Annotated in this window: 105 protein-coding genes, 1 tRNA gene, 3 rRNA genes, 1 other RNA gene, 2 pseudogenes and 1 riboswitch (2 of these 113 cut by a window edge); of the genes and pseudogenes, 56 read left to right on the forward strand and 56 right to left on the reverse strand. The window is 59.5% G+C overall.

Translation table 11 applies throughout. From position 1 onward, the window contains the following. A protein-coding gene (locus tag I6I71_RS06105; RefSeq protein WP_201819425.1) for a purine-cytosine permease family protein crosses the window boundary here: on the forward strand, positions 1-1269 show its 3' portion. It extends 183 nt beyond the left edge of the window; only the last 1269 of its 1452 coding nucleotides appear in the window; its start codon lies beyond the left edge, outside the window; its stop codon occupies positions 1267-1269. A gap of 18 nt (positions 1270-1287) precedes the next feature. Here I6I71_RS06105 and I6I71_RS06110 read toward each other — a convergent pair whose 3' ends face one another. Both I6I71_RS06110 and I6I71_RS06115 read right to left on the reverse strand, forming a co-directional pair. After that, positions 1288-1758 (reverse strand): hypothetical protein, encoded by a 471-nt coding sequence (locus I6I71_RS06110; RefSeq protein ID WP_201819427.1) that lies wholly within the window; start codon positions 1756-1758, stop codon positions 1288-1290. A gap of 97 nt (positions 1759-1855) precedes the next feature. Next, a complete protein-coding gene (locus tag I6I71_RS06115) occupies positions 1856-2974 on the reverse strand; it encodes a glutathione S-transferase C-terminal domain-containing protein (RefSeq protein WP_201823484.1) in 1119 nt (372 codons plus the stop codon). A 224-nt stretch (positions 2975-3198) separates the two neighbouring features. Between I6I71_RS06115 and I6I71_RS06120 the strand changes: the two genes are divergently transcribed. From I6I71_RS06120 to I6I71_RS06130, 3 genes are read left to right on the forward strand one after another with little or no spacing between them, the layout of a single operon-like run. Further along, entirely contained in the window at positions 3199-4794 is a 1596-nt protein-coding gene (locus I6I71_RS06120; RefSeq protein WP_201819429.1) for a type I restriction-modification system subunit M, read from the forward strand. After that, a complete protein-coding gene (locus I6I71_RS06125; protein ID WP_201819431.1) occupies positions 4787-5944 on the forward strand; it encodes a restriction endonuclease subunit S in 1158 nt (385 codons plus the stop codon). Before I6I71_RS06120 ends, I6I71_RS06125 begins: the two co-directional genes overlap by 8 nt. A gap of 6 nt (positions 5945-5950) precedes the next feature. Further along, positions 5951-9196 (forward strand): type I restriction endonuclease subunit R, encoded by a 3246-nt coding sequence (locus tag I6I71_RS06130; RefSeq protein WP_201819433.1) that lies wholly within the window; start codon positions 5951-5953, stop codon positions 9194-9196. Positions 9197-9201: 5 nt separating this feature from the next. Here I6I71_RS06130 and I6I71_RS06135 read toward each other — a convergent pair whose 3' ends face one another. Then, a complete protein-coding gene (locus tag I6I71_RS06135) occupies positions 9202-9522 on the reverse strand; it encodes a hypothetical protein (protein ID WP_201819436.1) in 321 nt (106 codons plus the stop codon). Positions 9523-9640: 118 nt separating this feature from the next. Beyond that, positions 9641-10774: a ThiF family adenylyltransferase gene (locus I6I71_RS06140; RefSeq protein WP_201819439.1), complete on the reverse strand. Its 1134-nt coding sequence runs from the start codon at positions 10772-10774 to the stop codon at positions 9641-9643. Positions 10775-11136: 362 nt separating this feature from the next. Here I6I71_RS06140 and I6I71_RS06145 point away from each other — a divergent pair, with 362 nt between their 5' ends. The 8 genes from I6I71_RS06145 to I6I71_RS06180 all read left to right on the forward strand — a co-directional run bounded on the left by I6I71_RS06145 (position 11137) and on the right by I6I71_RS06180 (position 17487). After that, a complete protein-coding gene (locus I6I71_RS06145; RefSeq protein WP_201819440.1) occupies positions 11137-12300 on the forward strand; it encodes a DMT family transporter in 1164 nt (387 codons plus the stop codon). A gap of 61 nt (positions 12301-12361) precedes the next feature. Further along, positions 12362-12664: an urease subunit gamma gene (locus I6I71_RS06150; RefSeq protein ID WP_052205171.1), complete on the forward strand. Its 303-nt coding sequence runs from the start codon at positions 12362-12364 to the stop codon at positions 12662-12664. Between the two features lie 14 nt (positions 12665-12678). Next, entirely contained in the window at positions 12679-12990 is a 312-nt protein-coding gene (locus tag I6I71_RS06155) for an urease subunit beta (RefSeq protein WP_052205170.1), read from the forward strand. A gap of 34 nt (positions 12991-13024) precedes the next feature. Next, complete coding sequence (gene ureC / locus I6I71_RS06160) at positions 13025-14737, forward strand: urease subunit alpha (protein WP_070496108.1); 1713 nt, start codon at positions 13025-13027, stop codon at positions 14735-14737. 78 nt (positions 14738-14815) lie between these two features. Beyond that, on the forward strand, positions 14816-15283 hold the full coding sequence (locus I6I71_RS06165) for an urease accessory protein UreE (RefSeq protein ID WP_052205168.1): 468 nt from the start codon (positions 14816-14818) through the stop codon (positions 15281-15283). Further along, on the forward strand, positions 15264-15983 hold the full coding sequence (locus I6I71_RS06170; RefSeq protein WP_201819442.1) for an urease accessory protein UreF: 720 nt from the start codon (positions 15264-15266) through the stop codon (positions 15981-15983). The genes I6I71_RS06165 and I6I71_RS06170 overlap by 20 nt, the downstream gene beginning before the upstream one ends. Positions 15984-16004: 21 nt before the next feature. Then, positions 16005-16619: an urease accessory protein UreG gene (gene ureG, locus I6I71_RS06175; protein WP_052205166.1), complete on the forward strand. Its 615-nt coding sequence runs from the start codon at positions 16005-16007 to the stop codon at positions 16617-16619. Between the two features lies 1 nt (position 16620). Continuing rightward, a complete protein-coding gene (locus I6I71_RS06180) occupies positions 16621-17487 on the forward strand; it encodes an urease accessory protein UreD (protein ID WP_201819461.1) in 867 nt (288 codons plus the stop codon). A 28-nt stretch (positions 17488-17515) separates the two neighbouring features. Here the strand turns inward: I6I71_RS06180 and I6I71_RS06185 are convergent, their stop codons facing one another. From I6I71_RS06185 to I6I71_RS06240, 13 genes and pseudogenes are all read right to left on the reverse strand, one after another. Continuing rightward, positions 17516-17806, reverse strand: a complete 291-nt coding sequence (locus I6I71_RS06185) for an ArsR/SmtB family transcription factor (RefSeq protein ID WP_052205164.1) — start codon at positions 17804-17806, stop codon at positions 17516-17518. An 11-nt stretch (positions 17807-17817) separates the two neighbouring features. Further along, on the reverse strand, positions 17818-18585 hold the full coding sequence (locus I6I71_RS06190) for an ABC transporter ATP-binding protein (RefSeq protein ID WP_201819464.1): 768 nt from the start codon (positions 18583-18585) through the stop codon (positions 17818-17820). Further along, entirely contained in the window at positions 18582-19544 is a 963-nt protein-coding gene (locus I6I71_RS06195; RefSeq protein WP_070463222.1) for a FecCD family ABC transporter permease, read from the reverse strand. Before I6I71_RS06195 ends, I6I71_RS06190 begins: the two co-directional genes overlap by 4 nt. 19 nt (positions 19545-19563) lie before the next feature. Then, positions 19564-20550, reverse strand: a complete 987-nt coding sequence (locus I6I71_RS06200; protein ID WP_070463225.1) for an ABC transporter substrate-binding protein — start codon at positions 20548-20550, stop codon at positions 19564-19566. A 115-nt stretch (positions 20551-20665) separates the two neighbouring features. Then, on the reverse strand, positions 20666-21448 hold the full coding sequence (locus tag I6I71_RS06205) for a thiazole synthase (protein WP_201819467.1): 783 nt from the start codon (positions 21446-21448) through the stop codon (positions 20666-20668). Positions 21449-21451: 3 nt separating this feature from the next. Beyond that, positions 21452-21661 carry a sulfur carrier protein ThiS gene (thiS, locus tag I6I71_RS06210; RefSeq protein WP_201819471.1) on the reverse strand — a complete coding sequence of 70 codons (210 nt, stop codon included), beginning with the start codon at positions 21659-21661 and terminating at the stop codon, positions 21452-21454. Positions 21662-21670: 9 nt separating this feature from the next. Continuing rightward, the gene (gene thiO / locus I6I71_RS06215; protein ID WP_201819474.1) at positions 21671-22759 is read right to left on the reverse strand and encodes a glycine oxidase ThiO; all 1089 of its coding nucleotides are present in this window, start codon (positions 22757-22759) and stop codon (positions 21671-21673) included. A 50-nt stretch (positions 22760-22809) separates the two neighbouring features. After that, positions 22810-23025 (reverse strand): DUF4143 domain-containing protein, encoded by a 216-nt coding sequence (locus tag I6I71_RS12065; RefSeq protein ID WP_236587254.1) that lies wholly within the window; start codon positions 23023-23025, stop codon positions 22810-22812. After that, positions 23026-24063 (reverse strand): annotated as a pseudogene (locus I6I71_RS12265) (ATP-binding protein); the annotation flags it as partial. Positions 24064-24134: 71 nt separating this feature from the next. Beyond that, a complete protein-coding gene (locus I6I71_RS06225; protein WP_201823486.1) occupies positions 24135-24785 on the reverse strand; it encodes a thiamine phosphate synthase in 651 nt (216 codons plus the stop codon). A 27-nt stretch (positions 24786-24812) separates the two neighbouring features. Further along, on the reverse strand, positions 24813-26063 hold the full coding sequence (locus tag I6I71_RS06230) for a DUF418 domain-containing protein (protein ID WP_236587255.1): 1251 nt from the start codon (positions 26061-26063) through the stop codon (positions 24813-24815). Between the two features lie 24 nt (positions 26064-26087). Further along, positions 26088-27002, reverse strand: a complete 915-nt coding sequence (locus I6I71_RS06235) for a cation diffusion facilitator family transporter (RefSeq protein ID WP_201819480.1) — start codon at positions 27000-27002, stop codon at positions 26088-26090. Positions 27003-27181: 179 nt separating this feature from the next. Continuing rightward, complete coding sequence (locus I6I71_RS06240; RefSeq protein WP_236587256.1) at positions 27182-27655, reverse strand: GNAT family N-acetyltransferase; 474 nt, start codon at positions 27653-27655, stop codon at positions 27182-27184. 103 nt (positions 27656-27758) lie between these two features. Here I6I71_RS06240 and I6I71_RS06245 point away from each other — a divergent pair, with 103 nt between their 5' ends. Continuing rightward, positions 27759-28589 carry a S1 family peptidase gene (locus I6I71_RS06245; protein ID WP_101735132.1) on the forward strand — a complete coding sequence of 277 codons (831 nt, stop codon included), beginning with the start codon at positions 27759-27761 and terminating at the stop codon, positions 28587-28589. Between the two features lie 21 nt (positions 28590-28610). Here the strand turns inward: I6I71_RS06245 and hisN are convergent, their stop codons facing one another. The 3 genes from hisN to thiC all read right to left on the reverse strand — a co-directional run bounded on the left by hisN (position 28611) and on the right by thiC (position 32020). Further along, entirely contained in the window at positions 28611-29393 is a 783-nt protein-coding gene (hisN, locus tag I6I71_RS06250) for a histidinol-phosphatase (RefSeq protein ID WP_201819492.1), read from the reverse strand. Next, positions 29383-30216, reverse strand: a complete 834-nt coding sequence (locus tag I6I71_RS06255; protein WP_201819496.1) for an inositol monophosphatase family protein — start codon at positions 30214-30216, stop codon at positions 29383-29385. The genes hisN and I6I71_RS06255 overlap by 11 nt, the downstream gene beginning before the upstream one ends. A 19-nt stretch (positions 30217-30235) precedes the next feature. Beyond that, a complete protein-coding gene (gene thiC / locus I6I71_RS06260) occupies positions 30236-32020 on the reverse strand; it encodes a phosphomethylpyrimidine synthase ThiC (protein WP_201819500.1) in 1785 nt (594 codons plus the stop codon). Continuing rightward, positions 32019-32131, reverse strand: a riboswitch (TPP riboswitch). It overlaps the preceding gene by 2 nt. A gap of 62 nt (positions 32132-32193) precedes the next feature. On the opposite strand from thiC, the gene prfB reads away from it, so the two are divergent. The 6 genes from prfB (at position 32194) to ssrA (ending at position 36511) form a co-directional block, all read left to right on the forward strand. Next, the gene (gene prfB, locus I6I71_RS06265; protein WP_201819511.1) at positions 32194-33300 is read left to right on the forward strand and encodes a peptide chain release factor 2; all 1107 of its coding nucleotides are present in this window, start codon (positions 32194-32196) and stop codon (positions 33298-33300) included. A 29-nt stretch (positions 33301-33329) separates the two neighbouring features. Beyond that, positions 33330-34016: a cell division ATP-binding protein FtsE gene (ftsE, locus tag I6I71_RS06270; protein WP_052206419.1), complete on the forward strand. Its 687-nt coding sequence runs from the start codon at positions 33330-33332 to the stop codon at positions 34014-34016. Next, positions 34017-34919 carry a permease-like cell division protein FtsX gene (gene ftsX / locus I6I71_RS06275; RefSeq protein WP_201819513.1) on the forward strand — a complete coding sequence of 301 codons (903 nt, stop codon included), beginning with the start codon at positions 34017-34019 and terminating at the stop codon, positions 34917-34919. Positions 34920-34935: 16 nt separating this feature from the next. Next, on the forward strand, positions 34936-35430 hold the full coding sequence (gene smpB / locus I6I71_RS06280; RefSeq protein WP_070463271.1) for an SsrA-binding protein SmpB: 495 nt from the start codon (positions 34936-34938) through the stop codon (positions 35428-35430). A gap of 3 nt (positions 35431-35433) precedes the next feature. Beyond that, a complete protein-coding gene (locus I6I71_RS06285; protein ID WP_201819515.1) occupies positions 35434-36084 on the forward strand; it encodes an SDR family oxidoreductase in 651 nt (216 codons plus the stop codon). A gap of 36 nt (positions 36085-36120) precedes the next feature. Continuing rightward, positions 36121-36511: a transfer-messenger RNA gene (ssrA, locus tag I6I71_RS06290) on the forward strand. A gap of 38 nt (positions 36512-36549) precedes the next feature. On the opposite strand, the gene rhuM is transcribed toward ssrA, so the two are convergent. Continuing rightward, positions 36550-37386, reverse strand: coding sequence for a RhuM family protein (gene rhuM / locus I6I71_RS06295; protein ID WP_236587257.1), 837 nt, complete (start codon positions 37384-37386; stop codon positions 36550-36552). A 592-nt stretch (positions 37387-37978) separates the two neighbouring features. Between rhuM and I6I71_RS06300 the strand changes: the two genes are divergently transcribed. The 12 genes from I6I71_RS06300 (at position 37979) to I6I71_RS06355 (ending at position 53087) form a co-directional block, all read left to right on the forward strand. Next, positions 37979-38665: a hypothetical protein gene (locus I6I71_RS06300; RefSeq protein WP_157045305.1), complete on the forward strand. Its 687-nt coding sequence runs from the start codon at positions 37979-37981 to the stop codon at positions 38663-38665. A 197-nt stretch (positions 38666-38862) separates the two neighbouring features. After that, on the forward strand, positions 38863-40359 hold the full coding sequence (locus I6I71_RS06305) for an HNH endonuclease signature motif containing protein (protein WP_201819517.1): 1497 nt from the start codon (positions 38863-38865) through the stop codon (positions 40357-40359). Between the two features lie 165 nt (positions 40360-40524). Further along, positions 40525-41568 (forward strand): siderophore ABC transporter substrate-binding protein, encoded by a 1044-nt coding sequence (locus tag I6I71_RS06310; RefSeq protein ID WP_201819518.1) that lies wholly within the window; start codon positions 40525-40527, stop codon positions 41566-41568. Between the two features lie 32 nt (positions 41569-41600). Then, positions 41601-42539, forward strand: a complete 939-nt coding sequence (locus I6I71_RS06315) for an ABC transporter permease (RefSeq protein WP_236587258.1) — start codon at positions 41601-41603, stop codon at positions 42537-42539. Positions 42540-42609: 70 nt separating this feature from the next. Beyond that, positions 42610-43554, forward strand: coding sequence for an iron chelate uptake ABC transporter family permease subunit (locus I6I71_RS06320; protein ID WP_201823496.1), 945 nt, complete (start codon positions 42610-42612; stop codon positions 43552-43554). Continuing rightward, complete coding sequence (locus I6I71_RS06325) at positions 43551-44306, forward strand: iron ABC transporter ATP-binding protein (protein ID WP_201819533.1); 756 nt, start codon at positions 43551-43553, stop codon at positions 44304-44306. The genes I6I71_RS06320 and I6I71_RS06325 overlap by 4 nt, the downstream gene beginning before the upstream one ends. Before the next feature lie 571 nt (positions 44307-44877). Continuing rightward, positions 44878-46388: ribosomal RNA gene (locus tag I6I71_RS06330) — 16S ribosomal RNA — on the forward strand. A 12-nt stretch (positions 46389-46400) separates the two neighbouring features. Further along, a complete protein-coding gene (locus I6I71_RS06335) occupies positions 46401-46793 on the forward strand; it encodes a hypothetical protein (RefSeq protein ID WP_201819536.1) in 393 nt (130 codons plus the stop codon). Between the two features lie 11 nt (positions 46794-46804). After that, positions 46805-49890, forward strand: a 23S ribosomal RNA gene (locus tag I6I71_RS06340). Between the two features lie 117 nt (positions 49891-50007). Beyond that, a 5S ribosomal RNA gene (gene rrf / locus I6I71_RS06345) occupies positions 50008-50125 on the forward strand. The 16S, 23S and 5S rRNA genes sit together here, the layout of an rRNA operon. Before the next feature lie 497 nt (positions 50126-50622). Next, a complete protein-coding gene (locus I6I71_RS06350; RefSeq protein ID WP_201819539.1) occupies positions 50623-51945 on the forward strand; it encodes a short-chain fatty acid transporter in 1323 nt (440 codons plus the stop codon). Positions 51946-51959: 14 nt separating this feature from the next. Next, positions 51960-53087 (forward strand): MFS transporter, encoded by a 1128-nt coding sequence (locus I6I71_RS06355; protein WP_201819542.1) that lies wholly within the window; start codon positions 51960-51962, stop codon positions 53085-53087. Positions 53088-53092: 5 nt separating this feature from the next. Here the strand turns inward: I6I71_RS06355 and I6I71_RS06360 are convergent, their stop codons facing one another. The 4 genes from I6I71_RS06360 to I6I71_RS06375 form a co-directional block, all read right to left on the reverse strand. Continuing rightward, positions 53093-53746 carry a DUF3239 domain-containing protein gene (locus I6I71_RS06360; protein ID WP_236587260.1) on the reverse strand — a complete coding sequence of 218 codons (654 nt, stop codon included), beginning with the start codon at positions 53744-53746 and terminating at the stop codon, positions 53093-53095. 26 nt (positions 53747-53772) lie between these two features. Further along, the gene (locus tag I6I71_RS06365; RefSeq protein ID WP_201819545.1) at positions 53773-55413 is read right to left on the reverse strand and encodes a DNA repair helicase XPB; all 1641 of its coding nucleotides are present in this window, start codon (positions 55411-55413) and stop codon (positions 53773-53775) included. Between the two features lie 62 nt (positions 55414-55475). Beyond that, positions 55476-56669 carry an ABC transporter permease gene (locus tag I6I71_RS06370; protein WP_201819548.1) on the reverse strand — a complete coding sequence of 398 codons (1194 nt, stop codon included), beginning with the start codon at positions 56667-56669 and terminating at the stop codon, positions 55476-55478. Next, the gene (locus I6I71_RS06375; protein WP_201819559.1) at positions 56669-57547 is read right to left on the reverse strand and encodes an ABC transporter ATP-binding protein; all 879 of its coding nucleotides are present in this window, start codon (positions 57545-57547) and stop codon (positions 56669-56671) included. The genes I6I71_RS06370 and I6I71_RS06375 overlap by 1 nt, the downstream gene beginning before the upstream one ends. Before the next feature lie 56 nt (positions 57548-57603). Between I6I71_RS06375 and I6I71_RS06380 the strand changes: the two genes are divergently transcribed. Further along, positions 57604-60420 carry an FAD-binding and (Fe-S)-binding domain-containing protein gene (locus I6I71_RS06380; RefSeq protein WP_201819562.1) on the forward strand — a complete coding sequence of 939 codons (2817 nt, stop codon included), beginning with the start codon at positions 57604-57606 and terminating at the stop codon, positions 60418-60420. Here I6I71_RS06380 and I6I71_RS06385 read toward each other — a convergent pair. Further along, positions 60417-62435: a helicase-associated domain-containing protein gene (locus tag I6I71_RS06385; RefSeq protein ID WP_201819565.1), complete on the reverse strand. Its 2019-nt coding sequence runs from the start codon at positions 62433-62435 to the stop codon at positions 60417-60419. The genes I6I71_RS06380 and I6I71_RS06385 overlap by 4 nt on opposite strands. Positions 62436-62487: 52 nt before the next feature. Here I6I71_RS06385 and I6I71_RS06390 point away from each other — a divergent pair, with 52 nt between their 5' ends. Continuing rightward, positions 62488-62685 (forward strand): hypothetical protein, encoded by a 198-nt coding sequence (locus I6I71_RS06390; RefSeq protein WP_052205093.1) that lies wholly within the window; start codon positions 62488-62490, stop codon positions 62683-62685. A 91-nt stretch (positions 62686-62776) separates the two neighbouring features. Here I6I71_RS06390 and I6I71_RS06395 read toward each other — a convergent pair whose 3' ends face one another. Further along, on the reverse strand, positions 62777-63406 hold the full coding sequence (locus tag I6I71_RS06395; RefSeq protein WP_201819568.1) for a resuscitation-promoting factor Rpf1 domain-containing protein: 630 nt from the start codon (positions 63404-63406) through the stop codon (positions 62777-62779). A 240-nt stretch (positions 63407-63646) separates the two neighbouring features. Between I6I71_RS06395 and I6I71_RS06400 the strand changes: the two genes are divergently transcribed. Further along, complete coding sequence (locus I6I71_RS06400) at positions 63647-64030, forward strand: cold-shock protein (protein ID WP_052205091.1); 384 nt, start codon at positions 63647-63649, stop codon at positions 64028-64030. A gap of 27 nt (positions 64031-64057) precedes the next feature. Here the strand turns inward: I6I71_RS06400 and I6I71_RS06405 are convergent, their stop codons facing one another. Continuing rightward, positions 64058-64555 (reverse strand): DUF2771 domain-containing protein, encoded by a 498-nt coding sequence (locus tag I6I71_RS06405; protein WP_052205090.1) that lies wholly within the window; start codon positions 64553-64555, stop codon positions 64058-64060. Positions 64556-64579: 24 nt separating this feature from the next. Then, a complete protein-coding gene (locus I6I71_RS06410; protein WP_236587261.1) occupies positions 64580-65362 on the reverse strand; it encodes a glutaminyl-peptide cyclotransferase in 783 nt (260 codons plus the stop codon). 57 nt (positions 65363-65419) lie between these two features. On the opposite strand from I6I71_RS06410, the gene I6I71_RS06415 reads away from it, so the two are divergent. Then, the gene (locus I6I71_RS06415) at positions 65420-66097 is read left to right on the forward strand and encodes a DUF3027 domain-containing protein (RefSeq protein WP_236587262.1); all 678 of its coding nucleotides are present in this window, start codon (positions 65420-65422) and stop codon (positions 66095-66097) included. Between the two features lie 5 nt (positions 66098-66102). On the opposite strand, the gene I6I71_RS06420 is transcribed toward I6I71_RS06415, so the two are convergent. Then, on the reverse strand, positions 66103-66810 hold the full coding sequence (locus I6I71_RS06420; RefSeq protein WP_201819578.1) for a hypothetical protein: 708 nt from the start codon (positions 66808-66810) through the stop codon (positions 66103-66105). 221 nt (positions 66811-67031) lie between these two features. Here I6I71_RS06420 and I6I71_RS06425 point away from each other — a divergent pair, with 221 nt between their 5' ends. Further along, a complete protein-coding gene (locus I6I71_RS06425) occupies positions 67032-68444 on the forward strand; it encodes an NCS2 family permease (protein ID WP_232305808.1) in 1413 nt (470 codons plus the stop codon). A 13-nt stretch (positions 68445-68457) separates the two neighbouring features. Continuing rightward, on the forward strand, positions 68458-69270 hold the full coding sequence (locus I6I71_RS06430) for a TrmH family RNA methyltransferase (RefSeq protein WP_201819581.1): 813 nt from the start codon (positions 68458-68460) through the stop codon (positions 69268-69270). A gap of 18 nt (positions 69271-69288) precedes the next feature. Here I6I71_RS06430 and I6I71_RS06435 read toward each other — a convergent pair whose 3' ends face one another. Genes I6I71_RS06435 through serC form a run of 3 tightly spaced genes read right to left on the reverse strand, consistent with a single transcriptional unit; the run spans position 69289 to position 72142 of the window. Then, positions 69289-70140 (reverse strand): DUF6928 family protein, encoded by an 852-nt coding sequence (locus I6I71_RS06435; protein ID WP_201819584.1) that lies wholly within the window; start codon positions 70138-70140, stop codon positions 69289-69291. Beyond that, positions 70137-70985 carry a septation protein SepH gene (gene sepH, locus I6I71_RS06440; RefSeq protein ID WP_201823501.1) on the reverse strand — a complete coding sequence of 283 codons (849 nt, stop codon included), beginning with the start codon at positions 70983-70985 and terminating at the stop codon, positions 70137-70139. The genes I6I71_RS06435 and sepH overlap by 4 nt, the downstream gene beginning before the upstream one ends. A 29-nt stretch (positions 70986-71014) precedes the next feature. Further along, positions 71015-72142 carry a phosphoserine transaminase gene (gene serC, locus I6I71_RS06445; protein WP_201819594.1) on the reverse strand — a complete coding sequence of 376 codons (1128 nt, stop codon included), beginning with the start codon at positions 72140-72142 and terminating at the stop codon, positions 71015-71017. A 220-nt stretch (positions 72143-72362) separates the two neighbouring features. Between serC and I6I71_RS06450 the strand changes: the two genes are divergently transcribed. From I6I71_RS06450 to I6I71_RS06470, 5 genes are all read left to right on the forward strand, one after another. Next, positions 72363-73658 carry a citrate synthase gene (locus tag I6I71_RS06450; protein WP_083279012.1) on the forward strand — a complete coding sequence of 432 codons (1296 nt, stop codon included), beginning with the start codon at positions 72363-72365 and terminating at the stop codon, positions 73656-73658. 109 nt (positions 73659-73767) lie between these two features. Then, a complete protein-coding gene (locus tag I6I71_RS06455; RefSeq protein ID WP_052205081.1) occupies positions 73768-74127 on the forward strand; it encodes an FKBP-type peptidyl-prolyl cis-trans isomerase in 360 nt (119 codons plus the stop codon). Positions 74128-74139: 12 nt separating this feature from the next. Next, a complete protein-coding gene (locus tag I6I71_RS06460; RefSeq protein WP_201819597.1) occupies positions 74140-74967 on the forward strand; it encodes an aldo/keto reductase in 828 nt (275 codons plus the stop codon). Between the two features lie 340 nt (positions 74968-75307). Then, positions 75308-75586 (forward strand): DUF485 domain-containing protein, encoded by a 279-nt coding sequence (locus I6I71_RS06465; protein ID WP_083279016.1) that lies wholly within the window; start codon positions 75308-75310, stop codon positions 75584-75586. 3 nt (positions 75587-75589) lie between these two features. Further along, complete coding sequence (locus tag I6I71_RS06470) at positions 75590-77236, forward strand: solute symporter family protein (RefSeq protein WP_052205078.1); 1647 nt, start codon at positions 75590-75592, stop codon at positions 77234-77236. Between the two features lie 68 nt (positions 77237-77304). Here I6I71_RS06470 and I6I71_RS06475 read toward each other — a convergent pair whose 3' ends face one another. Together I6I71_RS06475 and I6I71_RS06480 are read right to left on the reverse strand one after the other, a co-directional pair. Further along, a complete protein-coding gene (locus tag I6I71_RS06475; RefSeq protein ID WP_236587263.1) occupies positions 77305-78177 on the reverse strand; it encodes a DUF1906 domain-containing protein in 873 nt (290 codons plus the stop codon). A gap of 351 nt (positions 78178-78528) precedes the next feature. Further along, on the reverse strand, positions 78529-80007 hold the full coding sequence (locus I6I71_RS06480) for an HNH endonuclease signature motif containing protein (protein WP_201819602.1): 1479 nt from the start codon (positions 80005-80007) through the stop codon (positions 78529-78531). 427 nt (positions 80008-80434) lie between these two features. Here I6I71_RS06480 and I6I71_RS06485 point away from each other — a divergent pair, with 427 nt between their 5' ends. Both I6I71_RS06485 and I6I71_RS06490 read left to right on the forward strand, forming a co-directional pair. Further along, on the forward strand, positions 80435-80902 hold the full coding sequence (locus I6I71_RS06485) for an ASCH domain-containing protein (protein ID WP_052205075.1): 468 nt from the start codon (positions 80435-80437) through the stop codon (positions 80900-80902). Between the two features lie 209 nt (positions 80903-81111). Further along, positions 81112-82328 (forward strand): IS3 family transposase gene (locus tag I6I71_RS06490; protein ID WP_101733890.1). Its coding sequence is split into 2 segments (ribosomal slippage): positions 81112-81373 and positions 81373-82328, totalling 1218 coding nucleotides; the frame shifts between segments, so codons are not numbered across the junction. 3 nt (positions 82329-82331) lie between these two features. Here I6I71_RS06490 and I6I71_RS12270 read toward each other — a convergent pair. From I6I71_RS12270 to I6I71_RS06530, 8 genes and pseudogenes are all read right to left on the reverse strand, one after another. Beyond that, the gene (locus tag I6I71_RS12270; protein ID WP_201823504.1) at positions 82332-82559 is read right to left on the reverse strand and encodes an FCD domain-containing protein; all 228 of its coding nucleotides are present in this window, start codon (positions 82557-82559) and stop codon (positions 82332-82334) included. A 143-nt stretch (positions 82560-82702) separates the two neighbouring features. Beyond that, positions 82703-83470, reverse strand: a complete 768-nt coding sequence (locus tag I6I71_RS06500; protein ID WP_201819605.1) for an ATP-binding protein — start codon at positions 83468-83470, stop codon at positions 82703-82705. A gap of 5 nt (positions 83471-83475) precedes the next feature. Next, positions 83476-85110, reverse strand: coding sequence for an IS21 family transposase (gene istA / locus I6I71_RS06505; protein WP_201819608.1), 1635 nt, complete (start codon positions 85108-85110; stop codon positions 83476-83478). A 109-nt stretch (positions 85111-85219) separates the two neighbouring features. Next, positions 85220-85540, reverse strand: a pseudogene (locus tag I6I71_RS06510) (GntR family transcriptional regulator); the annotation flags it as partial. Positions 85541-85726: 186 nt separating this feature from the next. Beyond that, positions 85727-86767 (reverse strand): DUF3039 domain-containing protein, encoded by a 1041-nt coding sequence (locus I6I71_RS06515; protein ID WP_201819615.1) that lies wholly within the window; start codon positions 86765-86767, stop codon positions 85727-85729. 11 nt (positions 86768-86778) lie between these two features. After that, the gene (locus tag I6I71_RS06520; protein ID WP_201819617.1) at positions 86779-87138 is read right to left on the reverse strand and encodes a hypothetical protein; all 360 of its coding nucleotides are present in this window, start codon (positions 87136-87138) and stop codon (positions 86779-86781) included. A gap of 492 nt (positions 87139-87630) precedes the next feature. Further along, positions 87631-87703, reverse strand: a tRNA-Arg gene (locus I6I71_RS06525). A gap of 69 nt (positions 87704-87772) precedes the next feature. Further along, the gene (locus I6I71_RS06530) at positions 87773-88801 is read right to left on the reverse strand and encodes a hypothetical protein (protein ID WP_201819619.1); all 1029 of its coding nucleotides are present in this window, start codon (positions 88799-88801) and stop codon (positions 87773-87775) included. 63 nt (positions 88802-88864) lie between these two features. Between I6I71_RS06530 and I6I71_RS06535 the strand changes: the two genes are divergently transcribed. Further along, on the forward strand, positions 88865-90253 hold the full coding sequence (locus tag I6I71_RS06535; protein WP_201819621.1) for a phytoene desaturase family protein: 1389 nt from the start codon (positions 88865-88867) through the stop codon (positions 90251-90253). Between the two features lie 4 nt (positions 90254-90257). On the opposite strand, the gene I6I71_RS06540 is transcribed toward I6I71_RS06535, so the two are convergent. Genes I6I71_RS06540 through I6I71_RS06555 form a run of 4 tightly spaced genes read right to left on the reverse strand, consistent with a single transcriptional unit; the run spans position 90258 to position 92599 of the window. After that, a complete protein-coding gene (locus tag I6I71_RS06540) occupies positions 90258-90536 on the reverse strand; it encodes a mycoredoxin (protein WP_052205066.1) in 279 nt (92 codons plus the stop codon). Positions 90537-90543: 7 nt separating this feature from the next. Then, entirely contained in the window at positions 90544-91026 is a 483-nt protein-coding gene (locus I6I71_RS06545; RefSeq protein ID WP_201819623.1) for a dihydrofolate reductase, read from the reverse strand. Then, a complete protein-coding gene (locus I6I71_RS06550) occupies positions 91026-91826 on the reverse strand; it encodes a thymidylate synthase (protein WP_201819625.1) in 801 nt (266 codons plus the stop codon). The genes I6I71_RS06545 and I6I71_RS06550 overlap by 1 nt, the downstream gene beginning before the upstream one ends. After that, the gene (locus I6I71_RS06555; protein WP_052205063.1) at positions 91826-92599 is read right to left on the reverse strand and encodes a 3'(2'),5'-bisphosphate nucleotidase CysQ; all 774 of its coding nucleotides are present in this window, start codon (positions 92597-92599) and stop codon (positions 91826-91828) included. The genes I6I71_RS06550 and I6I71_RS06555 overlap by 1 nt, the downstream gene beginning before the upstream one ends. A gap of 38 nt (positions 92600-92637) precedes the next feature. On the opposite strand from I6I71_RS06555, the gene I6I71_RS06560 reads away from it, so the two are divergent. From I6I71_RS06560 to I6I71_RS06570, 3 genes are read left to right on the forward strand one after another with little or no spacing between them, the layout of a single operon-like run. Next, complete coding sequence (locus I6I71_RS06560; RefSeq protein ID WP_201819627.1) at positions 92638-97290, forward strand: ATP-dependent helicase; 4653 nt, start codon at positions 92638-92640, stop codon at positions 97288-97290. A 26-nt stretch (positions 97291-97316) separates the two neighbouring features. After that, on the forward strand, positions 97317-98126 hold the full coding sequence (locus tag I6I71_RS06565; RefSeq protein ID WP_201819630.1) for an Fpg/Nei family DNA glycosylase: 810 nt from the start codon (positions 97317-97319) through the stop codon (positions 98124-98126). A gap of 25 nt (positions 98127-98151) precedes the next feature. Further along, positions 98152-99048 carry a RelA/SpoT domain-containing protein gene (locus I6I71_RS06570; protein WP_052205056.1) on the forward strand — a complete coding sequence of 299 codons (897 nt, stop codon included), beginning with the start codon at positions 98152-98154 and terminating at the stop codon, positions 99046-99048. Positions 99049-99528: 480 nt separating this feature from the next. Here the strand turns inward: I6I71_RS06570 and I6I71_RS06575 are convergent, their stop codons facing one another. Genes I6I71_RS06575 through pgi form a run of 3 tightly spaced genes read right to left on the reverse strand, consistent with a single transcriptional unit; the run spans position 99529 to position 103286 of the window. Further along, positions 99529-100146, reverse strand: coding sequence for a DedA family protein (locus I6I71_RS06575; protein WP_201819633.1), 618 nt, complete (start codon positions 100144-100146; stop codon positions 99529-99531). A 15-nt stretch (positions 100147-100161) separates the two neighbouring features. Further along, a complete protein-coding gene (locus tag I6I71_RS06580; RefSeq protein WP_201819636.1) occupies positions 100162-101649 on the reverse strand; it encodes a glutamate-cysteine ligase family protein in 1488 nt (495 codons plus the stop codon). Next, positions 101649-103286: a glucose-6-phosphate isomerase gene (gene pgi, locus I6I71_RS06585; protein ID WP_201819639.1), complete on the reverse strand. Its 1638-nt coding sequence runs from the start codon at positions 103284-103286 to the stop codon at positions 101649-101651. The genes I6I71_RS06580 and pgi overlap by 1 nt, the downstream gene beginning before the upstream one ends. A 39-nt stretch (positions 103287-103325) precedes the next feature. Here pgi and I6I71_RS06590 point away from each other — a divergent pair, with 39 nt between their 5' ends. Next, a complete protein-coding gene (locus tag I6I71_RS06590; protein WP_052206412.1) occupies positions 103326-103658 on the forward strand; it encodes an antibiotic biosynthesis monooxygenase family protein in 333 nt (110 codons plus the stop codon). Positions 103659-103663: 5 nt separating this feature from the next. On the opposite strand, the gene I6I71_RS06595 is transcribed toward I6I71_RS06590, so the two are convergent. Continuing rightward, the gene (locus tag I6I71_RS06595; protein ID WP_052205051.1) at positions 103664-103957 is read right to left on the reverse strand and encodes a chorismate mutase; all 294 of its coding nucleotides are present in this window, start codon (positions 103955-103957) and stop codon (positions 103664-103666) included. 70 nt (positions 103958-104027) lie between these two features. Here I6I71_RS06595 and pcrA point away from each other — a divergent pair, with 70 nt between their 5' ends. Continuing rightward, complete coding sequence (pcrA, locus tag I6I71_RS06600) at positions 104028-106358, forward strand: DNA helicase PcrA (protein ID WP_201819641.1); 2331 nt, start codon at positions 104028-104030, stop codon at positions 106356-106358. Between the two features lie 18 nt (positions 106359-106376). Here the strand turns inward: pcrA and I6I71_RS06605 are convergent, their stop codons facing one another. Together I6I71_RS06605 and I6I71_RS06610 are read right to left on the reverse strand one after the other, a co-directional pair. Further along, a complete protein-coding gene (locus tag I6I71_RS06605; RefSeq protein WP_052205049.1) occupies positions 106377-107081 on the reverse strand; it encodes a M23 family metallopeptidase in 705 nt (234 codons plus the stop codon). Between the two features lie 462 nt (positions 107082-107543). Beyond that, positions 107544-108272: a M23 family metallopeptidase gene (locus I6I71_RS06610; RefSeq protein WP_101734102.1), complete on the reverse strand. Its 729-nt coding sequence runs from the start codon at positions 108270-108272 to the stop codon at positions 107544-107546. 277 nt (positions 108273-108549) lie between these two features. Here I6I71_RS06610 and I6I71_RS06615 point away from each other — a divergent pair, with 277 nt between their 5' ends. The 6 genes from I6I71_RS06615 to I6I71_RS06640 are packed head-to-tail and all read left to right on the forward strand — an operon-like array spanning position 108550 to position 114329. After that, the gene (locus I6I71_RS06615; protein WP_201819644.1) at positions 108550-109743 is read left to right on the forward strand and encodes a cell division protein PerM; all 1194 of its coding nucleotides are present in this window, start codon (positions 108550-108552) and stop codon (positions 109741-109743) included. An 11-nt stretch (positions 109744-109754) separates the two neighbouring features. After that, on the forward strand, positions 109755-110330 hold the full coding sequence (gene purN, locus I6I71_RS06620) for a phosphoribosylglycinamide formyltransferase (RefSeq protein ID WP_070495605.1): 576 nt from the start codon (positions 109755-109757) through the stop codon (positions 110328-110330). 2 nt (positions 110331-110332) lie between these two features. After that, positions 110333-111877, forward strand: a complete 1545-nt coding sequence (purH, locus tag I6I71_RS06625; RefSeq protein ID WP_052205045.1) for a bifunctional phosphoribosylaminoimidazolecarboxamide formyltransferase/IMP cyclohydrolase — start codon at positions 110333-110335, stop codon at positions 111875-111877. A gap of 21 nt (positions 111878-111898) precedes the next feature. After that, positions 111899-112786 (forward strand): serine hydrolase, encoded by an 888-nt coding sequence (locus I6I71_RS06630; RefSeq protein WP_201819647.1) that lies wholly within the window; start codon positions 111899-111901, stop codon positions 112784-112786. A gap of 11 nt (positions 112787-112797) precedes the next feature. Beyond that, positions 112798-113658: a class A beta-lactamase-related serine hydrolase gene (locus tag I6I71_RS06635; RefSeq protein WP_236587264.1), complete on the forward strand. Its 861-nt coding sequence runs from the start codon at positions 112798-112800 to the stop codon at positions 113656-113658. A gap of 20 nt (positions 113659-113678) precedes the next feature. Next, positions 113679-114329: a hypothetical protein gene (locus I6I71_RS06640; RefSeq protein ID WP_201819649.1), complete on the forward strand. Its 651-nt coding sequence runs from the start codon at positions 113679-113681 to the stop codon at positions 114327-114329. A 297-nt stretch (positions 114330-114626) separates the two neighbouring features. Here I6I71_RS06640 and rpsR read toward each other — a convergent pair whose 3' ends face one another. The 3 genes in view from rpsR to rpmG are tightly spaced (at most 14 nt apart) and all read right to left on the reverse strand, a layout consistent with a single transcriptional unit that may run on beyond the window. Then, positions 114627-114875: a 30S ribosomal protein S18 gene (gene rpsR / locus I6I71_RS06645; protein ID WP_052205042.1), complete on the reverse strand. Its 249-nt coding sequence runs from the start codon at positions 114873-114875 to the stop codon at positions 114627-114629. Between the two features lie 14 nt (positions 114876-114889). Further along, on the reverse strand, positions 114890-115195 hold the full coding sequence (rpsN, locus tag I6I71_RS06650; protein ID WP_052205041.1) for a 30S ribosomal protein S14: 306 nt from the start codon (positions 115193-115195) through the stop codon (positions 114890-114892). Between the two features lie 3 nt (positions 115196-115198). Next, a protein-coding gene (rpmG, locus tag I6I71_RS06655; protein ID WP_052205040.1) for a 50S ribosomal protein L33 crosses the window boundary here: on the reverse strand, positions 115199-115343 show its 3' portion. 20 nt of this gene lie beyond the right edge of the window; 145 of the gene's 165 nt are visible here — the last part of the coding sequence; its start codon lies beyond the right edge, outside the window — the gene reads right to left on this strand; it ends in the stop codon at positions 115199-115201.

The following is a 115343-nucleotide window of genomic DNA, read 5'->3' on the forward strand; positions in this document are numbered from 1 at the left end:
TGGCAAGGCGCGCTCGTCACCGCACTCGGCGTGACGTTCTCGTTCTTCCTCTGCGGCCTCATTGCGGTAGCTGGTAAGCGCGGGTCTGCGCCGACAATGGTGCTCTCCCGCGCCGCATTCGGTGTGCAAGGGCAGAAGGTGCCTGGCATCGTCTCATGGTTGACGTCTATTGGTTGGGAGACGTTCCTGGCCATCATGGCGGTGCTGGCCACCACCACGGTGATCCGGGAATTCGGCGGCAATCCGGGCACGGCCACAAAGATGATTGCGACCGTCATCGTCGCAGGCCTGATCGTGGCGGCATCCGTGTTGGGCTACCACACGATTATGAAGCTGCAGTCTGTACTGACCTGGCTCACCGGTGCGGTGACTCTGCTGTACATGGTGTTGACCATTCCGCGCATCGATTGGTCCGCGGTCCAGGCGATCCCGGCCGGCTCTGCAGGCAGCGTGGTTGGTGCGCTGGTGATGGTGATGACCGGTTTCGGCCTTGGCTGGATCAACATTGCGGCGGACTGGTCGCGCTACCAACGCCGTGACACTCCGGATCGCTCCATCATCTTCTGGAACACGTTTGGAGGTGCCATTGCACCCACCATCTTGGTTATCTTTGGCCTGCTGCTCGCCGCGTCTGATGAGTCGCTGGCAGAAGCAATCGCGGATGACCCGATCGGTGCTCTCGCGGTTGTGCTGCCTACCTGGGTGCTCGTGCCCTTTTTGATCACCGCGGTACTGGCACTGGTCTCCGGGGCGGTGCTGGGTATTTACTCCTCGGGCCTGACGCTGCTCACGTTGGGGATTAACATTCCGCGCCCGGCGGCTGCCGCCATCGACGGTGTGATCCTGACCATCGGCACCATCTGGGTGGTCTTCGTCTCCCAAAGCTTCCTTGGGCCGTTCCAGTCCTTCCTGATCACCCTGGGCGTGCCGTTGGCAAGCTGGGCGGGCATCCTCATCGCAGACATCTTCACCCGCACCAAGGATTATGACGAGCCCGCGCTGTACGACTCGGCAGGCCGTTACGGTGCCGTCGACTGGATCTCTATCGGCATCCTCGTCGTCTCTTCGGTGATCGGATGGGGCCTAGTGGCCAACCTGTTTGCGGAGGAAGCGGCTTGGAATAACTGGCAGGGATACTTCCTGCCGCTGGTTGGGGAGCACTGGGCTGACGCGAACTTGGGTGTGCTCGTAGCTCTCGTGCTCTCCTTTGTAGCGGCATGGTTTGCGCGCCGGGGCCGCATCCGCCGTCAGGAGGAGATTGCAGCCTAGGCGCCGAAACCCAGCGGCCTACATCGCCGGGTTGCTGACCAGGATGCGATCCACCTGCTCAGCAAGGTCCTCCGGGGCGGAGTCGAAGTCGCCGGGCAGTTCACGGTCAGCCTGCTCCAGCGCTTCTTGGTCGGACTCGCCGGTGGCCAGGGTTGCCTCCGCTTGGTCGAGCAGGCGCTTCAACCGTGTCAGGTTGAGTTGGTAGGCACCGTCGTTCTCCGGACCGGGGACCTCCTGGAGCCAACCTGTGCCGATGAAGGTGGGCAGTGTCGCATCGACGATGTCTCGCTTGAGCCAGTTCGTCATGGTTGGCCCTCCGAAGTTGTCCACCCGGCCCGCTGTTGCTTGGCGGACTATCCCGGTGGGGGTGAGGGTTGGGCCGGTGGCGTCTTCAGCAAGCAACGCCACCTGCATCAATATCTTCAGTTCTCGGGGAAATAGGGACGGGGCTTCAATGCACCCCACTGCGGCTTTGAGCAGCTCGCCCAACAACGCCTCCTTATTCTCTTGTGATGGGACGAGGAGACATTATAAAACCGCCCTGCGACACGAGGCGCCGGATTATCGAACGGATGTGTGCCTACGGCTAATTTTCGAAGAGTTCCAGCTGAAACTTCATGGGATTTTTTAACCGCTCGGATTTTGGCATTTCGCCGGGCAGGGTAGTGCTCTCGGCAAAGGGTGCGCCAGGCAGTCGGTCACGGCCGTGCGGCTGCGCCAAGCCCGAGAGATCCGGGCCAGCCGGGACGACACGGGTGGGGTTGATCTCGCGGTGCACGATGTAATAGTGCTGCTTGATCTCCACAAAGTCAGTGGTGTCGCCGAACCCGGGGGTCTGGAATAGCTCGCGCAAGTAGCCGTAGACGTTCGGCATTTCGTTGATCTTGTTCCGGTTGGTCTTGAAGTGGCCGTGGTAGACGGCGTCAAAACGAATCAGCGTGGTGTAGGCGCGGATGTCGGTCTCAGTGATGTGCTCACCCATGATGAACCGACGGGTTGCTAGTCGGTCCTCCAGCCAGTCGAGAACCTCGAAGACGTCCGTATAGGCAGCGTCATAACCCTCCTGCGATGCCGAGAACCCAGCCCGGTACACGCCGTTATTGAACTTTCTAAAGAGGAAGTCGTTGATCTCCTCCATCTCTTCGCGCTGCTCCTCCGGCGGCAGGAGGTTGGGTGCGCTGGCGCGGTGGTATTCGGTCCACTGCGTTTGGAAGTCACGGACCATCGAGTTGTAGTCATTGGTCACCACCTTGCCGCTTGCCTCTTCAACTATTGACGGCACAGTGATGCCACGCGGATAATCCGGAAAGCGCTTGAAGTACGCGTCTTGCAAGCGGGGGATCTGCAGGACCGGGTCGAGCCCGCCCGGATCCAGATCGAACGTCCAGGAGCGCTTGTCATGGGTCGGCCCAGCCAGGCCCAGGGAGATCACGTCCTCCAAGCCCATCAACCGACGCACAATGACCGCACGGTGTGCCCACGGGCAGGCACGCGCAGCGATGAGACGGTAACGATTCGGCTGTACCGGCCAATGGAGGGTCTCGCCATTGTCATTAGGAGACGGCTGAGGGGCATCGCCGGTAACTGACGCAACGATGCGGTCACCGATGTAGTTGGTGTCCCGCTTGAACTCGCCGTCCGTCGAGGCGTTTTGGGCATCGCCAGCCCAGTCCGTCGGTGAATCCTTCTGCGCGTCCGTAGCTATTTGGGGCCTCCCTGTTGAAACGTAAAGTTGGTGATGTGTCAACTATAGATGAATTCCGGCCAGCCACAACCAGCTGTGCTGGGGAAGCCCCAGAGCAGCCCCGGTTGAAAACCACGCCACCACCTGCAAGAAATGCCCGCTTTTTGCTGCCGCGAAGACGCGCGTAGCTGTGACACAATCGGGGAGTTGGCAAAGATAACTCAATAATTTTGAGGGAACCAGGTATGGCGGATATTGAAAAAGAAGTAGCGGAGAACGCACCAGCAACAGATGGTGCAGAACAGCGTGCTGAACTGCATAAAACAATTTGGAAGATTGCCAATGATCTCCGTGGTTCTGTAGATGGCTGGGATTTCAAGAGCTACGTGCTCAACATGCTGTTCTACCGCTTCGTCTCTGAGAACCTCACGGCCTACCTCAATGCTGAGGATCCCGATCTTGATTACGCCAACCTCTCGGATGAGGACGCGGAGTACGGGCGCGGGGGAGTAGTCAAGGACAAGGGCTTCTTCATTCCACCGTCGCAGCTTTTTGAAAACGTTCAGGCGAAGGCTCAAAACGACCCCAATCTGAATGAGACCATCGAGCAGGTCTTCCGCAACATCGAAACCAGTGCGGTGGGCACGGACTCGGAAGGTGACTTCAAGGGTCTCTTCGATGATTTCCAGGTCAACTCCACCAAGCTCGGTGCGACTGTAGCGGAGCGAAACAAGAAGCTTGCTCAGCTTCTCGACGCTGTGGCGGCCCTGCCACTCGGCAGCTTCGAAGACAACAGCATTGATCTGTTCGGTGATGCATATGAGTTCCTCATGCAGATGTACGCATCGAACGCGGGCAAGTCCGGTGGTGAGTTCTTTACACCTCAGGAAGTCTCCGAACTCCTTGCGAGGATTGCAGCATCCGGTAAGAAAAGCGTTCGCCAGGTGTATGACCCTGCGTGTGGTTCCGGCTCCTTGCTGCTGAAGTTTGCAAAGGTCCTGGGCAAGGAGAACGTTGGCGGGTTCTACGGGCAAGAGATCAACATCACCACGTACAACCTCGCACGCATGAACATGTTCCTGCACGATATCGGGTTTGAAGCCTTTGATATCAAGCGTGGGGATACGCTTATCAATCCGCTGCACGATGACATTGAGCCGTTCGACGCCATCGTGTCCAACCCGCCGTACTCAATCCGTTGGGAGGGTGCGGACGACCCAGTGCTGATTAATGATGATCGCTATTCGCCCGCCGGTGTGCTCGCCCCGAAATCCAAGGCGGATCTCGCGTTCACCATGCACATGCTGTCGTACCTTGACGTTGACGGCACTGCGGCCATTGTTCAATTCCCAGGCGCAATGTATCGCGGGGGAGTGGAGAAGAAGATCCGTGAGTACCTCATCAAAAACAACTTCGTCCAAGCGGTCATTCAGCTTCCCGCAGATCTGTTCTTCGGTACCACGATTGCTACTTGCATCCTCGTACTGAAGAGGTCCAAGGAAGACAGCTCCATCCTGTTTGTAGACGCTTCGAAGCACTTCAAGCGCGTAGGCAAAAACAACAAGCTTTTCCCCGAGCATCAGGACGCGATCCTCAAACTCTACGAAGACCGTGAAGAGGTTGAGTACGAGACAGCGCTGGTTTCCAACGAAGATGTGCTTGATAACGACTCCAACTTGTCGGTCAACTCTTACGTTGCCCGTGAAGAAGTGCGTGAAGTTATTGATGTAAAGGCACTCAACGAAGAGCTGTGTCAGATCGTTGCCCGCCAACAGGTCCTGCGTGAGTCCATCGATGAGATCGTGGCCGACCTCGAAGGCGAGGTGGACGCAGATGAGTAGTGTCAATGATCTGATTCGAGAGCTGTGTCCCGATGGGGTGGATGCTATATCCCTTGGCGAAGCTGAGTCTTGTGGGATGGTCACCATGGGCAGAGGGAAAGTCATTTCTAAGCAAACGCTCGAAGAATCTCCGGGGAATTACCCTGTCTACTCATCTTCCGCGGCCGGAACGGGCGAGTTCGGGCGCTATGGAGAGTTCATGTTCGAGGACGAACGGATTACCTGGTCTATCGATGGTGGAGGAAAATTCTTTTACCGTCCTGAGCATCGGTATTCAGTAACAAACGTGAGTGGTTGGATGACCTCTGATTCGACCGTGTTGTCACTGAAATTCCTGTACCAATCTCTTATCTCTCAGTGGGAGCGTGAGGAGTTTGATTACACCCGCAAAGCTCACCCTTCGGTTATCCGGGAGGTATACACAATCCCCCTCCCTCCTCTTGAAGTCCAAAAGGAGATCGTGCGGATTCTCGACCAGTTCGCGGAGCTAGACCGCGAGCTGGAGCAGGAGATCGCGGGACGTACTGCTCAGTTCGATCGTCTCCGTGAAGATCTACTTTCAGACGAAAACTATCCGCCAGTTCCAGTGGGCAATCTCGCAGCTCGAGTTTCAACCGGTGCTACCCCCAAAGCAAGTGAAGCACGGTATTACCAGGGCGGGGATATTCCTTGGTTGAGGACCGGCGAGGTGAATTTTGGAGAGATTTGGGAGACGGAAAAACTCATTACGCAAACCGCTCTCGATGAAACTAATGTTTCCTGGATCGCAGAGAATTGCGTCGTAGTAGCTATTTCTGGTGCTACCGCAGGACGTGTAGCGGTCAACAAGATACCGATGACCACAAATCAGCACTGCTGCAACATGCAGATTGATCCTGAGATGGCTAATTATCGGTTTGTCTTTCATGCCCTCGCATCTTCCTATGAGGAAATGAAAGCTCAGGGAAGGGGAGCTCGTGGTGACCTCAATATCTCTCTTATTAAAGGGTTTCCCATCCCACTCCCACCGCTCGAAGTCCAAGAAGAAATCGCTAACAAACTCGACACCTTCACCGAGTACGTCGACAATCTCAAGCGCGAGCGTGAGCTGCGTCAGAAGCAGTACGAGTACTACCGTGATCAACTACTCGATTTCCCGGTGAAGGAGTAACTGAAAATGGCACAGTTTTCTAACCCGTCTCGCTCCTTTTCGTCTCGTCCGCAACACGAATACTTCGATCCTGTTGCTGTGACGGACACATCAACGGTCATCGCTAGCTACGTAGCTGATGGGAAGAGTGCCACGGGGTATCAGTCCGAGGCTGATCTTGAAGATGCTTTTATCAACCAGCTCACCAACCAGGCCTATGAACACGCTGATATTCGTACTGCCGAAGCGATGCGTGACAATCTTCGTCAGAAGCTGGAAGAACTCAACGAGTACAGCTTCACCGACTCGGAATGGGACACCTTCTACCGTGCGGAGATCGCCAACCCGTCGGCTGGCATCGTGGAAAAGACCCGCACGATGCAAGTTGACCATGAGAAGAACCTGATCCGCGAGGACGGCACGACCAAAAACATCCGGTTGATTGACAAAACGAACATCTACCGGAACTCCCTGCAGGTGATTAACCAGTACGCCACGAAGGGAAGCGACAAAGGCAACCGGTCGAACCGCTATGACGTGACCGTACTGGTAAACGGCCTTCCGCTCGTGCATGTTGAGCTGAAACGCCGGGGTGTGGCTATCCGTGAAGCCTTCAACCAGATTGACCGCTATCAGCGGGACTCATTCTGGGCTGATGAAGGACTGTTCCAATACGTCCAACTGTTCATCATCTCCAACGGCACGCAGACCAAGTACTACTCCAACACCACCCGTGATCTCCACGTGAAGGAAGTAGCGGGCAAGAATAACCCACGGCGGAACAAGAGGAAGACCTCCAACTCTTTTGAGTTCACGTCCTGGTGGGCGGATGCAAGCAATAAGCCGATCATGGATCTGATCGCGTTTGCAAAGACGTTCATGTCCAAGCACACACTTTTGTCCGTGCTGACGAAGTACTGCATTTTCACCGTTGATGAGTTGTTGCTGGTCATGCGTCCGTACCAGATCGCGGCAGCCGAACGGATTCTCAACCGCATCGAACGATCTGTTCTGAATAAGCAGCTTGGGACAATCAATGCGGGTGGCTACATCTGGCACACCACTGGTTCAGGCAAAACGCTGACCTCGTTCAAGACTGCCCAGCTCGCAACTGAGATGGAGTCAGTGGACAAGGTGATCTTTGTAGTGGACCGCAAGGATCTGGATTATCAGACAATCCGTGAGTACGACCGGTTTGAAAAGGGCGCAGCGAACTCGAATACGTCCACGCGCATTCTCACCCAGCAGCTCTCCACACCTGAGGAGTTGATGGCTGAGATTGAGCAGCGCGAGCGCGAGAAGCTCTCCACAAAAAGGATTGATATTTCCCGTGCGGACTCAAAGATCGTGATCACCACGATCCAAAAAATGAGCCATTTTATTGCCGGTAACGATAAGCGCGAGATCTACAACAGACACGTGGTGTTCATCTTCGATGAGTGCCACCGCTCCCAGTTCGGCAGTATGCACACGGCGATTAAGAAGAAGTTCAAGAAAGCGAATTTCTTTGGCTTTACCGGCACGCCAATCTTTGAACAGAACAAGGTTGGCTCCAACCCGAATCTGCAGACAACCGCGCAAGCCTTCGGGGACTTGCTCCACTCGTACACGATTGTGGACGCTATCCGGGATAAGAACGTCTTGCCGTTCCGTGTGGAGTACAACGAGCTTGCTCCTGTGGATCCGGATCCGCATTCCACGATTGAGCAGCGGATGGCAGAGTTGCTCGCGCCGGGACGCGTGGAAGCGATTACCAGCTACATTTTGGAGCACTTCGACCAGAAAACGAAGCGTGATCTGGGCCAGAGCTATATCCACAAGATTGTGACCAACGTGGAGCAGTCAGTCCGCAAACGTGGCGCATCTGAAGCCACGAAGGCGGACAAGACCGTGCGCGGGTTCAACGCGCTGTTCGCCACCGACTCGATTCCGGCTGCGCGGACCTATTACGAGGAGTTTGCTCGGCAACAAGAAAACCTGCCACCGGCACAGCGGTTGAAGGTGGCAACGATCTTCTCCTCCCAATCAAATCCGAACAGTGACGTGGACATCATTGAGGATGAAGACTTCGATACCACCAAGCTCTCCGTGGATAACCTGGAGTTTTTGGCGGGCGCGGTTGCGGATTACAACGAGATGTTCGCGACCAACTATGACGCGTATGATCCCGAATCCTTTGAGAACTACTACAAGGATCTTTCCCAGCGGATTAAGAACCGCGAGGTAGACCTTGTCATTGTGGTGAACATGCTCCTGACCGGGTTTGACGCGACCACGCTCAATACCTTGTTCGTGGACAAGAACCTGCGCATGCACGGTCTGATTCAGGCGTACTCACGCACAAACCGCATCCTCAACTCGGTGAAGACCTACGGCAACATCGTCTGCTTCCGCGACTTGGATGAGAACACGAACGAGGCGCTGGAGCTCTTCGGTAACGCCGACAATGCAGCGCAGGTAGCAATCCTTGCACCGTTTAAGGATTTCTACCGCGAGTACCAGCGCAAGGTGGAGGACTTGAAGGAGTTCTACCCAGCGGGTGAGCTGATTGCATCTGAGAAGGCTCAAGTTGGGTTTGTGAAACTCTATGGTGAGATTCTCAAACTGGAGAACATTCTGACCTCCTTTGATGAGTTCAAGGACAAGCAGCTTATTACCGAGCGTGAGTCGCAAGACTACAAGTCGATGTACCTGGACCTGCACGATGAGTTCAAGGCCAAGCGTGATGCCGAGCGCGTGGTCGATGGCTCTGGCGTTGAAGAGCCGGAAGATGATCAGCTGGTTTTTGAGATTGAGCTGGTCAAGCAGGTTGAGATCAACGTGGACTACATCGTCATGTTGGTTGATGACTTCCGTGCGAAGCAGGGAGAGGGCGACGAAGCTGGTGCGGAAGAAACCCGTGCGATCATCGGACGTAGCCTCGATTCCTCCCCGACGTTGCGTGGCAAGAAGGACCTCTTCGAGGACTTCTTGGACTCCGAGGATGGTGCGAACGCATCGGGCGATACCGATGAGCGTTGGGAACAGTTTGTGGCAGTGCGTCGTGATCAGGAGCTCAATGAACTGATCAAGGCTGAGAAGCTCAAGCCTGAGCTCACCTACGCGTTCGTGGAGGAAGCACTGCAGACAGGCGTGGTGCCTACCTCCGGTACCGCGATGACGAAGCTTCTGCCTGCTACCTCAAGGTTTGGGCGGCAAGCCAACCATGATGAGGTCCGTGCCCGCGTGGGCAAGAAACTGGCCGACTTCGTGGAGCGCTTCAAGATGATGTAGGGGAGTTAACGGGCCCCGAACAGCACCTGGTTCTGCGCGCCGGCCTGGATCAGTGCCAGGCGGGCAATGTCGAGCACGTACAGCGTGCCGGAAAGGCCCGGGATCACGGTTGCCTGCCCGTAGGAGCGGATCTGGAACGGCTGCAGGCGCTCCGGCTCCTGGCCAAAGCCCTGGTTCCAGCACTTCTTGCCAACAAAGCGGTCCTGGATGGCAATCGCCGGGATCAGGTGCTGCGGCGGATTGCACTCCGGCTGGGATTCGCGTGCGCGCTGGGACACGCAGAGGGTTTCGTGGGTGGAGTCGAACTGGGTGAGCTCACAACGCACCGAGCCATCCGCGTTGGCAAAGCCTCGGCTGCCAGTGGCTGCTGCGGACGGTGCAAGAGCGCCTACAGGGTGGCAGCGGCAACGGCTGCCGTGAACACTGGTGTGATACGCATAACATTTAGGGTAAAGCCCAGCGGTTAGCCCCGCCAGGTAAAGAATGCAGCTGCAGCCCGTATTTGGACGCTTGACCTGCGTATTGCTCAACAAAATTTGTTGAGCGTTTGCCCGATGCGCAGTAGACGATGACCTCGCCAGGAGGCAGCGAAGCAAAGACTTCCTCCGCCGCATTACTGTCCTGCGCCACCTGGCTCATGGGGAGGTTCTGGCCGGGATGCGCAATATCGCTAAGCACCTTCTCGTGTGGCTCACGCACATCCAACGCCACCGCCTCGCCGCGGGCCAACAGGTCCAGCAGCTCCTGGCCGTCGTTGCTGGGAAGGGCACACGAAGCGTCGTAAACCCCGAAGCCCTCAACGAGCACACGCGCCGGGTCGCGAGAAACGTTGAACTGGCGGATGGTGGCGCTCAAGGCGTCGTACATGTGCAGCCGTCCCGGGGTCACAGGGGCAAGGCCGGTGAGGAACTTCACCGCCTCCGTTGCCATAAGCCCGCCCACCACACTCGTGGTTACGCCAAGCACACCCGCGGTTGCGCAATCCGGCACGCTATCCGCATCCGGCTGGGCAGGGTAGAGGTCCCGCATGCCCACACCATCATCTGGCGCGCCGGGGCCAGACCACCACAAGGCAACATCGCCGCGGTAGCGCAGCACGGACCCCCACATCAGCGGGGTACCGGTGATCTCTGCGGCGTCGGCGGCGAGGAATTTGGTTTGGAAGGTATCGGAGCCGTCGATAAGCAGATCAATGCCCTCAAGCGCCTGGATGAAGTTGTCCTCCGTCAGTCGCTCCTTGTTTGCATGCACGGTGATGTGGGGCTGGATTGCTTGAATGCGCTTCGCGGCAACCTCCACCTTCGCCTTGCCCACATCATCGGCGTCAAACAGGATCTGGCGGTGGATGTTGGAAAGAGCAACCGTGTCATCGTCATGCATCGTGATGTTGCCAACGCCAGTGGCCGCAAGTGTTTGCATAATTGGGCAGCCAAGCCCGCCGGCGCCGATGACCAGCACGTGCGCGTTGTGCAGGCGCTGCTGTTGCTCGGGGCCAAAACCGGGCAGGTTCATCTGCCGGGCAGTGCGCTCAAGTTCCTCGCGGGGGAGTGTTAGCTGGAAATCGGGTGTATTGCTCACTTGCACCAATGTACGGCCTCTGTCAATTGTGCTCTGGTTGTGCTTTGGTGACGTTTTAGTTGGAAGGGCAAACCTTTGAACTCTAGATGGTCAACCGACCAATTGATCAATTGGTTAATTGAATCTATTAAGTTGGAAAGTTTTGGGTCCATAATGAGATTATCTAAGGCCCTGGCCATTGCATTTGTGTTGCCTGTCGAGTTCCGCATCCCCCTAAACGGGGGATAGGGATTGTGAATCAGTTTATAGATTATACCTTTTAACGTGAGTTTTAATACTGAATTGATGCAGGTTTATGAATATTATGCGTTGTGACAAATTTCGCACGTCACGGGCACTTTTTCTGTCCTAGGGTGAAAAGCATGTCAAACACTTCTCCTAACAGCGCAGCTGGCGTGGCAACGGCCTCGCCGGTCAAGCCCGTGTCACACGGCAGCGCTCTTGCCGTCCTGGCTCTGGGTACGGCCTTCCTTGCGGCGACACCGCTGCAGGTGAAGGCAGCGAACATGGACCCGGCTACCCAGGCTTTCCTCCGTGTCTTTATTGGTTTCCTGATTCTTCTACCCTTCGCTATCTGGGAGATGAAGAAGAAGGAAAAGCTGAGCAAGCAGGCCGTCATTCTCTCGCTGGTCTCTGGCGTGTTCCTGGGTATTGACTTCACTGCGTGGAACTACTCCATCTTCTACATTGGCGCTGGTGTGGCAGCGGTTCTTCTGAACCTGCAGGTCATCATTGTGCCGATGCTTGCGGCAATCTTTGATAAGTACAAGATTCCGCCAGTGTTCCTCGTGCTTGTGCCAATCATGGCTGTTGGTGTGTTGCTGACCGGTGGCGTGTTTGAAGGCTCTGCTGAGGCAACCGGCCCGGAAACCATCTACGGTGTGAAGACCGCAGTTCTGGGTACCGCGTTCGGCCTGACCTCCGGTATTTGCTACTCCTTCTACCTGTACTTCTCCCGCAAGGCGGGCACCTCGGCACGCAAGGACCTCTACGTCCAGCCGATGATGTACACGGCTATCACCCAGATGATCGCCCCGGTTTTGGTGGCATTCACCTTCTCTCCGCGTGGCGGCTTCGACTTCACCCACGGTGTGCTGGTTGACGGCGTCCTGCCGTCGGTGAACCCGGAGACCACCCTGGGTGACCCGCTAACCGCTGGCAACTGGATCGCACTGATCACCCTGGCAGTCTTCGGTCAGGCACTTGCATGGACCATGGTCCAGTACGGCTCCGTCTGGCTCGACCCGACGCTGTCTGCTGGCATCCTGCTGCTGTCCCCGGTTACCTCCGTCATCATTGCAGCGCCGCTGTTCGGTGAAATTCCGTCCATGCTGCAGATCATCGGTGTCCTGATGATTCTGGCAACGGTGGCCTACCAAAACGGCCTGTTTGCCCTCATACTTGGCAGAAAGAAGAAGCCAGATGAGGAGAACCCCGACGAAACTCTCTCGGAACAACTACAAAGGGAGGGGCTAGCACCTGGCCACTCACCGGAGGAAGTTCCGGAGAATCCGAAAAAGCTGTAACTAAACCAAGGCCCTAAGCGGGAACACTTCCCGCGGGGCCCATAACCATAAGGAGCAGTCAATGCATCTGACTAAGCGTGAACAGGAAAAGCTTCTCATTGTGGTCGCCGCTGACGTGGCTCGCCGCCGCAAGGAGCGTGGCCTGAAGCTCAACCACCCAGAGGCCGTAGCACTTATTTCGGACTTCTTGCTTGAGGGCGCTCGTGACGGCAAGACCGTGGCGCAGCTGATGAGTGAGGGTGTTGAGGTTCTCAGCCGCGAAGACGTCATGGAGGGCGTGCCCGAGATGATCTCTGACGTTCAGGTTGAGGCAACTTTCCCTGACGGCACCAAGCTTGTTACCGTCCACAACCCGATCCGCTAAGAGGAGTGACAAATATGATTCCTGGCGAGTACTTCATTTCTGACAATGGCCCGCTGACCATTAATGAGGGCCGCGAGGCTCTGACCCTCGAGGTAACCAACCGAGGGGATCGCCCCGTGCAGGTCGGCTCCCACTTCCACTTCGCTGAGGCAAACGCCTCCCTGGAGTTTGACCGCGAAGCTGCAAAGGGCAAGCGCCTCGACATCCCTGCTGGCACCGCTGTGCGCCTTGAGCCCGGCGATAGCCGCACCGTCAACCTGATTGACTTTGGTGGAAGCCGTGAGGTGTACGGCTTCAACAGCAAGGTCAATGGGAAGCTCGACTAGTCCACCCAATCTCTTTCAAGAAAGGCATTAGACAATGGCATTTGAGATGGAGCGTCGACAGTACGCTGAGCTCTACGGCCCGACTACCGGCGATGGTATTCGCCTGGCCGATACCGACCTCGTGGCACGCGTTGAGAAGGACCTGACCCACTACGGTGAAGAGGTCACCTTCGGTGGCGGCAAGGTTATCCGTGACGGCATGGGCCAGAACAGCCGCACGATGGGCGACGAGCAGATTCCGGACGTTGTTATCACCGGCGCGACCGTGATTGACTACACCGGCATTTACGTTGCTGACATTGCAATCAAGGATGGCAAGATTGCCAAGATCGGTGCTGCCGGTAACCCGGACGTGCAGGACGACATTGACATTGTCGTTGGCGTTGGCACCGAGGTTATTGCAGGCCAGGGTCGTATTGTGACCGCTGGTGCTGTGGATACCCACATTCACTACATTTCCCCTGAGCAGGCAGAGGTTGCTCTGGACAACGGCACCACCACCCTGGTCGGTGGCGGCGTTGGCCCGGCTGAGTCCTCCAACGCAACCACGGTGACCTCCGGTGCGGCCAACATCACCCGCATGATCGAGGCAACCCGTGACTTCCCGGTCAACGTTGGCTTCCTGGGCAAGGGCCACGCATCTGACGCGAACCCGCTGCGTGAGCAGATCCGCGCTGGTGCAATCGGCCTGAAGATCCACGAGGACTGGGGTGCAACTGCTAACTCCATCGACACCGCACTGACCGTTGCGGATGAGCTGGACATTCAGATTGCAATCCACACCGACACCCTGAACGAGGGCGGCTTTGTGGACAACACCCTGGCTGCAATCGGTGACCGCGTAATCCACACCTTCCACACCGAGGGTGCTGGCGGCGGCCACGCACCGGACATCATCGAGGCAGCTGGCCTGCCGAACGTGCTGCCGGCGTCGACCAACCCGACCCTGCCGTACACGGTGAACACCCTGGATGAGCACCTTGACATGATCATGGTGTGCCACCACCTCAACCCGGACCTGCCGGAGGACGTGGCATTCGCTGACTCCCGCATCCGCCGCGAGACCATCGCAGCTGAGGACGTCCTGCACGACATGGGCGCACTGTCCATCACCTCTTCTGACTCCCAGGCAATGGGCCGCGTCGGTGAGGTTGTACTGCGCACCTGGCAGGTTGCTCACCGCATGAAGGAGCAGTTCGGTCCGCTGGAGGGTGATACCCAGGACAACGACAACAACCGCATCAAGCGCTACGTTGCCAAGTACACCATTAACCCGGCTATTGCCGCTGGTATTGGCCATGCTGTTGGTTCCGTTGAGGAAGGCAAGATTGCTGACCTGGTTATCTGGGAGCCGGCATACTTCGGTGTCAAGCCGTACCTGGTACTCAAGAGCGGTTTCATCGTTCGTGCCCTGATGGGTGACTCCAACGCATCGATCCCGACCCCGCAGCCGCGCACCATGCGCAACATGTTCGGCGCATACGGCCACGCTGCTGCACGCACCTCGGTTACCTTCTTGCCGACGGTTGCGATCGAGGCCGGCGTACCGGACACCCTGAACATTGGCCGCAAGTTTGTCGAGGCGAAGAACATGCGCAACATCTCCAAGAAGGACATGAAGCACAATGACGCCACGCCAGACATTAAGGTGGACCCGGAGACCTACGTTCTGTCCGTGGACGGCAAGGAGATCACCTCTGAGCCGGCCGAGGTTCTACCGATGGCGCAGCGCTACTTCCTGTTCTAGTCAGTAGCACGTCATTCAAACCCTGAAAGCGGAGAGGCCTTGGCCACTCCGCTCTCGCTATTTATGAAGGAGAGCACAATGATTGTCACCGAACTTCGTGGCAACATTCGGGACGCGGGCGAAGGCGCCCGTGTTGCAGACCGGGTGGTGTTTGACAATGAAAGCCGACTCAAGCGCATCCAGCGCGTCACCACCGCCGGTGGGGTGGAGATGGGCTTGCAGCTGGATAAGTCCGTGCGTGAGCTGGAAGATGGCGACATCCTGGCTGAAACCGAAAACGGCTACGTCATCGCAGAGATGGCTCCGCTGGACGTGCTGGTGATCGCTCCGAAGACCATTGAAGAGGCGCTGGAAGTGGCTCACTCCTTGGGTAACCGCCACCTGCAGGCGCAGTTCTTTGGCAAGGACAGCCAGTTCAACGCTGAGGTAATGGTTGTGCGCTATGACCACACGGTTGAACACCACCTGGATCACATGTCCGTGGACTACCACCGCGGTGACTACGTCATGCCGAAGGCTTTCCGTCATGCAGAACACACCCACTAACGCGCGTGCGAATCTGGTGGTGTGGCACATCACCGATTCCGCTCTCCCTACAGGCGCGTTCGCACACTCCGCAGGGTTAGAGACCTACATCCAGCGTGATGAGGTTCATGACCCAGAGAGCTACCTGCGCTGGCTGGTTGGCTACCTACACCAGGCCACCTACGGTGAAGCCCTGGCGGTGCTTTTGGCGGTGCGCTTGCAAGCTGCCAACCTGGAGCAGGAGCAGGCAATCGTTGCGCTGCGTGAGTTGGATGAGATTTGCCACGCAACGCAGACCCCGCAGGAGCTGCGTGCATCCATGCAGGCAATGGGCAAGCGTATGGCCAAGGTTGCCAAGATTATGGACGCTGACAATGCGCTGGTTGACGCCTACGACGCCGGCCTGCGCAAGCGCGAGTTCTTTGGCAACCCCGGCATTGCCGCTGGTCTGGTGTTGGGCGCCGCCGGGGTGGATGAACACACCGCGGTATCGGCATACTTGATGCAGATGGCTAACTCGATGACGCAAAACGCCATCCGTGCCATCCCGCTCGGCCAAGACGCTGGACAGCGGATCCTGATTGATGTGTACGAGTATCTGCCGAAGTTTGCGGAGGAGACTCTGGCACACGACGTGACTGATCTCGGTGTGTCCTTCCCGCGGCTTGAGATCGCGCAGATGGAACATCAGTACATGCGCTCGCGCATGTTCATGTCTTAAAACGAAAGGAATTGAAACATTATGACCACTATCAAGGTTGGCATCGGCGGGCCGGTTGGCTCCGGCAAGACCCAGCTGATTGAGCGCATCACCCGTGCGCTCGACGGTGAGGTTTCCATGGCCGCTATTACCAATGACATTTACACCACCGAGGATGCGAAGATCCTTGCGCGCGAAGGCATTTTGCCGAAGGACCGCATTATCGGTGTTGAGACCGGTGGCTGCCCGCACACCGCGATTCGTGAGGACACCTCGATGAACGAGGCCGCCTACGAGGAGCTTATTGAGCGCCACCCGGACCTGGAGCTGGTGTTCGTGGAGTCCGGCGGCGACAACCTGTCTGCTACCTTCTCCCCGGAGCTGGTGGATTTCTCCATCTACATCATTGACGTAGCCCAGGGCGAGAAGATCCCGCGCAAGGCGGGCCAGGGCATGATCAAGTCTGACCTGTTTGTGATTAACAAGACGGACCTGGCTCCGTACGTTGGCGCCAACCTGCAGGTCATGGCTGATGATTCGAAGCAGTTCCGTGGGGATAAGCCGTTTGTGCTGACCAACCTCAAGACTGATGAGGGCCTGGATGAAGTACTGCAGTGGATCCGCCGTGACGTCCTGATGCAGGACATCAAGGGCTAGTATGTGGTCCATTTCGCCAGAACGCTTCAACAAAGCTCCCGGCACGGATTTCACCGGCACCCTTGATCTGGGGATCGCTGTGAGCGGTGGCCGTTCTGTAGCCACCAAGCAGTACCACGACGGTGCGTTGAAGATCATCCGCCCGCACTACCTCGATGACAGCGGGCAGGTCTACTACATCACCGTCAACCCCGGCGGAGGATACGTGGGAGGAGACTCCTACGATATTGCCGTCAGCGTTGCTGATGGTGCCTCAGTGCTACTGACAGACCAGTCAGCAACCAAGGTGTACCGCACCCCAGGCTCGCATGTGACCCAACATCTGCACTTCAAGGTAGGTGCGGGCGCTGTGCTGGAGTACATTCCGGATCAGCTGATCCTGTACCGTGACGCGGACTACCGCCAGCACATGACGGTTGAGGTAGATCCTGAAGGCCACGTGTTCCTTTCAGACATTGTCACCCCAGGCTGGTCTCCTGATAAGGAGATGTTCCGCTACCGTCAGGCGCACCTGCGCTCAACAGTGCGCGTAGGGGACAAGCTGGCCTTGGTAGACAACATGCGGATCCAGCCGTTGGAAGAGCGTGAGGAGATTGCTTCTCCAACGTTTTTGGGAGAAAACACCCACTTTTCCACCGCCATCTGCTTCGACCCGCAGGTGGATGAGGACCTGATTGCTCAGGTCCGTGACGCCATCAGTGACGTCGAGGGTGTGCAAGCATCCGTCACCCCAACGGATGTGCCTGGGTTCGTGCTGCGTGGTGTGGCTAACCGCACCGAGCACCTCATGGAAGTGGTGCTTCGCGCAGCCAACGTGGTTCGCTCCGAGCTGCGTAGCCAAGGCAAGGTGCACCTGCGCCAGTACTAAATCCAGTACGAGCGCCAGGTATAGGGGGTTACTCCTCTGGGTCCGCGTAATCCGCAGCCCAGTGGAGGAGGCGGTGGATGCGCTCATCTGCAAGACCGTAGAAAATGCTACGGCCCTCGCGGATTGAGCGCACCGTGCCCATCTTTTCCATAGCGCGCAAAGACGCGGATGCTGTAGCCACCCGCGTGCCAGTTGCATTTGCCAGGTCAGTGACGGTCAGTTTGTTTTCGCCTGCCGTATGCATGGCGTCCAAGAGTCGAAGCCGCGTGGTGTCACCTAGGGTTTTGAATACCTCTGCCCAAGTCTCGTGATACCGCATAGCCACTAAGCCTAGTGCGTAATCACCGGTCCGTGGACAATCAGGGAATGTTCACCATCAGCCTTGCGTAGGGAGGCATCAACGCCAAACGTTTCTTTCAGCAACTCAGGAGTCAACGTCTCACTCGGATCCCCAAGTGCCGCAACGTGGCCGTGGTCCATCACCAGCACCGTGTCGCAGTAGCGTGCGGCCAACACCAAGTCATGCAGCGCCAACACCACGGTGGTGCCGTGGTGGGTGCCCACGTGCTCCAGCATGTTCATCAGCCGGTACTGGTGGTGTAGGTCCAAATGGTTGGTCGGCTCATCCAGCAGCAAAAACTTCGCGTTTTGCGCTAGCGCTCGTGCCGTCATTGCGCGTTGCACTTGCCCGCCAGAAAGTGCACGCAGGGAGCGATCTCTTAGCTCCACCAGGTCGGAGTGGATCAGCGCCTCTTCAACAATGGCCTCATCACCGCCACTGCCACGCCCAAACAAACCGTAGGCGGCGCTTTGGCCCATCTCCACCAGCTGCTGGACCGTCAGATCCGGCAAGGTGCCGTGGCTTTGCGCCACGTAAGCTACCGTTTGCACGCGCTCGGCGCGAGACATGGAGGACAGCGGTGTGCCGTTGTAAAGAATGCTGCCCTTGGCGTCACTGACTCCCGCCATCGCACGCAGCAGGGTGGATTTTCCGGAGCCATTCGGCCCAACGATGCCGATGATGCCCGGGGTAGGGATCGAGGTCTCCACATCGAGGCGGAATGACTGCACCTGGGCTTGGACCTTGATGTCAATCATCGGTTGATCCTCCTCAAGATGATGAAGAACACCGGCACACCAATCAGTGCCGTGATCACACCCACGGGCAGCTCCTGGGGTGCAAACAGCACACGCGCAATCGCGTCAGCAATCACCAAAAACAGTGCGCCAACGATTGCTGCAACCGGAATCAAACGAGCATGTAACGGCCCCTGCACCATGCGCACTGCATGGGGCACGATCAAGCCAACGAAACCGATTGCACCAACCGCGGCGACGGTCGCCGCTGTGAGCAAGGAAACCACAATAAGCACCGTGTAGCGTACAGCGACGACAGGAACGCCCATGGTGTGCGCCGTGGCGTCTCCAAGCGTCAGCGCATCTAAGTGCCGCGAAAGCAACCACAGCACCACAAGGCCAACCGCACCAGCGATGGCAACAACAATCAGCGTGTTCCAGCGCGCCGCAGACAGCACGCCAAGAAGCCAAAACATGATGCCGCGTGTGGATTCCGCGTTACCGGAAGCCGTAACAACAAGCGACGTCAAAGATTGGAACAAAAAGCCCACCAGCACGCCCGTCAGCACCACACGCGTAGCATCAGCACGCGTATGACGCAGCAGGGCCATCAGCAGCATAAACGACGTCAACCCACCAACAGCGGCGCCAACCACAATGCCCCACTGCCACGTGGAGAACATGATGGCAATCACCGCACCAGTAGACGCACCCGAGGAAATACCCAGCAGGTACGGCTCAGCCAGATCGTTGTGCGTAATGGCCTGCATAGCCACACCACACACCGCCAGAATCGCTCCCACGCACGCGGCCATCAGCACACGCGGCAGACGCAACTCCGTCAGAATGGACCGCTGCACAGGCGACATGCTATCCAAATCGAACACGGAGATACCGCTAGAGCCAAGCGGCAGCGAAACAACAATCGCCGCCGCAAGCGCCAGCAGTGATAACAGCCCGAAGGCGATGGACTTCTTCACGCTTTTCGGTTCTTACTTCTTACTCTGCGATACCGTTTTCAATCGCGTCAGAGATCTGCTGCAGGCCCTGGTAGGAGCGCGCCGACGGGGAAGTGGTCACACCGTTGATCACAATGAAACGCTCCTCTTTCACTGCACGCATGCTGTTGACACCCGGCGTTGCCTTAAGCGCCTCGACTTTCTCCTCCCAGGTATCACCCGGCTCACCACGAGTTGGCAGATCGCCCAAGATGAGCACGTCCGGGTCAGCTTCCGCCAAAGCCTCCCAGGAAATCTGCGGCCACTCTTCCTTCACATCAGCAAACACGTTGACCATGTTTACTGAGTCACCCATCTCCGTGACAATGGACGGGCCACCAGCCACATACGGCGCACCACCGACGGTGGAGTACACCATGGCAAACGTCGTGCCGTCTGGCGCCTGGGCAGCACCCTCCTTGGTTTCATGAAGCTTCTCTACTAGATCAGCCGCGGTGTCTTCGTGGCCGAAAAGCTGGCCGAGCTCCGTAATGTCACGCTCTACAAGCTCAAAGGTGCTCTTACCCTTGTTCTCGCCGTGGTCCTGGCACTCCACGTTGGACTGGTAGGTGCGAACACCCAGTTTCTCCCACTCCTCACGGGTGCCCGCAGAGTCCGCCGTCCACACCAAACGGAACGGGGAGTACACAAAGTCCGGGTCCACCGCACGGATCTGCTCAGCAGTAGGAATACTCGGTGCAATGATCTTCGGGGTCTCGAATCCCTCCGGCGGGTTGTCCTTCTGGTGGCCAACGCCAGCGATCTGATCCGCAGCACCCAGCAGCAGCAGGGTGTCAGACGCGCCCTGCTCAAGGGCAACCGCGCGCTCAACAGTCGGAGCGGCATCAATCATGACGCCGCAGTTGTCGATCTGCTTGGCGCTAGCTTCGGCGCTGGTGTCAGTGCTAGTGGTGGTGTCAGTTTCGCCACCGGCGCAGCCAGCCAGCGCAAGCGCGGAGATCAAAGAGATGGGAAGTAGACGACGCATGATGAACCTTCCTTCAAACGGTCAATCTAGTGTTTGAATGAAGTGTCCTACGTCTTGCACCGTCAAACAAGTTTCACCCTTACGGTGGCCCTAAAAGGCCCTAAAAAGGGGCTAGTTACAGCACCTGATCTGCCCAGCTAGCCAGGCCGTCAAAGCTTGAGGATGCCACCGCGTGCTCCCGCTTCGGAATCCGCCCGGCTTCGCGCGCCAGACGGCCGGCGTCCACAGCCAAGCGCATCGCCTCAGCCATCGCCACCGGATCCTGGCAACGGTTTACAGCACTAGCCAACAGCACTCCGGAGCAGCCCAGTTCCATGGCAAGGGAGGCGTCGGAGGCGGTGCCCACGCCAGCGTCGATAAGCACGGGCACCTCGGCGCGCGAACAAATCAGCTCAATGTTGTGCGGGTTCAAAATGCCCAGACCAGTGCCGATGGGGGAGCCAAGCGGCATGACCGCCGCCGCACCCAGATCCTCCAGACGCTTCGCCGCAACCGGATCATCGGAGGTGTACGCAAGCACCGTAAAGCCCTCCGCCACCAGCATCTCGCAGGCATCGACGGTTTCAACCACGTCGGGCAGAAGCGTGCGATCATCCGCGATCACCTCAAGCTTCACCCAATTGGTGCCCAGCGCCTCACGCGCAAGCTTCGCCGTAATCACCGCGTCACGCGCCGTGCGGCAGCCCGCCGTATTTGGCAGCGGCGCAATGTTCAGGCGCTGCAGCATGTCAAAGACGCTCTCGCCGCTCGTCGGGGCCTTGGCGTACCGGCGCATTGCCACCGTAGTCAGATCCGTGCCTGACGCCACCAGCGCCTTTTCCAGCATGTCCATCGAACTCGCCCCACCCGTACCCATGATCAGGTGCGAGTTGAACTGCTTATCTGCAATAGAAAGCAAGGTTTAGCCTCCCTGGACTGCGGTGAGGATATCTACACGTGCGCCGCTCGCAAGCTTGGTGCTGCCCCACGCCGAGCGGGGAACCACATCACCATCGAGCGCTACCGCCGTGCCAGCCTCCGGCACCTCGCCGAGGACCTCGTGCACCAGCTGCTCAACCGACGCCGCTTCAGTCGTGCGGGATTCATCATTCACTGTGAGAGTAATGGCCATGGCTACCTCCTAAGCCCGTTGATGACGCCAGGGGTCACACGCTTCCAACGATATTGCAGGTGCCTTTTGTTCCACCAGATCGGCCCCGCAACGCGCAGCCATACCGGCCAGCAGGATGCCGTGGCGGAAATATCCAGTAGAAACCGTGACGCGCTCGCTGACCCTGCCAAGGTACGGCAGGTCATCCGGCGAGCCCGGACGCGCACCGGCGTCCGCCTCCAGAAAATCGCATTCCTCCAGCGCCGGGCAGACCTCAATCGCATCACGCAGCAGCTGGTAGACGCCCTGGACCTGGGGTTCCGCGCGGCCGTCCTCACGCGTGGTGGCGCCGATGGTCAACGTGCCATCACCACGCGGAATGAGATAGATCGGACGATCCTCCACAAAGCCGCGCACCACACGATCCAGCAGCGGGAATTGGTGCTTGGGTACGCGCACGTGCAGGATGTCACCGTAGACAGGGCGCAGCTCAAGCGGGTTTGTACCCATAAACCAGCCGGTGATCTCCGCCGCGCCAAGGCCTGCGGCGATGAGTACCTGGTCTGCATCGACGTTATCGACGTTGGTAACCGCCTCTTGAACAATTGTCACGCCCGCGTTCGCGCACGCATCCAACAAGGCTTTTGCAAACAGGCGCGGCTGCACCTGGTGATCCCCGATGATCTCCACCGCACCCGCCAACGCAGGCGACAGCGCAGGCTCGCGCTTGCGCGCTTCACGGGTAGTCAGGCGGTTGACCTCCATCCCGTGCAAGGCCTGGTAGGCGGAAAGCTCCTCCAAGTGCGTGTTATCCGCGCGATCTCGCGCTACCACCAACGTGCCGTCCTTGCGATACCCGGTGGGCAAATCGCTGTACTTGTTCACCAGCTGGATCAGCTCCGGGTACCACTGCGCAGCAGCGTTCATCAGTGGAAACAACGGCTCCTGCTTGTACACAACCTCCGCCGTAGGTGCCAACATGCCACCCGCATGCCACGACGCACCAGAGACCGGCGCCGGATCAAACACCGTGACCCTATGACCCCGATCCGCCAGTGTCAGCGCAGAAGTCAAGCCGATGATGCCCCCACCGATAACGGCGACGTTCATGTTCTCCATGGGGATTACCGTACGCCGTGTGGATGATGGGGGGAGGGATCAGTTGTTCCCTAAGGGCCGAGCAATCCGATGGGCACGAGCCAGGTGCGCTCACCAACTTCTGCGACCGTACCTGTTGGCGTGACAATCAGCAGTCCTTCTGGGGGCCTTCCGATGGTGTCGGCGACTTCGCGTAAACGTGGGGCGGCTTCCTTAGCTGCCTGTGGTGACAGTTTCACTTCGACTCCGACCCAGCGACCGTCTCGAAGCTCAAGCACAATATCCATTTCGGCTGTGCCATCCTTGTTCCTGAAATGGAAAGCGGTGCCGCGCAACGGTTGGCTGTACACCCGCAGGTCACGCAATACGAGTGATTCAAAAAGGAATCCAAGAGTGCGCGGGTCGACAGCAAGAGCCGTATGGGAAGCACCTAGCGCAGATGCGGCAAGCGAAGGGTCTACGAGGTGGCGCTTAGGCGTGGCACTCAGCCGAGTTTTAGACCTGCGTGCCGGTGCCCATGGCGGCTGGTCTTCGACGAGATGCATCCGGCTTGCAAACTCATGGAACTGGTACCCAAACCGTTCACCAACCTCCACACCATCTTCCCCCAGACGCTCTTGCACTGTGCTCAGCGGGGCTGGGTGAGCGGTGAGTGAAGCATACGCCCGAAGAAAATGGAGAAGGCGCTGAGGCGATCGGCGCGGCCCACCCACGAAAGGAAAATCGCGCTGTGCCAACGTGTCCATGTAACCCTCAACAAGGAGTTCGACCTGGTCAGCCTCCCTGTCCACCCATGCCGGCCATCCGCCTCGGGTGATCAATGCGCAGACGTCATCAATTGAATGGGGGCTGAGCTGCTGCCCCTGTACAGGAGCTTCACCTTGGAACACGCGGGAAAGGGAAAAGCTTCCCGTTGAGTCGCCCGACTCATATAGGGTCATCGGGCGCATTGGAAGGTCAATGATTCTTCCTGCCCCGGAATGACGCAGAGCTGTGTCATCTGGCCATGCTGATCCCGAAAGTAGAAAACGACCCGGCGTTGGGTCCGCATCCACAGCCCGACGGACCGCGCCCCAGAGATCTGGTGCCAGCTGCCACTCATCGATCAAACGTGGCGCATCGCCTTCAAGGACTGCCGATGGGTTTAGCGATGCGGCTTCAATTATCTCCGGTCGCTGCCCGTCCAACTGGATTGAGGAATTAGCTGACTGGAGAGCGGTAGTTGTCTTCCCAGTTGCCCTTGCACCAGTGATATTCACCGCTGATGAAGCCTTGAGATACTGCTCTAAAACTGAATCAAGAATCCGCGGCAGATAAGCTCTCATACTGCGAAAATACCTGAACTTGACAGGATTGTCGAGCTGAACTTGACAGGATTGTCGAGCTGAACGTGAAACTAGGCGAGCGCGCCGCGGCCGCGGTCGAACTCCGCGACCACCCGCTCGCAGTAGGCACGGGGATTATCGGCGTGCATGATGCCGCGGACAATGGCCACGCCATCCACACCGGTTCCGGCCAGTGCGTACGCGTCATCCACCGTGACGTCCCCAATGGCAACCATGGGCAGCCGGGACGCCTCCACCAGCGCCGGGTAGCCCTCCAAGCCGATAGGTTCGCGGCCGGAGTGCTTAGTAGGGGTGTCGCGGAATGGGCCGCAGCCGATGTAATCAATCACGCCCTCAAGGTCATTTGCGGCCCTGACCAGCTCAAGGGTCCCGGTGGTCAGGCCGATTACGGCATCAGGCCCGAGCAGGCGGCGCGCCTCGCGCGGGTCCAGATCGTCCTGGCCCAGATGCACACCGTGGACGCCTTGGGATTGAAGGGCGAGGGCGATGTCCACGCGGTCGTCGATAAGCACAATGCTCTCGGAAGGAAGCTGCGCGGCAATCGCGGAAGACAGGGCGTAGAGCTCACGCGCGGAGATCGGTTTGGAGCGCACCTGGATCACGCCGGCGCCGCCGTGGGCCGCCTCAACGGCGCGCTCGACCACATCGGGGCCCTGGCCGGTGACAAAGTAACAGCGCAGGTCCAGGTTACGGGGGTTCATCGGGGTGGTATCAGCCATGCCCAAAGCCTACTGGGGCAGTGGTGGGGTGTACGGCTCCAGCCGCTTCGTTTTGCCGTAGCTTGCGCGGCGGTGCAGCTGCTCAAACGGCCCCGGAAGCCCCACACGCTCCAGCACCATCGCAAGCAGCAGGGTGATCAACCACACCACAAAGCCCACAAGGAGCTTCCCGCTTATCGACGCCTCCACGCCCCACCCCAGCCCAAACGGCATAACCAGCGCAATGAACAGGAACGATTGCGCCAAGTAGCCGGACATCGAGCGCTTGCCCAACGCGATGAAGGGGCGCGCCCACGCCGGTGTCTGGCCGGTGGCGTTGATGCGCTGCTGCACACCGTTGGTGGCAAGAGCGAGTGCTGCCAGGATTGCCGGGCCGGTGAACAGTCCCCAGGCGAGGTTGAGTATAAAGAGAGGCTGTTCAAGCTGCGGGTCGATGAAGCCTGCAGCGCTGAGACCCCACGGGATGCCGATGGCAATCGCGACCACCGCACCCAGGATCGTCCACCTGACCAGCACACGTTTGTGTTGCTCCACGTTGATCAGGTATCCCTCCCGCGCCCACACGTAGCCCAGCAACACCAGCCCGCCCAGCTGGAACACCGCAAACGGGGCGTTGATCAACATCCCCAGTCCGCCCAAGAGGTTTTCGCCGAAGTAGACGCCCAGACTGGTCATCTCAGGTGTGGGCGTCTGTTCCATCACGCCGATTGGTGCCTGGACGCCGTACACCGCCACCGCGGCAACAGTGCCAAACGCTGCGCCGACCAGCAATAGCGAGTAGGCGGTAATGCGCAGCGCCTTGTTGCTTGCCGTGAACATCGTGGCAACCAGCATGCCAATCAGGCCGTAATACAACATGATGTCCCCGTAGAACACCAGCATCATGTGCGCGATGCCAAAAAGTGCGAGGAACCCGTATCTGCGCACCAGCATCAAGCGCGCATCAGCAGCCGGATAGCCCTTACGCCACGCACTTGCCGCAACGAGGCCAATGCCAAATCCCAGCAGTGTGGAAAACATCGGCAGGCCACGCACGTGCAAAAACACTGCCGAGAAAACCGCGGCTATCTCATCGAGCGTGTTTCCTGGTCGCACACCGCCAAGGGTGGAACCTGGCTGATCCAATGCGTCAATGTCATTGATCATCCACGTCTGCACCGCATTCGCCATGGCGATGCCCAGCAGGGCCAGGCCGCGCGCAAGATCGGGGACTAAGAGTCGGGGAGTGGTAGTTCGGTCCGGCATTAGCGCTTGATTCACGGCACCGAACCTATCACTGTTGCGCTACGCCATGATCGGGCCAGTGGTGGTTTCTATCCCAAGCGGCTCAATGTGCACGATGGTTTCCGCACCGCCCAGGGCAGCAGCGAGGCCTTCCTCAACATTGTCGGCGTGCTCGTGGGAGTGCGACACCGTCCATTCACCAGGCACCTGCATGACAACGTTGATGAGACGTTGGCGCCCATAAGCCGTAGTGCGCAGCGACGTGAAGACGACACCATTGTCCTTGGCGTAGGTGTCCAAAAACTCTTGTGCCGTTGCTACTTCTTCCTCCGGCAACGTCTCTGAAAGCAGGCCCTGGATAGCCTCGCGCAACAGTTTGTAGCCGGTGTACAGGATGTTGGCGCCAACCAGGATGGCCACAATAGGGTCGAGGACCTGCAAGCCGGTCAGCCACACTAAGGCCATGCCGACGATGACGCCGACGGTAGTCCAGACGTCTGCAAGCAAATGCTTCCCATCCGAAACTAGCGTGCTGGAACGGTGCGTGCGGCCAGCGCGCACCAACATCGCACCCACACCGAGGTTGATCAGCGTGGCTATCACAGAAAACAGCAAACCAATGCCAAGCTGCTCCACCGGCTGCGGGGTGATCAGGCGCTGCACCGCGGTATAGATAATGGCCACCGACGCCACCAGGATCAGACTGCCCTCTACCTGGGCGGCGAAGTACTCGGCCTTGGCGTGGCCGAAATTGTGGTTCTCATCCGCAGGCTTGGCGGAAAGCTTCAACGCCCAGAGGCCAACCAAGGCGGCGGCGACATTGGCCAAAGACTCCAGCGCGTCCGAAAGGAAGCCAACAGAGCCAGTGACATACGCGGCATACGCCTTCAGCACGATAACAATTAGGGAAGCCGCGATAGAGATCCACATGAAGCGCTCAAGCATGCGCTGTTCTTCACGGGGATGGGTGGCCATAGGAAATCCTCTCGGTGCAATAAACAACCGAAGGTCTCGCTCGCCTGTAAAGCATGTCCTGTAAAGCGTGTAAGGCCAACCGCCCGGGCTCTACGTGGAGAACCAGTATGTCGAGCGAGTTGTTGGTGAGCTACTCCCCTTCAAACCTTTATGAAACTTCAAAAATCATACCACTGGGGTTAGGGGCGTTCCAGCCTCATAGTGACGTGGGGGATTGAACCGTCCAAGAACTCTTCGCCCTCCTCTTTGAGGCCGAAGCGGTTGTAATAGCCAACGAGGCCGGTCTGCGCCTCAATGACAACGTCGCCCGGCCAGCGGGTGGTGAACGCTAGCGCCTTGCGGACAATCTCGGGGCCAATTCCGGTGCCGCGCGCGAACGGCGCAACGACGAAACGGCCAAAGCGCGCGCGGGGTTTGCCGTCTGCAACCTCGGGGTAGACGCGTGCGCAGCCGGCGAGCCTGCCTGCGTTGTCGTAGGCGAGGACGTGGAAGGTGTCCTCGGCTGCGTCAATGTCATCAAGCTCATTGAAGGGACAGTCCTGCTCGGCCACGAACACGTCCACGCGGAGGCGAAACAGGTCGAAGGCCTCTCGTGAGCTCATCTGGTCCAGGGTCTTGAACGTCATTGCAGGATGCAGCGCAGGGTGTGTCACGGGGGTGATCCTAACACCGCTGTGACGTAAGGTGTTTGTGTTAACTGAAGTTACGTTTGTGATTTCCTGCCTGACGCATACAAGACACATAAAAGGGGTCCGCATGTTCCGACGCATCGCCGCTGTCGCCGCCGCAGCCGTTCTTACTGCCACTGCTTTGCTCGCACCGGCCGCGAGTGCGCAGCCAGCTGACCCTAACTACGTCTGGCGCACAGACCTCATGTCCAAGGCACTCGCCGGCAAGCTCAACGCGGATCGCGTGCTGCACCGCGTGCCCACCTCGTTCCATGACGCCCCGCGTACGCCTGCCGAAGCCACCCAGGCCCAGGCCCGCGGCAACGCGCTCTACGGCCCCGGCACCCCGATCTACGTGGGGCACGCCCCGAACGACATGATCTGCACCGTCGCCGTTGCCGGCTACAACGACGCTGGCGAAAAGATCGCCCTGACCGCAGGCCACTGCGCGGGCAACGTGGGCGACCCGGTGGTGAACGCGGATGCCCGCGCCCTTGGCCAGACTGGCCGCGTGATCGCCGTGGACCGCAACCTGGACTACGCCGTAATCCAGCTGCACCCCAACACGGAAGTCTCCCGCAGCTATGACGGACTGACCATCAACCACCTAGGCGCCGCACCCGTGCCGGCAGGGCAGACCGTGTGCAAGAAGGGTGTCGCCTCCGGCGTGACCTGCGGCATGACCTGGCAAGACGCTGGCGTGATGAACATCAACCAGGTCTGCGCGATGCAGGGCGACTCCGGCGGCCCGCTCTACGTTGGCGACCGCCTCGTAGGCATTATCAACGGCGGCATGTTCCCGCAGCCGTTCGCGCTGGCCTGCCACACCCCGCTGCAGGGCCCGCTGCATGCACCGACGGGCTCCGCGCGTGCAGACGCCTTCCTGCCCACCGTCCCCGGTGGCTTCCGCCTGCCCTAACTGACAGAAACTGCCAGAAACTTAACCCTGCAGGCGGCCAAGCACCTCGTCGTGCAGCAGCCCGTTGGTGGCAACCGCATCGCCACCGTGCGGGCCGTCAACACCCGCCAATGAGGTGAAGCGGCCGCCGGCTTCAGTAACCAACAGCGCCAGCGGCGCGAGGTCCCACAGCGAGACCTCCGGCTCACACGCAATGTCTACCGAGCCCTCTGCCACCAGGCAGTAGGAGAAGAAATCACCAAACCCGCGCAGACGCCACGCAGCGTCCGTCAGCTCAATGAACTGCTCGCGCAAGCCGCGGTCACGCCAACCGGTCAGCGAGGAAAACGACACGGACGCATCCTCCAACTTGGACACGGAAGACACACGCATCGGGCTTGCCTTGCCGTCACCAATCTCGCGCCACGCACCCTCGCCCTTCGCCGCGTACCAACGGCGCGACAGGGCAGGGGAGGAGACGACGGCGACGACCGGCTCGCCGTCTTCAAGCAGGGCAATCAACGTGGCCCACACCGGCACGCCGCGTACGAAGTTCTTCGTGCCATCAATCGGGTCGATCACCCACTGGCGGCCGGAAAACACGGCGTCACCACCAAATTCCTCGCCCAGCACCGCATCATCCGGGCGCTTTTCCGCGAGGTGCTCGCGCAGCTCCTTTTCCGTAGCCAGGTCCGCATCGGAGACCGGCGTTAGGTCCGGCTTGGACTCAACGTGCAGGTCAGCGGCATCAAACCGGGAAGAAGTGATGTCATCTGCCAGGTCGGCGAGTTCGAGGGCGAGTTTCAGATCGTGGTTACGCTGCATGCCCGACAAGCCTACTCGCCACCTGCTCAACCAGGAGCGGATTTCCGGCCACGCACCACGTCACCCCGCCCGCATCAACCTTTGTGGCCACCCCGCCGACAGCCTCAATCAGCGCCTTGCCCGGCAGCCAATCCCAATCCGCCACCGAATGCTGCAGCCAGCCACCCATACGGCCTGCAGCGATGTTGGCTAGGTCCACGCTGCCCGCACCCATCATCCGGATCGTCGCCGCATCTTTCACCGCACGCATCCACGCGCCCACCACCGCCTCATCACCCATAAAGGTCGGATGTAGGTAGGTCACCAGGGCTTTTTCGCTTAGGTGCGCCGCGTCCAACACCCCCAACCGCTCCCCATCACACCACGCCTGACCATTGGCAGCGAGCCACGTCGTATTCGTCGCCGGGCGGTGCACCGCACCAATTGACGCTTTGCCTTCTGCCGGATCGCCCTCGGCCACCGCCAACGCAGAGCAGAAGTAATCCGAACCCTGCGCAAAGTTATACGTCCCGTCAACCGGGTCGATCACCCAGGTACGCCCGGTTTCTGAGGCGCGGGCGTGGCCTTCTTCCCCCAGCACACCGTCGGCGGGGCGCAGCGCGTCGAGCACCTCTGCCACGAAGTTCTCCGCGGCGTGGTCTGCCTCAGTCACCACATCGGAGACCGACGTCTTGCGCTGCGTGGCAAGCGTGTCCAAACCACCATCACGCATAGAAAGCGCAAGCTGGCCAGCATGCGCTACAAGCGCTGCGGCCAGCTGTGCGTCATCGTCATTACGGTGAGCGTCAATAAAAGCTGCAGTAGAAATGGGTGCGGAAGTCACGCACCCATTATTACCCCAGTTACTGCGGCTGCGACTGCTCCTCCAAGTAGACCTGGGAGCCCTGCTCACGGAACTCTTCCGCCATCTCCTGTTCACCGGCAATCGCGTCGTTTGCGCTCACGGCAGCCACATCTGCTGGAATCTCCGGAATACCCAGGTCCGCCAGGCGGTCCCCAAACTCATCACGAATGTCCTGGCTAATACGCATGGAGCAGAACTTCGGGCCGCACATGGAGCAGAAGTGCGCCGTCTTCGCGGGCTCCGCCGGCAGCGTCTCATCGTGGAAGGACTGCGCGGTGTCCGGGTCTAAGGAGAGTGCGAACTGGTCGTGCCAACGGAACTCAAAACGTGCCTTACTCATCGCGTCGTCCCAGTCGCGCGCACCCGGATGCCCCTTGGCCACGTCGGCCGCGTGGGCGGCGAGTTTGTAGGTGATCACGCCCGTTTTCACATCATCCTTGTTTGGCAAGCCCAGGTGCTCCTTCGGGGTGACGTAGCACAGCATCGCCGTGCCACCCATAGCAATGTGGGCCGCGCCGATTGCAGACGTAATGTGGTCATACCCAGGCGCAATATCCGTCACCAACGGGCCAAGGGTGTAGAACGGCGCGCCACCGCACCACTGCTCTTCCTTCTCGTTGTTGACCTGGATCATGTTCAGCGGCACGTGACCTGGGCCCTCAATCATCACCTGCACGTCATACTCCCAGGCGCGCTTGCACAGCTCACCGATGGTCTTCAGCTCTGCAAACTGCGCCGGGTCATTGGCGTCGGCGACGGAGCCTGGCCGCAGGCCGTCGCCAAGCGAGAAGGCAACATCGTACTGCGCGAAAATCTCGCACAGCTCGTCGAAGTTCTCATACAGGAAGCTCTCCTTGTGGTGCGCCAAACACCAGCCAGCCATGATCGAGCCGCCACGCGACACGATGCCGGTCACGCGGTTCGCCGTCAGCGGCACAAACGGCAGGCGCACGCCAGCGTGCACCGTCATGTAGTCCACACCCTGCTCCGCCTGCTCAATAACCGTGTCGCGGAAGATCTCCCACGTCAGGTCTTCTGCAATACCGTTGACCTTCTCCAGCGCCTGGTAGATCGGCACCGTGCCAATCGGCACCGGCGAGTTGCGCAGAATCCACTCGCGGGTGGTGTGGATGTCATTGCCCGTGGACAAATCCATCACCGTATCCGCACCCCAGCGGGTAGCCCAGCGCAGCTTGTCCACCTCCTCACGGATAGAGGAGGTCACCGCAGAGTTACCAATGTTCGCGTTGATCTTGGTCAAGAACTGGTTGCCAATGATCATTGGCTCGCTCTCTGGGTGGTTCACGTTGTTCGGAATAATCGCGCGGCCACTTGCTACCGCCGCACGCACCTTCTCCGGGTCGCAGTGCTCACGCAGGGCGACAAACTTCATCTCTTCCGTGATGATGCCCTGACGTGCGTAGTACATCTGGGTGACGCGCTTGCCTTCCTTGGCGCGCAGCACCGGGCGGGTTACACCACGCCACTCCTCGGAGGCGGCGCCGCGCTTGGCGGCCCGTGTTCCGTCGTCAAGCAGATTGCGCCTGCGGCCCTCAATTACTTCCACATCGCCGCGACCGGTGATCCACTCGGAGCGAAGCCCCGGCAGGCCAACCTCCGGCTCGGCGTAGGGGCCGCGGGTGCGGTAGACGCGGAACGGCTCATTCGGCCCAGTGGGGGAATCATCGAGCTGGATCGCGGTCTCCGGCACCTCAAGCCCGTCCTGGATAATGGGGGCGTAGCTGTGCTTCGGGTGGATTTCTTGCGCGTAAATGTCGGCCATTGCCGCTCCTTCTACTTCCTTCGCTGGTGCTAACCAGACAGGTTCAAACGGTGCTCGTGCGGCATTAGCACGATCTCAGCCCTTAAGCCTTGGGCGCCCGTGTTGGGCACGAAACAGTGTAGCGGCCACCATGGCGGTAGGTGAGTAAAACCGAGCAACTAGACTGCATGGTTATGCAACCGGAGACCCAAGCTCGCATCAAGGAACTCGAAACCACCCTGCAGACTATTGAGCAGGTGATGGACCTCGACGCCATGGCGCAACGCGTCCGCGAGCTTGAACAGCAGGCACAGGACCCCTCGCTTTGGGACGATCCTTCGCACGCCCAACAAGTCACCACCGAGCTATCCAACGTGCAGGCGCGCCTGAAGAAGGTCACGTCGCTGCGCTCGCGTTTGGATGACCTGCCGGTGATGTACGAGCTTGCCGAAGAGGAAGGCGACGCCTCCATGGCAGACGATGAGCTTGCCGAGATCACTGCGGCAATCGAATCGCTTGAGGTGCAAACGATGCTTTCCGGCGAGTACGACGAGCGCGAAGCCGTGGTGAACATCCGCTCCGGCGCGGGTGGTGTGGATGCGGCAGACTGGGCGGAAATGCTGATGCGCATGTACGTGCGCTGGGCTGAAAAACACGGCCACAAAGTAGATGTCTACGACATTTCCTACGCCGAAGAAGCCGGCATCAAATCCGCAACGTTCGTGGTGCACGGTGAATACATGTACGGCCAGCTCTCCGTGGAGCAGGGCGCGCACCGCTTGGTGCGTATCTCTCCCTTTGATAACCAGGGGCGCCGCCAGACCTCATTTGCTGAGGTAGAAGTGCTTCCCGTGGTGGAGCAAACCGACCACATTGACATCCCGGATGCAGACATCCGCGTGGACGTCTACCGTTCCTCCGGCCCGGGTGGCCAAAGCGTGAACACCACCGACTCCGCGGTGCGCATCACGCATATCCCAACCGGCATTGTGGTGACCTGCCAAAACGAGAAGTCCCAGATCCAAAACAAGGCGTCTGCGCTCAACGTGTTGCAGTCCAAGCTTTTGGAAAAGAAGCGCCAAGAAGAAAAGGCCGAGATGGATGCTCTCGGCGCTGGCGGCAACGCAAGCTGGGGCAACCAGATGCGTTCCTACGTGTTGCACCCGTACCAGATGGTCAAGGACCTGCGTACGGAGTACGAAGTGGGAGATCCCCAGAAGGTGCTCGATGGGGATCTCGATGGCTTCCTCGAAGCTGGCATTCGCTGGCGCATGGCGCAGCTGCAAACCGAGTCACAATAGTCACACCCGTAACAGGTAGAGTGGTCGGCGTGATCCGCTTTGACCATGTGACCAAGTCGTACCCAACGTCGACACGGCCCGCCCTGGATAATGTCTCGCTTGAGATTCCAGACGGGGACTTTGCCTTTCTTATCGGCCCGTCCGGTTCCGGCAAGTCGACGTTTTTGCAGTTGATGATCCGTGAGGAAAACGTCACCTCGGGCGATATTTGGTTCAACGATTTCCACGTCAATGCGCTCAAGGGCAAGGACGTGAACAAGCTGCGCCAGGCTATTGGCTACGTCTTCCAGGATTTCCGCCTCCTGCCGCGGCTGAACGTCTACGACAACGTTGCCTTTGCGCTAGAGGTCATTGGTATGAAAAAGACCAGGATTGCCAAACTGGTACCGGAGGCGTTGGAGTTGGTGGGCCTGGCGTCCAAAAGCACAAGGATGCCCCATGAGCTCTCGGGCGGTGAGCAGCAGCGAGTGGCGATTGCGCGCGCGTTTGTGAACAAGCCGAAGCTGATGCTGGCGGATGAGCCGACGGGCAACCTGGATCCTGATACGGCAGATGAGATTATGGCGCTTTTGGCGCGCATCAACAGGCTGGGCACGACCGTGGTCATGTCCACGCACAACGCGCGTGCGGTCAACGACATGCGCAAACGTGTCATTGAGTTGGATTTGGGCAAGCTTGTGCGTGATGACGCCAACGGTGTCTACGGGAGGGCATAAATGAACTGGGGCTTTATCTTCCGCGAGGGCATTAAGGGCCTTGGCCGCAACATCACCATGACGATCGCGCTGGTGATTACTACCGCCCTGTCGCTGGCGTTGGTGGGCACGGGCATTTTGATGTCGCGCGCGACTGCTGAGACGAAGAACCTCTACCTTGACCGCGTTGAGGTCATGGTGGAGCTGGACGAAGAGATTTCGGCCAATGACCAGGACTGTTCCTCCGAGGCCTGCCTTGAGGTGCGTGACAAACTGCAGAGCGACGATCGGGTGGAGCAGGTGACGTTCCGCTCCCGCGAGCAGTCCTACGAGCGTTTCGTGGAGCTGTTCCAGGACACCGAGCCGGACCTGGTGCGCGAGACCAGCCCGGAGGCGCTGCCGGCGGTGCTACACGTGCGCCTGAAGGATCCGGGCGACCAGGGCCCGATTAGTGAGATTGCCACCATGCCGCAGGTCAGTGTGGTTACCGATCAGGCGGATACCGTGCGCCAGGCGGCGAAGACGATGGACACCTTCCGCAACGTCACCTGGATGGTGGCGGCCGTGCAGGGGTTGGCGGCGCTGTTTCTCATTGTGAATATGGTGCAGTTGGCGGCGTTTCACCGTCGTGAACAAATCGGCATCATGCGCATGGTGGGCGCGTCCCGGTGGTTCACCCAAGCCCCGTTCGTGCTTGAAGCGGTGCTTTCTGTGCTCATGGGGTCGGTCTTGGCCACGCTGTTGGTATGGGTTGGCAAACGTTCCGTTATTGACTCCATGCTGGGGGAGCTCTACGCCTCGCAGCTGGTTGCGCACGTGCCGGATTCTGCGGTGTTTGTGGTGTTGCCGCTGGTAGGACTTGGTGCGATGCTGATCGGCGGGCTGGCCGCGCAGGTGGCGCTTCGTTCCTACGTGCGTAAGTAGTAGACTTTGGACACTTATGGCCAAGAAAAAGAAGTCCAAGCTGAGCAATTCCGGGGTGCTTGCCACTAACCGGAAGGCTCGCCATGACTACAACATCTTGGATTCCTGGGAGTGCGGCATTGTGCTGCAGGGTACCGAGATTAAGGCGTTGCGCGAGGGCAAAGTCTCCCTCGTGGAGGCCTTCGCAACCATTGACAACGGCGAGGTCTGGCTGCGCAACATGCACATTCCGGAGTACTCGCGCGGACACTGGACGAATCATCCTCCGCGCCGCACCCGCAAGCTGCTTATGCACCGCCGGGAGATTGACTCCCTGGAGGGCAAGCTTCGGGACGGCAACCGCACCCTCGTCCCCCTCTCCCTCTATTTGAAGGACGGGCGCGCCAAGGTCGAACTCGGCCTTGCGCAGGGTAAACAGGATTATGACAAGCGCCGTGACATTAAGCGCCGCACTGAGGACCGTGAAATCACGCGCGAGCTGGGCCGCAAGCTGAAGGGGATTAAGGCGTAAACGATGAAGAAGACTGCACTGATTACGGGTGCCACCCGCGGCATTGGTCGCGCGATTGCGCAAGAGTTGGGCAAAGACCACCACATTTATGCAGGTGCTTCGGCCGATGCCTCCGAGGTTGTCGCCGCGCTGCCAAGCGCTGAGCCGTTCGTTGCGGACCTGACGGATACCGATGCGATTCTGCGTGCCGCTTCCCAGATCGAGCAGCTCGATGTGCTCGTCCTTTCTGCCGGCGTGATGGAGCATGGCCCGCTGGAGCAGCTCGATGACGCCGCGTGGCGCAGGATGATGGAGGTCAACCTGTTCGCGCCAGTCACCCTGACTCGCGCATTGCTTCCTGCTTTACGACGCCAACGTGGCCTCATCATCACCCTCAACTCCGGCGCCGGCTTCCACGGAATTGCAGATAACTCCGGCTACTGCGCCTCCAAGTTCGCACTCCGCGGCTTTACTGAGTCACTGCAACTTGAAGAAGCCGGCAAGATCCGTGTGACCTCTTTGCACCCAGGACGCACGGACACCGACATGCTCGCTGGTGATGACGCGTTGCCGAAGATGCCCGCCACCGAAGTGGCCAAAGCTGCGCGCCTTGCGGTTGACGCCGGGCCCGATGCGGTGGTGGAGTTCTTGCGCGTGAGGCCGTCGGCAAGCTAGAGTGCTTCTTTACCTACGTTTTCTCGTAGTGGACATGGGGTCGATTCTGGTTTCGACTTCATCTACTTAGCCAGGGGAAGCGTGCCGGTGCAGGCAGGAGACCACCGTAAGCGTCGCTGTAACTAATAAACGCAGAGAAGAACTCTCAGCGTGACTACGCCCTCGCTGCCTAATAAATAGAGCTAGCGACCTGCGTGTCCGTCAGGCCGGGGAAGTCCCCGACCCGGTACCTGGCGTCGACTTAGGGGACTTGCCTTCCGGCCCTGTCAGTGGGGCCTTGGAAGGGACACCTTTCACTGACTGGGCCCGTCATCCGGACATGTTCGTCTGATCCGGAGGGCCGAGTAGAGATTCTGTGCGAACTGCGCACGGAGAAGCCCTGGCGCGGTGGTGAAGGACCCGGGTTCAATTCCCGGCGGCTCCACTGAACACAAGCCCCCAGACCCTCACGGGCCTGGGGGTTTCTCAGTCTGGTTTTCTCCGTGGGTGGAGACGTTTCCTTTGGGAGATCAGTTTTCGATCTGCTTCTTTAAGCGCCTCGATGAGATCGTTTTCGGCTTCGCGATGCTCAATCCCTTTACGTCCCGTGTCGTAAAGGCTATAGCGGTCCTCAGCGAGCTTATTTGCGTCTTTGCGTGTAATGCGGCCGTGATCGTTCAGTGGTTCGTAGTCATTGAACTCGATGAACTGGTCTGCCTTGTCCAGCCAGTCAGACATGTGGATAACTTTACGACGTTCGGCCTGGTCCTGGGCGTAGTTGAGGAATCCGGATACGAGGAAATTAAGCCGCCGCAGTTCATCATCAGTGAGGTAGTTTTTCGCTGTCGTGACGTCACCTTTGCGTACGACCCCGCCTTTCCAGTTGGTCAGGCCGAGATTGTCAGCAGATGGGTCGCAGCGGGTGGCGATGATCTCGGCGGCAGTATTGCCGGTGATGGCGTAGTGGAGCTTGTCCTGGATCTTCGCGAAAAGGTAGTGGGTGCGTTGACTGTTGGCATCATAATCGTCCGCAAGGGCAATGATGTTGCGCAGCTCGAGGTAGAGTCGCGCTTCGCTGGAGCGGATATCTCGGATGCGCGCGAGGAGCTCGTCAAAGTAGTCCACACCGAGAGGGTCTTTCAGCTTCTCGTCGTTAAGGGTGAAGCCTTTGATGAGGTACTCCTTGAGGACAGTGGTTGCCCAAGAGCGGAACTGCGTTCCGCGGGGCCCACGTACGCGAAAGCCCACGGCCATGATGGCATCGAGGTTGTAGTGTTCAGTGGAGCGAGTGACGTTTCGATCTCCTTCAGTTCGAACTGTCAAGAATTTCTTAATAGTTCGATCCCTGCTCAGTTCGCTATCCGCATAGATGTTTGTAAGGTGCGAGCTGATATTGGCACGTGTGACATCGAAAAGCTCGGACATTTCGGCCTGGGTCATCCAAACTGAGCCATCGATAAGACGTAAGTGAACTTCGGTCCGACCGTCCTCCGTGTTGTAGATGACGAACTCGCCTGTGGAATCGGTGTGCGTTGTGAGGGGTGATCTGGAGTTTTTCATAACGGTGTTAGTCCTCGTGTTCATTGTTGCTAGTTGATGGTCACTTTAGTCAGCTGCCGTGTCGGACAGGTTGAAGTAGCTAAGGCCTCTCGTTTGCTTTCGTTTCCCCGATATTCAAGCGCATTGGCTGATACCAACCAGGTGATCATGGGTTTGATTGAGGGCGACACCAAAGCCAACACGTTTTCTAGGGGTCTGTTGGTGTCGGGGTTGGGGCGACGGTGGCGTCGATAAGCAAAAGGAGCCCCCGCCGGACGGTGGTGTGGAGGGCAAAACTCGCTGGTCAAAGCGATGTCAGCGGGTTTTACGTTTCTTCTGACGTACATTACAGGTGCCGATTTTAAAATTTTGGGGCATGAATCGCACGTTCAATGCACGACTGGTTGCCGTATGTGCCGCGGGCTTGCTCGCGGGATGTGGTGGCGCGCCCGAGACCGTGACGGAGACAGTGACGGAAACTGTTGGTGAAACGGTTTCGCAGCCTCCTGCTTCGGAGTCAGCTCCCCAACCTGATTCTGAACCTACTTCCGCACCTAGTTCTGTGCCTGCTTCTGATCCTGCTGAGCCCGAGCACGGCGTGCCTGGCGCCCCGCTAGCGTATCCAGGTGCAGGTGGCCCGATTCCGTCGAATGCTCGCCCGATAGCAACGGTGAAGAGCTATGAAGGCATGGATGTTGAGTACGCAGTGTTTACTGCGCCTTCCGGAAACATCGGCTGCATGATGAATCTTGAAAATCCCCCGATGTTCGACTGCGGTGTCGAGTCCTACATGGAAACGGAACAGTACGGCATCGGTGAACTGGGGATGCCTCGCTGGATGGTCGAGGTATTGCACGGATACGTCCGTGAGCAGAATGAGCCCCCGCTGTACTCGGATTTGGTGTGGCCTGAGGGCTCACCTTCTGCCGAGGTAGTGCAATACGGCGAGGTGGTCTACCACGGACCCTTCGTCTGTGCGGTGGAGGAAACGGGCGTGACCTGCTGGGATTCCGAAAGTGGCAGGGGAGCGTGGATGGAGCGAGAAAACACGGTGTTTTTCTAGCTTCTAGTTTCCCTGTTTTTGCTGGTCAGGGGCGTGTGTGATCGGTGAGTATACTGAATGCAACCGCTAGTGTGTCTGCCGAATGCATAAACGAAAATTAATGCAATAAATCCTGGGTTAGGCCTTGCGTGTCGAATGATTTGTCGGGTATAATTAGGGCAACAAAATAAAGGGCAAAGCAGCAATGGGGGTACACCGTGGGCGAACCATACTTCCGCACACAGCGGCCAGATGATCCACGCGGCATCCGCGGTCAACGTATCCGCGACGTGTACTGGGATGAATTCGGCCGCTTCGCCATCCCTGGGGCAAGTATTGATGACTTCGAAGTGGAAGTAGTGGCCATCGGGGAAGCAACTGGGTGGGCTAAAAGCGTGGTTGAGCAAGCCATCTTCTCGCATGCACGCCTGCAGCACTTACCGCAGCTTCGTGCCTTGCAGGCTGAAACGCGTGTGATGGATCTGCAGCACCTTCGCTCGATTGATGTCGCGCTGGCTGAACTCGGTCCAGAGATTACTGATGAGGCCTATGCCGAGTTCGACGCAATGCTTACAGCTACGTTTACTCCGAAGCGGCCTGGGCAAAACGCACCAAAAACCACGATGATTACTCGTCGTATCCGGGAGATGATTAAACGGATTGACCCAACGTGTGCCTATCAGCCGAAGCGACGTCAGCAACGTGTGGCTCAAGCACATGCTGGTGATGACGTGTTGACGTTTGAGGAATCTGCATACACCGGGACTGTGAAAACGTTGGTCACATTGTCGACGAACCCGTTGACTGCGCGTGTGGTGCGAGAGCATGTGTTGGCTACCGCACGGGAGCATAAAACATCGATGGCTGATGCGATGGTGAAACTGCTTTCGGGTGAGATCACCCCAACAAAAGCCACGCTGCATGTGTTTGTGCCGAAGGGCCGTAAGGCTGGTGGTCCAGCCTATGTGCCAGGGGTTGGGGCACTGACTCCGGAAGCCACCGCAGCACTTGATGACCTGCTGGCAACAGCAAAGGTCACAGAAGTAGATATGGAGGCAGAACTCCAAGCGCTCACCGACAGTTACACCCCAACTGAAGCAATGCGTCGCGTGGTGTGTGCTCGTCATACGCATTGTGTGTTTCCGGGGTGCAACGTCCCGTCCCAGCTATGCCAGTTGGATCACCGGATTCCGTTTGGCCAGGGTGGTAAAACCACACCGAGTAACTTGTATCCGTTGTGTCAAAAGCATCACAACTTGAAGACCGATAAGCGTGGTTTCTATGTTCCGGATCCGGATACGGGTGAAATCTTGTGGCTGTTTTCCAATGGCACCTATGAACTGACCACCCCAGATAGCTTGATCGACTACAACACGCACGCCGCGGCCCCACGGTGGAAGAGCAACCTTGAACAGGTATGCCAGCGTCGTAGTCGAGTCGCGCAGTTTTACGCCAAGGGTCACAAAATACTGGACGATTTTGATAACCACCACGATCTTGAACAGGCCAATGCTCAGATCGCAGCGTTGGAGGAAGAATACGGCCTTATATTCCCGATCAAGGCGGTGCTGCCGGAGCCGGTGAGGGAACCGAAAATATCAGACTTTTTCGGGCCGACACCGCCTGTCCGAGAACCTGAGGATGGTTGGGACGAAGAATACGCACCGGAAGACGAATGGCCAGAAGAAATACAGCAGTTAATTTACAACCGCTAGTCCAAGATGGGTCGTTTTGCCTCAAAGCGTTGATGGTTAGGTTGTAAGCTTCACGCTGTGACCTTTATGTTCACGAAAGCGCGGGGGTAATGCTTGAAATGTAGGTGTGCATGCCCTAAGGTAGGCGAGGTAATCCTAACCTCCACACTTAAGAGAAGGACGAACATGATCCGTTTTTCCCGTACCGCGCTCGTCGCAGTAGTCACCGCAAGTGCCCTCGCGCTTGGCGCTTGCTCCTCCACGGAGTCTGCCTCCGAGGCTACCTCCAGCACCGCTGCTGAGGCTTCCGAAGCAACCACCTCTGCAGCTGAAGCATCGAAGGCTTCTGAGTCTGCAGACGGCACCGTAACGGTCACTGACAACTACGGCGAGAAGACGGTGCCGGTTCCGCCGAAGCGCGTCGTCGCTTTGGATAACCGCTCCTTCGAGCTGCTGGACGCCTGGGGTGTCAAGCCGGTTGCTGCCGCGCGTGCGCTGGTGCCGAAGACCATCCCGGGCTTGAAGGATGATGAGAGCATCGTGGATATCGGCAACCACCGTGAGCCGAACCTCGAGGCAATTGTTGCTGCTGACCCGGATGTCGTCGTCTCTGGCCAGCGCTTCAGGAAATACGACCAGGAGATTGAAACGCTCGTTCCGGACGCAGTGCTGCTGGAGTTCGAACCTCGTGAAGGCGAGCCGTTCGATCGTGAGCTGATCCGCCAGACCCTGGAGCTTGGCGAGGTCTTTGGCAAGCAGGCCGAGGCTGAGAAGGTTGTTGAGGACTTCACTAAGGCAATCGTTCGCGTGCGTGAGGCGTACAACCCGGAGCAGACCGTCATGGGTGTGAACGTCTCGGGTGGTGAGATTGGTTACGTTGCACCGGGTGTTGGCCGCGTCTGGGGGCCGCTGTTTGACCTGATCGGTTTCACCCCGGCACTGGAGATTGCTGGAGGTACGAACGATCACCAGGGTGACGACATCTCTGTTGAGGCGATCGCTGACTCTAACCCGGACTGGATTCTGGCGCTTGACCGCGACGCTGCAGTCAAGGAAGGCTCCCCGGCAGCGCTGAGCGTGCTGACTGACTCCGCTGCGCTGAAGAACGTGACCGCGGTGAAGGAAAACCACATCTACGTCGCACCGAATGACACGTACACCAACGAGTCGATCCTGACGTACACCGAGATCCTCAACCAGCTCGCAGAGCTTTTTGAGGCCAATAAGTAACCCTTACCTAACATCGAGTAACGTCGTACAACGTGACTAAGAAGCTAGGGTTGGCTTGCCTCGCCGTCGCGGCGCTCCTTGTAGCGTCGTTGGCGGTGGGGCAATACGACATTCTGGGATCTGCTGACGGGTGGGAGATGTTCCAAACCACCCGCGTTCCGCGCACCATTGCACTGGTACTTGCCGGTGCCGCAATGGCAATGTGCGGACTGATTATGCAGATGTTGACGCAGAACCGTTTTGTGGAACCGACCACAACAGGTACGACGGAGTGGGCTGGACTTGGTCTGTTGACGTCATATGTGCTGTTTCCAAACGGCACCATCATGACGCGCATGGTCATGGCTGTGGTATTCGCGTTTGTGGGCACCATGGTGTTTTTCGCTTTCCTGCGCAAAGTGACGCTACGTTCAAGCCTGATTGTGCCGATTGTGGGCATCATGCTCGGTGCAGTTGTGAGCTCTGTGTCCACGTTCTTCGCGCTGAAAACAGACCTGCTGCAGTCCCTGGGGGTGTGGTTTGCCGGGTCCTTTACCAGCGTCATCGTTGGTCAGTACGAGGTCTTGTGGATCGTGCTTGCGGTCGTGATCGCCGTGTTCTTCTATGCGGACAGGCTTACTGCGGCGGGGCTGGGGGAGGATATCGCCACCAATATTGGACTGAATTACAACCGGGTTGTGTTGGTGGGGACCTCGCTGGTTGCCATCGCCGCCGGTGTGGTCACAGTCACGGTGGGCAATCTGCCGTTCCTTGGTTTGATCGTCCCGAACATCGTGAGCATGATGCGTGGCGACGACCTGCGTTCCAACCTCCCGTGGGTCTGCCTGCTTGGCATCACGATTGTGACCGTGTGCGACATTCTTGGCCGCACTGTCATCGCACCGTTTGAAATGCCGGTGTCGGTCATCTTGGGTGTGGTTGGTGCTGTGGTGTTTATCGCTTTGATTGTGAAGCAGGTGCGGCGTGGCTAATCGTGTCGTGGCTAATCGTTCGGTGGGCAGCTTCGCAACGTCGACAAGCAAAAAGCGCTACTGGGTGGTCATGGGAGTGCTGCTGGTGGTGGCTTTGACATGCGGTGCTGGCCTGTTGGCGTACAACAACCCGATGGAGTTCGGCTCCCGCGGCTACTGGCTGATTGCGCAGCGCCGGCTTGCAGCCGTGACCGCGATGGCGATTGTTGCAGTGTGCCAAGGCTTTGCGACGGTTGCGTTCCAAACCATCACCAATAACCGCATTCTCACGCCTTCAATCATGGGCTTTGAGTCCCTGTACGTGGCTATCCATACCGCTACCATCTACTTCTTTGGTGTAAGTGGCCTGCTGCAAGGGCGAACGACCAGTATGTTCGTGCTGCAGGTTGCGTTGATGATTGGCCTGTCACTGGTGCTGTACTCCTGGTTGCTCAGTGATAACGAGGCGAACCTGCATGCGATGCTGCTCGTCGGCATCGTGCTGGGTGGCGGCCTGGCCAGCGTGTCCACGTTCATGCAGCGCATGCTCACCCCGAGTGACTTTGATGTGCTCACGGCGCGACTCTTCGGTTCAGTCAATAACGCTGACCCGTCGTACTACCCAATTGCACTTCCACTGGTAGCGGCGGCGGTGGTGCTTATTTTGCTGCGCTCACGGTATTTGAACGTGCTGGGGTTGGGGCGAAATGCCGCCATGAATTTGGGCGTGAGCTTCCGCGGTAATGCGATTTACATCTTGGTGTTGGTGGCGGTGCTGATGGCAGTGTCGACCGCGTTGGTTGGACCAATGACCTTCCTCGGCTTTCTGGTGGCGACGCTGACGTATCAATTTGCTGACACCTATGACCACCGATACCTGCTGCCGATGGCGGCACTGATGGGCTTCTGTATTTTGACCAGCGCGTATTTCCTGATGAACCACGTGTTTTACGCGCAGGGTGTGGTGTCCATCATCATCGAGCTTGTCGGTGGCTTGACATTCCTCGTGGTGATCCTGAGAAAGGGAAGACTGTGATTACGCTTTCACGCGTTCGTAAGGACTATTCCGCAGAAACCACTATCGGTCCGGTTGATCTGGACATTCCCGCCGGTGGCATTACCGCGCTCGTGGGCCCGAATGGTGCAGGTAAGTCCACGCTGCTCACCATGATTGGCCGTCTGCTGGACTTGGACGAAGGCACGATTGCTGTCGGCCAGATGGACGTGTCCAGCACGAAGTCCAAGGACCTGGCGAAAGTGGTGTCCATCCTGCGACAGGAGAACCACTTTGTTACCCGTCTAACGGTGCGTCAGCTTGTCGGGTTCGGGCGCTTCCCGTATTCAGGTGGTCGCCTGACTGCCCAGGACGAGCAGATTGTGTCCAAGTACATCGACTTTCTGGACCTGCGCGAGCTGGAGAACAGGTTCTTGGACCAACTCTCCGGAGGTCAGCGCCAGCGCGCGTATGTAGCGATGGTGCTGTGTCAGGAAACTGAGTACGTCCTGCTTGATGAGCCCCTGAATAACCTCGACATCGCCCACAGCGTGGACATGATGCAGCACCTGAAAGCAGCCGCGCGCGAACTTGGACGCACCGTGGTCATTGTCCTGCATGACATCAACTTTGCTGCCCGCTATGCGGACTACATCTGCGCTGCGAAAAACGGCCAGGTGGTGGCCTTTGGTACGCCGGAGCAGATCATGAGGGATGACTTGCTCACCCAGATCTTCAACACGCCGGTCCAGGTCATCCAGGGTCCTAATGGTCCCTTAGCGACGTACCACTGATCCAGGATTATGCCCTTTGACCTGGCGATTTGCCAGGTCTTTCCATTCATGGTTATATCTTCATCCGTTGCTTCGAGCCGGTTCGGCCGGGGAGAAGGAACAATCTAATCGCATAAAGGTTACGGTCTGATGAACTGTAAGAAACCAAGGTTTAAACGCCGGGTTGACAACAGATAGATCGAAACTGTAGTGTCGTACAAGCTACTTTCGCTTAGAGCCGAGAATGGTTCTAACGGGGTGTGCGTGTGTTGTTTGAGAACTCGATAGTGTGCCAATGCATTTTGTTTGTGGAATGTTGTTGTGTGTGCCACGTGTTGTGGTGTGTGCCGGTTGGTAGTGTCATGAATCTTGGATGGTGGCATTGTCTGTTTCGGTGCGTCACATGGTGATGTTTTGCTGAAAATGTTGTTTCTTGGTGTTTTTCCTCGTCGGATGGCCAAGAAACGTAAAGTAATTCAAGGATTTTATTTTTAAGCCAGGCTGACATTTCATGCTTTTTGGTGTGTTGTGTTGGTTGGTTTGTTTTTGGTTAGGTATTGGGCTTTTCACGGCCTGTTTCTGCTGAAACGTTTTTGTGGAGAGTTTGATCCTGGCTCAGGATGAACGCTGGCGGCGTGCTTAACACATGCAAGTCGAACGGAAAGGCCCAAGCTTGCTTGGGTACTCGAGTGGCGAACGGGTGAGTAACACGTGGGTGATCTGCCCTGCACTTCGGGATAAGCCTGGGAAACTGGGTCTAATACCGGATAGGACCACTTCGTAGGTGTTGTGGTGGAAAGTTTTTTCGGTGTGGGATGAGCTCGCGGCCTATCAGCTTGTTGGTGGGGTAATGGCCTACCAAGGCGTCGACGGGTAGCCGGCCTGAGAGGGTGTACGGCCACATTGGGACTGAGATACGGCCCAGACTCCTACGGGAGGCAGCAGTGGGGAATATTGCACAATGGGCGGAAGCCTGATGCAGCGACGCCGCGTGGGGGATGACGGCCTTCGGGTTGTAAACTCCTTTCGCCAAAGACGAATTTTGACGGTATTTGGAGAAGAAGCACCGGCTAACTACGTGCCAGCAGCCGCGGTAATACGTAGGGTGCGAGCGTTGTCCGGAATTACTGGGCGTAAAGAGCTCGTAGGTGGTTTGTCGCGTCGTTTGTGGAAGTCCACGGCTTAACTGTGGGACTGCAGGCGATACGGGCATAACTTGAGTGCTGTAGGGGAGACTGGAATTCCTGGTGTAGCGGTGAAATGCGCAGATATCAGGAGGAACACCGATGGCGAAGGCAGGTCTCTGGGCAGTAACTGACGCTGAGGAGCGAAAGCATGGGGAGCGAACAGGATTAGATACCCTGGTAGTCCATGCCGTAAACGGTGGGCGCTAGGTGTGAGTCCCTTCCACGGGGTTCGTGCCGTAGCTAACGCATTAAGCGCCCCGCCTGGGGAGTACGGCCGCAAGGCTAAAACTCAAAGGAATTGACGGGGGCCCGCACAAGCGGCGGAGCATGTGGATTAATTCGATGCAACGCGAAGAACCTTACCTGGGCTTGACATACACCGGATCGCTGCAGAGATGTAGTTTCCCTTGTGGCTGGTGTACAGGTGGTGCATGGTTGTCGTCAGCTCGTGTCGTGAGATGTTGGGTTAAGTCCCGCAACGAGCGCAACCCTTGTCTTATGTTGCCAGCACGTGATGGTGGGGACTTATGAGAAACTGCCGGGGTTAACTCGGAGGAAGGTGGGGATGACGTCAAATCATCATGCCCCTTATGTCCAGGGCTTCACACATGCTACAATGGTCGGTACAACGCGCAGCTACCTCGTGAGGGGACGCGAATCGCTGAAAGCCGGCCTTAGTTCGGATTGGGGTCTGCAACTCGACCCCATGAAGTCGGAGTCGCTAGTAATCGCAGATCAGCAACGCTGCGGTGAATACGTTCCCGGGCCTTGTACACACCGCCCGTCACGTCATGAAAGTTGGTAACACCCGAAGCCAGTGGCCTGTCAAAAGGAGCTGTCGAAGGTGGGATCGGCGATTGGGACGAAGTCGTAACAAGGTAGCCGTACCGGAAGGTGCGGCTGGATCACCTCCTTTCTAAGGAGCTTTATGTTTAACCCACAGTTGTGGGTGTTGGTGGTTGATGTCGCCGAGTGTGTGACTGCCACTAGTTGTTTTTTAAAAAGAATCCGGGTGGATGCATACCCCACACCAGAAGGTGGTGTGGAACGCAATATCGGGGTATCGCACAGTAATCATTTTCTACAAGCGTTTGTATGTGTTGGCATGCTGTTGGGTGTCTGGGGCAACACGAATGTGTGTGTTCCTAACTGCCTCATGCTGATGTGTCACCTGGTTTGGGTGGTGTGTTGGTGTGTGGGTGTGGTGTGTGAGAACTGGAGAGTGGACGCGAGCATCATGCATCTGGATGCTGGCCTTTTAGGTTGGTGTTTGGGTGTGTGTTTGTTTTTCTGTTTTTTCTGTTTTTTGTTTGTTCTTTAGTATGTGAATCGTTGTTTGTGATTAAGGGCGTACGGTGGATGCCTTGGCATGCTGAGCCGATGAAGGACGTGTGAGGCTGCGTTAAGCCTCGGGGAGTTGCCAACTAAGCGTTGATCCGAGGATGTCCGAATGGGGAAACCTGGCACCAGTTATGTGGTGTTACCTGCAGGTGAATCTATAGCCTGTATGGGGGTGAACGCGGGGAAGTGAAACATCTCAGTACCCGCAGGAGAAGAAAACAATTGTGATTCCGTTAGTAGTGGCGAGCGAACGCGGATGAGGCTAAACCATGTGTGTGTGATACCTGGCAGGGGTTGCGCATGTGGGGTTGTGGGGCGCATCGTAAGTTATCTGTCAGTGACTTGCTTGATGTGGTTGTGTCAGCGGAAGCGCCTGGGATGGTGCACCGGAGAAGGTGATGAGTCCTGTACGCGAAGGCATGATCATGTTGGGTGTATGTGTTTTTCCCCGAGTAGCAGCGGGCCCGTGAAATCTGCTGTGAATCTGCCGGGACCACCCGGTAAGCCTAAATACTCAGTGTGACCGATAGTGGATAGTACCGTGAGGGAATGGTGAAAAGTACCCCGGGAGGGGAGTGAAAGAGTTCCTGAAACCGTGCGCTTACAATCCGTCAGAGCACATCTTTTGTGTGATGGCGTGCCTTTTGAAGAATGAGCCTGCGAGTCAGCGGCATGTCGCGAGGTTAACCCAGTCTGTGGGGTAGTCGTAGCGAAAGCGAATCCGAAATGGGTGTTGTTAGTGGCATGTCCTGGACCCGAAGCGGGGTGATCTACCCATGGCCAGTGTGAAGCAGCTGTAAGAGGTTGTGGAGGCGCGAACCCACTTAGGTTGAAAACTGAGGGGATGAGTTGTGGGTAGGGGTGAAAGGCCAATCAAACTCCGTGATAGCTGGTTCTCCCCGAAATGCATTTAGGTGCAGCGTTATACAAGCTTGCTGGAGGTAGAGCTACTGGTTGGTTGAGCGGGACTATCATCTTAGCAATGTCAGCCAAACTCCGAATGCCGGTTAAAAGTGGTGTATAGCAGTGAGACTGTGGGGGATAAGCTTCATAGTCGAGAGGGAAACAGCCCAGATCGCCGGTTAAGGCCCCTAAGGGTGTACTAAGTGGAAAAGGATGTAGGATCGCGAAGACAGCCAGGAGGTTGGCTTAGAAGCAGCCACCCTTGAAAGAGTGCGTAATAGCTCACTGGTCGAGTGGTTCCGCGCCGACAATTCAGTGGGGCTCAAGTACACCGCCGAAGCCGCGGCATAGTTTTTACTATGGGTAGGGGAGCGTCGTGTGTGGGGTGAAGCATTACCGTAAGGGGGTGTGGACTGCACGCGAGTGAGAATGCAGGCATGAGTAACGAATGATACGTGAGAATCGTATCCGCCGAATGACGAAGGGTTCCTGGGTCAAGTTCGTCTTCCCAGGGTGAGTCGGGTCCTAAGGCGAGGCCGACAGGCGTAGTCGATGGTCAACGGGTTGATATTCCCGTACCCGCCTACACGCGACCAATGCTGAAGCAATGATACTAACCACCCAAAGCTACTGATATACGCACCCTTGTGGTGTGTGGTTGGTGGTGATGCGTGGGGCCTGATTTGTTGTAGGTAAGTGATGGGGTGACGCAGAGTGGTAGCCACGCCAGTTATTGGATTCTGGTGCAAGCGTGCAGCACGACAACATGGCAAATCCGGTTGTTATATGTGCAAGGCGTGATGCGTAGCCCATATATGGGTGATGGTGGTGATCCTGTGCTGCCGAGAAAAGCCTCTAGCGATGTGTGTAGACGGCCCGTACCCGAAACCGACACAGGTAGTCAGGTAGAGCATACTAAGGCGAGCGGGTGAACTGTGGTTAAGGAACTCGGCAAAATGCCCCCGTAACTTCGGGAGAAGGGGGACCCAAACCGGTAGCTAACACATGCGGTTAGTGTGCTGGTGTGGGTCGCAGAGAAGAGAGGGGAGCGACTGTTTATCAAAAACACAGGTCCGTGCGAAGACGGTTAAGTTGATGTATACGGACTGACGCCTGCCCGGTGCTGGAAGGTTAAGAGGACCTGTTAGACCCTTTTTGGGTCGAAGCGGAGAATTTAAGCCCCAGTAAACGGCGGTGGTAACTATAACCATCCTAAGGTAGCGAAATTCCTTGTCGGGTAAGTTCCGACCTGCACGAATGGCGTAACGACTCCCCTGCTGTCTCAACCACAGGCCCGGTGAAATTGCAGTACGAGTAAAGATGCTCGTTTCGCGCGGCAGGACGAAAAGACCCCGGGACCTTCACTACAGCTTGGTATTGGTGTTCGGTGCGGTTTGTGTAGGATAGGTGGGAGACGTTGATACAGCCACGCCAGTGGTTGTGGAGTCGTTGTTGAAATACCACTCTGACCGTAGTGGATACCTGAACCTTGGCCCATGATCTGGGTTGGGGACAGTGCCTGGTGGGTAGTTTAACTGGGGCGGTTGCCTCCCAAAATGTAACGGAGGCGCCCAAAGGTTCCCTCAGCCTGGTTGGCAATCAGGTGTTTAGAGTGTAAGTGCACAAGGGAGCTTGACTGCGAGACTTACAAGTCGAGCAGGGACGAAAGTCGGGACTAGTGATCCGGCACCTACTTGTGGATGTGGTGTCGCTCAACGGATAAAAGGTACCCCGGGGATAACAGGCTGATCTTCCCCAAGAGTCCATATCGACGGGATGGTTTGGCACCTCGATGTCGGCTCGTCGCATCCTGGGGCTGGAGTAGGTCCCAAGGGTTGGGCTGTTCGCCCATTAAAGCGGCACGCGAGCTGGGTTCAGAACGTCGTGAGACAGTTCGGTCTCTATCCGCCGCGCGCGTTGAAACTTGAAGAAGGCTGTCCCTAGTACGAGAGGACCGGGACGGACGTACCTCTAGTGTGCCAGTTGTTCCGCCAGGAGCATCGCTGGTTGGCTACGTACGGAAGGGATAACCGCTGAAAGCATCTAAGCGGGAAGCCTGTTTTAAGATGAGGTTTCATTATAGGTGCCCTATAGACTATGGGGTTGATAGGCCAGAACTGGAAACACAGCAATGTGATGAGGTGACTGGTACTAATCCACCAACACAAACAACAACACAACAAGCAAACACTGAATGTAACAGTGACTGTCGCGTCCACTTTCCGGTATCTGACACACCACCCCTTGTACATAACAGGTAGTGGAACGCCATTACATGGCCCCCAAGATGTGTCGGTGGTTGATAGCGGCAGGGAAACGCCCGGTCCCATTCCGAACCCGGAAGCTAAGCCTGCCCGCGCTGATGGTACTGCACTCGGGAGGGTGTGGGAGAGTAGGTTACCGCCGACCCAACAACTTCAAAACATGATCAAGCAGCCCGCCTGCCACACACGTGGCAGACGGGCTGCTTTTTGTGTGTTTGTGCCCCCCGAATCCTGCTAGACGATAACGAAAAGACACCTGTAAAACCCCAGGTCGAATGTGTACACACACGGCTGGAAACAACGTATCGACTAGCAACGTATCGACTAGCAGCGAATCGGTTGTGCACCGGTAGGCGCACATACTCTTGCTATTAGACCTTGTTCGTTTTTACCCCCGTCGGTTCGTGTGGCGAACACTTTGTAGTTCGCACTTTTCAATGCCTGGCCTGCATGTTCGCTGGCTGGGGAAGTAGTGCTTGGCTCTTCCATGCTGAAGCGAGCAATGGGCCTACCATTAGTGGATACTTTCCACCCCCGCGCATTTTTTGTGTTTAGTTTATTCGGGCCTACCACTTAGATTGATAGCGTTACCCGTCACAGTTTCCTATGACTGTGGTCCGTGCTTATTTGATGGAGTGGTCCATGAATGCCTTAGCGAATGTCACTTCGCGCGTGGTTCAGCGTTATCTTCCGGACGCTTTTGTCCTCGCTATTTTGCTTACCTTCCTCGTGGTGCTGGCGGCTCTTGGGCTCACCGATTCCACTCCGGTTGATGTAGTCAACTATTGGGGCGAGGGCTTCTCCAAGCTGTTTGTCTTTGGTATGCAAATGGCTCTCGTTCTCCTCACGGGCTTTGTTCTTGCACTCAGCCCCGTCGTGGAGAAGATGCTTGACAAACTGACGGATATCCCGAATACCCCAAACCAGGCCTACGCGTTGACGGCAGTGATCTCGTTCATTTGCTGCTACTTGAACTGGGGCCTTGGTCTGGTTGTTGGCGCGTTGGTTGCGCGTGAAATGGGTAAGAAGGTCAAGGGCCTTCACTTCCCGCTCGTTGTTGCTGCTGCGTATTCGGCTGAGATTGTGCGTGGCCCGTCTTCCTCAATCCCGGTGGTTATGGCAACGCCAGATCACTTCATGTACGAGGAGTTTGGCATCATCCCGGTCACTGAGACCTTGTACTCATGGTGGAACATTGTGGTGACGTTGTTGATCTTCGCTGCCATCGTTGCGTTCTACGCTTTCATCAAGGTTCCACAGGACCAGGTTGTGGGCTTTGTGGAAACCGTTGATGAGAAGGCTTTGGAAGTAGACGAGCCAGACAAGTCTGAAATGTCTTTCGCTGAGCGCTTGGATAACTCCCGTGTGCTGCTAATCCTTCTGGCGCTGCTGCCGTTGGCATACCTAGTTTTGCACTTCGCGGATAACGGCTTTGACATCAACCTGAATACCGTTATCCTCCTGTTCCTTACGCTTGCTCTCTTTGCCCACCGCAGCGTCAATCACTTCCTCGCTGCGGTACAGGAAGCAATCACCTCTACCCGCGGCATTATTTTGCAGTTCCCGATTTACGCGGGCGTTGCCGGCATCATGTCGAATTCCGGTCTGGTTGAGGTCTTCTCTAACGCGTTTATCGGGATTGCCAACTCGGCTACGTTCCCAGTGATCACGTTCTTGGTGGCCGGTTTGGTGAACATCTTTATTCCCTCCGGTGGTGGCCAGTGGGCAATTCAAGGCCCGGTCATGCTGGAAGCCGCGCAGGCAATCGGCGCAGATATTCCGCAGACGATCATGGCGTTTGCTTGGGGTGACTCCTGGACTAACCAGATTCAGCCGTTCTGGGCACTGCCGCTCTTGGGCGTGGCAGGGCTTAACGCGCGAAGCATTATGGGCTACTGCCTCGTGTGGCTGTTTATTACCGGCGTTATCATTGCGGCTACCTTCACTCTTTTGGCTGTTTTGTAAGAAATCTGGAGCATATGTTTAACGGATCCCGTTCGCAGCATCTGCAAACGCAGATGCTGTATTTGGGCGGTCTGATCGGGCCGATGGCATCGCAAACGCTGATCGCCATGGTGCCCGATATGGCGGTGACGTTTGGGAAGACGGTGCAGGAAGCATCGTTTGTGGTCACCCTGTACATGATTCCGTTTGCGTCGTTGATGCTGTTCTCATCGGCGCTGGTTCGCTACACCGCGCCCCACACGGTGATCAAATGGGCGTATGCGCTGACGTTTATCGGCTCACTGATCTGTTTCCTCGCGCCGACGTGGACGATGTTCCTGTCTGGCGTGCTGGTGATGTCGGTATCAAACGCATTTACGCTGCCGATTCTCCAGATCATTCTGCGCAATACGGTCCCGGCGGGGCAGTTGGGTCAGGCGTTGGGGCGCTACTTTGCTATGCAGTCCCTTGGCAATTGTGCGGGGCCGTTGGTGGCAGGTGCGGCGTCGTTAGTCAACTGGAAGCTCATGCATGTGGCCGTAATGGTGCTTGCGGGGTTGATGGTGGTGGTGGGGGTGCCGGCGTCGGAAAGGATCCCGAAGAGCTCCGTCAAGGAAAAGGTGGCGTGGGGGACCATGATCATTCATATCCTGACCGTGCTTGCGGTAGGTGTGAGCATCATCGGTATGACTACGGTGTTGACGATTCACTTGCAGTCCGTGTTTGGGATGCCCGCATCTACACGCGGCCTGGTGATCATGGTTGGCGGACTGGCGGCGTTCTTCTTCGCGCCAAAGATTGGTGCTTCGGTGGATCGCTTCGGGGCGCTGAAGATTCTGACTGCGTGTGCGGTGACGGGAGCGCTCGCGGTGGCATCGATGGCGCACCTGCCGTGGGCGATCGGTATCGCAGTGCTCTGGGGCATCGCCATGACCAGTGCGCAAGGCCTACAAACCACCGTGTCTTACTCGGTGTTGCGCACACCAGGCGGCGCAGGATTCAACGCTGTGGTGCTCTCCGCCCGCTTCTTCGGCCTGGCGCTCACCCCGCTGCTGATTCTGCCGATCTACTTAAATTCCATCATTGCCGGTTTTACGGTGCCGGCGTGTGTGCTGCTGGTGGCACTCGCCTTGCAATGGGGCGCAAGCAAACGCGCTAAATAAACGCCCTAGATAACCGCAAGGCCCTTCTTTGAGGCCTGCAGCAGCTTATCGTTCTTGCGGGCGCGGTTGAGCATCTCCCACTGACGCTGCGGGATCGCCGCCTGGGCGGTCTCAACAACGGACGCGTCCGGGGTGCCCCACACAATCGGCATCGGGGTGATCGCCTGCCAGTGCTCTTTGTCGTGCGTGGAGCGCTGCGCGCCAACCGCGGCAACCGGCACCTTCGTCCCAACCGCGTTGCTTTCCTGCGGCAAGGGGCGCACGATTTGCGACGCCAACGCCCACCTCTCCTTCTGCCCCGGATCCACATTCGCGTTCACCAGCGCAGTGACGGTAATGGTGGTGCCAACGTTTTCAGTGATCATGGCGGGTGCCAGCGGATTGTCGTTATACAGCTGCTGCGGGCTGACCACGCCGCGGGGGATAACAAGGGCGACAATCAACATCATCACGCCAAACAGCACCAGGCCGAGGGAACCGAGGAGGTGCCAGGGGGAGGCGGGGTCTACAAGAAACCAGATGGCCACACCGGCGGCCACGCTGATGGCAAATAGTGAGATGCCGGAGATCACGAGGTACTTGGTGTTGCGCAGCAGCTCATTGTGCTGCTTGGCGTACGCCTCGTCCACGTCGAATTTGAATACGTGCATGTCGCTCATGGGGTACAAGTCTAGATGGCGGCTGTTTAGATGTCGTCAGCGTCTACAAGCCTGTAGGCGTAGCCTTGCTCCGCTAAAAAGCGTTGGCGGCGCAGGGCGTATTCGGCATCAAGCGTGTCGCGCGCGACCACGGTGTAAAACAGTGCCTCGGCGCCGTCGGCCTTCGGACGCAGCAGCCGGCCCAGGCGTTGCGCTTCCTCCTGACGGGAGCCAAACGTGCCGGAGACCTGGATGGCCACGGCTGCCTCTGGCAGGTCGATGGAGAAGTTCGCCACCTTGGACACCACAAGGGTGGAGATCTCGCCGTCCCGGAACGCTTGGAAGGCGGTTTCGCGTTTTTTGGTGGACGTTGTGCCGTCGATAAGCTGAGCCCCAATGTGCTGGGCAATCTCTTCCAGCTGGTCAACGTAGGCGCCGATGATCAAGGTCTGCTTGCCGGCATGTTGGGCCAGTAGCTTTTCGACGACCTCTAGCTTCCCCCGCGAGCACGCCGCCAGGCGGTAGCGCTCACGCGTTTCGGCGCTGGCGTAGACGAGCCGCTCCTCCGCGGTGAGTGTGGTGCGCACTTCGACGCATTCGGCGGTGGCGATGTAGCCGGCCATTTCGAGTTCTTTCCAGGGGGCGTCGTAACGCTTGGGGCCGATGAGGGAGAAGACGTCGTCCTCGCGGCCGTCCTCACGCACGAGCGTGGCGGTCAGGCCCAGGCGGCGGCGTGACTGCAGGTCGGCGGCCATACGGAAGACGGGGGCGGGGAGGAGATGGACTTCGTCGTAAATAATCAGGCCCCAATCGCGGGAGTCAAAGAGTTCGAGCGCCTTGTACTCGCCCTTGGTTTTGCGGGTGACCACTTGGTAGGTGGCGATGGTGACGGGGCGGATTTCTTTGCGCTCACCGGAGTACTCGCCGATTTCCTCAGGTGTGAGCGTGGTGCGGCGCAACAGCTCGTCGCGCCACTGGCGGCCAGCGACCGTGTTGGTAACCAGGATGAGCGTGGTGGTCTGCGCTTGCGCCATGGATGCCGCGCCCACGATGGTTTTACCCGCGCCGCAGGGCAAGACGACCACGCCGGAACCGCCCTCCCAGAAGGACTCGGTGGCGTACTGCTGATAATCGCGCAACTCCCAGCCGTCGTGGTTGAGTGCGATCGGGTGGGATTCGCCGTCGACGTAGCCCGCGAGGTCCTCTACCGGCCAGCCCAGCTTGATCAGCTCCTGTTTGATCTGGCCGCGTGAGGACGGATGCACTGGCACCGTCACCTGGTCAATCGGCCGAGAAACCAACGGCTGGATTTTCTTGCTGTGAAGGACTTCCGTGAGAATCAGCGGGTCATCCGACTCCAGGATCAGACCGTGCGCCGGGTGCTTGATCAGTTTGAGGCGGCCGTAGCGCGCCATGGTCTCCGCGACGTCAATGAGCAGCGCCTGCGGGACAGGGAAGCGGGAGTAGCGCTCCAGTACGTCCACGGCCTGCTCCGCGTCGAAGCCCGCGGCACGCGCGTTCCACAACGCCAGCGGGGTGATGCGGTAGGTGTGCACGTGCTCAGGTGCGCGCTCAAGCTCCGCAAACGGGGCGAGCGCCGCGCGGGCTTTCGCAGCGTCTGGGTGCGCGACCTCAAGCAGTACGGTCTTGTCCGATTGGACGATTAGCGGGCCGTCGCCGAGTGCCATGCGATCTACTCCTCCTGATAGTAGGCGTAGGTAGTCTACGGGCATGGCTGCGAAGTCCTGCGCTATCCCCTCCGCAGCACCTGCGACCACTTGGTCACGCTGCCGTTGTTGAGGATCGTGCGTTTGTAAATGCGGGCGGCACCCCACACGACGAGGACGGTGGTGACCGCAGCGAGTGCGAAGGAGCCCGCGAGCTGGACGGCGGTGAAGTCACCAGCTGCGTAGGTCAGGGGCGCGGCGAAGATGGAAAACGGCGGGATCCAGCTGACGACCTGCATGAAGGTGGTGTCGGTGTTGGACCAGCCAAACGACGGGATGTACACGCACGCCATCAGCAGAATCAGGATCGGCATCTGGGTGGACTGCAGGTCCTCGGTGCGCTGCACCATCGCGCCGGCGGCGGCGTAGAGGCCGCCGAAGAACAGCATGGATAGCAGCCAGGCGATAAGCAGGATGGGGAGGACGGACCAGTCGATTTCTACGTCGTCGATAAGACCCGAGACCTTCAGGCCGACGCCGCCGACAGCGAGCAGCACCGCGGTAGCGAGGAAGCCGAAGACGACGGTGCCCAACAGTTTGCCGGCGAGGAAGTCCAGCGGACGAACGGAGGCCAAGATGAGCTCGACGACGCGAGACGACTTTTCCTCGGTGACGCGGCTGCCCACCTGGGCGACAAACGTGATCACAGTGAGCATGACCACGATCAGCGCGAAGAGGGTGGTCAGCAGGCGGGTCAATAGCTGCGCGGTGTCGTCACCTTCGGTGTCGTTGATGTCCACCGGCACAACGTTGATCTGCGGGGAGGCAGCCTCGTAGTCGGCGGGGCTGATGCCCAGGTTGCTTAGGGTTTCGGCGCGCGCCTGCTGTTGGGAGAGGGCGTCGAGGCCGGTGAGGACGGTGGTGGAGGGGGAGCCGTCGGCAAGGACCTCCCAGTTGTCGTCCTCGACAATCAGGGCGGCCTCCACGTCGCCGTCGCGGACTAACTGTTCGGCTTCGTTGCGGTCGGTGGCGGTTTGGGCGTCGTAGCCGGCGTCGTCGAGAAGCTGCTCTGCGATGCCCACGGCGGCGATGGCCGGGCCGCCGGCTTCCGCTTCGGCGTCGTCCTTGTTTTTCATCCAGGTGCCGAAGCCGATCATGCCGAACATGGCCAGCAACATGATCACGAGCGTGACAATGACGCCCTTCTTCAGCAGCAGAATCTGCACCTCGCGCTTCGCGGTGGTGGTGATGGTGTGCATGGGGGAGTAGGTATTCATTACTTCACAACCTCCTTGAACAGCTCGGCCAGATCCGGCACAACGCGGGTGAACTCGTGGACTGGGCCAGCGGCCATTGCGGCGCGGAGGATCGCCTGGTCGTTGTCGGCGGAGTTGGTTTCTAGGGTGACGTGGGTGGGGGTATCGCTAATAAGCGTGGCACCTTCGGGGATCCAGCCGCGCGCCTGCGTACCGACGCGGAAGCGCACCGGGCCGCCCGAGCGCAGCTCATCGACGGTGCCTTCGGCGACCATGCGGCCGCGGGTGACAATGCCGATGCGGTCGCACAGCCGCTGCACCAAGTCGAGCTGGTGCGAGGAGAAGATCACCGGCACGCCGGCGCGGGCGCGGTCGGTAAGCATCGTGCTCATCACGTCTACGGCGACGGGGTCGAGGCCGGAGAACGGCTCGTCAAGAATGAGCACCTCCGGATCGTGGATCAGCGAAGCTGCCAACTGCACGCGCTGCTGGTTGCCCAGGGAGAGGTCGTCGAGCTTGTCGCCCAGACGCTCGCCGAGGCCCAACTCTTCGAGCAGTTCGGTGCCGCGCTGCTTGGCGGCTGCGCCGTCGACGCCGTGGAGTTTGGCCAGGAAGATCAACTGATCAAGGATCTTCTCCTTGCCGTAGAGGCCGCGCTCTTCGGGCATGTAACCGATGCGGCGACGGGAGTCGTCGTCAAGCGGTTGCCCATCGAGGAGCACCTCGCCAGAATCGGCGCTGAGCACGCCTAACGCGATGCGCATCGTGGTCGATTTTCCGGCGCCGTTGGAACCGACGAAGCCGTACATCTCTCCGTCGCGGACGGTGAAGTCCATCCCGTCGAGGGCCTGAACGTCGCCGAAGCGCTTGTAGAGGTCCTGAATCTGAAACGTAGTCACCCGGCCAAAACTAGCAAAAGATATGACGTTGCGTGAGGCGGGTTTATCATGGACCCATGACGGCTACCATCTCCTCACCAGCGGCGCATTTGGCCCGCGAACTTGGCTCTGACCAGCAACTATCCACCCGACCAATCGATCGTATTAAGTACGCCCACGATGCGTCGCACTTCCTGTACACACCCGATGTGGTAGTCGGAGCGCGCAACGCGAACGACGTCGCGGCAGCGTTCCGCGCATCTGCCTCCTCCGGTGCTCCGGTGGTGCTGCGCGCTGGGGGCACGTCCCTCTCCGGCCAGGCGGGTGGCGCCGGGATGTTGGTGGATGTGCGAAAGCACTTCCGCGGCGTGGAAGTACTGGATGGCGGCAAGCGTGTGCGCGTGCAGCCTGGCTCCACGGTTCGTCAGGTCAACGCACACCTGGCTGCCTACGGTCGCAAGATTGGCCCAGACCCAGCGTCTGAGGGTGCAGCAACCATCGGTGGCGTGATTGCGAACAACTCTTCCGGCATGGCGTGTGGCACGCAGTTCAACACCTACAACACCATTGAGTCCCTGACGTTTGTGCTGCCGTCCGGCACCGTGATCAACACGGCGGATACGGATGCAGAAGCGCAGTTTGCGCAGCAGGAACCACAGCTTGTGGAAACGCTTGAGCGCCTGAAGCGCCGCGTGCGCGAGAACCAGGAATCCGTAGACATCATCGAGCGCCACTTCGCGCTGAAGAACACGATGGGCTACAGCCTGAACTCCTTTTTGGACTTTGAGTCGCCGCTGGACATCTTCATGCACCTGCTGGTTGCGTCTGAAGGCACGCTGGCGTTTATCGCGGAAGCGGTATTCCGCACCATCGAGGTGCCGAAAATGAAGACCACCACCATTGCGGTGTACCCGACGTTGGATGCTGCAACACGTTCATTGCCGGCGCTGTTTGAGTCGAAGGCGGCGACGCTGGAGTTGATGGACTCGCGCTCCATCAAAGTTGGCCGCACCTTCGATTCGGTGCCGGAGCAGATCACCGGCTTCGAACTTGGCGGCCAGGCGGCGCTGCTCATCGAATACCACGCCAACGAAGCCGAGCAGCTGCGTGAATACGAGCAGGCAGGTTCCAAACTCTTGCGTGAGTTTGAGCTGCAGACCCCGGCCCAGTTCAGCACTGACCCTCTGGAAGGCGCCAAGGCGTGGGCGTTCCGCAAGGGCCTTTACGCCCAGGTGGCGGAGGCTCGTCCGTCCGGCACCACCGCGCTTTTGGAAGACATCGCAGTGCCCGTCCAGGACCTCGCCGATACGTGCGGTGGGCTGCAGCAGCTTTTCGACACCTACGGCTATGACGAGGCCGTCATCTTCGGCCACGCCAAGGACGGCAACATCCACTTCCTGATCACGGACCGCTTCGAGGGTGATGAGAACCTGAAGCGTTACGACGGCTTCAATGAGGACATGGTCGACCTGGTCCTCGGCGCCGGTGGCAACCTCAAGGCGGAACACGGTACGGGTCGTGTGATGGCGCCGTACGTGCGCCGTCAATACGGCGACGAGCTCTACGAGGTGATGGTGGAACTCAAGCGCGCCGCCGACCCGCGTGGGGTGATGAACCCGGGCGTGATCATCACTGAAGATGATCGCGAGCACATGAAGAACTTCAAGCTCAACCCGCAGGTGGAGGATGAGATTGACCCCTGCGTGGAGTGCGGCTACTGCGAGCCGGTGTGCCCGTCACGCGACCTGACCATGACGCCGCGCCAGCGCATCGTGGTGCGCCGCGCCCGTGCCAAGGCGCTTAAGGAAGGCGACATGGAGCTGGTCGCACACATTGACAAGGAGTACCAGTACGAGGGCATTGACACCTGTGCCGTGGACTCCATGTGCGTAACCGCCTGCCCGGTGGGCATTGATACGGGCAAGTTCATCAAGTCGCTGCGACGCGGCGAGGCCGGTGCCGTGAAGTCCGCCGGATGGGCAGCTGCCGCGAAGGCGTGGGGCCCGGGCAACAGCGTGGCCTCTGCCGCGCTGACCGGCGCCTACTACATGCCGACCAGCCTGGTGCAGAAGGTCACCGACGTTGCGCGTGCGCTCGTGGGTAAGGACACCGTCCCGCAGTACCGCCCCGAGCTGTCCAAGGGTGGCGTGAAGCGTTCCAAGGCGTTTGGCACGCGTATCGGCGAGCCGGGCGTGGAGCCGATCGGTGTGTTCGTCCCGGCGTGTGTGAACTCCATGTTCGGCCCGCAGTCCGATGGCGTGGGTGCCTCTGAGGCGTTTGCGAAGCTGGTGGAGCGTGCAGGTCTTGCGCTTACGGTCCCGGAGGGCATTGACGGGATGTGCTGTGGCACGCCGTGGACGTCCAAAGGCATGAGCACCGGCCACGACATCATGCAGCGCCGCGTGAACGACCAACTGATCGCAGCAACGGATGGTGGGCGTCTGCCGGTGGTGGTGGATGCGTCGAGCTGTACGCACGGCTTCCGCGACATGGCGGAAAGTATCGGCATCACAGTCATTGACGCGATCGAGTTTGTGGAACAACACGTGCTGGAAAACCTTGAGGTCACACACAAGGTGGCGTCGGTGACGTTGCACCCGACGTGTTCGGCGACGCACCTGGGCATCGTGGATACGCTGAAGCACGTCGCAGCCGCTGCAGCCGAGGATGTGCGCGTGCCCGCGGAGTGGAACTGCTGCGGCTACGCGGGGGACCGCGGCATGCTGCACCCGGAGCTCACGCACGCGGCTACCAAGCGCGAGGCGGCCGAAGCCAAGGAGTTGGGCTCGGCGTGCCATGCGTCCTCCAACCGCACCTGTGAGCTGGGCCTGACCGCGGCAACGGGCAAGGATTATGAGCACATCCTGGAGATCCTGGAGCGTGCCAGCCGCTAGGCCAGCACCACTTTGGTGATGCGGGGTAGGGCGATGCGCACGACGCGGTCGGATGCTTCGTCCAGCGCATCCACCTGCCCGGCGCTAACGCTCAGCGGCAGCACGGTCAGCATGCGCCCGCGCCCGTTTTTGTCCACATACCCCAGGCGCACGTGGCGGCGCCCACGCGCGGCAGCCCGCAGGGTTTCCAGGTTGTCGCCGTCAGCTTCCGGTTCCTCGTCGGGGCTTTCCAGCTTTGCGACGATCCGCGCAACCTCCCCATCCGCCACCCCACGCACCCGCGGGATGGTCGACGGCGTTGCCGGCACCAGTGCCGGCTCCGGCGCAATGTTCAGCTCTGCGCCTTGGGCGTTTTCCGCCACCGGCTGCAGGCCCGCTTGGCGCAGCTGCGCCAAGAGTTGGGAAAGCGGAATCTCCGCGATGGCGGCGGTGGGGGCGAGGGGACGTAGGGCGTCGATAAGCGAAATGGCCCTGGTGATCAGCGCTGGGTCCTCGCTGCGAATGTAGCTGAGCGCTTCGCCGGCGCGGATGGTGCCGTGGTTGCGCGCGACGTCATCAACCATGAAGCTCAGGGCCTGGGGGACATCTCCCATGACGTGTGCGGCGAGCCATTCGTGGAGTTGGGGTGCAGTCATACCGCCGCTAAATGCGCGGCGCAGGCTGGCTTCGGAGACCCGCCAAACGCTGGCCAAGCCCGGGGACTCCATGTCGGCGAAACGCTCCAACACGCGCGCAACATCGCCAGTCAGCGGCCCGGGGGCGAGCACCGTCATGTCAGCCTGGGCAATCAGCGTGTCCACTTCGGGAGGAACGAGGGTGGCTGCGGCGGCAACGTCGCCACCTTCCAACACTGCGTGAAGCGGTGAGGAGGCCGCGCCAAGCGCCAACGCGCCAACCTGCTCAGCCTCGGCGACTACTGCGTTGATCAGCGCGTCGCGCATGGCGGCGGCAGACAGGGGAGCGTGAAAAAGCAGCATCTCTTTGTTGCCGCCGGCGCGCAGGATATCCATGCGGGCATGTCTCACATCAGGCGCGTGGCTTTCTGAAGACAAAAGCCTGTGGCCCTGGTCAATGCGCCATGGGGAGGCGACCCAGCCGGCGAGCACGATCGCCCACTGTTCTTTTAACGTGGCGTCGAGCCAGCTCAGCGCGTCACGCGTCGCGGCGAGCGCATCAGCGTCTTCCACCGGGTCCACATTTCCGCGGCCGACAAGACCTGCGGATTCGCCGACGGTGATCAGAAACGTTGGATCAAACCCCAGCTCTTTTGTCAGCGCAGTCAGTGCGCGCACGCCGACCGTGCTGTCCTTGTTCAGCGTCACCGGCTGCGCCAACAAGCGCGTGAGCAGCTGGCGCATCTGGCGCACGGCCTCTAAGCCTTGCGCGGTCGCGGCTTCATCCACCGCGTGCTGGTCTACCTCTGGCTGCTCTGGCTCCACCAGCGGGTAGATGCGCGGGGTCTGGCCGACCAGCGCTTCGCGGACGGGCCGCGGCAGCCGCACGGTTGCGCCGTCAACGCGCACCAGCATTTGCTTGGCTATCAGGCGGGCAACGGGGGTATCCGGATCCGCATCGGGTGCCGCCGCCTTCGTGGTGCCCACGCCACCTGCGCGCGCCAGGGTTTCCAGCACTTTGCGCTCGTTGGCATCAAGCTTTTCGACGCCTTCGCGCACCCCCTCCGGCGCCACATCCGATACCCTCCACCCGGCCGGCAAGGCGCTGAGGGTGCCGGCAGCAATGCGCACAGCGTCGGCGGGGCCGGTGATCAGGGCGCGCTCCCGTAGACGCTCTAGCTGCAGGTCAAGGCCCGTGGTGTCAACCGGGTCAAGCTCCGCACCACGGTCTGCCAGCTGCTCTAGTGCGTGCAGGTCTGCCGCGTTGAGCGTGCGCAGCGCCCGTGAGACAGAACCCGGCAGTCCAAGGCGTGTGCGCAGGGACGCCTGCGTTGGGGGAAGAGGGAAGAACGCGTCCGGGCGGGTGCGAATTAGTGCTCGAAGCTGATCCTCAGTAAACATTTCCGCACAATCCTACGTGCGTTTCTGCCCAGAACGTGAAAGAATAAGACGCATGGCTAAAGATGCAGAGAAGATTGGGCGCGCGAACCCGGCTTGGCCCACGAACGTTCCTGGTAATGGTCACCCGGTGACCGAGATCTCCTCCAAGCTGGCTGGCGCAAGCAGCCCGTTTGGCAATGAGCTGGTGTTGCCGATGCCGCCGGAGCAGACCGGCTACGTGCACACCACGTCCCGTCTCAACGGCGAGTAAAACCTAAGCTCGTATAAACAACAAAAAGCGGCCGCTGGAAAGCGGCCGCTTTTTTGCTAGCTGTGAGCAGCTGTGGAGCTGTTACAGGTGCTTAGAAGCCCAGTGCGCCAGCGATGTTGCCTGCCAGCACAGAGTCGATCAGCTGGCGGTTGGCCAAGTAGAAGCCGTTGTAGTCGTGTTTGTTCGCAGCGTAGGTCTCGTGCACTTCCTGCGGCACGGTGTGGCCAGCGTCAGTCAGCGTTGCGGTCAGCTGGTTGAACAGTGCGTCCACAGCCAGGCTGTCGGAGCTGCCGGTAGCTGCCTCAGCTGCCGGTGCTGCAACCGGAGCGGTCTGCACTGCCTGTGCGTCGCGGTTGGTCGGTGCGGAGTTCAGGCCGTGGCGTGCGGAGCAGGCCGGCCATGCGCCCCAGCCCTGGCCAGCAAGGGTGCGCTCAGCGATGATGATCTGCTGCTCACGGGTTGCCAGGTTAGCGGTCGGGGCGAACTCGCCGCCGCCGTATGCCAGCCAGGTGCCGTAGGAGAACTGCAGACCGCCGTAGTAGCCGTTGCCGGTGTTGATGGCCCAGTTGCCGCCAGACTCGCACTGTGCGAGCTTGTCCCAATCGGAATCCGGTGCGGCCGTTGCCTGCGGTGCGGCGATGCCGGTAAGCGCGGCAGCGGCGGCTGCGCCAGCGAGTGCCTTCTTGCTTACGGAGGTGGTCTGCTTAGAGTGGCGTCCCATAGTTACTTCCTTCTCTTACGGGTCGGTTGACTTCGGACGTTTCGCAGTAGCCTAACGTTTTATAACGATTCAGTCACGCTCGTGCCACAAAATGGCGAAGATACTGGGTTTTGGGGCGCTATAAGGGCAGCTCGTGGCGTCGAAAAGCAAAATATGTGATCTGTGTCACTTGGGGCTGCGCTGGGCTCTTTCGGGAGACGGGGTAAGCTCACCAGATCTACGTAGACAGGAGGATTAGCCATGCCAATTGGAAAGGTTAAATGGTACGACGCCGAAAAGGGCTTCGGTTTCGCCTCGAACCCTGGTGAGGAAGACGTCTTCATCGGCCGCAACGTGCTGCCCGAAGGGGTTGAGGAGCTTGTGCCCGGCCAGCGCGTGGAATTCGACTTTGCCGCCGGCCGCCGCGGACCGCAGGCGCTGCGCCTTGAGATCCTGGACACGCCGCGCCGCAGGCCCGTGCACCGCCGCAAGCCGGAGGAACTGGGCAGCATGCTTGCAGATGTGATGACGCTGATCGAAACCCAGATCCAGCCCGCACTGACCGCCGGCCGCTACCCGGACCGCAAGGAATCCCGCCAGGTTGCGGAGATCCTGCGCGCGGTGGCGAAGGAGCTCGACGCGTAAAAAGAGGCGCTGTTAAAACGGGAGCGTTTACTCAAACCCAACTGACCACGTTGCAATGACGGGGACTTCCTCCCCGTCGGCAGCGTGGTCAATTGCTAGGGCGGACACTTCCGCCACCACGAGTGTCGCCCCGGACTCAGTCACTGCGTCGATCTCGTGCTCGGTGGCTTCGCCGGAGGTGTAGACGGTCTCGTTGTTGGCCGCCGGGTCGTCATAAATAGCCAGCACGCGCCAGCTGGTCTGCGCGATGTCCTTCGGCACAGCCACGTGCACCGAATCATCACCCAGCGGCATGGACGGGGGAGTACCGCCGTCACACTCCTGGTCCAGCTCACAAACGGTGTACGGGGGGATCTCGCGGGTTTCACCGGCGGACGTCACGCTGATTGCAACATCTGAAATTGGGGTGCCCGGGCGGGTGCGCTGGTACTCCATAAAGAAATAGATGCCGGTGACAAGCAGCAACGCAACGGCAATTACCGCCACCATTTGCTTCACGCTTTGGTTCTTTCCGCCTTTTGCCATGGTTGCGGATTCTACCCAGCAGCCTTAGTCGGCGGGCTCGAAGGTAACCCGGTACAGGTCCGGCCAGCGCTTACCCGTCACATAAAACTCATCGGTTCCCGGGATGTGCGCAATGCCGTTGAGCACGTTGTTCAAATCAGGCTCCGCGTTGTTTGGCACGCCGGAGGCGTCAATGACAGCGGTAACATTGCCCGTTTCCGCGTCAATGCGCACGATGTCGGTGGTGGTAAATACGTTGGCGTACACATCACTACCCACGCACTCCAGCTCATTGAGGCCATCGACGGGTTCGCCGGCCAACGTGACGCTGAAACGCTCGCGCTCCTCAAGGGTCTCTGGGTCCATGCGGCGCAGCTGCGCGGTGCCGTCGGAGAAGATCATCTCGCCGGTTTCTTCGAGGTGGCAAATGCCCCAGCCCTCACCATCAATTGCCGCTTGGTCTACCACCTCAAGCGTTTCGGCGTCCCGTTTGTAGGCAATGCCGGATTGCCAGGTGAGTTGCCACAACGCGGCGTCTACAAGCGAAATGCCCTCACCGAAATCCTCATCCGGCAGCGACTGTGAGACAAGCTCGGAGCCGTTGATGTTGCGGCGATACACGCGCGACTCCCCGTTCCAACCCGTGCCCACGTACAACTCACCGCCAGGACCCACCTCAAGGCCCTGGGTGAAACTTGTCGGGTCAAAGTCATACCGCTCATGCACAACCGCCACAAGCTGCTCGGGCTGGTTGTCTGTGCCGCACGCGCTCAGCGGCAGCAATGCGAGAAGGCCAAGGGCGGCACAAGGTTTGGAGGGATTCGGCATGGGCACCATCTTGCACCATCTTGTACCCCTGAAAAGCAACACACGCATAATGGGGGAGTGAGTAAACCCAGACGTAACCGACATTCCGCCGGATCCCCGTTGCTTGGCCCCAAGGCGGTAGCAGCGGCGCGCGAGGCGCTTGGAGACGTCGCCGCGGACCACGAAATCGGCGACCACATCGGCGTCACCGGCCTGCAAGCCAACGTGGCCACCCACCGCTTCGAAGCGAACGTGCCTGGCTACACCGGCTGGGAGTGGAACGCCGTGATTGCGTGTGCAACCGGCTCAGACACCATCACCATCAACGAGGTCGCGCTGATCCCAGCAACGGGCGCGCTCGAAGCGCCGGAATGGGTGCCATACTCGGAGCGCCTCCGTCCGGGGGACCTCGGCCCCGGCGACATCATGGAGCTTTCGCCTCACGACGCTCGGGTGACCGACGACTCCTTCTCCCGCCACGCCATCACCTTCCCCGGGCGCGAGACCAAGCACTACCTGACCGAACACGGTCTGCGCGACGCCGAGAAGCGCTGGCGCACCGGCGACTACGGGCCAAACAGTGAGTTCGCCGAAAAGGCCACCCTGTACTGCCGCAGCTGTGCTTTTTACCTGCCCATGGGGGAGCCGGTGGGTGACAACTTTGGTGTGTGCACCAACGAATACTCCGCCGACGGCCACGTTGTTGCAGCCTCCTACGGCTGCGGCGCGCACGCGGACACCGTAGTGAATGACTAGTGGGATTAGAACGTGGCGGCGCGCTTTGCGCGTGCCTCGTTGACTTCCCGGTGCGAGGGCACGCCGGCGCGCTCAAACAGCAGCCGCGCCGAGCGAGGCGTGCCGTACTCCACCCAGGATTCGACCAAACGGACGCCGTAGACCGGGTCGACCACCCAGACCTCACTGTCGTGCAGCTGTCCTAGCGAGAATCCTTCCGACAGGGTGTGAACGCACACCCCATGGGCGCGCAGGATATCCACCACGCCATCCAGCGCTACTGAGCGGGGCGTGTGGGGGTGCGTAGAGATATATGCGCAGATGCCGTGCGCTGGATCATCGCTTTCATGGATGGCAATCAGTGGGCGCATGATGGCGCAGACGACGTTTCCTGCGGCATCAGCAAGCAAGCCCTCATCCGAAGGCAACAAGGCCAGCTGCGTTTGCTGCCAACCGGAATCCGGACCAACCTTTTCGGGCACGGTGCGCTCATCCGGGTTAGGCAGCGCGGACATGGTGATCTCCTGCGGGGCTGGCGCAAGGGGGCGAAGTACCAGCACAGGTGTGCCGTTGTTGATGTGCAAGATTGCCCGCCGAGTCCCTGCTATATCCGCCAACCGAACACGCAAGGATTGCATGTCGGCGGTGGAAACCCCCAGCTCACGCAGCCGCTGGGCATACAGCGCAGCGTCAATGACGGTGCCTTCTTGCACCACAAAGGTGAAACTATCCACGCCTGCCCTGCTTACTGTGCCTTACTGTGCCGAAAAATTACTGGAATTGAAATTGGTTTTTTACACGCAAAGTGACAGTCTATGACAGGCAATATGACAGGCAATAGCCAGTCTTCCAGCAACGCACCTGAAAAGGGATCCAAGACACCGTGACCACCCGAGATACCAGCGCGCCTGAAACTGGCGCGCAACAACCAACACCTTCGAAGCCTGCCGGCGGACTGGACGGCTTCTTCCACATTTCGGAGCGTGGCTCCACTGTCGGCCGTGAGATCCGCGGCGGCGTGGTCACGTTCTTCGCCATGGCGTACATCGTCCTGCTCAACCCGCTGATCATTGGTACCAGCCCGGACCGCGATGGCGTTGTGCTGGGTATTCCGCAGGTGGCTGCGGTGACCGCCCTGGTTGCCGGCGTGATGTGCATTATCTTCGGCGTTGTGGCGAAGTACCCCTTCGGCATTGCAACGGGCCTGGGACTCAACACCCTAGTTGCGGTGACGCTGGTGGGGCAGCAGGGCCTGACCTGGCCGGAGGCCATGGGTCTTGTGGTGATTGACGGCATCATTATTTGCGTGCTTGCCGTCACCGGTTTCCGCACCGCGGTGTTTGAGGCGATCCCGAACTCCATGAAGGTGGCCATGAGCGTGGGCATCGGCATGTTCATCGCCATGATTGGTCTTGTAGATGCTGGCTTTGTCCGCCGCATTCCGGACGCCGCGATGACCACCGTGCCGGTCCAGCTTGGTTTTGAAGGCTCGATTGCCTCCTGGCCGACGCTGGTCTTCGTGCTGGGTCTTGTGATTTGTGGTTTCATGGTTGCCCGCAACGTGCCGGGTGGCCTGTTCATTGGCATCGTTATCACCACGATTATCGCTTTGGTTGTTGAGGCGATTGCTGGCGTGGGTTCCTCCGCTGAGGATCCGCACGGCTGGTCCCTTGCGGTGCCGACCATCCCGGAGGGCTTCGGCGGCATCCCGGACCTGTCGTTGGTGGGCAAGGTTGATCTGGTTGGCGCGTTTATCAACGCGGGCGTGCTGGCTGCGTCGCTCATGGTGTTCACCCTGGTGCTGGCGAACTTCTTTGACGCTATGGGCACCATGACCGCGCTTGGCCGCCAGGCTGGCCTGGCTAATGAGAAGGGCAACCTGCCGGACATGAAGCGCGCCCTGATCGTTGAGGGTTTCGGCGCCGTTGCTGGTGGTTTTGCCTCCAGCTCTTCCAACACGGTGTATGTGGATTCTTCCGCGGGTATTGCAGACGGCGCGCGCACGGGCCTCGCCAACGTGGTCACCGGCGTGTTGTTCCTGCTGGCTATGTTCTTCACCCCGCTGTATGAGATTGTGCCGATTGAGGCTGCGGCACCGGTGCTGGTTATTGTGGGTGCGCTGATGATGATGCAGGTTGGCGGCATTGACTGGACGCGCTTTGACGTGGCATTTCCGGCCTTTTTGACCATCGTGGTCATGCCGTTTACCTACTCCATTGCAAACGGTATTGGCGTGGGCTTCATCGCGTTTACCGTCATGGCGCTGTTTGCTGGCAAGGCGCGTGAGATCCACTGGATCATGTGGCTGATCTCCGCGCTGTTTGTTGTCTACTTTGCGCAGGGCCCACTGCTGGCTCTCGTGGGTTAAGGCACAGAGCATTATGCGTATCGACGACCCGTTGTCCCCATCCCTCGACGACATCCGAGACCTGAAACACTCCGATAGCGAGAAACGTCTGGTGATCGCCGAAGGCCCGTTGGTGGCGGGTCGTCTTTTGGCATCGCGCTTTCCCATGCGCGCTGTCTTTGGTTTTGGGGGACGCCTGGCTACTTTCCTGGAGGAGCACGGCGAGGAGCTGTCGCGCCGCGAGATCCCGGTGTACGAGATCACGCGCGAAATTATGGGGCAGGTTGCTGGCTACGACATGCACCGGGGGCTTCTCGCTTCGGCTGACCGCCCGGAACCTTTAAGCGTTGCTGAGGTGGCAGCGGGTGCTCGGACCCTGGTGATCTTGGAGGGAGTGGGGGACCACGAGAACATCGGCTCCATTTTCCGCAACGCCGCAGGCATGGGGGTAGACGGCGTGCTTTTCGGCGCGGCAACCGCAGATCCGCTGTACCGCCGCAGCGTGCGCGTGTCCATGGGGCACGTGCTGCGCACTCCGTTTGCGTACTTTGGGGGCACGCCAACCACCTGGCAGCGCGACCTGGAGCAGCTGCGCCAGGCGGGGTTTCACATTGTGGCGCTGACCCCGGCACCGGATTCGGTACTGCTGCGGGATGCGCTCACCAACCCGGAAACGGGTGCGCCGTATGAGAAGGTGGCGTTCATGGTGGGGGCGGAAGGCCCGGGGCTGACTGAACACGCAATGCGTGCAGCAGATGTGCGCGCACAGATCCCCATGAGCCCCGGCACTGATTCACTGAACGTGGCAACAAGCGCGGCTATTGCGTTCTACGAGCGCAACCGTTAGGGCCTAGTTAGGGCCGATCTATGGCCGATCTGAGTGGCGGATGCGCTCCTTGAGTGCTGCCGCAGCACTCTTCACGCGGCGGCGAATGCCGCGGGCGATGCGCTTGGCGGCGGCCACGGAGGCGTCTGCAAGCTCGGCGAACTCGTCGCCGTCGTTGTCGCTTTGCACGTCATAATCGTCATACGCGCTGTCTTTTTCGGCAAAGCGCGCCGCAACCTCCTCAACCGTCTTGGTCTTGGGCGGCTTTGCAGGCTGCGTGATCTTCGGCTCTGGGCGGCCATCCACCGCATACCCCACCACGTGTACGTCTGGGCTGCCTGCGCGCAGGTCCACACCGATCCAGCTGCGTTCCGCTTCGTGGACCAGATCCTTCGGCTCAAACGGCAAGGTGATGCCGCCGAGCTGTTCGGCTTTCTCACCTGCCCAGTATGGGGCTTCGAAAGGCTCGGGCAGACCTGAGTCTTCAATCACCCGTTCACGCGTGGCGGTTAGGCTGCGGCGACGCTCATCGCCCACGTAATGCGAAAACCCACCGAAGTCACTGTCAGTGCCTTCGGCAAAGACGTAGGTATCTGCAGCGGGGAGTGCGCGGCGCAGGTACCCAACCGTGTGGGAAAGCTCCTCCGAATCCTCTACAAAGGTCTGCACCACGGCCACTCCCGGGTAACCGGCAATGTAAAACTCATCGCGGCCCGGGCGTGAGGAACGGTTGAGCGGGAACTGCCCAATCGGCGTGATCGGCCAACCAGGGTTGATCTGCGCAAGCAGCTTGCGCCCAAACCCACGGTCCGCCTTCGGCTCTGCCGCCAAAACCTCTTCCGGGTGTGCCGAGGTGACAAACCACACCGTCACAACCGCTGGGTAGCTCATTTGCGCGGCCGTTTCTGTGAGGTGCGAACACCCAGCAGCACGTCCTCCCAGTGCGGGGTAACAGCCTTGCGGCGACGATGCTGCGGCTGCTCCTGCTCATCCGGGTGGCGCAAGAAATCGCCCTCCAGCTCCTCGGCGGGTGCTGCCTCTACATCCGGAGCCTCGGATTCAGCGGGCTCCTCGGGCTCCACGCGTTGGTCCCGCCTGTCCAGGCTCACGATGGAACGCGGCTGCACAAAGTCAGGGTCGGTCAGATCCTGGGCCACCGCGTCGCGGGCCTCTGCCGTGGAACCCGAACCCATCTGGCGCTTGTACGCCCACGTGGCCTCATTATCCGTCAGGCCGGCCTTCCAGGAAACGCGGACCACCCAGGCATCACCGGGTTCGCGGGTGGCGTCCCACGTAGCGTCTGCAAGCGAATGGCCCCTCGCAGCAAAGGCGGAGGCAAGGACCTCGAACAGGGTAAGCTTCGCCGGGCCGTCCTCACGCACGGGGTGCGCCTGCTTGGCGGCCTCAGCAATCTGCGCACGCTCCAACAACACCGGGTGCGCGTAGGGCTCAACGCGTGACTCCGCAACCCCCATCTCCTCAGCCAGCTCCGCGGCGGTAGCGCCAGCGCGGATGCGGGCCTGGATCTCATTCGGGCGCATGGTCAGCGCGTTGGCGAAGAGGGGATCGGGCTCTGGGAGCGGCTCCGGCTCAGGTGCCGGCTCCGGCTCCGGCGTCGGCTCCTCTTTTAGTTCTTCCAGCGCAGCACGCGAGAGCTGGTAGCGAACACCATCGTCATCTACCAGAACGAAGAACTGCTCCGTCGATTCCTCTTCACTGAGATAAAGCTCACGCATAGCGTCCACCTTATCCCAGGACACGGCGCTTACTTTGCGCCCACGCCCTGCTCCAGCAAGGAATCAATTGCGCGGGTCAAGGTAACAACGTCCGTGGTATCAATAGCTGGGAACATGCCGATGCGCAGCTGGTTGCGGCCAAGCTTGCGGTACGGCTCCACATCCAGGATGCCGTTTGCACGCAGCGCCTTCGCCAGCTCAGCTGCATCGATGGAGTCCGCGAAGTCGATCGTGCCAACCACCAAGGAACGCGACGCCGGGTCCTGTACAAATGGGGTTGCCAGCTCGTGTGCATCGGCCCAGGCGTAGAGGGCCTCGGAGTTTGCGGTGGTGCGTGCAACCATGGCGTCCAGGCCGCCCTCGGCGTTCATCCACTTCACCTGGTCAGCCAGCATGAGCAGGCTGCCAACGGCAGGGGTGTTGTAGGTCTGGTTCTTGCGTGAATTGTCCACAGCCGTCTGCAGATCCAGAAACGCTGGGATGAAGCGGCCTGATTCCTTGACCTTCGCAATGCGCTCAATTGCAGCCGGGCTCATGGCCGCAAACCAGAGCCCGCCGTCGGATGCGAAGCATTTCTGCGGGGAGAAGTAGTACACGTCGGCCTCGTTCAGGTCAACAGGGAGGCCGCCGGCGCCGGAGGTGGCGTCGATAAGCACAAGCCCCTCAGCATTTGGACGGACAACCGGAACCATCGCACCGGTGGAGGTCTCATTGTGGGCCCACGCAATGACATCAGCATCCGTGCCATCAAGCTCGCTCGGGCTTGGGGCCGTGCCTGGCTCAGCGGCAACAACCTGCGGTTCCTCCAGCCACGGTGCCTGTGCGGAAGCCTTGGCAAATTTGCCGGAGAACTCACCGAACGTCAGGTGCGCCGACTTGTTTTCGATCAGACCGAAGGTTGCAGCATCCCAGAATGCGGTGGCGCCGCCGAGGGACAGGACGATCTCGTAGCCCTCAGGCAGCTGGAAGAAATCGGCCAGACCTTCGCGGACCTCACCTACAACATTCTTCACCGCGGGCTGGCGGTGGGAGGTGCCGATGATGTCCGCGCCGCGTACGATAGCGTCAAGCTGCGCAGGGCGAACCTTGGACGGGCCGCAGCCAAAACGGCCGTCGGCAGGGATGAGGTCAGCTGGGAGGGTGGGGTAGGTGCTCATGACATCCTTCGGGAGATTTTTACGGTGCATTGCATAATATACTTTGCGACGCCATATGTAAAGGGTCCGCAAAGCGTGAGCCTTCGGCCGAAAAGCGCAATCATGTCACCCGTGTCACACGCGGTGCTACTATGGCTCAAGGTAAATATCCGCACAACGTGTCAACCTGCTTTTAGGGTGTGTCCTAGGTGCGGCAAGTGTCTACGTGGAAAGGCTCATAGTGGCTTCTGAAAACGCAAACAAGGCAGTACTTCACTACCCAGGTGGCGAGTATGAGATGGACATCATGCAGGCCACCGAGGGCAACGATGGTGTTGTACTTGGCAACCTTTTGAATGAGACCGGCCTGGTTACCTTTGATCCGGGTTATGTTTCCACCGGTTCTACTGAGTCCAAGATCACCTACATCGATGGCGCTGAGGGCATTCTGCGCCACCGTGGCTACGACATTGCAGATCTGGCAGAGAACGCAACCTTCAACGAGGTTTCCTACCTGCTGATCAACGGCGAGCTGCCGACGGTGGAAGAGCTGGACGCATTTAACCAGGATCTGCGCCACCACACCCTGTTGGATGAGGACTTCAAGGCAGCGTTCAACATCTTCCCGCGCAACGCTCACCCGATGGCGGTGCTCGCGTCTTCCGTGAACATTCTGTCTGCTTACTACCAGGACCAGCTCAACCCGCTGGATGAGGAGCAGCTGGACAAGGCAACCGTGCGCCTGATGGCCAAGGTGCCGATGTTGGCGGCATACGCCTACCGCGCTTCCCGCGGTAAGCCGTACATGTACCCGGACAACTCCCTGAACCCGCGTGAGAACTTCATGCGCATGATGTTCGGTTACCCGACCGAGGACTACCACGTTGATCCGGTCCTGACCAAGGCGCTGGACAAGCTGCTCATCCTGCACGCTGACCACGAGCAGAACTGCTCCACCTCCACCGTCCGCATGATTGCTTCCGCACAGGCCAACATGTTCGTTGCCGTTGCTGGCGGCATCAACGCGCTGGCTGGCCCGCTGCACGGTGGCGCTAACCAGGCTGTTCTGGAGATGCTGGAAGACATCAAGAACAACCACGACGGTGACGCAACTGACTTCATGAACCGCGTGAAGAACAAGGAAAAGGGCGTCCGTCTGATGGGCTTCGGCCACCGCGTGTACAAGAACTACGACCCGCGTGCGGCCATTGTGAAGGACACCGCACACGAGGTGCTGGAGCACCTGGGTGGGGACGAGCTTTTGGATCTGGCCATGAAGCTTGAAGAGATTGCACTGAATGATGAGTACTTCATCCAGCGCAAGCTCTACCCGAATGTGGACTTCTACACCGGCCTGATCTACCGCGCGATGGGCTTCCCAACGGACTTCTTCACCGTGCTGTTTGCCATCGGCCGTCTGCCGGGCTGGATTGCTCAGTACCGTGAGCAGCTGGCGATGAACACCAAGATCAACCGCCCGCGTCAGATCTACACCGGCTACCAGAAGCGCGACTTCGTGCCGCGCGACAAGCGCTAAGCGTTTCTTGCCAACACCGCCGTTTGCCGGACTTCCCTTATACTCTTGGGAGTCCGCTCGGCGGTTTTTACTTGTTTGAAGCTTATGAACGAACAGGAGATAGTGACCTATGGAAAAGCCAATCATTGAGATTCCACAGGAACCGGCGCCGGTAGACCTGGTTATTGAGGATCTGGTTGTTGGTGACGGTGCTGAGGCTGTCGCAGGTGGCTACGTGAAGGTCCACTACCTTGGCGTGACCTATGACTCTGGCAATGAGTTTGACTCCTCTTGGGACCGCGGTGAGGCTGCGGAATTCCCGCTCGCTGGCCTGATTGAGGGCTGGCAGGAGGGTATCCCGGGGATGCGTGTTGGCGGTCGCCGTCAGCTCACCATCCCGCCGGAGAAGGCTTATGGCCCGGCTGGTGGTGGTCACCCGCTGGCTGGTCGCACGCTGGTCTTTGTTATTGACCTGTTGGACGCTAGGTAGGAGTTGGGTGTTATGAGTATCCCAGTAACCACGCTGAATGACGGTTATGATTTCCCGCTGCTTGGCCTTGGTACCTACAAGCTTGAAGCTGCAGATGTAGAGCCGGTGGTGCGCCGGGCAATCGAGCTGGGGTACCGCCACATTGATACCGCCTCGTTGTACGGCAACGAGGTTGAGGTTGGTAAGGCGATTCGTGATGCGATCGCTGCTGGTGACGTGACTCGTGAGGAGCTGTTTGTCACCACGAAGCTGTGGAATGATGACCAGCACCGTGCGGGGGAGGCGTACCAGGAGTCTTTGAAGCGCCTTGGCCTGGAGTTTATTGACCTGTACTTGGTGCACTGGCCGTGCCCGCAGCAGGGTAGGTACGTGTCTGCGTTTGAGCAGATCGTGCAGCTGCAGGGCATGGGGCAGTTGCAGTCGGTTGGTGTGGCGAATTTCTACGAGGAAGTGCTGGATGAGCTGATTGCGGCTACCGGTGTCATCCCGGTGCTGAACCAGGTGGAGCTGCACGCTGGTTTCACGCAGCCGGAGTTGCGTGAGTACCACGCTCAGCACGGCATTGTGACTGAGGCGTGGGCGCCGCTTGCGCGAGGGAAGAACTTTGATGCGCCGGAGATTGTTGCTGTGGCTGAGCGTCACGATGCAACGCCTGCGCAGGTGGTGTTGGCATACCTGATGAAGCTCGGTTGCTCTGTGGTACCCAAGACTGCCAATTTGGAGCGCTTGGAGGAGAACTTGGGGGCAGTGGAGCTTGTGCTTGATAGCGCTGACGTTGACGCCCTCAACTCCATCCCCGGCGAGCGCCTGTGGGGCAACCCTCGGACGTTCCCGAATTAGTCCGCTTAGAGCTGCTAAAACGCCTGCACCGTTAGGGTGTGGGCGTTTTTTCATGCAGAAAACGGGAAAACAAATGTGTAAGTAGTACTAATTAGCGATGCAGGTCACAGCATTGCGCGGGGGTAGTTTCACCCCCAGCTGGGAAATGAGAAGTCTTAAACATTGGAGAGACTTTGTGCTGTACGTTACATTTTCTGTGTTGCGTTACGTATTTGGCAGCTTTTGCTGACCAAACTCGTAACAAGGCGAAAACTTCCTCTAGCAAGAAAGGATTGAGGCCGTGGCTGGATCTACAGCAGTCCCCACTCGTCGTGAGCCCACGCCTGACGAGTTTGTGGCAATGCAGCAGAGCCCTGAATTCCAGGAGCTTCGCAGCACTTTTCGCGGATTCACCTTCCCGGTGATGATTGCCGCGCTTATCTGGTACCTCTTCTACGTCATCTTTGCCACCTTCGCACCGGAGGTTATGGCACGGCCTTTCCTTGGCCTGAACCTGGGCCTGTGGATGGGGTTGGCGCAGTTCATTACCACCTTCGCCATCACTTACGTCTATGTGAAGTGGGCGAACAAGAATATCGAGCCGCGTGCGGCACAGATCCGTGAAGAGATGGAGGGCTAACACATGCAGACCTACACCCTCGCTGCCGAGGCTGCGGCCAACGGCAATCCGCTTCTGAACATTGCCATCTTCGGCGCGTTCATTGTTGTCACCCTGTTCATTGTTACCAAGGCGGGCAAGACCACCAGCGAGTCTTCTGACTTCTACACCGGTGGTGCATCCTTCTCCGGTACCCAGAACGGCTTGGCTATTGCAGGTGACTACCTGTCCGCCGCGTCCTTCCTGGGCATCGTCGGTTCCATTGCGCTCAGTGGTTACGACGGCTTCTTGTACTCCATCGGCTTCTTTGTAGCCTGGCTGGTAGCGCTTTTGCTGGTGGCTGAGCCGCTGCGTAACGTTGGCCGCTTCACCATGGCGGACGTGCTTTCCTTCCGCCTGCGCCAGAAGCCGGTCCGCGTGGCCGCCGCATTCGGCACCTTGTTCGTGTCGCTGTTCTACCTGATCGCGCAGATGGCCGGCGCCGGCTCCCTGGTGTCCGTGCTGCTGGACCTGCACTCCTTCGCCGCACAGGCGATCTGTGTTGCCATCGTTGGCGTTGTCATGATCGTCTACGTTCTGGTTGGCGGCATGAAGGGCACCACCTACGTGCAGATGATTAAGGCTGTTCTGCTGATCACCGGCGTGCTGATCATGTCCATCCTGGCCTTTGTCGTGGCTAAGGGCGGCCTGAACGCTATTTTTGACCAGGCGATTGAAACCCACGCCAACTCCGCATACCTGGCAGAGAAGGGCTATGTGGCAGAGAACATCATGCAGCCGGGCCTGAAGTACGGCGCAACCACCACATCCAAGCTGGACTTCATCTCCCTGGGTCTGTCCCTGGTGCTTGGTACCGCTGGTCTGCCGCACGTGCTGATGCGCTTCTACACCGTGCCTACGGCGAAGGAAGCGCGTAAGTCCGTGACCTGGGCAATTGTCCTGATCGGTTCCTTCTACCTGCTCACCCTGATCCTGGGCTACGCAGCAGCTGCCTTCGTTGGCCCGGACCGCATCCTGGCTGCACCGGGTGGCGCAAACGCGGCGGCTCCGCTGCTGGCATTCGAGCTCGGTGGCTCCATCTTCATGGCGCTGATCGCCGCGGTTGCCTTCGCAACAGTGCTTGCTGTGGTTGCTGGTCTGGCGATTACCGCCTCCGCATCCATTGCGCACGACGTTTACGCAGCCGTGCTGCGTGACGGTCAGGCAACTGAGGACGAGCAGGTCCGCGTCTCCCGCATCACCGTGGTTGTCCTGGGCATTGTCTCCATCATCCTGGGTATCCTGGCGATGACGCAGAACGTGGCTTTCCTGGTCTCCCTGGCATTCGCCATCGCGGCCTCCGCGAATCTGCCGACCATCCTGTACTCCCTGTACTGGAAGCGTTTCAACACCACCGGTGCGGTTGTGTCCATCTACACTGGCCTGATCTCCGCCCTGGTGCTGATCTTCCTCTCCCCGGCAGTGTCTGGTACCCCGACTGCAATGTTCCCGAACGCAGATTGGTCCATCTTCCCGCTGTCCAGCCCGGGCCTGATCTCGATTCCGCTGGGCTTCCTCGGCGGCATCATCGGTACCTTCCTGGGTAAGCCGGACAACTTCGATGAGCTGCAGGCCGAGATGGAGGTCCGCTCGCTCACCGGTGTTGGTGTGGAGGCTCCGGTCGACCACTAATCCGTGACATAAAAAACGGCGCTTTTTCTAAGCGCCGTTTTTTGTTGCCGAGGCAAGCTAGAGCCAAGTTAGAGCAGGCCAGCCCAATCGATCTTCGAGGACAGCTGGCTGCTCGTTGCAATCAGATCTGCTAGGGCTGCTGCGTCGCTCTGCTGTGGCGTATTCAGGGAGATCGGGGGAAGCGGCGACTGCTGCGGCTGGCCGGGCAGCCACTGACCCCAGTCACGGACGTAGACGTTGTTGATGTCCACCGTGATGCCGTCGATAGTCGCAGTCCATTTCGCCTTCTGGTGGATCGTGGTGCGGGGGTGGATCTTGCCGCCGGAGCCCCAGTCGTGCTGCCAGAAGTAGCTGCCAATGCCGTCTTCCACGCACCACTGGATCACGTTGTAGTTGCCGTACACGCCCATCTGGTAGCCAGCCACGGTCAGCGCTGCCTGGAATGCGCGCAGGTAGGGACGGATCTGGTGGGTGTAGTGGTCCTTGTGCGGGTTGTCATCAATCGCCACATAAATCGGTTTGCCTGTTGGTCCGCCGGCTGCACGGTGCAGGCGGATCGCGTCAGGGGCATGTTTGGCTGCCGACGCCGCACCACCCAACCAATCAGCCGTCTCCGCGCGCCCGAACTGATATACCGATGCGGTGTAGAGGCCCTGGGCGGCAAAGTCGCGCGTTTCGGCCAACGTAACCGGCTTGCCCAGCATCCAGTTCGCGCCCGGGCGACGCTCGGAGACGTAGCGCACCGCCCCCATGTGGCCGGCGGCTTTCACGCTGCTTGCCGACGGCACACCCGCCGAATAGTCAATAACCGTGCCAATCACGCGGCCTGGGGCCTGGGCGGCAGCGGCAGGGGAGAGGAGCGTAGACGAGGCGGCGCCGGCCGCGGTGGCGATGGCAGCGGACTTGAGGAATGTCCGGCGAGAGTATGAAGATGCAGTCACATCCGTAACATTAGCCCCACTGGTTGCGTGGTTTGGTAGGCGCGGCGTTACGACATCGCTGATGCCTGATGCTGATGTATCTGCAGGCTGGGTGTCCACTAGAACTGTCCAATAGAGCATCCCGTGATTTCTCAACCGAAAAATCGCCTGTTTTTCGTTTTGGAACCTGGCTTGGGTCACCGTCGGTCGTTGAATCTCTCCTCGACAATGTGTCCTCTGGGTTTTGGGCTTGTGGTTGGTGAAAGCTCGGCACTCATTTCGGCACTCATTTGTCCCAGGTCAGGAACCACGCCGGGTCCTCCTTCGGAAAAACGGGCTGTTTTTTGTTTTGAGCCTGGCCACCTGCTTCTCTTACTCGGGTCGGGTATCGACGAGTTCTTCTGGGTCGTAGTCTTCCACCCATCCGTAGGCATCTTCTGGGTCGGGGAAGGGTGGTTCACAAAAATCGGGTTCTTTTGGCAACGGCTCCGGCAACACCGCCTTGATTGGGAAAATCAGTCCGTATTCTTCTTCCAAGGCTGCGATCTGGGCGTCGGCCTGTTCGAGGTTGTGGTGGTGGTCAAAATCGTCCAGTATTTTGTGGCCCTTGGCGTAAAACTGCGCCACTCGGCTGCGACGCTGGCACACTTGCTCAAGGTTTGACTTCCACCGCGGGGCCGCGGCGTTCGTGTTGTGTGCGATCAAGCTGTCTGGGGTGCAGGTTTCATACGTGCCGTTGGCAAACAGCCACAAGATTTCACCCGTATCCGGATCCGGGACGTAGAAACCACGCTTATCGGTTTTCAAGTTGTGGTGCTTTTGACACAGTGGGTAGAGGTTTCCTGGTGTGGTTTTGCCACCCTGGCCAAACGGAATCCGGTGATCCAACTGGCACCTCAATGACGGGACGTTGCATCCTGGGAACACACAGTGCGTGTGGCGTGCGCAGACGACGCGTCGCATTGCTTCGGTTGGGGTGTAGCTATCCGTATGCGCTTGGAGTTCTGCCTCCATATCCACTTCGGTGACCTTCGCTGTGGCTAGCAGGTCATCGAGTGCTGCGGTGGCTTCCGGGGTCAGTGCCCCAACCCCTGGTACGTACGCTGGCCCACCGGCTTCACGACCCTTCGGCACAAACACATGCAGGGTCGTTTTCGTTGGGGTGATTTCCCCGGAGAGTAGTTTGACCATCGCATCTGCCATGGAGGTTTTGTGTTCCCGTGCAGTAGCCAACACGTGCTCGCGCACGACCTGTGCCGTCAACGGGTTGGTCGCCAACGTGACCAGTGTTTTGACTGTGCCGGACTGTGCAGACACCTCAAAGGTCACCGCATCATCAGCCGCATGTGCCTGCGCCACTCGCTGTTGGCGTCGCTTCGGCTGATAAGCACAGGTTGGGTCGATGCGTTTGATCATCTCCCGGATACGTCGGGTAATCGTCGTGGTTTGTGGAGTGTGTTGCCCAGGCCGTGTCGGGGTAAACGTAGTAGTCAACATCTCGTCGAACTCGGCATACGCCTCATCCGTAATGTCTGGGCCGAGTTCAGCAAGCACAGTATCGATGGCACGTAAATGGCGTAGATCCATCACACGCGTCTTGGCCTGGAGGGCACGCAGCTTCGGTAAGTGTTGCAGGCGTGCATGGGAGAAGATCGCTTGCTCAACCGAGCTTTTAGTCCAGCCGGTTGCTTCCCTCATTGACACCACAGTCACGTCGAAGTCATCAATATCAACACTTGCCCCGGGTGTGGCGAAGTGACCGAAGGCATTCCAGTAAATATCGCGAATACCTTGACTAAACGTGCTCAGTGGATCTTCTGGTCTTTGTGTGCGGAAGTATGGTTCGCCCACGGTCTACCCCCAGTGTTGTGTTCCCGTTTTCCCTTTGTTTCGTACCTCTAATTATACCCGTCTAACTGTTCTATACGCAAGGGGTAAACCAGCAGTTATTTCCCAATTTGCACACGCATATTTGCTGCATGGACTGGCGGTTGCATTCAGTATATCGACCGATCCCACATGCCCCATTGGCTTACGAGGAAATGGCAAACAAACGTTCGAGGAGCGCCGCAAATCTCCAGTCTCGTCGCACACGCAAGCAGGGCCGGATCGGGTGGAAGGTCAAACACCCAAACCACCACGCTCATCGTCTGTTTCCACAACCACCGAGCTAGACGACCAGTGGAAAACGACTGTTCAGGGCTGCGGAAACCCAAGAAATGCGAGGTATAACAGTGCGATACCAAGGACGGTGATCCTCGCTGCCTAATATGAATGTATGAATCGGGACACCGTAGAACCCATTTCGGAGTTGCCTCGTGGCGAGTTCGCCTTTCCAGGCCCGCTCCGTGACGGTCTTGTCAACGCCATCCTGAATGGAACGAAAACTGCGACAGCATCCTTGTTGGCTGAATACCCCAACGACTATCAGCCGCATGAGGAAGTGGAGGCCCTCGAGGCCGTCCTTGACTCACATGACAACGTGGTGTGCGTCATTCGTACGGCCGACGTGCAGGTTTGTCGGCTGGCGGACGTGAGCGACGAGCATGCCATTGCCGAGGGAGAGGGCTACACGGATGCCGGCGAATGGCGTGCCGGGCATGAACGTTATTGGCGCTCGCCAGAGTTTGTGGAGTACATCGGAGCACTTGATATTGACGACGACACCGAGGTGGTGTGCCAACGCTTTACCGTTGATGAGCGGTACCCGATCAGTCCGATAGAGCCATGGGACTCGTTGGTATGAGCAGTAGTCCGGGATCTGGGATCTTAGGGTTGTGAATCTCTACTGAGTGGCATCTCGTAGAGCAGCTTTTCGGAGTAGGTTCATCCGGATTTCGCGCGCTGTGCTGAAGTGCTGATTGGCAATATCTCGAGCGGCCGCAGTATCGCGATTGAGGTTACCCTCGTTTAGTGGACACCCGACTTGTACGGATGTTGTGTCCGTAGGAGAGGATGTTCATTGTGAGTCAACAACGCAAGAAGTACACGCCGGAGTACCGGCGTGAAGCTGCGAATCTCGTGATTGAATCGCAGCGCCCGATCGCTCATGTGGCCCGGGAGATCGGTGTCGCTCCGGGGCTTTTGGGCAGGTGGGTCAAAGATGAAAAACAGCGCCGAGGCGCCAGCGATGGGATGAGCGAGACAGATCTTCGCGCTGAGATTGCTCGTCTGCGTCGTGAGCTGGCAGAGGCCAGGCTAGACAATGAGTTCTTGTCAAAAGCGACAGCCTTCTTCGCCGCGAAGCAACGCGAACAGAAAAGTTCGAACTAATGCGGCAGGAGAAGGCGAACTACAGCATCAAACGCATGGCACGTCTGTTGAAAGTGTCCCGGTCCGGCTACTACAAATGGGCCAATAAGCAGGAACAACGGCTATCTGGAAACGATGATCGGGCAGCATTCTACGACGATGTTGACCGCAAGATCCATCAGATCTGGTCAGATTCTGATCACGTCTACGGTGCCCCACGGATCACTGCGGAACTTGCCGAGCGCTACGGCATTGCACTAAACCGCAAGACTGTGGCCAAGCGGATGCGTCTGATGGGCATTGAAGGGATTTCACCGCGGGCCTTCGTCCCGGTGACAACGATTCAATCTAAGCGTAAGTCCACGCTTCCGGACCTGGTCAAGCGTATGTTTGATGCCGGTGAGCTTAATCGGGTGTGGATGTCGGATATTACCTACCTGCGCACCGGTGAGGGCTGGTTGTACTTGTGTGTTATCCGCGACGGCCATTCCCGCCGTGTGCTGGGCTGGGCGATGGATAGCGTTCAAGATACTTCTCTGGTTGAACGGGCCTTGCGCATGGCCTATACGCTGCGTGGTGAGGTTGCTGATGGTCTGGTGTTTCACGCTGATCGTGGATCACAGTTTACAAGCGATCAGATCTGGGACGTGTGCCGTGACCTGGGTATCGCCCAGTCCGTTGGGCGTACCGGAGTGTGCTTCGATAATGCGATGGCTGAGTCGTTTTGGTCAACACTTAAAACCGAGTTCTATGACCGGCAGCGCTGGCCTACCCGTGACGCTGCACGTAGGGCTGTCGCGCGCTGGATTGAGGTGGTCTACAACCGTCGACGCCGGCACTCCGCACTCGGGATGATCAGCCCCGTCGACTTCGAGTACCACATCACCCAAGCCACCAACAAAAAAGAAACAGCTGCCTAACCATCAGGCAGCTCCACTACGTGTCCACGATTTGCGGGCAACCCCACGATCGCTAATTGCTTCTATGGGTTTAGCGTGCTCATTCAGGGCCTCGTTTTGTCGATCGTCGACGCTAAGCGTGGATGTAGGAGCGTGAACCAAATGGGTCATGAGGCGCTCTAGTAGATCGATAAGAACAGGATTTTGGGACGCTTTCCAGACTGCACGGTGAAATTCCAGGTTGGTTTGGATGAGCTCGGCATCCGTCGGTCCGTCGGTTTTTCTAAGCTCCTATCTCTTTGTTCAGAAGACTGAAATGGTAGCGGTGTGGTGAGTATCTGGTAGCGCCTGAGTGAGTATCCGGTAGCGGTGTCTTACTCAGGCGTTGTGGGTGGTTATGCGTTGGTGGTCAGGCGCATGTTTGGTCCTTCGAGTGTGATGATCTCCGCACCGGAGACAAGTCGGTTGAGGATTGACTCGGAGATCACGGCATCGGGGATGGACTTGTACCACTCCTGCGGGGTGAATTGTGAGGTCACTATCGTTGAGACTTTGCCTTCTCGTCCGGCGAGGATGTTGAGAAGTTGGTGCGCGGTCGCGGCATCAATAGGTGTGGTCAGGAAGTCATCTAAGACCAGGACGTCGACGTTGTGGAGGTGCTGGATGAACTTCAGCCGTATGGGGTCATCGGGTTGCAGGACTGCCAGTTCGGCGGCAAGCATGTCGGTGCGGAAAAACCGTGCGGAGTAGTCGTTGCGGCATGCTGCTGTGATCAGGGCTTGGGCGAGGTAGGTTTTGCCGACTGAGGATTTGCCCAGGATGACAATGTTTTGGCCCAGGTGGCACCATTGTCCGTGAGCGAGTCTGCTGACTTGCTCGGGGTTGATGTTGCGGTCAGGCGTGCAGACTACATTTTCAAGGCAAGCATCAAGGTTTGGCGATCGGGATGCTTTCAGCAGTTTGTTGATGCGTCGTTCACGCCTGGCCGCGACTTCTTTATCGAGTGCGTAGAGCACCTTTTGGGAAAACGTCCATGCGTCGAATGCGGGATCGTTGGCAATCTCGATGACGCTTCTGCCGAAGGCAGTCATCCGCAGCGCGGTGAAGTCGGCCAGGACGGATTCGTCAAGGAAGCGATCTGTTGGCGGGGTTGGTGATGACATGGGCTTTAGTGTCCTTTCTTCGCGAGGTTGTCCATGCTGAACTGGTCTGCACCGCCGAGAAACGCGCCGGTGGTATCCCGGTCGGTGATTGCAGGGACGGTGGATGGGTTGGTTGTGGTGCTGCGCGGGGCCTGGTCTAACCCGCGGGGCCGGGTGGCGTGTTCTTTGCGTATGGCGGCCATCATGTTTTTGACTGCGGTATATGACACCGCCCGTCGGCTGCCGTCGTTGGCCATCAGGCGCTGGCATGCCTCTTCCAGGATTGGTTTGTTGCCGTGTTTGCCCATCGACAGCACGTTTCTACAGGACTGGTACGCCTGGGCCGGGATGGCTTTCGCCGCGATGAGTTCTTCGATGACCTTGCGTGTTGCCGGGCCGGTTTTGCTGGCTTCGCGATAAAAGTAGTCGCTTGTCCACAGCCCACGAGTGGAGTCCATGCCAGATGGAATGTGCTCATAGTCAGTGACATAGGCCCCACGCTTATGCGAAACTTGGTGGGTTGCCACGGTCGTGCCTTGATCAAAGACGGTCAAGACTTGCCCGGTGATGCGCACATCGACAGTGCGGCCAACAAGCTGATGCGGAACGGAGTAGCGCACCGTTGCAACCGTGATATGGAAATCTGGGGCTACTTTCGCACGCTTCCACTCGGTGTGCTGCCACGGGGTTTGCGGCAGATCAGCAAGGAGATGCTGCTCGTGTTGTTCAAAGAGATCCCTGCGGCTTGACTGTTGACTGCGAAATGGCACGGAGGTGTTGATCGCGTCGACTAAGTCCACAATCTTTGCGTTGAGCTCGTCTACGTCAACGCACTGGTGGCCTTCAAGGGTGTGGATGACTTTGTGGGTGACGATCTTTACCGCAGCTTCCACATTTGCTTTATCCTTCGGCCGGCGCGCGCGTGTGGGAAGTGCTGCTGTGTTGTAGTGCTCCAAGAACTGCTGGTAGGTGTCGTTGACCTTCCGATTCCTATCGGCAGTACTAATCGCGTTTGATGCTGTTGACGCGTTATCGGGGACAACAACCTGACAGACTCCACCGAAGTAGTCAAACGCTTGACGATGGGCATCAAGCCAGGACTGTTGACGCTGGTCAACACACGCACACGCAAACAACATCCCTGAATACGGCAGCGAAGCGACGAAAATATTGACTTTCGCACCCGGCGTGCCCGCAGGGTCGTACAGGCGCATCTTGGTACCTGCCCAATCCACCTGCATCGTATGGCCTGGTGCATGGGTGATCCGCGCGCTAAGCCCGGCAGCATCGACATGGGAGGCAACCAGCTGGCGGAACCGGTCGTAGCTGTAGTGACGCTGACCCGGCTGGGCGGGGGTGGTGGTGTAGCGAGCCCACAATACTTGCAGTGTTTGCTTCGTACGCCCTGTGCGTGCTTTGACGACCGCGTCAAAGTCAATCGGGACGAACTCGCCTTGCCCACTGGTGCGTTTGTCAACGAATATCTCGGCCAACTCGTCATCGGTCAACGCCGCGACCTGCTGGGCAGTGGTCAGGCCAAGGCTTCGCAGCGCTTGGTTCGCTCGAGAAATTGCGCGGTGCGAGCACCCGATCTGGTCTTCAATCTGGCGGTAAGAACGCTTCCTAATCAGCAGCGTCATCACCGCACGGTAATCCGTCATAAGCGGACTCCTTCCAGTACACGCCGCACCCGAGTGGTGCGGCTACCGGAAGTATCACCCCGAGCCCCCTGAGCTGCTACCAGATACTCACTGAAGTGCTACCAGATAGTCACGACACTGCTACCAAATAGCCGGTCGCAACATCTCTTTCCAGGAGTGCTTCAAGCGTGAGGATATCGTTCAGGTTCCGATTCTGAGCGGCTTGGCCGGACGCTTCGACTTCGAGCAAGATCCGCATGTCGTAGACCTGGATAACTTGTTCTGGATCCAAACCGCGCACTTCGAGACCTCGATTAACGCGTTCTGCCAACCCCAAGTCTTCTAAACGGGAAAGTGCATCTCTGACCGGTGTACGAGAAACGCCAAAGCGGTTAGCCAGCTGGACTTCTTTCAGTTGAGTGCCGGGCAGAAGCGTGCCATTCAATATCTCGTTGCGAACTTGGCCGCAGCATTCATCGGTCCGTGCGCCGGAGCGAGGACGACGATGGGGCGCTCTGCGGCGGCTGCGGACACTTCAGCGGGATCGGGAATCTCCTGCGCGGTCGTGCCGAGACAACGCGCGAGTTCCTCAGCGTACTGCTTCGTGGAACCGTAAACGGAGGAGAAGTAGGTACCTTCATTCTTTCGATTCGGATTGCTCTAGCAGGCCTTGAATCCGCGCGCATCGAGGACACGCGGCAAGTCTTTGGTGATCCTGACGCGGCACAAACACCGTCCCACACAGCGCAAAAACTGGATTACCTTGGACGATGGCGTCTGACACAGTACGAACATGCGACTGTGCTATCTCTTCAGCAACGAGATGGTGCACGCTACCCGGCCTAAACCATGCCGGTGGTTTTGCACTTCGATCCCCACGTAGCACGGAGTCAAGCGTTATCTCTCCCCCAAACTCCAGAACAAACTGTGGCTGCCCCATTTCCGTCAGGCCGTCTTTCGACCAATCCTGCTCACCATCATGTATGGCAGCGGCGATTGTCTCTATCCCAAGCTGACAGAGTGATTGCGTTCTTTCGTCATGGTGCTGCTCAAGTTGTAATTCGATACCCAGGCACTCTTCCTCGCCCAGGGAGATCAGCCGTATTGTCACTGCGGGGAGAGTTGTGTTGAGACTAGAGAGATCCAAAAACTGTGTAATTTCGTTCAGATCCACCGAGAAAACGGGGTCGGCGCAGCCGCCGTATGCCTCGTGTTTGAAATGTGCCATCGCAGACTCAACCTGATCAAAGAGGCGTCTCCGCCAAGCAAGTAGGCGATCTGTTTTCTTCTCTTTCTCAAGCAATGCGCGATCCACAGGAGTAGGGAGCCACCACTGCGGGTCAATCTCACTGCGGCGCATAAACCGCTGATAGAAATCGTCACGATCCACGCCTTTTCGGATTCCGGCTGAAACCACCCAAACTTGCCCGTCCGGATCCATAAAGGCCACCCCACGGTACCGAGAAGTCTTCACTTTGTAACAGGTGGGACGCACTCCGCTGATTTTCGCCGGAGCCTTGGCGTAGTCACGGTCCGGTGCAAAAATCGCGTTAGCATGCTCGAGCACGGGGTGCTCTACCTGCGTGGATACACCGCCAATCGGCCCAGCGCTGTCCCAACTTTCAAGTTTGAGGTCTTGTGTCGCGCAGTAAATTGTGAGCCGTGCTGGAAGAGCCATGGGAAATAACGTTATTCAGATAGCGATGCAACTGCCGACGCAACAAGCTCATCAGGATGGGCGGCGTGGCGCGCAAAGATCTCACGGCTTCGTATCGTGTCCGGGAGCCTAGGGAGCACAGAGGCGGTTTCCACCTCAACGCCATCGCGAGTGGACCGCAGCATCACCTTCCCGTCACGCCCCAGCAAACGAACATGCAGGGCGCTCAAACCAAGAAGGGATGCTGCAGCGTTCAGGCTCAGCCAGGCTGGCAGCTCGTCCAACCCGCAGCTGCTAGCCATCGACGTCACTGCAACAGCACCCTCCACACTGCTTTCCGCAGCACGGGCCAGCACGTCTGGTGCAGTGAGGGAAGGATCTACACTGTGCACTTCATGAGCCATCTTTCACACCCCGTTTCTATTTCGCTTCTGCGCTGACCATCTTAACCACGGAAGACGCTTGAAGGAAGTCCTCAAAGCCGCAAACACCTAGAGCTCCCTGCCGCATAGAGGAACGATGTAGTCTAGCTCTAGCCATGCGGCCTTTCATTGAGGGCTTGCCGGTGACAGTCGCCTTAAGTGCACTGTTTGGCGTCGCCGTCCTTTACGGGACGGCCTTTCATTGAGGGGTTCTATTACTCGCTTGCTCTGAAACTCTGGAACACGCGTCGCCGTCCTTTACGGGACGGCCTGACACCCCATAGAAGCGATCAACGGGTAGCGATTTTCGGCCATTTTTTGGTAACGACAGCCCGGAAACGGTCCCGGCACAACAAAAACGCCTCTCCTATTTGTGCAGGTAGAGGTGTTTTTGAAGTTTTGAGAGGGTTGTTCGAACAATCACACCAGATTCTTCGAGACCCCCAAAAGCGCCCCAGAGAGCGCCCCAGAGAGGAATCGAACCTCCGACACCTTCTTTAGGAGAGAAGTGCTCTATCCACTGAGCTACTGGGGCAGTGGCGCTAGATTACCGCAGCGCCGCGCGGGTGTTGAAATTGGGCTGTTGAAATTGGGCTGGATCACGCTAGCGGTTGAACGGGGGCGCGATCCACGTAAACGGCTGATCCAACAGCGTCGTGCCCAGTTTGGAGGGGGTGAGGGTGAACGCGGTGCCGTAGTCAGGCAGAAGCTCCAGCGTGTCGCCATTGGTGCGCCACGTGAACTCCAGGGTTTCCTCGATTGGACCGCGGGGGCGAGCATTGACGCGATCATCCGTCATCGGGGCGGTGAGCTGGATAATAACGCGGTCGCCTTGGAGGGTGTAGAAGCCTTCTTGGAGGGCGCCGGAGGTGCGTCGTAAAGCAAGAAGCCCATGGAAATCACCCTCCGGAGTCTCGCCCTCAACCTGGGGGAACCGCTCGGCCTGGAAGCCGTCCATGGAGCCGAACGCGATCTCGGACCAGCGGTTATCCTGCGACAAATCCGCGGAAGGCTCAATGTCCCCGCCGGCGACAGTATGCACGCCCGAAAGCTCAGTGCCCTCACGGTCAACGGCTTTCGGCATTCCCGTGAACATGGCAAACCCGGCGCCGCCAAGCAACACCACCGCCGCCAGCGCGGGGAAGAAACGGGTCACGCGGTGAATCTTGTCTGACGTGATCACCCGCGGGGCATCTACCGCCTCAGTGGCTTGGCCAGCAATGAAGCGAAACAGCCGCGGCAGCCACGGCGCCAACACCAGAAGAAACAGCAGCGCCTGAATCGCAGACGGGATTTTCACCGGCACATCAAACGTCATGTTCAGCAGCCAAACCACGGCCAGATCAAGGAAGCCGATCAACCCACCAAGCCACGCAGTCCGCCGCCACAGCAACAGCACACAGGCAACAAACTCCGCAAGGCCCGCAAGAAACTGCACGACAGGGGAGAACCCCATAAATGTCCACAGCAAGCCCATCGGGGTCTTCTCGCCCAGCGTGATCAGAAGCTCCGGGAAATCCGGAGTACTCATCTGCATCAACCCGAGTTTGAACACTGCGTACGGCAGCAACATTGCCAGCACGACCATGCGCACAACCCAGTGCAACATCCAACCAATCTGCTTCATATTCACCCGGCGCAGTGTAATGCAGGGACCTAACACGGGCCCTAACACACGGGCCCTAACATGGGCTGAGTGAAACCAACCGCCGCAGTAATAGGCGCTGGCCCCAACGGGTTGACCGCCGCAGCACGCCTTGCCGCAGAAGGATGGCAGGTGGAGGTGTTTGAACGCGCACACTCGGTTGGGGGAGCAGCATCAACGGATATGCTTGATAGCGGCGAGCACCGGGACCTTGGCGCTGCCGGGCACCCCTTCGGTGTGGCCAGCCCGGCTTTTCACAAGTTGCGGCTTGAAGACCATGGCGTGCGGTGGCTGCGCGCCCCGTATGAGATGGCACATCCCCTTGGCGGGGGCGCGGCAGTGCTCGCGGGCTCACTGGAAGAAACCGCGGCGAACCTCGGTGCGGACGAAGAGGCGTGGACACGGCTGCACCGGCCAGTGGTGGGGCGCATTGATGGCATTCTTGAAGACGTCTTGGCGCCGATGCCGCACCTGCCACGGCACCCGATTGCGCTAGCAAGGTTCGGCGTGCCGGGCGTGCTGCCTGCAACGACACTTGGGCGCGCGGCATTTCGCTCTGAGGAGGCCCGCGCCCTGTTTGCCGGCAGCGCAACGCACGCGATTACCTCGCCGTCGCGACCGTTTACCGGGGCGTTCGGCCTGCTCTTCGGCGCACTTGGCATGACTCGCGGCTGGCCGGTGGCGCAGGGCGGTACCGGTGCGATTACTGCTGCGTTACGGCGGATCGTTGAAGCCCACGGCGGCACTGTGCGCTGCGGCGAGGAAGTAACCAGGCTGCCAAGCGCAGACGCGGTGATCCTCAACCTCACCCCAAAGCAGGTCCTGCGCATGGGAGGCACCGCGCTATCAACCAAAAGGGCTCGCTCCATGCGTACATGGCGCTACGGTCCGGCAGTGCACAAGGTGGACTTCCTGCTTCGCGCACCCGTGCCCTGGGCTGACCCGCGTGTGGGACAAGCCGCAACCGTGCACGTGGGCGGCACAGCAGAAGAGATCGTGCAGGCCGAGAAAGCCGTGGCCAACGGCGTGATGCCCAAGCAGCCGTTTGTGATGGTGAGCCAACAGTTCGTCGCTGATCCGTCGCGAGGCCTCGTGTTATGGAGCTACGCTCACGTGCCGCATGGTTACCGGGAGCGCTACCCGGGCGAGGTCGCTGCATTAATAGAGGCGCAGATTGCACGATTCGCCCCCGGGTTCAGCAACGTTGTGGCAGGCAGGATAGACACATCCCCACAGATGCTTGAAGCATGGAACCCAAACCTTATCGGGGGCGACATCGCGGGCGGGGCCATGGACGGAACGCAGCTGCTCATGCGCCAGCCGCACCGCCTGCGCCGCGGGCTGTACCTTGCATCAGCGTCAACAGCCCCAGGTGCGGGGGTTCACGGCATGCCAGGGTGGTGGGCAGCCGAGGCCGCCCTGCGAGACTTCGCTAGATAACGGCTTACTCTTCGCCGGTCAGCTCACGCAGCTTCTTGCGCACGGCGGAGGCCTCCGGGTTGGTGGCATGCGTGCCGTCGGAGTAGAGCACAGTGGGCACGATGCGGTTGCCGTCGTTGACAGACTTGATCCACTCGTTGACGTCATCCATGCCGTCATCCTCAACGTCTACAAGATCGTACGGCGTTTCCGTGCGGTCCAAGCGCTGGCGCAGCTTCTTGCAAAACGGGCACCAGTCAGCCGCAAAGATGGTCACGTGGGAAGTGGTTGCAGGGGCAGTCATGATTGCTTTATTGCCTTTCGTAGCGTTGGAACTTGTAGCGCAGGCCGGACGAAGAGGTTTGCCACTCGCCGTCAGAGACACAGGCAAACTCGGGCCCAATACGTGGCGCGAAGACGGGGGTGGCAAGGGTGGGGGCCAACGTAGCGTCGATAAGCGTGAGCTCAATGACGTCAACCTCATCCAACGTGGCCTCATAGAGTTGGCCGCCGCCGATGATCCAGGCATCCGTCTCCAGATCCGGCAGGTCCGTGGACACGTAGGCGCCGTCGGACCATTCGCCCGGCTCGCGCGAGGAGAGCACGTGGTTTGCACGCCCCGGCAACGGCTTGACGGGCAGAGACTCCCAGGTACGACGGCCCATAATGATCGGCTGGCCCATCGTGGTCTCTTTAAAATGCTTCAGATCCTCCGGCAGGTGCCACGGCATGTCCTCGCCGTTGCCAATCACACCATCAAGGCTTTGCGCCCAAATCGCGCCCAAAGTTGCCATCAGACGGACACCACGGCCTTGATTGTCGGGTGCGGGTCATAGCCCTCAACCTCAATGTCATCGAAGTCATAGTCAAAGATGGACGCCGCCTTGCGCAGTTTCAGCTGCGGGTACGGGCGTGCGTCGCGAGAAAGCTGCTCACGGACCTGCTCTAGATGGTCGTTGTAAATGTGGCAGTCACCGCCAGTCCAAATCAACTCACCAACCTCAAGGTCAGCCTGCTGCGCAAACATGTGGGTAAGCAGGGCATAAGAGGCGATGTTGAAGGGCACACCCAGGAACATGTCCGCAGAGCGCTGGTAGACCTGCATGCTCAGCTTGCCGTCCGCCACATAGAGCTGGAACAACAAGTGACACGGCATGAGTGCCATTTTGTCCAACTCAGCCACGTTCCAGGCAGAGACCAAAATACGGCGCGAATCCGGGTTCTGCCTCAGCTGGTCAACCACCTGCTGGATCTGGTCAATGTGCTGGCCATCCGGGGTGGGCCAGGAGCGCCACTGCACGCCGTAGACCGGGCCAAGCTCACCATCAGCATCAGCCCACTCGTTCCAAATGCGCACACCATGCTCCTGGAGCCAACGCACATTCGAATCACCGCGCAGGAACCACAACAACTCACCAACCACGGCCTTGAAGTAGACCTTCTTGGTAGTCAGCAGCGGGAACGACTCAGCCAAGTTGTAGCGAATCTGGCGGCCAAACACGCTGCGCGTACCCGTTCCAGTGCGGTCGCCCTTCGCGGTGCCGTTATCTAAGACGTCTTGCAGCAAGTCCTCATACGGGGTGGGGACAGTCACTAGTTGCTAACTCCTTCGTAGCTGCCGTGCTGGTCAAAGAACGTAGCGCACGCCGCAAGAATGTCGTCAGCGAGCTCTGGGCGGCAGATCAGTAGATCAGGAATGTAGGTGTCCGCGTTGTTGTAACGCAACTCGCTACCGTCCAAACGCGAGCAGTGCAGGCCAGCTGCAAGCGATACACCCACCGGTGCGGCCTGGTCCCACTCGTATTGGCCGCCGGCGTGTACGTAGGCGTCATAGTCGCCCAACAGCACGTGCATAGCCTTGGCGCCCGCGGAGCCGACATGCGCGGTTTCAAAACCGATCTGCTGGGCCACATACTCCGCAACAGCAGGCGGACGGTTCCTGCTTACCGCAACCTTGCCAGCAAACGGGCCGGAGACGTGTCGCACGTCAGAAGACTTAAACACCACGCCTAGATCCGGAAGACCAACAGCTGCATGGGTTGGCACACCGTCTTCCACCAGGGCAACGTGTACCGCCCAATCCTGGCGGCCGGTGGCAAACTCCTTCGTGCCGTCCAACGGGTCCACGATCCACACACGGTTATTGTTCAGGCGCGACGGGTCATCGGCGGCTTCCTCGGACAAGAATGCGTCACCCGGGCGGTGCTGTTCCAGCACGCGGGCGATCCAGTTCTGCGCAAGGTCATCACCAGCCTCACCCAACTCGCGGCCGCGCAGCAGGCCAACGCCGCGGATACCTTTAAGGATCTCGCCGGTGCCTTGCGCAATCAGATTGGTCAACCTGGAATCGGAGTACTGGGCGCTCATAGCCTCTAACCATACCGCTTCCGCGTAACATGGTCCGAGTGTCCGACAACGTTCTCGATCGCTTCCACCCCCAGGTGGCAACGTGGTTCGAGGAGGTCTTCGCCGAACCCACCCGTGTACAGGATTTAGCGTGGCGTTCCATCTCCGCGGGGGAGAACTCCCTTGTGGTTGCGCCAACCGGTTCGGGCAAGACCTTGGCGGCGTTTTTGTGGTCGCTTAACGCCCTGGTGGAGCGCTCAGGCCAGACGGCGCTGCCGATTGATGGTGCGCACACTTCCACGCACGGGGGCACGCGCGTGCTCTACATTTCGCCGCTGAAAGCGCTTGGTGTGGATGTGGAAAACAACCTGCGCGCACCCCTTGCCGGCATTGCGCGGGTGGCGCAGCGTATGGGCAAACAAATGCCGGATATTTCCGTCGGCGTGCGCTCCGGTGACACCCCGCAGGCGGAGCGCAACCGGCAGCTGCGCAAACCCCCAGACATCCTGATCACCACGCCAGAGTCGCTGTATCTCATGCTCACGTCGAAGGCGGCGAGCATTTTGAAGACAGTAGATACGGTGATTGTGGACGAAATCCACGCCCTTGCCGGCACGAAGCGCGGCGTGCATCTGACGCTGTCGTTGGAACGCCTTGAGCGTCTGGCGGGGAGTTTTCAGCGTATTGGGTTGTCTGCAACGGTGCGTCCATTAGCAACTGTGGCTAACTTCCTGGGCCCGCGCACCACGATTATCAACCCGCCTGCGGAAAAGAAGTGGGAGCTTGCCGTGCGGGTTCCGGTGGATGACATGAGTGATCTGCCGGTGCCGGAGGATGCTTCCACCATCGGCGATGCGGTGCTTGATGATGGGCTCTTGCTTGACGACGCTACCCCCGCCGAAACCTTCAGCGCCACCCCTCAAAGCATCTGGCCGCACATTGAGCGTGCGGTCTATGAAGAGGTGATGGCGCACCGGTCCACCATTGTGTTTGTGAACTCGCGCCGCACCGCGGAGCGGCTGACCAGCCAGATCAATGAGCTCTGGGCGAAAGAGCACGACCCGGAGGCGTTAAGCGTGGCTACGCGTCGCCCACCGGCGCAGCTGATGAAGTCTGTGGACACCGCGGGCCACGCCGCACCCGTTATCGCGCGCGCCCACCACGGCAGTGTGTCCAAGGAAGAGCGCCTGCAAACCGAAACCATGCTCAAAGAAGGCACGCTCAAGGCGGTGATTTCCACCTCCTCGCTGGAGTTGGGCATTGACATGGGTGCGGTTGACCTGGTCATCCAGGTGGAATCGCCGCCCTCGGTGGCCTCCGGCTTGCAGCGCGTGGGGCGCGCCGGGCACTCGGTAGGCGCAGTCTCTGAGGGCATTTTCTACCCCAAGCACCGCTCAGACCTGGTACAGACGGCGGTGACGGTGCCGCGCATGCGCCAAGGGCTGATCGAGGAGCTTTCGCCACCGCGAAGCCCCTTGGACGTGCTCGCCCAGCAGACGGTGGCGGCGGTTGCGGTGGAAGACCTCGATGTGGACGAGTGGTACGACACCGTACGCCGCGCCTGGCCGTATAAGGACCTCGCGCGAGACGTGTTTGACTCGGTGATCGACCTGGTCACCGGCGTCTACCCGTCGACCGACTTCGCTGAGCTGCGCCCCCGCGCCATCCTGGAGGACAACGTGCTCAAAGCCCGCCCCGGCGCGCAGCGGGTGGCGGTGACCAACGCGGGAACGATTCCGGACCGCGGCATGTTCGGGGTGTTCTTGCTCGCAGGCTCGCAAGAGGGAGATAAGGCTCCCCGCCGCGTCGGCGAGCTCGACGAGGAGATGGTCTACGAGTCCCGCGTGGGCGATGTCTTCACCCTCGGCGCCTCCTCGTGGCGCATCGAAAACATCACCCGCGACCAGGTGCAGGTCTCACCCGCGCCAGGACACACCGGGCGCCTGCCGTTCTGGACAGGCGACGGGCTGGGTAGGCCGTATGAGTTGGGGAAGGCGCTGGGGGAGTTTCGTCGAGAAGCAAAAAATGCTCTGGACGAAAGCTTGGACACCCGCGCACGCAACAACCTGCTGCAGTACCTCGACGAGCAGGAGGAAGCCACCGGCATCCTGCCGGACGAAAAGACGCTTGTGCTGGAGCGCTTCACCGATGAGCTGGGGGACTGGCGGGTCGTGCTGCACACCCCGTTTGGCAAAGGGGTCAACGCGGCGTGGGCGCTGGCCACCGGCTGGCGGGTAGCGCAGGAGACCGGCATGGACGCCCAGGCGGTGGCCGGCGACGATGGCATCGTATTGCGCCTGCCGCAAGGAGAGAAGGAGCCCGACGGGGCGATCTTCCAATTCGACGCTGACGAGATCGCGGACATTGTCACCGAACAGGTGGGCAACTCCGCACTGTTCGCCTCGCGCTTCCGCGAGTGCGCCGCCCGGGCCCTGCTGTTGCCACGGCGCAACCCCGGCAAGCGCGCGCCGTTGTGGCAGCAGCGCCAGCGCGCCGAGCAGCTTCTAGACGTCGCGCGGAACTACCCGAGCTTTCCCATCATCTTGGAAACCGTGCGCGAGTGCCTCCAGGACGTCTACGACCTGCCCGCCTTGCAGGAGGTGATGCGCGACATCAATACGCGCCGGGTGCGCATCGCCGAGGTGACTACGGACCAGCCGAGCCCGTTCGCCTCCTCGCTGCTGTTCAACTACACCGGCGCATTCATGTACGAGGGCGACACCCCGCTGGCGGAGAAGCGGGCCGCGGCGCTGTCGCTGGACCCAACGCTTTTGGCAAAACTGCTGGGCACGGTAGAGCTGCGCGAGCTGCTCGACGCCGACATCATCGCGGAGGTAGACGCCAGCTTGCGCCGCGTGGGCCGCGCCGAGACTTCCGAGCAGTTCGCCGACACCCTGCGCATCGTGGGGCCCGTGCCTATCGATGAGCTTGCCACCTACACCACAGTTCCCCTGACCTCCCTGGAGCAGACCCTTGGCGCACGCATGATGCGGGTGCGCATCGGCGGGCGCGAGCACGTCGCCCAGGTGCTGGATGCGCCGCTGCTTCGCGACGGCTTAGGCGTGCCCGTCCCACCCGGCGTTCCCGCCCAAGTGCAAACGATTCCGGATGCGTTGGCGCAGCTGGTCGGGCGCTGGGTGCGCACCCGAGGGCCGTTTGTCTTGCGGGACCTTGCGGACGCGTTCGGGCTTGCGGTGGGCGCGGCGCATGAGCCGCTGTCGCGCCTTATAGAAAAGGACAAGGTGATCCCGGGGCGCTACCGGCAGGGCGTCGAGGAAGAGGAGTACGTCGCCGCCGAGGTCTTACGCATCATCCGCTCGCGCTCCCTGGCGGCGGCGCGCGCCCAGACCCGGCCAGTGTCGCAGTCTGCGTATGGGCGCTTCCTGCCTTCGTGGTCGAATGTGGCTCCGGTGGGGGTCACGCCTGCGCTGCGGGGTGCCGACGGTGTCTACTCGGTCATCGAGCAGCTCGCTGGGGTGCGCCTGCCCGCAAGCGCCTGGGAGTCGCACATCTTACCGTCGCGTGTGGGCGACTATTCGCCGACGATGCTCGACGAGCTCACTGCCAACGGCGAGGTTGCCATCGTCGGCGCGGGCAAGGCAGGGGCGCGTGACCCGTGGATCATGCTGCTGCCCACCGACTACGCAGCCCAACTCATGCCGCAAGTTGAGGAACCCCTGCTGTCGTTGACCCAATCCCAGGTGATGGAGAAGGTGCGCCGCGGCGGCGGGTTCCTGTTCGGGGACCTGCTTGGCGACGCTGGAGCCAAGCAGACCACGACTGAGGAGCTGCGCGAAGCCATGTGGGACCTGGTGGAGGCCGGGTTCCTCGCGCCGGATTCGTTTGCCCCGATCCGGGCGCGTTTGGCCGGCGGGAAGACGGCGCACCGGGCGCGGAGGCGGCCACAACGAAGCAGGATTCGCTCAGGCCGCACCTCGTTCGCATCGACGGTCCCGCCCGACATGGTGGGCCGCTGGTCGCTCACACCTGCGCCTGATAGCGACCCCACGCGCCGCTCGGTCGCGTTGGGGGAGAGCCTGCTTGACCGCTACGGGGTTGTCACCCGCGGCTCCGTGGTGGCCGAGGACATCCTGGGTGGGTTCGCGCTGGCGTATAAAACTCTTGCCGCCTTCGAGGAATCCGGCAAAGCGATGCGCGGTTACCTCGTGGAGGGCCTCGGCGCGTCGCAATTCTCAACGCCAGCAACGATTGACCGGCTACGCGGCCAGCAGGATTCCGACGACGTGGTCGGCTGGCCGTCAGGCGCCCGCGACCCGCTGGTGCACGTGCTGGCCGCCACCGACCCGGCGAACCCGTACGGGGCGGCGCTGCCGTGGCCCGCGCAAGGCCCGACTCGCTCGGCTGGTGCGATGGTGGTGCTGATCGATGGGTTGTTGGCCGCACACGTCACCCGCGGTGGGAAAACAATGACCACGTTTTTCGACACCTTCCCTGACGGCATCGAAGACCCGATGCCACTGGTGGTCGACGCTCTTGCCAGCGTTGTGCAGGCAGGGCGTATGCAACCCATCAGCGTGGAGAAACTCAATGGTGAGTCTGCCTTCTCGTTGAAAGACTACGGCGCGACGGTGACGCATAAGGGCGTGAGGATCGGTGCGAAGGTTTCGGCACCGCCGAAGCGTCGCGGACGTAGCGTGGCTGAGGCGTTGGAGGAGCTTGGACCACCCGACGGGCTGAGCTTTGATGACTGACAAGCCTGTGGTTGTAGACTCCGGGCATGCCTGAAGGGGATTCGGTCTATCAGCTTTCCAAGCGCCTGCAGTGGATGACAGGTCGCGAGGTGCTCAAAACATCGATCCGGGTGCCGCGCTACGCCACCGTCGACTTCACCGGCATGACGTGTGTGCGCGTCTGGCCCTACGGCAAGCACCTGTTCATGCAGTTCGCCGCACCCGGCCACCAGCCCCAAATCCTGCACACCCACCTGAAAATGGAGGGCACCTGGGCGATGCACCGCGCCGGCACCCGCTGGAAGAAGCCAGCCCATGCCGCGCGAGTGGTGCTCCTGCTTGACGACGCCCAACGGCCACCCATCGAACTCGTAGGCTTCTGGCTGGGCGTCGTGCGGGTGTTTCCCGCCCGCGAGTTTGAGCAGGAGATGGGATACCTTGGCCCCGATGTGTTGGCGCCAGACTTCGACGCCGCCGAAGCAGTGCGCCGCATCACGGCGACCCCACAGCTGGAGATCGGCCGCGCGCTTTTAGATCAGCGCAACCTTGCCGGGATAGGCAACGAGTACCGCGCGGAGATCAACTTTCTCGCGGGGACGCACCCGGCGGAAAGGGTGGGTGACGTGGACGTCGATAAGCATGTGCACCTTGCGCGGCGCCTGATGTGGGCCAACAAGGACGAACCGGTGAGGGTGACCACCGGCATCAAGCGAGCGGGCGAGACGAGCTACGTGTTCGGGCGCTACGGCAAGCCGTGCAGGCGCTGCGGCACGATAATCCAGAAAGGGTTTTTGGGTGGGGAAGGGGACTTGGAGCGGGTTATTTGGTGGTGCCCGAAGTGCCAGCCGGCACCCTGATATAGTCCCAGTAGAGGGGGGAATAATGGACTTTCAGTTTTTAGACGACAAACGGCCTTGGGGAAAGCGCAAACTCGATGAACTTGGGGAGTATTTTGCTGGCAATGCCAGCGTTCCGATCGAGGCCCCAGAGATGATCTTCTGGCATGACCAGCTAGCCAGACAGACAGCTGACGCGTGTGCGGATTTTGCACGGATGATCTTTGGACGGGAAGGACAAAGTCCGGATATTGTTAGTGCGTATCGGGTGAAATCGCAGTCAACAATCGGCGACAAAATTAGAAGATCCCACATGGACCAATCTGCGAAGGTACAGCTTGGCCGAATGTGGGATTTTGCTGGAGCTCGGATAACCGTAAATGTGCTTCACGATGATCTACGCTTCCTCTCCTTCGAGCTTCAACAAATACTGAAATCAAAGGGGCACCGTGTCATCGAGCGTGACTACATCGCCCGGCCACAGCCCGGAGGCTACCGGGCGATCCACTTAGTGATTCACTCTGCGGCAGGCATTGTTGAACTTCAGATACGAACCTTGCTTCAGTCGGAATGGGCCAATACCTTTGAACAACTAGCGGATAAAACGGGCCGCCGAATCCGATATGAAGCCAATTACCGGCCGAAAGATGAGCAACTCGCGAAGATTTTTGATGCACTTGTATCAAATGCGCGGGAGATAAACAACATTGAGCGCCAGCGTGCCGCAAGTATCAGAGACGGCTTGATTTCAATGAGACAGCTAGCAAAAATTCCGCTGGGTGTTCCGCTGAATCCACGGTTGCACCTCATTCGGTCCGAAGCATTTCAGGCATTGTCGCATTCGGAGACGGTCACCAGCGAGCAGGCTTCGAGTATTCTAAACCTTATTCAATTTCTGCGAGCTCTATCGCAAAGTCTCAGTGCCTACGAGGGAGAAGGGTGAGGGGGAAAGGTGAAACACTTTCTGATAGTTTTCAACCGGAAAACTGGTGAACGAAGGATTGAAGAGTACACGGACGCTCGTGAAGCGATCCTGCGGAGGCTCGAGGAAGAGCAAGCTAACCACAATCCTGACGTTGAGATTGTAGTTATTGGCTCCTCTGGATTAGAGCACTTGAAGGTTACCCACTCGCGGTATTTCAGAGTTGAGGAACTGCCTGATTTTGCTACGTACTGGGCTCAGGAGGAAAAGATTTCCTGAGGCAGCTGCACACTCTCAACACCGGGGTACTCAAACTACAGGCCAAAAATCAGTCGGAGCCCTCGGTTTGGCCCGCCGGGAGACTCTTCACGAAATCTGCGATGGGAGCTTCCCCATCCCTCGGTGGGAAAGGAATCTCTTCAGTAGCATGCTCGCGCGTCGCTTCGTATAGTGCGAGAGCAATGTTGTGCGGTTTGCGGGGAGCTTTCATGCGGTACTCCTTTACACCTGACGTTCTTTCACCGCGCGGCGGATGAAGTACGCCAAGAAGCCCAGGATGATCAGGATGAGCACCACGTAGATCACCTTGGAGTAGGTATCCGCCCAGACGGTGGCTTGCTCCCAGTTCTCCCCAAGCTTGAGCCCCAGGTAGATCAGGATGGCGTTCCAAATGCCGGAGCCCAGCGTAGTCCACAGGCCGAACATGACAAGGTTCATGCGGTCCAGGCCAGCCGGGATGGAGATCAGCGAGCGGATGCCGGGGATGAGGCGGCCGAAGAAGATCGACGGCTTGCCGTGCTTGTGAAAGAACTCCATGGACTTATCCACGTCAGAGACACGCACCAGCCACATCCAGTCCGCGATCTTGCGCAGGCGCTCAAGACCAAGCCACGCACCGACGCCGTACAAAATGTAGGCGCCGATCACCGAGCCCAGCACCGACCAGATAAACACGTTGATTAGGTTCAGCGAACCCTGGGCCACGGTGAAGCCGGCAAGCGGCAGCACCACTTCGGAAGGAATTGGCGGAAACAGGTTCTCCAACAAGATGGCGATACCAACGCCGGGGGCGCCGAGGACTTCCATAAGGCCAACGATCCAGTCGATGATGCTCTGCATTTGGCCTATCTTGCCCTACAAAATATCCAATGACCAAGTGTAAACCGGCGCGCCGCTTTCCTGATTCTTCAGGTAGTGCCGCATCAGCTCCTTGAGCGCCTTCTTTCGCACTGGTGATTCCGGTGTGGTGGCAGGCGCAAGTTTATTCAGCGCGTTAAGTTGCCACATTGCCCCGTTTTGTCGGGTGCGTACGCGGCCCTCAATAATGCCGAGGTACTCCTCACGGCACGCCTTGCCTACGTGTAAGGCACGCAGGCCCTCGTCCGCGATTGGGAGCAGATGGTTTTCCACCAGCTCCGTAACAGGGATGGTGCCAAGCGTTGGCCAGTGCAGGTTGGCAGTTAAACCGTGACGGGCGCCCTGGATGAAGTTCTCGCGTGCGTTCTCAAAGCTCAAGCGAGACCAGACAGGTCGGGTTTGCTCCGCCAGGGTTTTCACACAACCGTAGTAAAACGCGGCGTCTGCAACCGTGTCCTTCAGCGTCGGACCTGCTGGTAGGATGCGGTTTTCAATACGGATGTGGCTTAAAGGTCCGTTCGGATCATAAATCGGACGGTTCCAGCGCCAGATAGTGCCGTTTTGCAGGTTCAGGTAGTGCAGCCCCGGGCTATCCCCAAGCATCTCCGGCTTGCCGGCCTCTGCGCGGCCTTCCGGAAGCAGGGGAGAGAAGTAACTCACGTTTTCTTCAAACAGGTCGAATACGCTGGTGATCCAGCTTTCACCAAACCACACGCGCGGGCGCACACCCTGGTTGATCAGCTCCTTGGTGCGCGTATCCACGGACTGCTTGAACACCGGGATGCGCGACTCGTGCCACAAGCGGTGACCGAGAAACAGCGGGGAGTTTGCAGACAGCGCAACCTGCGCACCCGCAATTGCCTGCGAGGCGTTCCAGGCGCTTGCGAACATGTTGGGGTTGACTTGCAGGTGCAGCTGCACGGAGGTACACGCGGATTCAGGCGCGATGCCATCAAAATCGTGCGAGTAGTGCTCCTCGCGCCACAAGTCCACGTTGACCAGCTCGCCGCGCGACTCCATCACGGAATTCTCCAGGCCCGCGTAGCGGTTCTCCGGGGTCATCCAATTCGGCCCCTCTAAAAACTGCGTGCTCAGCGTCGGCAGCGTACCAACCATCACCACCTGCGAGCCTGCGGCGTTGGCAGCGGTAACCACCTCGCTGAAACGCTGCTTGAGCCCCTGTTCCAGCTCCGCGAGTCCATCGCCTGCAATGGGCAGCGGCGGGTGATTGAGCTCCACGTTGAACTGGCCGATTTCAGACTGGTACTCCTTACTCAAACCCGCCAGCACCGCCTGGTTGTTGGGGTCAGGCTGCATCTGAGCGTCCACAAGATTCAGCTCCAGCTCAAGGCCGATCGTGCCCTGATCTGTAAACTCCGCCTCCTGTAAGTGACGGTCAAACGCTTCGAGCTCTTCCTCCAGCTTTTGGCGATACACCGTGCGCTGCCTCGGCGTATATGAGTCCGCTGAGACCTGCTCGCCCATTAGCGGTGCTCCCGGTACCAGGTGATCAGGGCGTCAGTGGAGCCGTCGCCACTAGCCGGTGCTTCCTTCCCCTGCACTGCGGCAGCCAAATCATTGGCCTGCTGCTTGCCCAGCTCCACGCCCCACTGGTCGAAGGAGTTGATGCCCCAGATTGCACCCTCCACAAACGTGATGTGCTCATACAACGCCACCAGCGCACCGAGCGCCTGCGGGGTCAGCTCCTCGGCCAGGATGGTGGTAGTCGGACGGTTGCCCGGCATCACCTTGTGCGGAGCCAGTTGCTTATCGACGCCCTCCGCAACCACCTCATCCAACGTCTTACCAAAGGCGAGCACCTTGGTCTGTGCGAAGAAATTGCCCATAAGCAGGTCATGCATGGAGCCGGTGCCGTCCGCAGTAGGGAAGTCCTCCTTTGGACGTGCAAAGCCGATGAAATCCGCCGGCACAAGCGACGTGCCCTGGTGGATGAGCTGGAAAAACGCGTGCTGGCCGTTCGTGCCCGGCTCACCGAAGAAGACCTCACCCGTGTCATAGGTAACCAGCGTGCCGTCCTTGGTTACGGACTTACCGTTGGACTCCATAGTCAACTGCTGCAGGTATGCCGGGAAGCGCGACAGATCCTCCGAGTACGGCAACACCGCATGGGTCTGCGCGCCGTAGAAGTTGCGGTACCAAACGTTGAGCAGGCCCATGAGCACGGGCACGTTGCGCTCAAACGGGGTGGTGCGGAAGTGCTGGTCCATGGCGTGGAAGCCCTCAAGCATGCGCATGAAGTCAATCGGGCCAATAACCGCCATCAGGCTCAAGCCAATCGCGGAATCCATGGAGTAGCGGCCGCCAACCCAATCCCAGAACCCGAACATGTTCTTGGTGTCAATGCCAAACTCCGCAACCTTCTTTGCGTTGGTGGACACCGCCACGAAGTGCTTTGCAATTGCAGACTCATCGCCGTCAAACTGCTCCAGCAGCCAACGCTTCGCCGCATGCGCGTTGGTGAGTGTCTCCTGCGTGGTAAACGTCTTCGACGCGATAATGAACAACGTCTCCTCCGCATTGCAGCGCTCCAGCACCGCGGCGATATCCGCAGGATCCACGTTGGACACAAACTCCGCGCTAATGCCTGCCGTTGCATATGCACGCAGCGCCTTGGTAGCCATCGCCGGGCCCAGGTCCGAGCCGCCGATACCAATGTTCACAATCTTCTTAATCGTGCGGCCCGTATACCCCAGCCACGCACCGGAGCGCAACGCGGAAGCAAAATCACGCATCTGGCCTAAGACCTCGTGTACATCGGCGGCGACATCCTGGCCGTCAACCTTCAGATCCTGGTCCGCAGGCATACGCAGCGCGGTGTGCAGCACTGCGCGGTTCTCAGTGGAGTTGAGGTGGGCGCCGGTAAACATAGCGTCGATAAGCAGGGGAAGCTCCGCATCGTGCGCCAAATTACGCAGCTGCTCTAGCACCTGCGCGTCAATCAAGTTCTTCGAAAGATCAACCCGCAGACCAGCAGCGTCAAACGTCAGCTCGTCAGCGCGATTCGGGTTCTCGGCGAACAGCTCGCGCAACGTGAGGTTGGACTTTTCAGCGTACAGGGACTCAAGGGCATTCCAGCTTGGGGTGGTGGTGATATCAGCCATACCTTCCAAGGTAGAGAATTCCCACGCATAATGGGCGCCATGAGCATTGTGAAAATAAACGCGATTTCTCTGCCCGACAATGTGCCAGGTGCCGGCGAGGAGCTAGAGCGCCGTTTCGCCGCACGTAAACACGCCATTGACACCCAGCCGGGGTTCGAAGGCTTCCAGCTGCTTCGCCCCGTGAAAGGCGAAGACCGCTACTTTGTGGTCACCCGTTGGGCAGACGAAGAGTCCTACCGGGCGTGGTGGGCAGGCCAAGGACGCGCATCGCACGGCTCCACGAAGGGCGAAGACGGCCAGGAGCGCAAGCCTGTGTCTCAGAAGGCGGAGCTTCTAGAGTTCGAGGTTGTGCTCGACTCGCTGGAGCCTTAACCGCTTTAACCGAGTTTGCCGCGGCCCAGACGCAACAGGACTTGGGCCAGTACTGGGCCCTCTTCTCCCAGCTCATCGCGGAACTGGTTAATAATGGCAACCTCGCGGGTGTGCACAAGCTTTGTGCCACCTGAACCCATGCGGGTCTTCCCAATGGCTTGGGAGATCTCGGAGCGACGCTTCACCGCGTCCAGAATCACCCTGTCCAGACGGTCGATTTCCTTGCGGTACTGCTGGATCTCCGCGTCTGACAACGGGTCATCTGTACCGGAAGGCATACGGATCTCAAGTTCGCTCATGCTGGCTTATTATACGGCTGTTCGAACGGTGGGAAAGCGTGTGTGCCATCGGTGAGTAGGGTGTTAACCCATGACCAACCAGACCGATCTCACACTTGGCCTGAACCCGCAGCAACAGGCAGCTGTCGTGCACCAAGGTTCCCCGCTGCTCATCGTCGCTGGCGCAGGCTCCGGCAAGACCGCGGTGCTCACGCGGCGCATCGCTCACTTGTTGCAAAACCGGTCTGTAACACCGTGGCAGATCCTGGCCATCACGTTTACCAACAAGGCCGCGGCAGAGATGCGTGAGCGCGTGGCCGCGCTTGTGGGCCCTGAAGCGGAGCGGATGTGGGTAGCCACGTTCCACTCAGTGTGCGTGCGCATCCTGCGCCAGCAGGCGCAGCTGGTGCCGGGGCTGAACACCAACTTCACCATCTACGACTCGGACGATTCGCGCCGGCTGCTAGGCATGATTGCCAAAGACTTCAACCTGGATCTGAAGAAGTTCACCCCGCGCACGCTGGCTAACGCGATTTCGAATCTGAAAAACGAGCTGATTGATCCGGATACCGCGCAGGCCAACGCCGCACAGACACACAACCCGTTTGAAACCACCGTGGCGCAGGTGTACGTGGAGTATCAGCGCCGGCTGCGCCAATCCAACGCGCTTGATTTTGATGACCTGATTGGTGAGGTGGTGCGGATTTTCAAACAGCACCCGGAGGTCACCGAGTACTACCGTCGGCGCTTCCGCCACGTGCTGGTGGATGAGTACCAAGACACCAACCACGCGCAGTACGTGCTGATTCGCACGCTGGTGGGCGATGGCCCGGATGCGCCAGAACTTGCCGTAGTGGGTGACTCGGATCAGTCCATCTACGCGTTCCGCGGTGCCACGATCCGCAACATTGAGGAGTTTGAGCGCGACTACCCAAACGCCACCACCATTGTGCTGGAGCAGAACTACCGCTCCACGCAAAACATCCTGAACGCCGCCAACGCGGTGATTGCCCAAAACCTTGACCGCAGGCCGAAGAAGCTGTGGACTGCGCACGGGGCGGGGGAGAAGATTGTCGGCTACGTCGCCGACAATGAGCACGACGAGGCGCGCTTTATCGCCTCGGAGATTGACACCCTGACAGATGCCGGCGTGCGCTACTCCGATATCGCGATCATGTACCGCACCAACAACGCCTCGCGCGCGCTGGAAGATATCTTCATCCGCTCCGGCATCCCGTACAAGGTGGTCGGCGGCACCAGGTTCTATGAGCGCCGCGAGATCCGTGACATTGTGGCCTACCTCAAGGTACTGGAAAACCCGGACGACACGGTCAGTCTGCGCCGCATTGTGAACGTGCCCAAGCGCGCCATCGGGGATAAAGCCCAGGCGATGGTGGCGCTACACGCGGAGAACAACAACGTTAGCTTCGGCGCAGCACTTCGGGACGCTGCAAATGGGGACGTGGACATGCTGGCGTCTCGTTCCGTCAACGCCATTAGGGGTTTCGTGGAACTGATGGATGGCATTCGCAGCCGCATGCCTGAGATGCGCAATGACGTCACCGGCATGCCGGACCTTGGCCAGCTTGTCACCGCAGTTCTGGAGGACACCGGCTACAAGGCAGAGCTGGAAGCCTCTAACGATCCTCAGGATGCTGCGCGCCTAGACAACCTCAATGAGTTGGTTTCCGTGGCGCGTGAGTTCTCCTCCGAGGCAGCGAACCAGATGGCGTACATGTCCCAGGATGAGCTGGATACAGTCATGTCTGACGGCGAGCCCGCGCCGGGCTCACTGCAGGCGTTTTTGGAGAAGGTCTCCCTGGTGGCGGACGCGGACCAGATCCCGGAAAACGACCAAGGTGTGGTCACGATGATGACGCTGCACACAGCGAAGGGCCTGGAGTTCCCAGTGGTCTTTGTCACCGGCTGGGAAGACGGACAGTTCCCGCACCTGCGCTCCCTGGGGGATCCCGCGGAGCTGGCGGAGGAACGCCGCCTGGCCTACGTGGGCATTACGCGAGCACGGGAGCGGCTGTATCTCACGCGCGCCATCCTGCGATCGTCGTGGGGTTCACCGGTAACAAACCCGGCCAGTCGCTTCCTCGCAGAGGTCCCGGAGGACCTCATCGACTGGCGCAGGCTTGCACCGGAACCCGAATACCACTCCAGTAGCGCTTGGGGCAGCCCCGCTCCGGTGCCTTCGCGGACCAAGCGTCCGCGCCGCAGCCTTGCAGGCGAGGTGAAGGTGAACAAGAACCTGGACCTGGCCCCGGGGGATCGCGTCAATCACGCCAAGTACGGACTTGGCAAGGTGCTTACCGTAGAAGGAAGCGGCGTGCGCGAAACCGTCACAGTGGATTTCGGTTCCGCAGGCACCGTTCGCCTCATGCTCATCGGTGGCGTCCCGATGGAGAAGCTGTAGGGCTTGTAACTCCGGCTTTTAGATCCGGATGCCCTGCTGCTTGAACCACACAACTGGGTCGGTCGGGTTCACGCCGTCCGGTTTGATCTCAAAGTGCAGGTGCGGGCCGGTGGACTGGCCCTCATTGCCAATCTTGGCAATCTGCTCGCCAGCACGAACCTGCTGGCCAACGCTGACGTTGTAATCGCGCATGTGTCCGTAAACGGACACCTCGCCGCCGGCGTGCCTGATAACAACCCAGTTGCCAAAGCCCTGAGCGGGGCCGGCGTTGATAACCGTGCCGTCCATCACCGCATAGATCGGGGTGCCAATGTTGTTGGCAATGTCAATGCCGTTGTGCATGCGACCCCAACGCGGACCGAAGCCAGAGGTGAACGTACCAACCGTCGGGGTGACTACAGTGCGGCCGTCCGCGGTGCGGCCAGTCTGGTAACGCACAGCATTGTCACCACTAGGGGCAAAGGCGTCGCTCAGGCCTTTGCCAAGCGAGCGCGGGTCATAGACCACGCTGTAGCCCGCGTAGCTAAACGTCGCACCGGTGTCCACAACCGCGCCAACTGCACCAGCAACGGCACGCAGAGCCTGCCCGCCGTCTGCCACGGGCGCACCGTTGATGTTGAACGTCACGGCGTTTGCCTGGATCGCGGTCGCCGGATTGAAAACAAGCGCAGCAGCAACGGTTGCAGCTACCGCAGCGGAGACTGGGCGGCGGGAAAACTTCATGAAAGCGATGCCTTTTCGTCTGGGTAGGGGAAACGGTTTTAGGTTTTATGCTCTGCCGGTGCAGAGTTGTCCGCCGTAGAATCTAGCTACCCAAAAATACTTTGGCAACGCGCTGACGTGCGGTTTTGTCGAATAGCTGTTTCATTTTCTGGCTAAAATTGCAGGTCAAGGACGTGTTGCCGGAGGGAAGAAAGTTATTTTGAGTGACTGGTGTGACTGGTGTGGTTTGTGGGGGGTGGGGGATTCAAACCTGAGCGGCATCTGTGGCTTTCCTTAAGCGTAGAAGTGGGTTAGCGCTTCGGCGGGGTGTATGGGTGCTATCCGACCTTTGCTATCCGATGTTTGTAAAAGTCGGATAGCAAGCATCGGATAGGGGCACGAAGACGCTAACGGCGCCCTAAAACGCCCAAAACCCGCCACCGAAACGCTCGGTGGCGGGTCCCCTGGAGGGTCTTGTGGGCACTAGATAACTACGCCACGCTCGGCCAACCACGGAATCGGGTCGGCAGGATTCGTGCCGTCTGGGTGGATCTCAAAGTGCAGGTGCGTGCCGGTAGAGAAGCCGAGATTGCCCATGCCGGCAATCTGCTGGCCAGCGGTCACGTGCTGCCCCACGGAAACGTCAATGCTCTGCATGTGGCCGTACAGGGACACTGCACCGTCCTCGTGCTGGATGCGCACCCACAGGCCGTACCCCTGGGCCGGACCAGCGTCAATCACCACGCCGTCCTGGACGGCCACAATCGGGGTGCCGTTTGCGTTAGCAATGTCGATGCCGTTGTGCATCGTGCCCCAGCGCGGGCCGAAACCGGAGGTAAACGCACCCTCTGCCGGGCGAACGGTTACCGGCATGCGCGCGGCGCGGTCAGCTGCGGCAACCTCTTCAGAGTGCTCCACGGCCTTAGCCAGCTGCGCGGTGAGGTTCTCAACCGGCTTGAACTCTGCAATGGCCAGCACCTGGGGGGCTGCATCCGTGAGCATCTCAGGCGCGTCCGTCAGCTTGTTTACGTCAGCGGCGAGCTTAATCTCAACGTCGCTAGAGGCAGGCTTGCCGGAAAGGATGTCAGCTGCGGCGGCGCCGGACAGGCCAGCGGTAGAAACGGCACCGGTGGTGACAGCAACCATGGCCACGCGGCCCTTGTTTGCCGTCTGCTTGCGGTGCTTGCCGCCCGCGCGAGTCGAGTTGAACATTCTGCCTCTTCTAAGATCCGTAAGTCTTGACCGGTTTTGCTGATTTGTTGGTGTTCAGCAACACGGTCGTAACCATCTCGTTATCTAGACGTGGTAACTGTAACGAATCGGTCTCGGTGGGGCAAGCCGTTTCTCAGATAAAAGTAAGTCGTTTCGAAAACTCGAAACGTTACATCGCTCCACCAGTCACATCAGCCCCACTTATCAACCGCTATAACGCGGTCTAACGAGTGTCTATGGCGCCTCCACCCCCATAGAGGTGGCAAAGTAGGCGTCGATGAGTACCAACCATGCACCTCGGGCGTCGACGCGGCGTCGACAGGTAAAAGCCCTCATGCCGGGGGTCAAGCGCGAAAAGCCGCAACCGAAGCCACCAGAAACTTGGGGCGAGCGTTTGCGTCACTACGCACCCTCAGTGGTGGGGCCGCTCGCTGTCTTGGCGCTGACGGTGGTGGTGGTCTGCTTGGCCGTCATCCTGATCGCGGGGCTGCGGGTGTCGTACCTGCCCGGCTCTATTGGCCAGGCGTGGCTGAGCGTGAACGCGGCGCCCATGCGTACTAGCGGGGTGGCGTTGTCTAACGCCCCGACCCTGCCCGCCATTGGCATTGCGGCGTTGATTGCGTCGCGGGTGCGCAGTGCCACGAAGGAACGCGTTAGCGTGCTTGATCTGGCGGCGATCCTGACGCTGCTGGTCGGCAGCTCCATCACGCTAAGCGCCATCGCGCTGTTTATGGTCACGGACGCTTCCTATGTCTATGCGTTTGAGGCACCGAACCCTGCCGCGGCGCTGTTCGCCCCGCTGGGTGTGCACCTGATCGGTTTTATCTTTGGCGTATCTCCGGTGGTGTGGCGCGCGCTGGCGCGCCGAGTCAATTTGCCCGAGCTGATTGTGGACGCCGCACTCGCGGCAACCCGGCTTCTGCGCAACCTGTTTTTGGTCTCCCTTGGCGTCTACCTGGTCATGCTCGCGGTGCAGCACGCGAGGGTGGGGGAGGCACTTGCCGCCTACCCCCACCTTGGCTGGGTTGGCGGCCTCGCGCTGGCGCTGCTGAGCCTGGCGTATGTGCCGAATGCGGCCGTTGCCACGATGTCCGTGCTGCTCGGCGGCAGCTTTGACTATGCGGACGCCTCAGTCTCCCTGTTCAGCACCACCAGCGCCGCGCTGCCCCCGTTCCCGCTGTTCGCGGCCGTCCCCGCCACCGTGGGCACCTGGGCGCCCGCCTTGATGCTGATCCCGGCCGCAGTGCTCGTGCGCTTTGTGCTCACCCGGAGCTTTTCGCTTATCGACGCTATCGCTACCGCCACCATCGCCACCACCCTTAGCCTGCTGATGGTCTTCTACACGGGTGGTGCCGTCGGCGCCTACGGCTGGGTTGGCGCTAACCCTTGGACCTGCGCACTTGCCGTCTTTATCTGGACGGCGGTGGCGGGTTTGGCCACTTGGGCCATCGCGAGATTCCGCAGGGACTAGACTTATGCGGCGTGAGTGTCAACGTCGCTGTTTTGGTGTCCGGATCGGGCACACTTTTGCAGGCCATCTTGGATAACCAGGATGGCCATTACCGTGTCAGCCTTGTGGTGGCGGATAAGGAATGCCCTGCACTTGATCGTGCACGACGGGCAGGTATCCCCACCGAGGTGGTTGCAATGCAGCCGGACCGTGACGCGTGGAATGCGCACCTGGCGGAGGTGGTCGCGTCCGCATCGCCGGACCTGGTTGTCTCTGCGGGCTTTATGCGCATTTTGGGCGAGGCGTTCCTGTCGCGCTTTGAGGGTAAGACGATTAACACGCATCCGTCGTTACTCCCAGCTTTTCCGGGAGCAAACGCGGTGGGTGACGCCATGGCCTACGGCGTGAAAGTCACCGGCTGTACCGTCCACTACGTGGATGCAGGTATGGACACCGGTGAAATCATTGCCCAGCACGCAGTTGCGGTCCAAGACGGCGAAACGCAAGACGCACTCCACGAACGCATCAAGCAAGCAGAACGCAGCCAGATTGTGAACCTGCTACGCAAAGCCACACCGGCCAAGAACAATGGAAAGGTGACCTTCTAAAGATGGGTATCCAGATCAAGCGCGCACTGATCAGCGTGTATGACAAGACAGGGTTGGAAGACCTCGCACGCGCGCTGGGGGATGCAGGCGTTGAAATCGTTTCCACCGGCTCCACCGCAAAGCGGATTGCGGATGCCGGTGTCAACGTCACCGAGGTTGCGGATGTGACCGGGTTCCCTGAGGTGCTCGACGGCCGTGTGAAGACGCTGCACCCGCGCGTCCACTCCGGCATTTTGGCGGACCTGCGTAAAGACGACCACGTGAAGCAGCTCGAAGACCTCAACATTGAGCCCTTCCAGCTGGTCGTGGTCAACCTGTACCCGTTTGAGGAGACCGTGGCTTCCGGCGCTTCCTTTGATGAGTGCGTGGAGCAGATCGACATCGGTGGCCCGTCCATGGTGCGTGCAGCGGCGAAGAACCACCCGTCCGTGGCTGTGGTGACCTCTCCGGCACGCTACGGCGACGTCGCTGAGGCCGTGAAGAACGGCGGTTTCGAGCTGGAACAGCGCCGTGAACTCGCCTTGGAGGCGTTCACGCACACCGCGAAGTATGACGCGGCGGTGTCTAGCTGGTTGGCGTCGCAAATCAGCTCTGGTGCTGAGGCTGTTGCTGAGGCTGGTTCCCAGACGACCGAGCTGCGCTACGGCGAAAACCCGCACCAGGCAGCGCGCCTGGAAAGCGAAGGCTGGGGCATTGCTGCTGCTAAGCAGCACGGCGGCAAGGCGATGAGCTACAACAACTACCAGGACGCTGACGCCGCATGGCGCGCCGCCTGGGACCACGAGCGCGCCTGCGTGGCCATTATCAAGCACGCCAACCCGTGTGGCGTGGCTGTATCCGACGAGTCGATTGCAGACGCACACCGCAAAGCCCATGCCTGCGACCCAGTGTCCGCCTACGGCGGCGTGATTGCCTGCAACCGCGAGGTCACCCTTGAGCTTGCAGAACAGGTCGCACCGATCTTCACCGAGGTCATCGTTGCACCGTCCTACGCGCCGGACGCGTTGGCGAAGCTGCAGGAGAAGAAGAACCTGCGCATCCTTGAGGTGGAGCCGAAGCAGCTGGGTGAGGAGATCAAGCAGATCGCCGGCGGCGTGCTCATCCAGGATCGCGACCAGTTCCAGGCCGAGGGTGACGCAGTGGAGAACTGGACCCTGGCCGCGGGTGAGGCAGCAGACGAGCAGACCTTGGCGGACCTGGAGTTCGCGTGGCGCGCGGTGCGTTGCGTGAAGTCCAACGCCATCCTGATTGCTAGCCAGGGCGCATCTGTTGGCATTGGCATGGGCCAGGTCAACCGCGTGGACTCCGCAAAGCTGGCGGTGGATCGTGCTAATACCTTGGATAGCGGCAAGAACCGCACCAACGGCTCGGTTGCAGCCTCGGATGCGTTCTTCCCGTTTGCGGATGGTTTCCAGATCCTGGCGGATTCCGGCGTGAAGGCCGTTGTTCAGCCGGGCGGTTCCATCCGTGATGAGGAAGTCATTGCCGCAGCTAAGGAAGCTGGCGTGACCATGTATCTGACCGGTACCCGCCACTTCGCTCACTAGTTATCCGAGAAAGCGGTTTCTATGTCGTCTCGTTTCACCGCCGCAATGTTGGCGGTTGGCATCGCGTTTCCCGCGATCCCGGCGCTGTATGAGATCCCGGTGCTTGGCCCGGTGATCACCCAGGCGTACAACGGTTTGCCTGCGAATATTCAGTCGCAGATCCCGGGCAACATCCGCGCCCAGCTTGTTCCTGGCACCACAGGGCAAGCCGGTGCGGTGAACACGGTGAACACGGTGAACACTGCCAATGCGCAGGCGCAGTTGGATGCGTTGATTCGAGATGTCCAAGGCCGCCACCAAGGCCGCGCCACGGTGGCTGTTGCCGGTGATGGCGTGCAGCTCACTGCCGGTGACAACCGCGCGGAGCCGGCGTTTTCCACGATGAAGGTGCCTGTGGCAATCGGCGCGCTGCGCAAGAGCCCGGCGTCCTACCTGGATGCGGAGATTGCCATCACCCGTTCCGACAACCCGGCCGCCCACCGTATGTTTGCGCAGGTGTCGGGTGTGGAGCTCAACGGCATCATCGCTGAGGCGGGTTCGCGCACCACCACTTCCGCGGGCTACCAGATGGGCACCATGTGGACTACCAGCGATCAGGCTGCGTTTGCCTCGGGTTTGCGCTGCGTCAACGGCCACGAGCCAGTGCTTGGCATGATGGGGCGTGTGGTGGACTACCAGCGTTGGGGCCTGGGTCGCATTCCGGGTGCCAAGTTCAAGGGTGGGTGGAACGATCACGAGAACGGTCACCTGGCCCGCCAGTTCGGCCTGATCCCGGGCCCGAACGGGGATATTGCTGTGGCTATTACGGCCCACAGCCCGGTCGGTTACCAGGAAAGCTTCGCCATGCTTAATGAACTGGCCGATGGTGTTGCCCACATCAGTGGCACGTTGCCCACCTCTCGCTGCTAGGGGCTTGCTGCTTGCCGACGCCACGCTTCACCACCCCAGCCACCCTCACCCTCTGCGCGCTCCTGGTGGGCTGCACGCCCGACCTGCCACCTGCGCCGACTGAGGTGGATTCCTCGCCGGTTGAGGTGCCTTCGGAGTCTGCCACGCCAACGTCTGTGGCTGAGACTCCGAGTGAGAACCCAGACACGCAGCTATCGGCAGATCTTCAGCGCATCGCCGATGAGGCAGCGAACATGTACGGGGGAGCGGCCACAGTGGCTGTGTCCGACGGCACGCAAACTTTTGCCAGCGCTGAAGCTGGGCCGTACGTTGCGTGGTCTACCAGCAAGGTGCCCATTGCCATTGCGGCGCTGCGCGTTGATCCCGGCCTTGCCCCGATTGCAGAGGCTGCAATTACTGTCTCCGACAACGTGGCTGCTGAATCGCTCTGGGCTGCAGTCACGCCGGCGCAGGTGGAGGCCGTACTGGCAGAAGCCGGCACACCGATCGCGATGAACACGGTGGTAACCCGGCCTGGGTTTACCGCTTTCGGGCAAACACAGTTCAGCACTCACGATCAAGCAACGTTTGCCGCAGGCCTGCCGTGTGTTGCCGGTGCCAGCGATGTGCTTGCCATGATGGGGCGCATCAGCCCAGATCAGGCATATGGCTTGGGCACGATGCCAGGCGCTCAGTTCAAAGGGGGCTGGGGGCCTGATACTGCGGGAAGGTACGTGATCCGCCAGCTCGGCCTTGTAGACGGCCGCGGCGTCGCCCTCACCGTGGCTCCTGCGGACGGCCAATACGCAACAGGCCAACAGATGGCCACCCAGATCGCTGGGCAGCTTGGGCAAGTATTGCAGCAAATGCCCAAGGCTGCCTGCACAAACTAGGAACAGTAAGATAACTGGACATGACGAATCCGTACGATAATCGTGGCAACGATTGGCAGGACCCGAACCCTCCCACCCAGCAGTTTCCTCCGCAATCGCCGGGTCCGTACCAGTACGGCGCACAAGACCAGTCCCAGTGGAACCATTACGCGCCACACCAGGCGCCGCCCCAGCAGGACTGGAACTACACCAACCAGTGGGGCCAGGAGCCAGAGCAGAAGAGGTCCAAGGCGCCAATCTACATTCTTGCCGGGGTTGTCGGGGCGATTGTCCTAGGCGCGGGCGCGTTTTTTGTTTACACCGGCACAGGCGGAGGTACCGGTGAACCGCAGACGCAGACAATCGTGGTAACTTCCACGTCCCAACGCCCGACGTCAAGTGCTGCGCCGGCGCCGTCGGCGCGCCCGACAAGGCCTGTGGAGACGACTTCAGAGAAGCCGCGTACGTTCGGTGCCGGCGAGCCACGCACGAGTCTGACCTCGGACAGGTTTGCAAAGGCAGTGGGGGAGGACTTTGCCGCCTACTACCGGGAAAACAAAAAGCCTCCGACTCACCTGAACACGTACAGCCCAGTTACCAAGCAGTACTACGACATGAGCTGTCAGCCCGCCTCCGGTGGATTTACCTGCTCTGGTGGCAACAACGCGGTCGTGTACATTCCCGAGGAGTAAGCCCGGACCTGGCTTGCTTACAGCCATCCACGGCGGCGCTCCCGCGTAGCCACGGGACCCTCTGAGAACAGATATGCAGGGGAAGATATGCAGGTCCGCAGGTCACGGCCAATTTTCATTAGCGGCCACCTTATTGAAAAAACGCTCTGACCAGTGCTCCTGCATATCTTCCCCTGCATATCTGCTGAAGTCGGGCCCGACTTGCTGCGAAAGTAAACAGGTTCGAAAGAAAACAAAAACACCCGCTCTCAACCTCCGAAGAGGCAGAGCGGGTGTTTGGCTGCTGTCAACCGATCCTTAGCGGCTGGTGAACGGCAGAAGAGCCATCTCGCGAGCGTTCTTCACCGCGGTAGCAACCTGACGCTGCTGCTGCGGGGTCAGACCGGTCACGCGACGGGAACGGATCTTGTGACGATCCGAGATGAACAGACGCAGGGTCTCGATGTCCTTGTAGTCCACGGTCTCAATGCCCTTTGCCTTCAGCGGGTTCTTCTTCGGGCGGCGGGACTGCTCCATGCGCGGCTTACGCGAATTGTTGCGCTTCATTTCTTGAGTCCTCCTTACCACGAAGACTTACGGACGCCAGGCAGCTCACCACGGTGAGCCATCTCGCGCATACGGACACGGGAAACACCGAACTTGCGGAGGTAGCCGCGCGGGCGGCCATCATGCGAGTCGCGGTTACGCACGCGAGCCGGGGAGGCATCGCGCGGCTGACGGTTGAGCTCAAACTGAGCCTCGAGACGGTCCTCATCGGACGTCTCCGGGTTCTTGATGATCGCCTTCAGCTCGTTACGACGTTCTGCGTAGCGGGCGACGATCTCCTTGCGCTTTTCGTTCTTCGCAATCTTGGACTTTTTAGCCATGGATTATCGCTCCTCGCGGAATTCGACGTGCTTACGCACAACCGGGTCGTACTTCTTCAGCGTGATGCGATCCGGGTTGTTGCGCTTGTTCTTGCGGGTTACGTAGGTAAACCCGGTGCCCGCCGTGGACTTGAGCTTGATGATTGGG

The organism is Corynebacterium riegelii (assembly GCF_016728505.1).
Classification (GTDB): Bacteria; Actinomycetota; Actinomycetes; order Mycobacteriales; family Mycobacteriaceae; genus Corynebacterium; species Corynebacterium riegelii.

What these genes read in the sequence shown, in the direction of transcription:
- I6I71_RS06360 (WP_236587260.1), bottom strand. Translation starts at nt 53,746, where the DNA reads ATGAGCGACATGCACGTATTCAAATTCGACGTGGACGAGGCGTACGCC.
- I6I71_RS06615 (WP_201819644.1), top strand. Translation starts at nt 108,550, where the DNA reads ATGAGTACCAACCATGCACCTCGGGCGTCGACGCGGCGTCGACAGGTA.
- ureC (WP_070496108.1), top strand. Translation starts at nt 13,025, where the DNA reads ATGGCATTTGAGATGGAGCGTCGACAGTACGCTGAGCTCTACGGCCCG.
- I6I71_RS06610 (WP_101734102.1), bottom strand. Translation starts at nt 108,272, where the DNA reads ATGTTCAACTCGACTCGCGCGGGCGGCAAGCACCGCAAGCAGACGGCA.
- ureG (WP_052205166.1), top strand. Translation starts at nt 16,005, where the DNA reads ATGACCACTATCAAGGTTGGCATCGGCGGGCCGGTTGGCTCCGGCAAG.
- pcrA (WP_201819641.1), top strand. Translation starts at nt 104,028, where the DNA reads ATGACCAACCAGACCGATCTCACACTTGGCCTGAACCCGCAGCAACAG.
- I6I71_RS06640 (WP_201819649.1), top strand. Translation starts at nt 113,679, where the DNA reads ATGACGAATCCGTACGATAATCGTGGCAACGATTGGCAGGACCCGAAC.
- rpsR (WP_052205042.1), bottom strand. Translation starts at nt 114,875, where the DNA reads ATGAAGCGCAACAATTCGCGTAAGCCGCGCATGGAGCAGTCCCGCCGC.
- I6I71_RS06165 (WP_052205168.1), top strand. Translation starts at nt 14,816, where the DNA reads ATGATTGTCACCGAACTTCGTGGCAACATTCGGGACGCGGGCGAAGGC.
- I6I71_RS06545 (WP_201819623.1), bottom strand. Translation starts at nt 91,026, where the DNA reads ATGGCAACTTTGGGCGCGATTTGGGCGCAAAGCCTTGATGGTGTGATT.
- prfB (WP_201819511.1), top strand. Translation starts at nt 32,194, where the DNA reads ATGCAACCGGAGACCCAAGCTCGCATCAAGGAACTCGAAACCACCCTG.
- I6I71_RS06455 (WP_052205081.1), top strand. Translation starts at nt 73,768, where the DNA reads ATGGAAAAGCCAATCATTGAGATTCCACAGGAACCGGCGCCGGTAGAC.
- I6I71_RS06245 (WP_101735132.1), top strand. Translation starts at nt 27,759, where the DNA reads ATGTTCCGACGCATCGCCGCTGTCGCCGCCGCAGCCGTTCTTACTGCC.
- serC (WP_201819594.1), bottom strand. Translation starts at nt 72,142, where the DNA reads ATGAGCACCTACCCCACCCTCCCAGCTGACCTCATCCCTGCCGACGGC.
- I6I71_RS06355 (WP_201819542.1), top strand. Translation starts at nt 51,960, where the DNA reads ATGTTTAACGGATCCCGTTCGCAGCATCTGCAAACGCAGATGCTGTAT.
- I6I71_RS06395 (WP_201819568.1), bottom strand. Translation starts at nt 63,406, where the DNA reads ATGGGACGCCACTCTAAGCAGACCACCTCCGTAAGCAAGAAGGCACTC.
- I6I71_RS06460 (WP_201819597.1), top strand. Translation starts at nt 74,140, where the DNA reads ATGAGTATCCCAGTAACCACGCTGAATGACGGTTATGATTTCCCGCTG.
- sepH (WP_201823501.1), bottom strand. Translation starts at nt 70,985, where the DNA reads ATGCGTGAGCTTTATCTCAGTGAAGAGGAATCGACGGAGCAGTTCTTC.
- I6I71_RS06430 (WP_201819581.1), top strand. Translation starts at nt 68,458, where the DNA reads ATGCGTATCGACGACCCGTTGTCCCCATCCCTCGACGACATCCGAGAC.
- I6I71_RS06300 (WP_157045305.1), top strand. Translation starts at nt 37,979, where the DNA reads ATGAATCGCACGTTCAATGCACGACTGGTTGCCGTATGTGCCGCGGGC.
- I6I71_RS06150 (WP_052205171.1), top strand. Translation starts at nt 12,362, where the DNA reads ATGCATCTGACTAAGCGTGAACAGGAAAAGCTTCTCATTGTGGTCGCC.
- I6I71_RS06120 (WP_201819429.1), top strand. Translation starts at nt 3,199, where the DNA reads ATGGCGGATATTGAAAAAGAAGTAGCGGAGAACGCACCAGCAACAGAT.
- I6I71_RS06125 (WP_201819431.1), top strand. Translation starts at nt 4,787, where the DNA reads ATGAGTAGTGTCAATGATCTGATTCGAGAGCTGTGTCCCGATGGGGTG.
- I6I71_RS06580 (WP_201819636.1), bottom strand. Translation starts at nt 101,649, where the DNA reads ATGGGCGAGCAGGTCTCAGCGGACTCATATACGCCGAGGCAGCGCACG.
- I6I71_RS06350 (WP_201819539.1), top strand. Translation starts at nt 50,623, where the DNA reads ATGAATGCCTTAGCGAATGTCACTTCGCGCGTGGTTCAGCGTTATCTT.
- I6I71_RS06575 (WP_201819633.1), bottom strand. Translation starts at nt 100,146, where the DNA reads ATGCAGAGCATCATCGACTGGATCGTTGGCCTTATGGAAGTCCTCGGC.
- thiS (WP_201819471.1), bottom strand. Translation starts at nt 21,661, where the DNA reads ATGGCCATTACTCTCACAGTGAATGATGAATCCCGCACGACTGAAGCG.
- I6I71_RS12065 (WP_236587254.1), bottom strand. Translation starts at nt 23,025, where the DNA reads ATGGATATTGTGCTTGAGCTTCGAGACGGTCGCTGGGTCGGAGTCGAA.
- I6I71_RS06145 (WP_201819440.1), top strand. Translation starts at nt 11,137, where the DNA reads ATGTCAAACACTTCTCCTAACAGCGCAGCTGGCGTGGCAACGGCCTCG.
- purH (WP_052205045.1), top strand. Translation starts at nt 110,333, where the DNA reads ATGGGTATCCAGATCAAGCGCGCACTGATCAGCGTGTATGACAAGACA.
- I6I71_RS06405 (WP_052205090.1), bottom strand. Translation starts at nt 64,555, where the DNA reads ATGGCAAAAGGCGGAAAGAACCAAAGCGTGAAGCAAATGGTGGCGGTA.
- I6I71_RS06235 (WP_201819480.1), bottom strand. Translation starts at nt 27,002, where the DNA reads ATGGCCACCCATCCCCGTGAAGAACAGCGCATGCTTGAGCGCTTCATG.
- hisN (WP_201819492.1), bottom strand. Translation starts at nt 29,393, where the DNA reads ATGCAGCGTAACCACGATCTGAAACTCGCCCTCGAACTCGCCGACCTG.
- I6I71_RS06190 (WP_201819464.1), bottom strand. Translation starts at nt 18,585, where the DNA reads ATGATTGACATCAAGGTCCAAGCCCAGGTGCAGTCATTCCGCCTCGAT.
- smpB (WP_070463271.1), top strand. Translation starts at nt 34,936, where the DNA reads ATGGCCAAGAAAAAGAAGTCCAAGCTGAGCAATTCCGGGGTGCTTGCC.
- thiC (WP_201819500.1), bottom strand. Translation starts at nt 32,020, where the DNA reads ATGGCCGACATTTACGCGCAAGAAATCCACCCGAAGCACAGCTACGCC.
- I6I71_RS06130 (WP_201819433.1), top strand. Translation starts at nt 5,951, where the DNA reads ATGGCACAGTTTTCTAACCCGTCTCGCTCCTTTTCGTCTCGTCCGCAA.
- I6I71_RS06390 (WP_052205093.1), top strand. Translation starts at nt 62,488, where the DNA reads ATGGCTAAAGATGCAGAGAAGATTGGGCGCGCGAACCCGGCTTGGCCC.
- I6I71_RS06485 (WP_052205075.1), top strand. Translation starts at nt 80,435, where the DNA reads ATGAATCGGGACACCGTAGAACCCATTTCGGAGTTGCCTCGTGGCGAG.
- I6I71_RS06170 (WP_201819442.1), top strand. Translation starts at nt 15,264, where the DNA reads ATGCAGAACACACCCACTAACGCGCGTGCGAATCTGGTGGTGTGGCAC.
- I6I71_RS06410 (WP_236587261.1), bottom strand. Translation starts at nt 65,362, where the DNA reads ATGCCGAATCCCTCCAAACCTTGTGCCGCCCTTGGCCTTCTCGCATTG.
- I6I71_RS06200 (WP_070463225.1), bottom strand. Translation starts at nt 20,550, where the DNA reads ATGCGTCGTCTACTTCCCATCTCTTTGATCTCCGCGCTTGCGCTGGCT.
- I6I71_RS06590 (WP_052206412.1), top strand. Translation starts at nt 103,326, where the DNA reads ATGAGCATTGTGAAAATAAACGCGATTTCTCTGCCCGACAATGTGCCA.
- I6I71_RS06540 (WP_052205066.1), bottom strand. Translation starts at nt 90,536, where the DNA reads ATGACTGCCCCTGCAACCACTTCCCACGTGACCATCTTTGCGGCTGAC.
- I6I71_RS06310 (WP_201819518.1), top strand. Translation starts at nt 40,525, where the DNA reads ATGATCCGTTTTTCCCGTACCGCGCTCGTCGCAGTAGTCACCGCAAGT.
- I6I71_RS06465 (WP_083279016.1), top strand. Translation starts at nt 75,308, where the DNA reads ATGCAGCAGAGCCCTGAATTCCAGGAGCTTCGCAGCACTTTTCGCGGA.
- I6I71_RS06435 (WP_201819584.1), bottom strand. Translation starts at nt 70,140, where the DNA reads ATGAGCTACCCAGCGGTTGTGACGGTGTGGTTTGTCACCTCGGCACAC.
- pgi (WP_201819639.1), bottom strand. Translation starts at nt 103,286, where the DNA reads ATGGCTGATATCACCACCACCCCAAGCTGGAATGCCCTTGAGTCCCTG.
- I6I71_RS06385 (WP_201819565.1), bottom strand. Translation starts at nt 62,435, where the DNA reads ATGTTTACTGAGGATCAGCTTCGAGCACTAATTCGCACCCGCCCGGAC.
- I6I71_RS06185 (WP_052205164.1), bottom strand. Translation starts at nt 17,806, where the DNA reads ATGCGGTATCACGAGACTTGGGCAGAGGTATTCAAAACCCTAGGTGAC.
- I6I71_RS06155 (WP_052205170.1), top strand. Translation starts at nt 12,679, where the DNA reads ATGATTCCTGGCGAGTACTTCATTTCTGACAATGGCCCGCTGACCATT.
- I6I71_RS06555 (WP_052205063.1), bottom strand. Translation starts at nt 92,599, where the DNA reads ATGAGCGCCCAGTACTCCGATTCCAGGTTGACCAATCTGATTGCGCAA.
- I6I71_RS06335 (WP_201819536.1), top strand. Translation starts at nt 46,401, where the DNA reads ATGTTTAACCCACAGTTGTGGGTGTTGGTGGTTGATGTCGCCGAGTGT.
- I6I71_RS06500 (WP_201819605.1), bottom strand. Translation starts at nt 83,470, where the DNA reads ATGTCATCACCAACCCCGCCAACAGATCGCTTCCTTGACGAATCCGTC.
- I6I71_RS06515 (WP_201819615.1), bottom strand. Translation starts at nt 86,767, where the DNA reads ATGGCTCTTCCAGCACGGCTCACAATTTACTGCGCGACACAAGACCTC.
- thiO (WP_201819474.1), bottom strand. Translation starts at nt 22,759, where the DNA reads ATGGAGAACATGAACGTCGCCGTTATCGGTGGGGGCATCATCGGCTTG.
- rpsN (WP_052205041.1), bottom strand. Translation starts at nt 115,195, where the DNA reads ATGGCTAAAAAGTCCAAGATTGCGAAGAACGAAAAGCGCAAGGAGATC.
- I6I71_RS06320 (WP_201823496.1), top strand. Translation starts at nt 42,610, where the DNA reads ATGGGAGTGCTGCTGGTGGTGGCTTTGACATGCGGTGCTGGCCTGTTG.
- I6I71_RS06225 (WP_201823486.1), bottom strand. Translation starts at nt 24,785, where the DNA reads ATGAACCCCCGTAACCTGGACCTGCGCTGTTACTTTGTCACCGGCCAG.
- I6I71_RS06595 (WP_052205051.1), bottom strand. Translation starts at nt 103,957, where the DNA reads ATGAGCGAACTTGAGATCCGTATGCCTTCCGGTACAGATGACCCGTTG.
- I6I71_RS06605 (WP_052205049.1), bottom strand. Translation starts at nt 107,081, where the DNA reads ATGAAGTTTTCCCGCCGCCCAGTCTCCGCTGCGGTAGCTGCAACCGTT.
- I6I71_RS06380 (WP_201819562.1), top strand. Translation starts at nt 57,604, where the DNA reads ATGACGGCTACCATCTCCTCACCAGCGGCGCATTTGGCCCGCGAACTT.
- I6I71_RS06285 (WP_201819515.1), top strand. Translation starts at nt 35,434, where the DNA reads ATGAAGAAGACTGCACTGATTACGGGTGCCACCCGCGGCATTGGTCGC.
- ftsX (WP_201819513.1), top strand. Translation starts at nt 34,017, where the DNA reads ATGAACTGGGGCTTTATCTTCCGCGAGGGCATTAAGGGCCTTGGCCGC.
- I6I71_RS06400 (WP_052205091.1), top strand. Translation starts at nt 63,647, where the DNA reads ATGCCAATTGGAAAGGTTAAATGGTACGACGCCGAAAAGGGCTTCGGT.
- I6I71_RS06565 (WP_201819630.1), top strand. Translation starts at nt 97,317, where the DNA reads ATGCCTGAAGGGGATTCGGTCTATCAGCTTTCCAAGCGCCTGCAGTGG.
- istA (WP_201819608.1), bottom strand. Translation starts at nt 85,110, where the DNA reads ATGACGGATTACCGTGCGGTGATGACGCTGCTGATTAGGAAGCGTTCT.
- I6I71_RS06370 (WP_201819548.1), bottom strand. Translation starts at nt 56,669, where the DNA reads ATGAATACCTACTCCCCCATGCACACCATCACCACCACCGCGAAGCGC.
- I6I71_RS06570 (WP_052205056.1), top strand. Translation starts at nt 98,152, where the DNA reads ATGGACTTTCAGTTTTTAGACGACAAACGGCCTTGGGGAAAGCGCAAA.
- I6I71_RS06470 (WP_052205078.1), top strand. Translation starts at nt 75,590, where the DNA reads ATGCAGACCTACACCCTCGCTGCCGAGGCTGCGGCCAACGGCAATCCG.
- I6I71_RS06630 (WP_201819647.1), top strand. Translation starts at nt 111,899, where the DNA reads ATGTCGTCTCGTTTCACCGCCGCAATGTTGGCGGTTGGCATCGCGTTT.
- I6I71_RS06365 (WP_201819545.1), bottom strand. Translation starts at nt 55,413, where the DNA reads ATGGCACTCGGCGACGGCCCGCTAATCGTCCAATCGGACAAGACCGTA.
- I6I71_RS06180 (WP_201819461.1), top strand. Translation starts at nt 16,621, where the DNA reads ATGTGGTCCATTTCGCCAGAACGCTTCAACAAAGCTCCCGGCACGGAT.